Genomic DNA, 115343 nt, shown 5'->3' with positions numbered 1-115343 from the left:
GGATACGCCGCCGCATTCCCCGTCCTGCCAAGGCATTGAAGGTCGGCGAAAATCCAGGTGCTGTGTCGGCGGTGCCGGGCGCGTCCCCGATGGCTGCGAGCAGCGCGGCTGCGCTGCTCGCGACGATGGGCATGGGCGCAGACTGCTGCACGGCCAAGGCCAGCAGCAGGCAACGGTCTTCCACGGTGAGCGATGGGTTGTCGGGGGTGTGCAGGCTGTTCATCTCGCCGAATCGGCTGTCGAGTTCACCGCGCCAGTCGGTCAACGCTGCGATGATGCGGTCTTCGAGGGTGCTCCCGGTTTCGCCCTCGCCTTCGGCCTGCACGAATGACTGCTGGGAGCTGGTGCGGGTGTGCTCCTTCCAGGCCATCACGACGGTGTGCGCGGCCCGTACGGCGGCCACTGCTGTCAGTCCCCGCAAGGACGTGGTGGTCTTGGAGAAGGAGCGGAGTGACGTGACGAGTTGGTCGTAGCCGTGGGCAGTCAGGTGTGCCTCGACCACGCGCTGGGCATCGGGCGCCTCGTGCAGGTGAACGACTTGGATGCCGTCACGATCGCTGAGGCGGTGGTCCTTCCACAGGTCCTGTGCGACGGTCAGCGCGAGATAGGAGCGGCAGTCGCGCAGGTGGGAGGCGTGTTTCGACAGGGCGTTCAGGAAGTCGGCGGAGACTTGGTCGTTCTCCGGATGCTTGAGATCGAGTTGGTACGCGTGCGCCCTCTCCAGAGGTAGGCGCCCTTGGCGGGGAGTGTCCCAGTCCGCATCCAGCTGGACCACGGTGGTTTCGTCGGCAGTGTGCTCGGCCAACAGTCGCAGAGCGAAGGTAGTGGAGCCACACGAACGTGGTGCCACAATGACGATGATCGGCTGGCGAGGACGGCCGGTGACAGGATTGACGATCTGCTCCCAGACCACGTCCCAGTGCGGGCCCCGTACGAACGGCTGGTCGAGCAGCCGCTCACGGTTCTGTTCCACACCCTCCAGTAGGTCCCGTTTTCGAGTCTCCAGAATCACCTGCTCGATGTGGTGGGCGACAACTTCGGGGTCCCCGTACACGTGTGTCGCTGCACCGTCCGTTTCGTGCACCCGGGGCGCGGGTGGCAAAGCGCCCGGCTGTGAGGGAACTGGAGAAGGGGGCGGGTCGTCAGGGTTCGCGCCCGGTCGATCGGCGGAGCCGGTTCCGGTGCGCAATCGATGCAGCCAGCCGCCGGAGCCGTTGGACTGGCTCTCATCACCCTCGTTGTTCGGTGGGGTGGCGTCGGAGCGAGTGGGGTCGAACGGTACGTCAGTCATACTGGAACTCCAGGGCGAGTGCGGGAAAGGCAGTGGGGCGGAAGGCCAGACGCCTCACCGCTGGCGGCGATCGATTCGCACGGTTTCGATGCTGTTGGCGATCGTGGCGTCGCTGACCTGAGCGTGGAACTGGAACGTGCCGCCGCTGCTGGCAGCAGGTGCCGCCGACGCAGCGTTCTGCTGCGCGGGAGAGGACGGAGCAGAAGCCGACGATGCGGCGTCTGTGACATAGGGGTGTACGGCCGGACCGGTCAGGCCCGGTACATGAATCCGGCAGGGCTGCTCGAAGCCGGGCTTGTCGCTGACGCGGGCAACCGCCTCGAGGAAGTGATGTGAGCCCAGATCCTGCGTGCGTCCCGAGTGCACGGTGCGCTGGTAGACGATCTCGGAGAGCGCGGCAGCAAGGAAGCCGCCATTGTCCTTCGCGGCGGACAGCGCCTCGCGGTTTGCCTGACTGTCGAGTAGCCGGGTGGTGTCATTGATGGCGTTACCGCGGTGGTCGGGCAGGGACAGCGGGCCGATGTGCACACTGGCCCGCAGCCGCAGGACGGGACTACTGGCCAGCCGCTGCCGCTCGTAGCGCACCAGAGCCGCATTGAGCCGGCCCAGCAGCGGGTCGACGAGTCGTGCCAGTACTGAGGGCGGGAACAGCAGAATCGCCCCGTCGCCACTGTCCTTGTAGCCGCCGGCAAGTTCCTGCGGGTCGGGCAGCTGGCAATCGGCGAGCACGGTCGCCACGATGTCGTCCACGTCGCACCGGGCGGCGGCCATCTTCGCCTCGGGGATCTGGCTGTACTTCTCCATGTCGATCGCCACGAGGGCGAGTTCGGCGGGCACATCCAAGGGCTCTGCGTGCAGCGGCGCATCCATCGGGCACCGTCCTTTCAGCACAGGCGGTCAGGGAAGTGCCCATGCTGATCGGGCGGGACGGCCGCCGCTGCCCAGTAGTGGGCACGCCTGAAGTGCGGCCCGTCACGCCTGCGTACGCGCGTGCGATTGAATCGAATGGATGTCGCGAACGAGGAGCCCACCACTGGAGGTGGTGCGGACCCAGTCCTGCTCGCGCCAGGGTTTGAGCGCGTTGACCACCGCGTTGCGGGAAGCGCCAATCATCTGAGACAGCTCCGTCTGGGTCAGACGCACGGCGAGATCCGAAGCCGAAGCAGATGCGGCCTCGACCAGTCGCGACAGAGCCGATGCCAGTCGCAGCGGCACAGACGCGGTGGCCAGTTCGAGTCGAACGGCCTCCGATTCCCTGACCCGGGCGATGGCATGGCGCAGGAGTGGGGCCAGCAGATCATGCTCCTCAACGAACGTGAGGAAAGCGGCAGCCGGGATGATTCGGATCTGGCAGGTCTCGGCGGCGATGACCGTGGCGGTGCGCGGCTGGGAGTCCAACACGGCCAGCTCGCCGAGTAACTCACCGGCACCGCGCACGGCAAGAAGCGTCCTTTCTCCGCAGGCCCCGGCCAGGGTGATCAATGTTGACCCGGACTCCAGCACGATCACGTGAGTTGCTGGGTCTCCCTGGCGGAGCAGCACACTCCGAGCGGGCCTGACGCGCTGCGGTGCTAGCGCCTTCAGGCGTGCCCATAACTTGTCGCCGATCACCGTGGCATGCGGCTGATACACGCGTCCCCCTGCTATGCGGCCCCGACACGCTTAGGTGATCGTCTCAGCTAACCAGAATGTTGCTCAATAGACACATTCCAGCCATCAGGAGTGCTGCCAGGGCAAAGTCGACGGACAGGCGGGCCGCTCGCAGCTTCCTGTCCGCCAGCCAGGCCAGCACCTGCAGTCGGCGGCCCTCGACATGCCGTTCGAGCTCCCCATGCGCAGTCGTACTCACACCGACCCGGTGGTGTACGAGCGCCTCGCCCATCAATTCGGTATGCAGCCCCTCCCTTGGGACCACGGGCCGTAGCGCGAGCAGCGCAGCCCCTATCGCGGCCATCAGCAAGAGGCACATCAGGACCAGGGAGAACACTGCGATGGGGGCCATGTCGTGTGCACTCGACAGCACGGCAACCCCTGCAGCCAGAAGGCCACCGGCTATTCCGCACAAGGCCGTTGCCTTCGTATCCGCCCGCTGTACCTCGACGAAGGCGCGTTCAGCGTGTCCTTGCAGCCGCTCCATCTCCGCCGGAATATTGCCTGGCTCGTGCATGCCGCCCCACATCCCTCTGTGGCCGTCGCCTGCTTGTCATGGCAGTTGCCAGCCTGCTCTCGACTGCCGAAGAGTGATGCCTACCTCAGGGCACGAGGAGCGGTAGCTTCCTCACTCCACGGCCTTCGAGGTCTTTGCTCACCGGCTGACGCTCATCGCTTTGATCACGCTCCGGTACGCAAGTGCCGCCGTAGCGGACTTCGCCGTCTCGCATTCGCGGGCAGATCGCTCGGCCGCACGGTTTCTGTCGCTGTGGATCCACCGTCCTGCTCGGTGGAAGGCGCGTTCTTGGAGGCGCAACGGTTTTCGCCCGAACCCTCCCGGGCGGTCACCAGCGCGCCTATTGTGCTGTCACGCCAAGGCATCACCATCCGGGGGGATCGTGTCCGACGCGTTCAGGTCCAAGCCTGCGCTCAAGCGCTGTGCCGTATGCCGCCTGCCGGTGGCCAAGAAGAAGCTCGTCTTCGCCCCGGGCGGGCTGCCGGTGCACCGTGCCTGCCGGTCGACCACAGACCGCTCGTTGCCCCGCTCGGCGGCTCCGACCCGTGTGACCCGGGTACCCAATGACATCAGCCGAGCCGAACTCCTCAAGAGAATTGAAGTGTTGCGGAAGCGCGACCCAAAAATGAAGCCGGGCGTGGCGCAGGTGCAGCCCGCTGGCCGCCCCAAGCCGCCGACAGTGCCACACCGCGGCAAGCGGTTGGTTGCCCCGCCCCAGCCGTACTACGGCGTAGAGATGAAGTTCATCGACGGCCGGTGGGTACAGATGCACCCTGACGCCGAATAGTGACCGTACTCAGACGTACGAGGCCGACCGCTATGCCGCTCTATCGGGTGCGGGACGCGAGCTGAGGGAACGCGTCTTCCCGTACGGCGCGCACGGTGCGACCGACGAGGGTGCTCAGTACCGGCTACAGCTGTGTGGAGCGCGCCCGGGTTGAGGTGCGGGGCAGGTCGTCGCGCAGGACGGTGCGGTACAGGACCATACGCTGGCGCGGTTTGCCCAGGTCTTATGAGGTCATCCCGGACCAGGGCAGGTGTAGCGGTAGTTCCACGATCCCTTGGGACGGGCCGTGCAGCTCGTCCAGCGACTCCGGCAGACTGCGGCGGAACTTCTCCCGGTACAGCGCGAGGTCCTTGGCGTCGCGGCTGAGACGTCCCTCGGGGTGGGTCCGGGGTGTTCGCCGCTGGATTCGGGATCAGCGAGTCCACCGCCCACGCCTACACCAGCGCGGTCGTCGACCTGCTCGCCGAAGGTGCACCGGGCCTGTTGAAGACGCTGCGCGGGCACGAACCCGACGTCGTCCTGCTCGACGGCACCCTCGCCGAGTGCGACCGGGTCGGCGACGGCCGGGCCGCGCGCAGGTGGTCACCGACCCGGCGGCCGACTGCTGTGGCTCCTGCCTGCCCTGCCGGGCCGCACCCACCACCTGACCGCCGCCCGCACCCACCGGATCATCCGGATCTGCGAGCGCCAGGGCGTTCCCATCCTGGCGGATCTTGCCTACCAGGGCGGTGGCCCCTGACTGACCACAGGCATCAAACGCAGGCCCCTACAGGAACCCACCCCCACCGAGAGGACCGTCAACCGGGCCCTGGCCGCGGTACGGGACCGATCGAACGAGGCGTCGCCCGCCTGAAGTCCTGGCGGATCTTCCGCAGAGCCCGCTGCATTCCGAGCCGCATGACGTCAACCGCTAAAGCCGTCTTCACCCTGGAGCGGCAACGTTGAAGAAGCTCACTGAAGAACCACCACACCACGTCGCCGCTTGTGGCTACGGTGGGCGCGTCGTTTCAGAAGGAGGGGAAGTGCCAGAGCTACGGTGGCAGGTCGTGGCCGAGAGCCTCGAACGTAAGTGTGAGGCGCCGGCGGCCGAGCAGATCACCATCGCACGCGCCTTGGCCCTGCCCCTAGAACAGGCCACACCCGAGCTGGTCGCTGCCGCCGAGCTGCGGGTCCTGCTTCGAACGCCTCTAGGACTCACGCTCGCCGGGGACTTCGGCGACGACGAGTACGAGGTCCTCCTCGATCTCGCGAACCGAACCGACCTGGCGGTTCCCGACATGGACAGGCTCGGGTGCCGGGAGGTGCTTAACGCCTGGCTGCGCGTCGCCCGTGACCGCGAGTCCGCCGCCGCCCTGCGTCGGCTTGAGCCTGCGGTCGATGACGTTGTCACCGCTCGCGACCGGCGCAAGGGGCCGGATATGCACGGCGAGATCTCATCAATCGGCGCCAATGGCCGACTGCACTTCCGGGGCGGCCACGGGCTCGGCACTGCCCCGCACCGGGTCACCCGCATCACCCGCCCCGGTGAGGACGGCTATCTCGATCAGCTCCATCTGGCCCGCGAACACGCCGCTGCGGTTCAGAGCAACCCGGCTCGGATTACCCGAGCCCAGGAGGCGCAGCTGGAACGCTGGCGGATCGAATTTCCAGCGACCCCGGCGGCAATCGAGGCACTGCGCAACGCACTGGAGACAGCGGACGACGAGGCCGCGATGCAGCGGCTCTTGGAGAAGCACCCGGCGCTGCTGGCCGGTACCGTAGTGGGCACCCACGACACCTGGATCCGGCCCCAGGTCCAGCTCGGCAACCACTACATGGCCGACTTCATGATCGCCGGTCAAACCTCACTCGGAGTTCGGTGGACGCTTGTCGAACTGGAGAGCCCGGTCAGTCGCCTGACCAACCCCGGCAATAAGCGGGCGACGGCCACCCTGCGGCACGCGGTCGACCAGATCGAGGACTGGCGCAGATGGCTGTCCACCAATCTGCACTATGCCCGCTCCGCGCGCGACGCCGACGGGCTGGGCCTGCCTGGTATCACGGCCGAAGTCCCAGGCTTGATCATCATGGCCCGCGAGACTTACGACGACGCAGCCGCCGAAATCCGCGAACTGCATGCCCGGCGCTCCCACATCCAGGTACGCACCTACGACTGGCTGATGCGCATCAACGAATCCCCCGACCCTCTGCGCCGAGACGCCCCCGACCAACGCCTTCGGCTCGCTTGAACCAGCCGCCCTTCTGCAAGCAGCCGTCAGCCTGGAAGAACCGAGGCCCTGGCGTTCTCGATGGAGTGCAGAAGGCACGGCTTCATCGGGTGCGCTGGCCGGTCAGCCCGAAAGCCCACAGGCGTGACTGCCGAGCCAACGGGCGTGACAGGGCAGTTGGTCGTGGGCCTGTTCCGTCCCGGAGAGGAGGGATGTGCTGTGCGTCATGACGCTCGTTTGACGCTCTGGTCTCCCGCAGGCGGGACAGCGAGCCGAAGAATGGCCTATGACCTGGCCTTTTCCCAGACCCGCTCAAGCCGACATCTTTCCGATGACGCATCATGTGGAGTGCGTGGCGATTCTGGAGCCGGTCGCGAAGGCTTCCTGATCTGCGGTTCTGCGCGGGCGCTTTATGCACGGTGTGGGCGCTACGGGCGATGACTTGACGCTGAGACGACGCTCGTGACGCTCATTCGACGCCCGTTCTGATGGGGTGTCAGCGGGCTGATCTTGCAGGCCATCAAGGGCGTGAGAGATGGTTTCGAAGGTCTCGTTCTGCGAAGTGACCTCGGTGGTGCGCATGCTGGCCGGTGCGGGGCGGGCTCGAGCGTTGAGGGCATGGGCCGCGGCATGAGTCTTGCCGAGAACGCAGCAGAGCGAAGTGGCCGTGTGATGTGAAGAGCGCGCTCCGACCGGGGGCGTACGTGCGCCGCTCTCTACCGGTGTAATGCAGCACGAGGCTCCGTTCTCCGTGAGCGGCTTGCCGGCGGAACGACTCCGGCACGTTGCGAGCGGTGCCTGGCTGTCCGTCCCCTCAGGCCGGTTCCAACGAGGAGACGTTCCGGCTAATGCGGAAGGGATGCCCGAAATCTGTCGGCGTCATCTCTCAGATAGGGCGAAAGCTCATCGCCGAGCATGTCGAGTACATCCTTGATGTCTTGGGCGAGTTCCGGTACTTCGGCCCATGTTGTGGCGTTGCGCGTAAGCACTGCGGTCAGCAAGTCATCGTCGAACCAGCCAGCCGACCGCCCCTTCTGCAGCCTCGCTCCGCAGTACCTCCACTCCCACGGGAAGCAGCCATGGCAGCCCGACATCCTGTCCGATGAGTCTGGCCGATTGCGCCACTGTCAGATCACTGATCGGACTCTTCCGCAGAGCGTGCACTGCTCGTACAAGCGCCGTGGCATCACTGGGTGGGTCGAGCCATCGACGCCCTTCGAGGTCTTCGACGGAGCGGCTTCGATCAAAGGACAGGTTCATGAGGGGCTCTTCTGAAGTGATGCAGTGACAGTCCGAAGTGGCGAGACGCGTCTCTCGGACTCTGTCTGTGGTCGATGGAGGCGAGGAATCCGTTGAGGCGGTCGAGCAACCGAACGGTTTCCTAGCAGGGGTTGAGCCCCTGAGGGCCACCAGTGCGAAGCGATCCTCGAACCCGTCAAGGACGAACGCTGAGAACGCCATGATCCCGGCTCGGGCTCCGGGCCGCAGGCCACCCGGGCACCGGCCGAGGCCACCTGCGAAGCCGTCCGTCACCCGTTCCCGTAGTCCTCGACCAGTTCGCCGATGAACGCGAGCAGGGCGTCGGTTCTGTGGCGGTCCTCGCGCTGACTCCGCAGGCTGTGGTCGAGCTGCCGGAGCCTGGCCAGGGCGGCCGGGTCCCGGCGTCTCACCTCGCCTCCTCTTCTTCGCCGCTCGGCGAGCGCCCCTTCCGGCTGCCGCACGGTGCCCTCCGGCCCGGCCCTGGTTGCCGACGGGACCGCAGAGGGGACGCGCAGGAACAAGGGGCGGTTCTTCGGGGCGTCGTAGGACGGCAGGAGTGAACGGACACGGACTGCGGGCGGCATCGAGAACCGCCTCGCGTCACCCGCAGCGCTGTGACTGCGCAAACGACGAGCGGCGTCGTGCGGGACCGCGGACGTGCGGACGACCGCCGCCCCTGACGAGGTTGCGGCTGAGCGCTCCCCGTCCGCCCAGAGCGGCGCGGAGCCGCGGGTGGGACGCGTAGCGGAAGCCTGTGAAGGGCTTTACGCGTGAACCGCGGGACGGATCGAGCGCCCCGTCCGGACTCGGAGCCTCTCGAACAAGCGGATAGGGAGCCCGACTTGACCGGCCCAGGATGGCGACGCACTCCGCATGACGCGTCATCGAGATCACATCACCGAGGCCGGGCGTCACACCGTCGCAGGCCGGCGCGGGTGACCGTCACATGGAGCGGCCCGGCGGACGACCAGAGCGTCGAACGAGCGTCACGACCATCCCCGTCAGCGTTCCCGCCGCGCCGAACGGGACTGACGGCGATCGTGTTCTCCTCGCTGATCTCCACCGCCTCCCGGCCGCCGACAACCGCCGGGAGCACCGCCACGGTCCGAGGTCACCGGTTCCCGTAGCACTCCATCAGGTTGCCGATGAGCGAGAGCAGGACGTCGGCGCGGCGCCGGTCCTCGCGCTGGGCGCGCAGGGCCTCGTCGGTCGCCCGGAGACGGGCCAGGGCGGTCGGGTCGCCGTCTTCCACGTCGTAGATCAGCGGCTGGGTGATCAGGTCCAGGCAGTCGGTGAGCAGGCGGCGGGTGGTGTCGGTCGGTGGGGTGGGGTCGGGGTCGGTGTACGCCGTGGTCAGGTAGCGGGCGGGGTCCGTGAGGCTCCAGCCGACGACGGTGCCGTGCTGGACGAGGAGTGCCACGTCCGGGGCGATGCCGATGCCGGTCTCCAACGGAGCGTCGAGGACGGCGGAGTCGCGCAGAGAAGTCAGCACGGCGTCTCCGGGGGCGCGGCACAGGAGCGCGCACATCTCGTGCCGGAAGTCCGTGGCCTCGACCGCGCGCAGTCCGCCCGGGCGCACCGCCAGGGTGAGCGGGAGGCGGGCCGCGTCCTCGGCCGAGGTGGACTCCTCCGGCAACTGGAGCTCGACGGCGACGAGTTGGCGGCTGGCCGGGTCGAAGCGGAAGACGTCGGGCGCGTCCCACAGGCGGTGCTGGCTGCCGAAGGTATCCAGGACGAACCGCTCACGTTCCTTCGCATCCGCGTAGCGCACGACGCGTACGGAGTCGCCGTCGAAGCGGGGGGTGATGTGCAGCGGATCGTCCGTCACCATGGCGTGCCAGCCGCCGTCGAACGACAGTTTCATGGTCATCCTTGCCTCATCTGATCCGCACCGCGGGGGCCAGGTTGCCGCCCTTACCGGGAATTCTGCCCTCCACGATGTCCTCGTGCGTCACCGGTGGACCGGGGTCGGTGGGCTTGCCGCCCAGTGCCTGCGCTCCGGAGTCGCCCTTGACACCTGACGGACCGTACGCCGTGACAGCCTGACCCTGGGTGCTGCCGGGCCCCTCGGTCACGACGATGTCCTCGCCCTGCCGGAACGTGAGCCTTCCTGCCGTGCCCGTCGACTGGTACACCGCGTCCGGGTTCTTCAGGATCTCCAGAACCCGTTCGTCGCTCATACCGTGCATCGTGTCCCCGTGGTAGTCGACGTGCTTCCTGACCTCGCCGTTCTGAGCCCTGTCGATGACCCCGTCCACGATCTTGTCGAGTCGCTTCTTGGCCCTCTCCTCTTTCGTGTAGTTGGGCATCAGGCCCAACGGGTCCGACGCGGTGTTCGGGTTGTCCACGTAGCTGACGGGGTTTGGCGCGGGAGCGAGGCCGAGGGGGTCCGGGGAGGTGTAGCGCCCGGTCTCCGGGTCGTAGTGCCGGAAGAAGTTGTAGTGGAGGCCGGTCTCGGAGTCGTAGTACTGGCCGGGAAAGCGGAGAGGGGTGTACGTGATGCCGTCGCGGGCCCATGCGGTAGCGCCCCACAGGGTGGACCGGGAGCGCCACGCGATGCCGCCGGACTCGTCGATCAGTTCGGTGGGGGTGCCGACGAGGTCCGTGGCGATGGCGAAGAAGCGGCGGTCGATCTCGCTCTGCCGGTCATCGGCGGTGAGGATGCGCTCGGTCTGCGCCAGGGGGATGTGGCCGCGGTGGTCCCAGGTGAGGGCCACCGGGTTCGGCTGGTCCATTCCGTGACTGGTCTGTTCGCACAGGGTCAGGCCATCCCAGGTGAAGCGGGTCTCCTCGTCCACGCCCGCGCCGTCCGCCGCCAGGCGCTGCTTCGCCGTACGACGGCCCAGCGGGTCGTAGCGGTACCTCCAGCGGGTCCCGTCGGGGGTGGTGACGGAGGTGAGCCGGTTCTCCGTGTCCCACTCGTAGCGCCAGGTGTCGGGCTTGCGGGACAGACGGGTCTTCTGGCGCAGGGTGACGCGGCCGAGGGCGTCGTACTCGAAGCGGACGTCTCCGGCGCGGGTGACACGGGTCCCGTCGTACGAGCGGGGGCCGACCGACTCGCTGCCGGGGTGGCTGCCGGGCCAGGAGGCGGACGTCTGGTTGCCCGTGTCGTCGTACGCGTACCGCTCCGTCCAGGCCGGGGCGTGGACGGCGGTCACCCTGCCCATCGGATCCAGGTCGAACGTACGGGTCCCGGAAAGCCGGTCGGCGACGGAGAGCAGGTGTCCGTCGGCGCGGTAGGCGTAGGCACGGCTGTTGACGGCGCGGGCTCCGGCGGTGAAGTGCTGCGTGGCGAGCCGGCCGGCCTCGTCCCAGGCCGACGTCACGGTGAGCGAGTCCCCGAAGGCACGGGCCAGTTCGCGGCCCGCGGCGTCGTGGGTGAAGGTGATGTGCTGGCCACCCGTGTCCAGTCGGGCGGGGAGGCCGTCGGAGTCGTAGGCGTAGGACGTGACATGGCCGGTGGGGGTGGTCCGGCGGACGCGCCGGCCCTGGGCGTCGTAGGAGTAGAGCATCGGGCGGCCGTCCACCAGTTCCGTCTTGACGCGCCCGTCGCGGTCGTACTGGTAGCGCAGTTCGCTGTCGGGTCCTACCGCCTCCAGGAGGCGGCCCGCCCGGTCGTACGCGTAGGTCGTCACCCGGCCGTCGACGGTCTTGCCGAGCACCTGGCCGAGTGAGTCGCGCTCGAAGGAGATGGTGCCGCCGAGGACGTCGGTCCTGGCGGCGAGACGGCCGGCGGCGTCCACCCGGTAGGTCAGGGTGCGCCTGTCGAAGTCGGTCTCGGAGACGATGTTGCCGACCGCGTCGTACTCGTACGTCCAGCTCGGGCCCCGCGGGCCGGTGACCCGGGTGAGGCGGAGGTCGGCGTCGTGTTCGAACTCGTAACGGCCGCCATCGGGACGGGTGGTGGCGAGCGGAAGGTCGAAGTGGGTGTATTCGTGGCGGGTGACGGCTCCGACGGCGTCGGTGTGGGCCGTGCAGTTGCCCTCGCCGTCGTAGGTCCATGACTCGTTCGCACCGTCCGGGCCGGTGCGGCGGGCGAGTCGGCCGTCCGCGTTCCACTCCAGGCGGGTGACGCCGCCGGTTCGGTCGGTCGTACGGACCGGGCGGCCGAGCCCGTCCCGCTCGGTGCGGGTGGTGGCGCCGGACGGATCGGTCACCGCTACGGTCCGTCCCGCCGCGTCGCACCTGACGCGCGTCGTGTTCCCGAGGGTGTCGGTCACCGCGGTGAGCCGTCCGGCGTCGTCGTAGGACATACGGGTGGTGTGTCCGGCCGGATCGATGAGCGACGTGCGGTTGCCGAGTTCGTCGTAGGTGTACGTCCGGCGGGAGCCGTCCGGCCCCACGGTCTCCACGGGCAGGCCGAACGGGCCGCGTACGACGCGTAGTTCGCCGCCGTCCGCGTCGGTGACCGTGAGCAGGCGGCCGTCCTCGTCGTACGTGAAGGCGGTGGTGGCGCCCAACGGGTCCGTACGGGACAGCAGTTCACCGCCCGAGCCGTAGCGGAAGCGGGTCGTGCGGCCGAGCGCGTCGGTGGTGGCCAGGACACGGCAGCCGGGGCCGATCAGGTGCCGGGTGGCCCGGCCGTCGGCGGTGGTCAGCACGGTCGTCCGGTGTCCGGTCCCGGCGTCCGGTCCGGTGTAGGCCAGGGTGATCTGGACGTGGCCGGCCGCTCCGCCCTCGGCGACGACGCGGTCGTGGTCGTCGTAGACGTAGTCGTAGCGGTGCCCGTTGGAGTCGATCCAGGCGATGACGCGGCGGCGGTCGTCGTAGAGGAACGAGGTGACGGCGCCGGAAGGCCGGGTGACGGTGGTGAGGTTGCCGTCCTCGTAGCCGTAGCCCAGCACCGGCAGGTCCGCGCCGTTCTCGCCCGCGCCGGCCACGGACAGGGCGGTGATCCGCCCGTCGGCGGCCGACAGTCGCACCTGGTGGCCCGCCGAGTGGACGAGGGCCAGCGGCAGACCGTCCTCGGCGCGGTCGACCGTGACGGTGTGCCCGCCGCGGTCGGTGATGCCGGACAGCCAGGCCGTGCCGTCGCCGCCCGGCTCGCCACCGACCGGAGCGGCGAAGTGGCGGGTCGGACCCGCGTCGGGGTCGGTGAGCGTGTAGTCGCCGTCGGCGTCCCGGGAGAGGAGCGTGCGGAACCGGCCCGAGTACGGCCGGGTGGGCAGGCCGGGGACCGGATGCGGGTACGGGACGAGCAGTCCGTCGGCGGTGACGTGGACGACACCGATCGCGTCGACCTCGAGACGCTCGTCGACGGTGGACGACCAGGCGGCCCCCAGGAAGCGGCCGGTCGCGCAGCCGGACTCGGTGCGGCGGGTGAAGACCAGCGGCAGGATGCCGGGTATCTCGAGGTCGGCCTGGGGCAGGAACATCCGGCCCGAGGCGAGGTCCACCGGGTCGGTGCCGTCGGTGACGCGCTCGCCGTCCGGCCGGTGGTGGGTCCCGTCCGGGGCGTCGTCGACCAGCCTGCGCAGCCGCGCGGCCTCGGCGGCGTCCTCGGCGACGCGCGCGCCCTTCACCGCGGCTCCGCCGCCGTCGGTGGCCACGGTCAGCACCAGGTCGGGTATGAGCCGGCCGAACCCCTCGGCCGGGTCCTTCATGAAGTCCTTGACCATCTGGAGGCCGGTGCCGGCCGGGTCGTTGGCGGCGACGACCAGACCGGCGGCGAGGCTGTTCAGGGACGTGGCGTACTCGGCCGGGTGCGTGAGGTTGTACGGGTCCATCGGGTCGACACTGCGGACGAAGTTGAGCAGCCCCGCCGTGCCCTTGATGAGGCCGCCGCCGACATGGTCGCTCATGATCTGCAGCTCGTGGAGCCCGTCGTTCGCCTGCTCGGCGTAGGACGGCTTCTCCGGGGCCATGTCGCGGGCGGCGCGGACCGCCGTGCGCGCGGTCTCCGCCGCCGAGTTCCGCTGTTTGCGGGCCTCGGCGAGGAGGTCCTGAGCGTCCTTCATGAGCTTCTGGCCGGGGTCGTCGAACGTCGCCGCGGGCTTGGGCGGCAGCGAGGCCGGGTCGCGTTTGTCCGCGGGCTGGGCGTTGTAGCGGTCGACGGCACTGTTGTAGTCGTCGACCTTCTTGCGGTGGGCGTCGGCGGCGCCCTCGGAAGCCTTGACGCCCTCCTTCCACTTGTCGATCGCCGTCTGTGCCTGTCCCTGCGCCCAGGTGACCGTGTCGGCGAACGCCTCGAGCGCGCCGATCGCCTTCACACAGGCTTCGCCGGCGGAGTACCACCTGTGCGGCTGGGTGCCGACCGCGGTGCGCAGCGCGTCGGCCGTTTCGCCCTTGAGCCGGGACGAGTCGAGGCCTCTGAGGCCGTCACCGGTGTCGTCGAAGGACGACTCGAAGGCGCGGAGCTTCGCGGCGGTGGAGTTGATCTTTCCCGGACTGCCGTAGATCAGCTTGGTCTTGTCCTCGGTCTGCCCGAGGTCCATCTCGTCGACCTCGCCGCCCATCCGGTTGGCGACCGAACGGGACTGTTCACGCACCCAGTCCGCGCCGGACTCCCAGCCGACGTCGTCCAGGCGGTCGGCGGTCCAGTTGCCCGCGTCCTCGACCCGGTTTCCCGCCCACTCGACGCCGTCCTCGACCGCGTTCTCGACCGAGTCGGGCGTGAGGTCGCTGATGAAGTCGCCTATACCCACGTTCAGTTCCCCCCGGACTCACCCTGCGGCGGCTGTTCCTGCTGGGCGCGTTCGTCCGGCGAAGGGCCGAAGGTGTCGTCCAGCGCCTGGTTCCACTGGTCGTCGGAGATGCCCAACGCGTGGTTGAGGACCTCCGACTGGCGGCCGCCCTGGCCCTCGGTGAGAACGGTGCGGCCGGTGTCCTTCCAGGTCTGCTCCATGTCGTGCCCGGCCTTGTCGAACGACTCGGGGCTCCAGTCCGGGTGCAGGTAGTCCGGGGTGAAGATGTCCCCCCAGTCCTGCTTGGCGATGTCCTCCTCGCTCGCGTGCGGGTTCCCGCCGAACAGGGAGTTGGCGCCCACCTTGAGGGAGTTCCCGACGTACTGGTCCTCCTCCCACACGGTGCCCGCCGCGAGGCCCAGACGGTTCGCGATCGCGCTCGCGTCCCGCACCAGGGCGCGTACGCCCCATTCCCAGCGCTCGCAGAAGTCCTCGAAGTCGACCGAGAGCCCGTGGTGCCCCGCCTCCATCCCGGTCATCGCCAGCCCCGAGAAGCCCTTTCCCATCACCGCGCCGGTGGGGCCGCCGAGTTCACCGAGCTGGTCGATCGTCGCCCCCATGCCCTGGGTGAACTTGGCGACCGACGCCTTGTCGAGATGCAGGTCCGCTTCGTCGCCGCTCATGCCCGTGCCCCCTTCGTATCCGCGCCCGCGCCCGCGCCCGCACCCGCACCCGCGCCCGCGCCCGCGCCCGCGCCCGCACCCGCGCCCGCGCCCGCATCCGCGCCAGCACCCGCGTCGACGGCGACGGCGTCCGGCACGATGCCGACGACCGGCGGGAAGAACATCGACCCGTCCTCGGTGGCGATGTCGACGGCGAGACCGGCGGGTTCGCCGAGCGCGGGCACGATCTCGTCGACGATGCGCGCGCCCAGCAACGCCGCGTAGTCCATGGGCTGGTCGCCGGACGCGTGGCGCAGGGCGAACCTGGCCAGCGCGGTCTGGTCGGTGAACCCGCAGATCCACCGCACTCCGCCCGAACGCACCGACCAGAGACCCCCGTCGGCCACCGGCACGAGAAGGACCGAGCGCCGCATCTCGCCGACCAGCGCACGGGGGTCGTCGCCGCCCGTCCTCCGCTCGGCGATGCGCTCCGCTAGCGCCGCCTTGGGCTGCTGCACGGTTTCCTCCCCGGTCCCGGGTGACAGATCGCAGGTCTTGGGTGACTGATCGCACCATAGGGCGGGACGCGTGGGAAGGAGGGGGCGGTTCTCGTTCTCGTGAAGGCTTGTCAGGTCGGACGGAACCTGTCGCGGCCCTAACGGCCGCTCGCGGGTGTCAGCCGGATGTCCGTGCTGGACAGCGTCATGGGTGAGGCGGAGACCGCCCGCAGGCGGATACGTACTCCGCTGCCGGGGACGGTGAACTTGCCGTCGGGCGGCAGGATCTCGTAGCGGGCCGAGGCGTGCCGCCCGAGGGTGGCCGGGCCGGAGGCGATGGACCAGTAGCGGCTCATGCCCTGACCCGTGGTGAGGGTGAAGTGCGGGCTCAGGGCCGCGTCGCCGAGGTTGGTGACGCGCACGGTGAGCGCTGTCACGGCCTTCGTGGCCCGGCGGGCGCCGACGAGCTCCATCCGCAGGGGCGGCGACCCCGTCACCGCCAGGGTCGTCGCCGCCAGGGCGGGGGCCAGCAGGAGCACGGCCGCGGCGATGCGCGCCCCCTGCCGGCGCGGGCCGCGCAGCAGGGCCGGCCGGGGCTGCCAGGCGGCGGCGAAGGCCTGTGGGGGCGCGGTGACGGCGGCGGCCAGCCACAGCGGGGTCATCATCAGGTAGTAGCCGTCCTGGGAGCGCGTCGCCACGTAGAACGCACACCAGGGCAGCACCGTCGCCGCGGGCCCCAGCCGTCGTACGAAGAGCACGAAGAGCCCGAGCAGACCCGCGGCCAGGAGCAGACTCGCGTGCGAGTACCAGGCCAGCCGGCCGCTGCCGTCGGTGAAGTAGAGCGAGACGCCGACCAGGCCCTGGCCGTGGATGTTCGCCTTCTGGGTGAGGGGCAGCATGATCCCGTCGAACCAGGTACGCGGCTCGCTCACGATGAAGTACGCGTTGATCAGCAGCCAGGTCGTGGCGGCCACGCCGACGATCCTGCCCACGGCCACCGCCACCCCGCGCGGGCCTAGATCGGTACGGCGCAGGGCGTAGACGCCGGCCAGCAGGAACGGCGTGAGGAACCACGGCAGCTGCTGGGAGGCACAGGCCGCGCCCAGGCACACCGCCCGCGCCCAGTCGCCCCGTCCGCCGTACCCCATGCGCGGCCAGCCCACCACCACCGGGATGAGGAAGGCGCAGGCGACGATCGCCGGGTAGCCGAGCCGGGCGTACGCCGGCAGCAGGCCCAGACCGAGACAGACCAGCGTGGCCGCCGAGCGCCACTGCGCGGGCAGCATCCGCCACATCACGATCGTGGCCGTGATCAGGGCCACCGTGCTGACCAGGACCGCCGGAGCCGCCCCGTGCCCGATCCACAGCAGGGGCGCGGTGAGCAGCAGCGGCAGCGGCGGATAGCCGTACGTGAAGTCGTAGCCGCCGGTCATCGTCGGGGTGAGGGCGATGCCGTGCTGGGTGAAGAGCCACGGCCACGGCTGCCCGTAGACACGGTGACCGGCGACGAACTCGCGCGCGGCCTGCGTGGTGAGGAACGATTCGTCACTGCCCCCGTGGTACATGGCGTATCCGCACACAGCGAGCGTCACCGCCGTCACCAGGACGACGAGGTCGAGCCGGGCCAGCGTGCGGGAGCGGCGGGCGACCAGGGCCAGTACGCCGGTCACCAGGATCGAGGCGTAGCAGACCGAGATGACCGCGGCGACGGGGAGCCGGTGGCTCGCTGCCGCCGTCCACATCGGGCGGGTGCCGATGAAGAGACTGATGTCGGCGAGCAGGGTCAGCACGCGGTGCCACTGCGCGGGCGCCTCTTCCGAAGGCGCCTCGGTACGGGCCCGTAGGCGGATGGTCGACGGCCTCATGTCTGCCAAGTACACGAGCTCGGACGGTAATTCCCGCAGTTGAAGGGCGTGATGGCGGACGTGAAGAGTCCGGTGTGAGGGCGGTAAGAAGCGCGTCGGCGGCTCATGCGTGGGAGAGGGAGACCTCGGTGGACTTGATGAGCGCCACGACCGTGGAGCCTGCTGTCAGGCCCAGTTCGGTGGCCGCGTCCCTGGTGATCGCGGAGGTCAGTTCGGCCCCCGCGACCGCGAGCTTGACGCGCGCCATCGCGCCGCCGGTGACGACGTCGGTGACCGTGCCGGGGAGCTGGTTGCGGATGCTCACCCCCTCGACCGGGCCGGTGGCCAGGGACACCTCCGTCGACTTGACCAGGGCACGGACCGCGGAGCCCTTGGCGAGGCCCAGGTCCTCGACGGCCTCCGTGGTGATGGCCGCGGTCAGGTCCTGGCCGCCGTCGAGACGGAGCCTGACCGTCGCCATCACCTCGCCGGACGTGACGGAGGTGACGGTGCCGGGGAGCTGGTTACGGATGCTCAGGCTCATGGGTGCGCCTCGATTACGGTCCGGATAGTCGGTTTTCGCCAATTATGTGCGCCGCGTGCCGTGCGGGGTGGACGCCACGGCCCGTGTCCCCGACGCGTCGCGGCCGCGTCACCCTGTCCAACCGTATGCCCCGGTATCTTCCGTATCCCCATGCCTCAACGGGTTCGCCCCGTCAGTACACGTCCCGGACGTACCGCTTGTCCGCCGCGAGCTGTCTGACGTGGGCCGCCGCCTCCGCCTCGCCCAGGCCGCCGTGCGCGACGGCGATGTCCCGCAGCGCACGGTCGACGTCCTTGGCCATCCGTGCGGCGTCCCCGCACACGTAGAAGCGGGCGCCGTCCTGGAGCCAGCGCCAGAGCTCGGGCCCGTGTTCGCGCATCCGGTCCTGCACGTAGACCTTGGTGCGCTGGTCGCGTGAGAACGCCGTGTCGAGGCGGCTGAGCGTGCCGTCGTCGAGCAGCGCGGTCAGCTCCCGCTCGTAGGAGAAGTCGGTGGCGCGGTGCTGCTCGCCGAAGAACAGCCAGTTCGGTGCCCGGTGGCCGAGGGCCCGCCGCTCCTCGAGGAAGCCGACGAACGGGGCGACTCCGGTGCCGGGCCCCACCATCACCATCGGGGTCGTCGCGTCCGCCGGGGGCCTGAAGTGCGGCGACCGCTGGACGAAGACCGGCACGCGCGCCCCCGGCCCGGCGTCGGCCAGGAAGGGTGAGCACACCCCGCCGCGCGGCCGGCCGGCCGGATTCTCGTAGCGCACGACGGCGACGGTCACGGCGACCAGGTGCGGATCGACGAGCGGACTGGACGAGATCGAGTACAGCCGGGGCCGCAGCCGGCCGAGCACCCCGGCCCACTCGCGCGCCGAGGCGCGCACCGGGTGCTCGGACACCACGTCCACGGACTGCCGGCCCCACGACCACCGCGCCAGGCCGTCCTTGTTGTCCGTGCGCAGCAGCTTCCTCAACTCCCGCCCGTCGCGGGTCCGTTCGCCGACGAAGCGGAGCAGGCCGGCGGTGATCCGTGTGATGTCCAGATGCCGGAGAAGGGCTTCCTCGAAGGGAATCTCTCCGACGCCCGCGATCTCGACCGGAGTCGGCCCGTGCGTTCCGGTGACGTCCAGCCATTCCGCCACGAGGTCAGGCGAGTTGACGGGCCGTATGCCGAGCGCGTCCCCCGCCTGGTACGTCAGCGGGGTCTCGCTCTCCCGGGTGTCGAAGGTGAACCTGCGGATCTCCTTGCCGGACCCGGGCAGGCTGAGCAGCCGGTTGCCGGTGAGACGGGCGGTGCCGGCGGCCGGACCGGATCGGGGCGTCGGGGACGTCGGGGGCGTCGGAGACGTCGGAGACGTCCGGACCGGCTGCGGCGGCCCCGCGTCGCCGCCGAGCGCGGGCACGGCCCCTGCGCCGAACGACGGCACGGCTTCCGCGCCGAGACCTGGTTCCGGCCCCGCGTCGAGACCCGGTTCCGCCGTCGCCCCGAGACCTGGTTCCGGCCCCGCGTCGAGACCCGGTTCCGCCGTCGCCCCGAGACCCGGTTCCGGCACCGCGCCGAGCCCGGGCCGCGTCCCCGCCGCGAGTGCGGTGAGGATCCGCTCCAACCAGCCGGCCGCGGACGGCGCGTACTCCGGTTCGCAGTCGGTACGGGGAACGAGCCGTACGGCGCCCAACTCGTCCAGCCGCGCGTCCAGTCGACGGCCGTGTCCGCAGAAGTCGTCGTACGAGGAGTCGCCGAGCGCCAGCACGGCATAGCGCACCCCGTCCAGGCGTGGGGCCCCCTGTCCGGACAACGTGTCCCACAGGCCGGACCCGTTGTCGGGTGCGTCGCCGTCCCCGTACGTGCTGGTGACGAAGAGCAGATCGGCGCCGTGGGTGAGCGAGCCGACGTCCGCCTCGTCCATCCCGACCAGCCGTGCCCGGTGGCCCTTCGCGCCGAGCCGCTCGGCGGCGGACGCCGCGCACTCCTCCGCGTTCCCGGTCTGCGAGGCCCACAGCACCATGACCTCGCGGCCTGTCGGGGGCGCTGCCGGTGCCGGCAGGGGAGCCGATGCCGGTGTCGGTGAGGGGGCGGCCGGGGGCGCGGACCGGGAGTACATGCCGGCGAGCGCGCCGTTGACCCAGAGCGCGTGCTCGGGGGCGAAGGGAGCGTCCGGCGGGAGGACGGGTACGCCCGGCAGTGCGGGCGAGCCGGAGCCGAGCCCGGCCAGGAAGCCGGTGAGGTAGCGACGTTCGGAGGAGGACAGGACGGGCGGCGGCGCGGGCTCGAGGCCGAGGTCGCGTGGGGACACTTCCCGGAGAAGGGCGCCGGAATCAGGGGCAGGGACGGCGGCACTCGCGTGCGCGACGGCGTCCCCGTCCTCGACGGGATCCCCCTGCTCCACTGCGGCTGCGCCACGCGTCCGCGTCCGCGTCAGCGACACCGCGCACACCTTGAACTCCGGCTGGAACGACACCGGGTCCACCGCGTCCCCGGTCACCGCGTTGATGCTCAGGTACTCCCCGAACAGGTCGTTCCAGTGGAAGGGCGCGAACACGCACCCCGGCAGCACCCGCTCCGTCACCACCGCCGGGAGCACCGCCCGCCCCCGCCGGGAGGCGACCTCCACCGAGTCGCCCTCCCCGATCCCGAGGGACTCCGCGTCCCGCGGGTGCAGTTCGACGAACGGGCCGGGATTCAGCTTGTTGAGCCTCGCCACCTTCCCGGTCTTGGTCAGCGTGTGCCACTGGTGCGGCAGGCGCCCGGTGTTGAGGACGAACGGGAAGTCGTCGTCGGGCATCTCGGCGGGCGGCAGATGCGGCCTCGCGTGGAACACCGCCCGCCCGCCGGCGGTGGGGAACGACAGTTCCGCCCCCTGCCGGTACCGGACGGGACTGCGCCGCGGCCCGTCCGTCCGGGCGACGGGCCATTGCACGGGGCCGTCCCGCAGCCGTTCGTACGACGCACCCCGCAGATCCCACCCGGTCTTCGGGTTCCAGGCCCGCTTGATCTCCTCGAAGACCTGCTCGGCGCTCTCGTACGAGAACCCCTCCTCGTAGCCCATCGCGCGGGCGACGGCGGCGATGATGCGCCAGTCCGCCATCGCCTCGCCGGGCGGATCGACGGCCGGCCGGGCCAGGGTGAGCGTGCGCTCGCTGTTGACGAGGACACCCTCCGTCTCCGTCCACAGCGCGCCGGGCAGGACGACGTCGGCGTACGCGTTGGTCTCGGTCTCGGCGAACACGTCCTGGGTGACGACGAATTCGGCGGCCTCCAGGGCCTCGACGACCGTGCGGCGGTTGGCGACGGAGGCGACGGGGTTGGTGCAGATGATCCAGCAGGCCCTGATGTCACCGTCGGCCATCCTCCGGAACATCTCGACGGTGCCGCGCCCCACCCCGTCCTCGCGGAGGGTCCCGTCCGGCAGCCCCCACAGCTCCTCGACGAAGGCCCGTTCGTCGTCCACCAGCACCGACCGCTGTCCGGGCAGCCCCGGCCCCATGTACCCCATCTCGCGCCCGCCCATGGCGTTGGGCTGCCCGGTGAGGGAGAACGGCCCGCTGCCCGGACGGCAGATGGCACCCGTCGCGAGGTGCAGGTTGATCAGCGCGTTGGTGTTCCAGGTGCCGTGCGTGGACTGGTTGAGCCCCATCGTCCAGCAACTGGTCCACTCGCCGGCCTCGCCGATCAGCCGTGCCGCCGTCCGGATGTCCTCCTCGGGGATGCCGGTGATCCCGGCGACCACGGCGGGCGGATAACCGGCGAGGAACGCGGGCATGGCCTCCCAGCCCTCGGTGTGCCGGGCGATGAACGCGTCGTCCGTGTGCCCGTCCTCGTGCAGCAGGTACAACAGACCGTTGAGCAGGGCGAGGTCGGTGCCCGGCCGGATCCGCAGGAACAGATCGGCCTTCGCCGCGGTCGCGGTGCGCCGCGGGTCGACGACGATCAGCCGGGCACCCGCCTTGACGCGCTCCATGAGCCGCAGGAAGAGGACGGGATGACAGTCGGCCATGTTCGAGCCGATGACCAGGAAGACATCGGCGCGGTCGAGATCGTCGTACGACCCCGGAGGCCCGTCGGCGCCGAGGGACAGTTTGTATCCGGCGCCCGCACTCGCCATGCACAGCCGGGAGTTCGACTCGATCTGGTTCGTCCGTACGAAGCCCTTGGCCAGCTTGTTCGCCAGGTACTGCGCCTCCAGGCTCATCTGCCCGGAGACGTAGAAGGCCACGGCGTCCGGTCCGTGCTCGTCGATGATCGCGCGCAGCCGTCCGGCGGTCTCGGCGAGCGCCGCGTCGACGGGCACGGGCTCGGCCTCCGCACCGCGCCGCGCCCGCAGGAGCGCCGTGGTCAGCCGACCGGGTGCGGCGAGCATGTCGGCCGTCGTCGCGCCCTTGGTGCACAGCCGGCCGGAGTTCGCCGGGTGCGCCTTGTCGCCGGAAGCCTTCAGGACCGTACGCCGTCCGTCGGGACCCGTGCCGATGTCGAGCACCAGGCCACAGCCGACACCGCAGTACGAGCAGACGGTCCGCACCCGCGCGGTGCCGGCCTGCGGACCCTGTGCGGTCACGGACACCCCCTCTCGTCTCCGGCCGGCACGCGACGGTCGCGCGATGCGTCTCGCGACGCGTCCCTCGCCGGTCCACGGTGCGGCGAGCGTACGAATTGCCCGTTACGTCGATGTCACGGCCCTTGATCGCGAGCGGTTACGCGCGCTGCACAGCCGGACGAAGGGCCGTGTGAGGCCCCGGAAATGACGGTCCGCTGAGTCGCGGACCGTGTCGCTGTTGGGCCGAACGGGTGACCATGCGTAAGAATTGCCCGGTGCAGACAATGAGTGCGAGCCAGGACGGGGTGGGCCAGTGAGCAGCCACGACGTCACCGACGAGCAGTGGGAAGGGCTCGCCCAGGTCGTTCCGCTGCGGGGCCGGGACGCGTGGCCCTCAGCGGTGAGCCACCGGTCGATGCCCGAGGCCCCGACCGAGACGCGGCGCCGCTTCGTGGTCCTGCGGGTCAATGTGTTCGCGGACGCCCGCGACGTCGCCGAGACACTGATGTCCGGCATCCCCGTCCTGCTGGACCTGACCGGCGCCGAGACCGAGGTCGCCAAGCGGGTGCTGGACTTCAGCACCGGAGTGGTCTTCGGGCTCGCGAGCGGAATGCACCGGGTCGACCGGAACGTGTTCCTGCTGACACCGCCCGGCACCGAGGTGCGCGGGCTGATGGAGGGCGCGGGCGTTCCCGGGGTCTGAGCCGGGCGATCCGGAGGGCGCGGTTCCCTCGATCGTAGGAAGGTCCTCGGGGTGTAACGGTTCCCCTGGTGGCGGGGTCCTACCGTCCACATATGACCCTGTCATCTCGGGCGGCCGAGGCCCGCGCCCAGGCCGAGTCGCCCCGCGCCCAGGCCGAGCCGTACGGCGCCCCCGCGGCGCCGCGTCCCGACCGGCCCGGCGCCACCGAGCTGCGGCTCGCGGCCTTCGCGGCGCACCGGCGCGCCCGGTTCCCGCTCGGACCGTTCACCCTTTTCACGGGGCCCAGCGGCAGCGGCAAGTCCGCCGTCCTGCGCGCGTACGAGGCGCTGGCGCGGCTCGGCGGCGGCGCCGAACTGGGCGAGGTGTTCCCGGATCCGGTCGCCTGCGTGCCCGAGCGGGCCCGTCCCGACGCCGAGCGGCGCCGCGGCTTCCGCATCGGCTGCACGGTCGACGGCCCGCAAGGACCCGTACGGCTCGACGTCGCCGTACAGGCCGAGCCCGAACTGCGCATCGTCGGTGAACGGCTCTCCGCCGGTGGACTGACCCTGCTGGAGACGGCGCTGCGGGATCCGGGGCGCCCCGCGGTCCAGGCGGCCTGGCACACCGCGGGCTCGTCCGCGGTCACCCGGGGCCCGCTCCCCGACGACCGCCTCGGCACCGCCCTGCTGCCGCTGCGCCTCGCGGGCCGGACGGACGGCGAGCGTCAAGTCCTCGCCGCCGCCGAGCAGATGGTCGTCGCCCTGCGGTCCGTGTACGCCTGCGACCCGAGCCCCCGGCGGATGCGGGCCGCCACTCCGCTCGGCGCGGGCCGCCTGCTCCGGGGCTGCGACAACCTCGCCGACGTCCTGTGGCGGACCCGCTCGGAGTGCGGCCACCGGTACGCGCATCTGGTCGCGGCGGTCCGGGCCGGATGTACGGGCCCCGTCGCGGACGTCCTGGCCGAGCCGCTCGGTGACGGTACGGTCCGCGCGCTCCTCGACCGCGGTGACGGCGTCTGTACGCACCTCGGGCTGCTCGGGGACGGTGAGTTGAGGTATCTGGCGCTGGCCCTGGTGCTGCTCACCGGACCCGGGGTGCTGGAGGTCGACCCGGTGGGGGAGGTCCCGGCCGCGCTCCAGACGCTGACCGTGCTGGCCGACGGTATCGACCGCGGGCTGGACGTCCGGCAGGCCGGTGAACTGGTCCGGCTGGCGGCGCGGATGTGCGAGCGGGGGCACATCCGGCTGGTGGGTGCGGTGAGCGACGCGGTACGGGTGTGCGGGGCCGATGGGCCGGAAGGGGTGGAGGGCGTCACGGTGGTAGACCTGACGCCGTGAGTGAGAGCGAGAGCGAAAATGCGGGTGCGGGTGCGGGTGCGGGTGCGGGTGCGGGTGCGGGTGCCGGGGTAGGGGCCGGTGCCGGTGCGGGTGCCGGCGTCGGCGGGTTGGACGTGCCGAAGCTGCAACGCCGGCTGGCGGAGTTCGCGGCCGCGCGGCACTGGCAGCCGTACCACACCCCGAAGAACCTGGTCGCCGCGCTGAGCGTGGAGGCGTCCGAACTTGTCGAGATCTTCCAGTGGTTGACCCCCGAGGAGTCGGCGCGGGTCATGGACGACGCGGACACCGCGCACCGCGTCACGGACGAGGTGGCGGACGTCCTGGCCTACCTCCTGCAGCTGTGCGAGGTGCTCGGCATCGACGCGCTGGCGGCGCTCGACGCGAAGATCGACCGGAACGAGCGGAGGTTTCCGGCGCCCGAGGGGCCGTAGCGGAGTCGCCTCGGCAGGGGCCCGCTTCGGGTGCGACGACTCCAAGGGCCGGTTCCCGGGGGGAGCGCCACGTCCCCGCTGTCACTCTCCGGAGTCGTTGAGTTGTCTACATTCGATTCTCTGTCCACAGATTTCGGGCTTCCTCTGGCTTTTCGTCGCGCGAGAACTCACTCTGGGTAGTGGACAAGGGAGTTCGGGCGGACGTGCGACCAGCGCGTCGGGACAGACGGGGGCAGCGCATGGAAGCGGTGCGGCTCATCGTGGCGGGCAGACGTGCCTTGGCCGGGAGCGGGGACACGGACGAGGTGGTGGCGGAGGCGTGGCAGGCGCAGGCCCTCGCCCAGGCCATAGGCAGTCGCTTCGCGGTCTCGGGACCACCCGAGCTGCGGGGCGAGGCCCTCGGGCTGACCGAGCTGGCGGGGCGGGGGTGCGGTGTCCTCGACGCGGCGCCGCGCGACATAGCCGACCTGCGCGCCGCCCGGCTCACGGAGTTGGGTGATGCGCGCGAGGCGCTTCTGTGCCTCGGGGGGCTTCTCGCCGAGGTCGGCATCGCCCTCGTCGGGGTCGCCTGCGCGTCGGACGAACAGGGGACGTACTGGCAGTGCATGGAGGCGATCGACGCGGCGGACGAGTCCCGGGACCGGGTCCTGGAGATGCTGAGGCGGCTGGCCGACCGGGATCAGGGGGTGGTGGAGCGGGGGTGGGCGACGGGGTAGGTTCTCGCCCCCGCCGCCCCTACCCGACCCGTCCCGTTCCTGGAGGCTCCGCCCCCGGACCCCCGCCAGGGGCGCTGCGTCCCCTGGACCCCCGCCATCGCCCGAAGGGCTCGTCCTCAAACGCCGGACGGGCTGAAACGCGTGACCCCGTGCGTCAGCCATCGAGCGCAGGCCCGCGTCTCCAGCCCCCTACGGGACGGGGTCACCCCAAAAGCCTCAGCCGAGCTGCGGCATCACCGCGGACGCGATCAGCTCCAAGTGGTCCAGGTCGTCGAGGTCGAGCATCTGGAGATACATCCGCTGTGAACCGACGCCCTGGAACTGGGCGATCCTCTCGACGACCTCCGCGGGCGAACCCGCGAGCCCGTTCGCCTTCAGCTCCTCGACGTCACGCCCGATGGCGTCCGCCCGACGCTTCACCTCCAGGTCGGTCCTGCCGACACAGGCGACGAGCGCGTTGGAGTACACCAGGTCGTCCCCCTTGCGCCCGGCCTGCTCGGCCGCCGCCCGTACCCGCTGGAACTGCTGCTCGGTGTCCGCGAGGGAGGCGAAGGGGATGTTGAACTCGTCGGCGTACCGCGCCGCCAGTGCCGGCGTCCGCCTGGCCCCGTGACCGCCGATCAGGACCGGCACCCTCGACTGCGCGGGCTTCGGCAGCGCGGGGGAGTCCTTGAGCTGGTAGAACTTCCCCTCGTAGGTGAACCGTTCACCGACCGGCGTGTTCCACAGGCCCGTGACGACGGCGAGTTGTTCCTCCAGCCGGCCGAACTTCTCCTTGGGGAACGGAATCCCGTACGCCTCGTGCTCGGCCTCGTACCAGCCGGAGCCGAGTCCGAGTTCCACCCGCCCGCCCGACATCTGGTCGACCTGCGCCACCTGGATGGCGAGGACGCCCGGGAGGCGGAAGGTGCCGGCCGTCATCAGGGTGCCCAGGCGGATCCGGTCCGTCTCGCGCGCGAGGCCGGCCAGCGTGATCCACGCGTCGGTGGGCCCGGGAAGCCCGTCCGCGGACCCCATGTGCAAGTAGTGGTCGGAGCGGAAGAACGCTCCGTAGTGGAGGTCTTCGGCGGCCTTGGCGACGCGGAGCAGCGTCTCGTAGGTCGCCCCTTGCTGCGGTTCTGTGAAGACTCGAAGATCCATGTATCCATCATGCACCGGTCGCAACAACCGTCCCACCCACAATCGTCCCACCCCGCGTCACCGCCGCACCCGTGACCGACCGTGCCGACCCGGACACGGGGTGCCGTGACCGCCGGCCCCCCCGTTCTCCGGAGCCCGGCGCAGGCCGTCACCAGGGAAAATTCCCGGCTCCGCCCGAGACGTTCGCTGTAGGTTGGGCAGGCGCGCCGAAGGCACGGCACGGCGCGCTCTTCCCCCGCCGCGGTTCACCGTCGTCCGGCACCGGACACGAGCACCCGCACCCGGAGCACGCGTTCCCGGAGTGCGCGGTCACGTCCGTACGGAAGCTCCGCGGCTCAGATGACGTTTCGAGGCAGACCCACAGTGTTTCTGACGATCAGCACCACCGGTGACCCGGAACGTCCCGCGACCGACCTCGGATTCCTGCTGCACAAGCACCCCGACAAGGCGCAGGTGTTCTCGACCTCCTACGGCACGGCTCACGTCCTCTACCCCGAGGCGTCCGCCGAGCGGTGCACGGCCGCGCTGTTGCTCGAGGTCGACGCGGTGGCGCTGGTCCGGCGCGGCAAGGGCAAGGGCCGCGGCGGCGCACCCGACGCCGCGCTCGCGCAGTACGTCAACGACCGCCCGTACGCGGCCTCGTCCCTGCTCGCCGTGGCGCTCAGCGCGGTGTTCTCCAGCGCGATGAAAGGCCAGTGCGCCGCGAGGCCGGACCTGCCCCCGCGTGCGCTGCCCCTCCGGATCGAGGTGCCCGCGCTTCCCGCGCGAGGCGGCGCCGACCTCGTGCACCAGCTGTTCGAGCCGCTCGGCTGGACCGTGGGCGTCGAGGCCGTGGCGCTGGACGCCCAGTTCCCCGAGTGGGGCGCGTCGCGGTACGTCCGCCTCGTCCTGGAGTCGGACCGGCTGACGCTCGCCGAGGCGCTGCGGCACCTCTACGTCCTGCTCCCCGTGCTCGACGACGCCAAGCACTACTGGGTGTCGTCCGACGAGGTCGACAAACTGCTGCGGGCGGGCGAGGGCTGGCTGCCGGACCACCCCGAGCAGAAGCTGATCACCAGCCGGTACCTCTCCCGGCGCTGGTCCCTGACGCGTGAGGCGATGGAACGGCTGGAGCTCGTCCGGCTCGCCGAGACCGACGACACCGAGGTCGAGGACATCGACAACGCGGTCGACGAGGAGACCGACACCGAGGACAGGCCGGTACCGCTCGCCGTGCAGCGGCGGGACGCGATCCTCGCCGCACTGCACGCCCGCGGCGCCGCACGGGTCCTCGACCTCGGCTGCGGACAGGGACAGTTGGTGCAGGCGCTGCTCAAGGACGTGCGGTTCACCGAGATCGTCGGCGTGGACGTGTCGATGCGCGCGCTCACCATCGCCGCGCGCCGGCTCAAGCTGGACCGGATGGGCGAGCGGCAGGCGACACGCGTACAGCTTCTGCAGGGCTCGCTCGCCTATACCGACAAGCGGCTCAAGGGGTACGACGCCGCTGTGCTCAGCGAGGTCGTCGAACACGTCGACCTGCCCCGGTTGCCGGCCCTGGAGTACGCGGTGTTCGGCTCCGCGCGCCCCAGGACCGTCCTGGTGACCACTCCGAACGTCGAGTACAACGTCCGCTGGGAGACCCTCCCGGCCGGACACAGCCGGCACGGCGACCACCGCTTCGAGTGGACCCGCGAGGAGTTCCGGAGCTGGGCACGCGCGGTGGCCGAACGGCACGGCTACGAGGTGGAGTTCGCCCCTGTGGGTCCCGACGACCCCGAGGTGGGGCCGCCGACCCAGATGGCCACGTTCTCCCTGAACACAGCCACCCCGGACGCGAAGGAGGAGAAGGCCGCATGAGCAGCGAAGACACCACCCAGGGGCGCGTCCTGCCCGTCACCGACCTCTCCCTCGTCGTCCTGATCGGCGCGTCCGGCTCGGGCAAGTCGACCTTCGCCCGAAGGCACTTCAAGCCGACCGAGGTCATCTCCAGCGACTTCTGCCGTGGTCTCGTCGCCGACGACGAGAACGATCAGAGCGCCAGCGGCGACGCCTTCGACGTCCTCCACTACATCGCCGGCAAGCGGCTCGCGGCGGGCCGGCGCACGGTGGTGGACGCGACGAACGTCCAGCAGGAGAGCCGCCGCCAGCTGATCGAGCTCGCCAGGAAGCACGACGTGCTGCCCATCGCGATCGTCCTCGACGTGCCCGAGGAGGTGTGCGCCGGGCGCAACGCGTCCCGGACCGACCGGGCCGACATGCCGCGCCGAGTCGTCCAGCGGCACATCCGCGAACTGCGGCGCTCCCTGCGGAGCCTGGAACGCGAGGGCTTCCGGAAGGTGCACGTGCTGCGCGGCGAGGCGGAGATCGAGGGCGCCGAGATCCGCACCGAGCGGCGCTTCAACGACCTGACCCACCTGACCGGCCCCTTCGACATCGTGGGCGACATCCACGGCTGCGCCTCGGAACTGGAGACCCTGCTGGGCAAGCTGGGCTACGTCGACGGTGTGCACCCGCGGGGCCGTACGGCCGTCTTCGTCGGCGACCTCGTCGACCGGGGACCGGACACACCCGGCGTGCTGCGCCGCGTGATGTCCATGGTCGGGTCCGGCAACGCCCTGTGCGTGCCGGGCAACCACGAGAACAAGCTCGGCCGTCACCTCAAGGGCCGCAAGGTCCAGCACACCCACGGACTCGCCGAGACCGTCGAGCAGTTGGCGGGGGAGAGCGAGGAGTTCCGGGCACAGGTACGGGAGTTCGTCGACGGTCTGGTCAGCCACTACGTCCTGGACGGCGGCCGGCTCGTCGTCTGTCACGCCGGTCTGCCCGAGCAGTACCACGGCCGCACCTCGGGCCGGGTGCGTTCGCACGCCCTGTACGGCGACACGACCGGGGAGACGGACGAGTTCGGCCTGCCGGTGCGGTACCCGTGGGCGGAGGACTACCGGGGCCGTGCGGCGGTCGTCTACGGCCACACCCCGGTGCCGCAGGCGACCTGGCTGAACAACACCCTCTGCGTCGACACCGGTGCCGTGTTCGGCGGCAAGCTCACCGCGCTGCGCTGGCCGGAGCGCGAGCTCGTCGACGTACCCGCCGAGCGGGTCTGGTACGAGCCCGCCAAGCCGCTGGCCTCCGAGGCGCCCGGCGGCCACGAGGGGCGTCCACTCGACCTCGCGGACGTGCACGGCCGGCGGGCCGTCGAGACCCGGTACGCCGGGCGGGTCGCGGTGCGCGAGGAGAACGCGGCGGCGGCCCTGGAGGTCATGAGCCGCTTCGCGGTCGACCCGCGGCTGCTGCCCTACCTTCCGCCGACGATGGCGCCGACCGCGACGTCCCGGGTGGAGGGCTATCTGGAGCACCCCGCGGAGGCCTTCGCCCAGTACCGGGAGGACGGGGTCGCCCGGGTCGTGTGCGAGGAGAAGCACATGGGTTCCCGGGCGGTGGCGCTGGTCTGCCGGGACGACGGGGCGGCGCGCGAGCGGTTCGGGGTGGCCGACGGGCCCACCGGGTCGCTGTACACCCGTACCGGCAGGCCCTTCTTCGACGACACCGAGGTCACCGAGGAGATCCTCGGGCGGCTGCGGGACGCCGCGGAAGCCGCGGGTCTGTGGGAGGAACTGGGGACGGACTGGCTGTTGCTCGACGCCGAGCTGATGCCGTGGTCGCTCAAGGCGTCCGGGCTGCTGCGGACGCAGTACGCGGCGGTCGGCGCCGCGTCCGGGGCGGTGTTCCCGGGGGCGCTGGCCGCGCTCGAAGGGGCGGCGGCGCGCGGAGTCGACGTCCGGGAACTGCTGGGCCGGCAGCGGGAACGGGCCGCCGACGCGGCGGCGTTCACCGACGCCTACCGGCGGTACTGCTGGACGACGGACGGCCTGGAAGGGGTGCGGCTCGCGCCCTTCCAGATCCTGGCGGCGCAGGGGCGCAGCCTGGCCGCGCTCCCGCACGACGAGCAGCTCGCGCTGATCGACCGGCTCGTCGAGCACGACGGGAGCGGGCTGCTGCAGACGACCCGGCGGCTGTTCGTGGACACCGGGGACGCGGAGTCCGTGCGGGCCGGTGTCGACTGGTGGCTGGAGATGACCGGGCGCGGCGGCGAGGGCATGGTCGTCAAGCCCGTGGAGGCGGTCGTCCGGGGCGCACAGGGCCGGTTGGTGCCGCCCGGCATCAAGTGCCGGGGGCGGGAGTACCTGCGGATCATCTACGGACCGGAGTACACCCGGCCGGAGAACCTGGCGCGGCTGCGGGGGCGGTTCCTGAACCACAAGCGGTCGTTGGCGATCCGGGAGTACGCGCTCGGGCTCGAGGCGTTGGAGCGGCTGGCGGAGGGGGAGCCGTTGTGGCGGGTGCACGAGGCGGTGTTCGGCGTCCTCGCGCTGGAGTCCGAACCGGTGGACCCACGTCTGTAGCCGTTCTCCTCGCCCCCGCCGCCCCTACCCGACCCTTCCTGTCCCTGGAGGCTCCGCCCCCAGGTTCGGGACGGGCAGGGGCGGCGGGGGTGAGAACCGTCAGGTCACCAACCGCAACCTGACGTCCGCCACCCCCACCCGCACCGTCTGCCCCCACACCAACTCCACCGCATCCCCCTCCATCCCGTCCCCGAACGCGATCAGCCGATCGGACTCGACGGTGAGCGACAACCGGGCGGACGCCCCGAGCTCGCCGGCCACGAGCGACGTACCCGTGACCGGCGACGGCCAGGCCTCGCGGACGAACCAGATCAGCCGGTCGTCCGTGGGGCGGGGCAGCGGCAACTCGCCGCCCCGCCCCTGCCACACCGAGCGGAGCCACCCGCTCGCCCCCGTCCCGGTGCCCACCAGCACCCCGGACGAGGCCTGGGGCTCGACGGCACCCCCGTACTCGTCGAGCCCCAGCCGATAGCGGGCCGTCTGATGGCCCGCGGCTCCCAGGTAGATCTCGTTGAGCGCCAGCAGCCGCTGCGTGTCGTCCGCGACCGCCTCGACCATGGTCAGCTCGTCGGCCCCGCCCCCGTGCGCCGACGCGAGCAGGGCGCCCGCGTCCCGGGGCCGATGCCGCACCAGCACGCCCGGATTGCGCCCGGGATCGGTGTCGATCCCGATCACGGGCTGCCCGGACAGGTACTTGGCGACATTGGCGACCAGCCCGTCCTGCCCCACCACGACCACGACGTCCTCGGGACCGAACAGGAACCGGTCCAGGTCGCCCCGCTCGACCCTGGCCTGACGCCAGGTCAGCGGCACCGCCGCGGCGACCTCGGCCAGCGCCCGCCGGTTGCGTCGGCCGCGCTCCGCGACCTCCTCGATGTCCCGGCCGCGGGAGGTGAGGAAGAACGCCGCCTGCCCGTGCGTCCCGTGCCGGGCCACCAACTCCTCGTACTCCGTGGTGCGATGGACGAGCACGACCCGCGGGGCGAGACTCACGCCGGCTCTCCCGGGGACCCGCCGAGCCGCGAGAGCAGACCGGTCAGGACGTCGGGCGACACGGTGACGCTGTCGATGCGCGGCAGGTTCTCGGCGAGCCGCGTGCCCGTCAGGGCGTGCAGCGTGGCCACGTCCACGTCCGAGTGGACCCGCAGCCAGGCGGCCTGGGCCACGGCCCGCGCCTCGCCGACCTCGCGCGCGGCCTGCGCCTCGGCCTCGGCCAGCCGCACCACACGGGTGCCCTCGGCGTCCGCCAGGCGGACCGTCCGTGCGGCCTCCGCCCCGGCCCGCACCGCGTCCGCCGCCGCGTGCTCCTCCGCCTCACGCCGCGCGTTCGTGCCGCGCTGGTCGACCAACTGCTCCTCACGCCGCGCGAGTTCGATCTGACTGGCGAGCTCGTTCTCGGCGATCGTCCGCTCCCGCTCGACCGCGACGGCACGCCGTTCGTACGTCGCCCGGTCCGCCTCCTGCTGGATCTGCTCGCGGGCGGGGGTGCGCAGGGCCCGCTCCACCTCGGGCTCGGGGCGCAGCGCCACGACACGTACGGCCACGACCTCGATCCCCGTGGAGGGAAGCCGGGGCTCGGCGGCCAGGCCGCCCGCGATCCGTTCGCGCACCGAGGCGACGCCGTCCACCAGGGCCGCCGCCAGAGGCGTACGGGCGAGTACGTCCAGGGCGTGCTGCTGGGCCGTCTCGGTCAGCAGCGTCCCCAACTGTTCGAGGGGAGTGCCGCGCCAGGCGCCCGTGTCGGGGTCGATCGAGAAGTCCAGGCGCGCTGCCGCGACCCCCGGGTCGCTGATGCGGTAGGTGACGGTGGCCTGCACCGCGACGTCCTGGAAGTCGGACGTACGGGCGTGGAAGGTCATCGCCAACTCGCGGTCGTCGACCGGGACCTCGGAGAGCGCGGCGGTCAGGGAGCGGTACCAGAAGCTGAGCCCGGGGCCGTCGTGCACGAGTCGGCCCGACCGGTGGTGGCGGACGTGGGCGGTCGGCGCCCCGCGCAGATGGCGCCAGCCGAGACGCCGGGTGATGTCGGCCATGGGTACCCCCTTGTCACCGGGCGGTCCCGGCGACCCTTCGTTCCTTGTTGTCGTCAGTAAGACGATAAACAGTGTTCCGGTTATCGTCAAGGGGACGAAATCAAGTGGCCCGGGTCGGCCCGATCCGCGGGTGAACGGGCGTCCGGATGGTCAGGATGGAGGCATGGGATTCCACGTCGACTCCGAGGCCGGGCGGCTGCGCCGCGTCATCCTGCACAGGCCTGATCTGGAGCTCAAAAGGCTCACCCCCAGCAACAAGGACGCGCTGCTCTTCGACGACGTGCTGTGGGTGCGCCGGGCCCGCGCGGAGCACGACGGGTTCGCGGACGTGCTGCGCGACCGAGGGGTCATCGTCCACCTCTTCGGCGACCTGCTCGCCGAGACGCTGGAGATCCCGGCCGCCAGATCGCTCGTCCTGGACCGGGTCTTCGACGAGAAGGAGTACGGGCCGCTCGCGACCGACCACCTGCGGGCCTCCTTCGAGACGCTGCCCGCCGACGAACTGGCCGCCACGCTCGTCGGCGGCATGACCAAGCGGGAGTTCCTGGACGTTCATCCGGAGCCCACGTCCGTACGCTTCCACGCCATGGACCTCGACGACTTCCTGCTCGGTCCGCTGCCGAACCACCTCTTCACCCGGGACACCTCCGCCTGGATCTACGACGGGGTCTCCATCAACGCCATGCGGTGGCCGGCCCGGCAGCGCGAGACCGTGCACTTCGAGGCGATCTACCGGCATCACCCGCTCTTCCGGGACGAGTCCTTCCCGCTCTGGTCGGAGGGGCAGGCGGACTACCCGTCGACCATCGAGGGCGGTGATGTACTGGTCATCGGCAACGGCGCGGTCCTCATCGGCATGAGCGAGCGGACCACTCCCCAGGCCGTCGAGATGCTGGCGCACAAGCTGTTCGCCGCCGGCTCGGCCCGCACCATCGTGGCGCTCGACATGCCCAAGCGGCGGGCCTTCATGCATCTCGACACCGTGATGACGATGGTGGACGGCGACACCTTCACCCAGTACGCGGGGCTCGGCATGCTGCGCTCGTACACCATCGAGCCGGGCGCGGGGGAGAAGGACCTGAAGGTCACCGACCATCCCCCGGAGCACATGCACCGCGCGATCGCCGCGGCGCTCGGGCTCACGGAGATCCGCGTCCTGACCGCCACGCAGGACGTGCACGCCGCCGAGCGCGAGCAGTGGGACGACGGGTGCAACGTCCTCGCCGTCGAGCCGGGTGTCGTGGTCGCCTACGAGCGGAACGTGACCACCAACACGCATCTGCGCAAGCAGGGCATCGAGGTCATAGAGATCCCGGGCAGTGAGCTCGGCCGCGGCAGGGGTGGCCCCCGTTGCATGAGCTGCCCGGTCGAACGGGCGGCCGTATAGGCTCCGGTGCCGCTCCCCGCTCCGGTACCGCCCCGGTACCCGACGGCACCCTCCGTATAGAAATGTTGGGCATCGTATAGAATTCCAAAGGTCCCCACCCGCGCCACCCTTTCCGTCCCACAGCCCCAGGAGCGCCCCCATGGCGACAGTCCCGACCGCCCTCGCCGGCCGCCACTTCCTCAAGGAGCTGGACTTCACCGGAGAGGAGTTCCGCGGTCTCGTCGAGCTGGCCGCCGAGCTGAAGGCGGCCAAGAAGGCGGGGACCGAGACCCCGTACCTGCGCGGCAGGAACATCGCGCTGATCTTCGAGAAGACCTCGACCCGCACCCGCTGCGCCTTCGAGGTCGCCGCCGCGGACCAGGGCGCCTCGACGACGTACCTGGACCCGTCCGGCTCGCAGATAGGCCACAAGGAGTCCGTGAAGGACACCGCGCGCGTCCTCGGCCGCATGTTCGATGCGATCGAGTACCGGGGTGACAGTCAGGCCTCGGTCGAGGAGCTGGCCGCGTATGCCGGCGTGCCCGTCTACAACGGTCTGACCGACGACTGGCACCCCACCCAGATGCTCGCGGACGTGCTCACGATGACCGAGCACTGCGCCAAGCCCCTCGACGGGATCGCGTTCGCCTATCTCGGTGACGCCCGTTTCAACACGGGCAACTCCTACCTGGTCACCGGCGCGCTCCTCGGCATGGACGTCCGTATCGTCGCCCCGCGGGCCTACTGGCCGGCCGACGGGATCATCGCGCGGGCCCGTGAACTCGCCGAGAGCAACGGCGGACGCGTCACCCTCACCGAGGACGTGGGCGAGGGCGTCCGGGGGGCCGACTTCGTCGCCACCGACGTCTGGGTCTCTATGGGTGAGCCCAAGGAGGTGTGGGACGAGCGCATCGAAGCCCTGTCCCCGTACGCCGTGACCATGGACGTGCTGCGCGCCACCGGCAACCCGGACGTGAGGTTCCTGCACTGTCTGCCGGCCTTCCACGACCTCGGCACCAAGGTCGGCCGCGAGATCCACGCCGCCCACGGTCTCGACTCGCTCGAAGTGACCGACGAGGTGTTCGAGTCGCCCCACTCGGTCGTCTTCGACGAGGCGGAGAACCGGCTGCACACCATCAAGGCGATCCTGGTCGCGACCCTGGCCTGACCCGCGTCCCCGCAGGCCATATCCTGACCGGCGGTCCGGAGCCATCCCTTCCGCGGCCGCCACGCGACTCTCCCCGGGCTCTCGGCGCCGCCCGAGCGGGGGGACACACCCCACCGTCGCACCCCGCACCACCGGAAATGAGCACCACCCGCATGCCCGCTCCACGCACCACCCGCACGCCCGAAACCCCCCACGCGTCCCCAGCGCCCCGCACCACCACCGAGACGCCCGCCGCGACCCGGGCCCCGGGCACCCCCCGTGCCCTCCGTATCAAGTCCCCCGCGCTCCTCCTCGCCGAATCCGGCGCCGACCGCGAGGGCCACGGCCTCAAGCGCACCATGGGCCTCTTCCAGCTCATCTGCTTCGGCGTCGGCGCGATCGTCGGCACCGGGATCTTCGTCGGCCTCTCCGACTCGGTCGCGCAGGCCGGACCCGCCGTGGTCGTCTCGTTCATCCTCGCGGCGATCACCTGCGTCTTCACCGCGTTCTCGTTCGCCGAGCTCGGCGGCGCGATCCCGGTCTCCGGATCCTCGTACTCCTTCGCCTACGCGGGACTCGGCGAGGGCACCGCCTTCCTCGTCGGCTGGTGCCTCCTCCTGGAGTACGGCGTCTCCGTGTCGGCCGTCGCGGTCGGCTGGAGCCAGTACGTGAACGAGCTGCTGCACAGCCTCACGGGCGCGCAGCTCCCGGCGGCGCTCTCCACCGGCCCCTCCGACGGCGGGGTCGTCAACCTCCCCGCGGTCATCGTGATCGGGCTGGCCTCGGTGCTCCTGGTCCGCGGGGTGCGCGAGAGCGCCCGGGCGACCGCCGCCATGGCCCTGCTCAAACTCGTCGTGCTCGTCGCCTTCTGCGCGATCGGGTTCAGCGCCTTCAAGGACGGCAACCTCACCCCGTTCTCGCCCGCAGGCCTCGGCGGCATCGGCGCGGGCACCACGGCCGCCTTCTTCTCGTACATCGGCTTCGACGCGATCACCACCGCCGGCGAGGAGGCCAAGAACCCCCGTCGTGACATCCCGGTCGCCATCCTGGTCTGCATCGGCCTGGTCACCCTGCTCTACTGCGCCGTCGCCCTCGCGGCGATCGGCGCCGTCGGCGGCGACGCGGTCGGCGGCCGGCCCGCCGCGCTGTCGTACGTCGTCGACGTGGTCACCGGCTCCACTGTCGGCGGCGCGGTCGTCGCGTTCGGCGCGGTCGTCGCCATCGCCTCGGTGGTGCTCGCGGTGATGTACGGGCAGACCCGCATCCTCATGTCCATGTCCCGCGACGGACTCGTCCCGCGCGTCTTCGAGAAGATCTCGCCGAGGACGTCGACGCCGGTCGCGGGAACCCTGATCGTCGCGCTCGTCTTCGCGGTCCCGGCCGCCTTCGCCTCCCTGGACGCCGTCGTCAACCTGACGACCATCGGCACGCTCGCCACCATGGCCGCCGTCAACGTCGCGGTGATCGCGCTGCGGAGGAGGGAGCCGGGTCTCGCCCGTACGTTCCGGGTGCCGCTCTACCCCGTCGTACCGCTGCTCGGCGTCGGCTTCTGTCTGTATCTGATGTACGAGACGGGCTGGACGACCTGGGTCCAGTTCGCCGGGTTCCTGCTGGCCGGAGTCCTCGTGTACGTCCTCTACGGACGCCGTCGCTCGCTGCTCGCCCGGCCGGCCGGGACTACGCGGGCCGCCGCTGAGCCGGCATCACGGGAAGCCTGAACCAGACCGCCTTTCCGGAGTCGGTCGGGCGGTGACCGCAGGAGGAGCTCAGGGTGCGGATCAGCAGGAGGCCGCGCCCGTGCTCCTGCCAGGGGTCGGGCGCCTCGATCCCCCCGGGGACGGTGAGATTGCCCGGCGGCGCCGGGTCCGGGTCGTGCACCTCGACCTGGCAGCCGGTCGCCATCAGTTCCACGACCAGCTCTATGGGACCGTCCCCCGCGGTGTGCTCCACGGCGTTCGCCACCAGCTCCGCGGTGAGCAGTTCCGCGGTGTCGCTGTCGGCCGAGTGCTCCAGCTCGGCCATCGCGGTGCGGACCAGGGCGCGGGCCACCGGCACGGCCGCGGCGGTGTGCGGCAGCGCGATGCGCCAGGAGGCGGGGGCGGGGGTGTCGTGCAAGGTGGGTCCGTTCATGGAGCAGGCTGTCCTGCTTTCAACTTTACGAATGGTACGGCGCGGCCGGGCAGAGGCGCTCGGCGGGCGCTTGGCGGGACGTTCGGCAGGTACCTCCGGGGACGTTCGGCAGGTATGGAGGTGCGTACCCAGGTCAACGGGCTGCCTCCCGTGGGGCGCTCCTGTCGTTACGGGCCTGTCGAGGTTCCGTGACTCGGTGACGGGCGAGGCGCGGGGGCGGCGGACGACGGTCGCTTCACGCCACCCTTATCGCGTACTCGTGACGACAGTCACAGACTGGTGATAACTTCGTGAGGGAGCGCGGGCGGACCCGCCGCGCAGACCGCCGCCCCGCCCGAGGAGGCCGTCCGTCATGAGTCCCTTCACCGGCTCAGCCGCCCGCACCTCCGACTGGCGGCACCTGAGGTACGAGCTCGCCGACGGGGTCGCCACCGTCACCCTGGCCCGGCCCGAGAAACTCAACGCCCTCACCTTCGGCGCCTACGCCGACCTGCGCGACCTGCTCGCCGAGCTGTCCCGGGAACGGTCGGTGCGTGCCCTGGTGCTGGCCGGCGAGGGCCGCGGCTTCTGCTCGGGGGGCGACGTCGACGAGATCATCGGCGCCACGCTCTCCCTGGACACCGCCCAACTCCTCGACTTCAACCGGATGACCGGACAGGTCGTGCGCGCCGTACGGGAGTGCCCCTTCCCGGTGATCGCGGCGGTGCACGGCGTGGCCGCGGGCGCCGGAGCCGTGCTCGCGCTGGCGGCCGACTTCCGGGTGGCCGACCCCAGTGCCCGCTTCGCCTTCCTCTTCACCCGCGTCGGACTGTCCGGCGGCGACATGGGCGCCGCCTATCTGCTGCCCCGCGTCGTCGGCCTCGGCCACGCGACCCGGCTCCTGATGCTCGGCGACCCCGTCCGCGCGCCCGAGGCCGAGCGGATCGGCCTGATCAGCGAGCTGACCGAGGAGGGGCACGCCGACGAGGCCGCGCGGGCACTGGCCCACCGCCTGGCGGCCGGGCCGGCCCTCGCGTACGCCCAGACGAAGGCACTGCTCACCGCCGAACTGGACATGCCGCTCGCCGCCTCCGTCGAACTGGACGCCTCCACGCAGGCCCTGCTGATGAACGGCGAGGACTACGCCGAGTTCCACGCCGCCTTCACCGAGAAGCGGCCGCCGAAGTGGCGGGGGCGATAGCCGTGGTCACCCCGAGTGATCCGGGCGACCGGGAACCGGCCGGCGCCGTGCGGCCGCACCCGGATGCCGCGCCGCCGGCGCCGGACGTGACCGGACGGCCCGGCGCGCCCCTCCGGGTCGCCGTCGTCGGTGGCGGACCCGGCGGCCTGTACGCCGCCGCCCTCCTCAAACGGCTCGACCCCGGCCGTGAGATCACCGTGTGGGAGCGCAACGCCCCCGACGACACCTTCGGCTTCGGCGTCGTCCTGTCCGACGAGACGCTCGGCGGCATCGAACACGCCGACCCGGTCGTGTACGCGGCGCTCCAGGACGAGTTCGTGCGCTGGGACGACATCGACATCGTGCACCGGGGCGTCCACCACACCTCCGGCGGCCACGGCTTCGCGGCGCTCGGCCGGCGCCGGCTGCTGGAGATCCTGCACGAGCGGTGCCGCTCGCTCGGCGTCGAGCTGCGCTTCCGGGCCGAGGCACCGGCGCCGGCCGAGCTGACCGGGACGTACGACCTGGTCGTCGCCGCGGACGGGGTGCGCAGCCTGACGCGGGAGGCGTACGCGGACGTGTTCGGACCGTCCGTCGAGGAACACCGGTGCCGCTACATCTGGCTGGCCGCCGACTTCGCCCTCGATGCCTTCCGCTTCGAGATCGCCGGCACCGAGCACGGCGTGATGCAACTGCACGCCTACCCGTACGCGGCCGACGCCTCCACCGTCATCGTCGAGATGCGCGAGGAGGTGTGGCACGCCGCCGGGTTCGCGGACCTCGACCCGCAGGAGTCCGTCGAGAGGTGCGCCAAGATCTTCGCCGACGCGCTGGGCGGACGGCCGCTGCGGTCCAACAAGTCGGCGTGGACCACCTTCCGCACGGTGGTCAACGACCGCTGGTCGCACGGCAATCTGGTGCTCCTCGGCGACGCCGCGCACACCGCCCACTTCTCCATCGGCTCGGGCACGAAGCTCGCCGTCGAGGACGCGCTCGCCCTCGCCGCCTGTCTCCAGGAGCGGCCCACGCTCGACGAGGCACTCGCCGCGTACGAGGAGGAGCGCCGCCCGGTGGTGGCGTCCACCCAGCGCGCGGCCCGCGCGAGCCTGGAGTGGTTCGAGAACGTCGGGCGGTACGTCGACCAGCGCCCACGCCAGTTCGCCTTCAACCTTCTCACCCGCAGTCGCCGGGTCACCCACGACAACCTGCGGCTGCGCGACGCGCACTTCACGGCCGCGGTCGAGCGCGAGTTCGGCTGCCCACCCGGCACGCCCCCGATGTTCACACCGCTGCGGCTGCGCGGACTGACCCTGCGCAACCGGGTCGTGGTCTCCCCGATGGACATGTACTCGGCCGTCGACGGCGTCCCCGGCGACTTCCACCTCGTGCACCTGGGAGCGCGGGCGCTCGGCGGCGCCGGTCTGGTGATGACCGAGATGGTGTGCGTGAGCGCCGAGGGCCGTATCACGCCCGGCTGCGCGGGGCTCTACACGCATCGCCAGGCCGAGTCCTGGCGGCGGATCATCGGCTTCGTGCACGCCCAGGCGCCCGGCACGGCCGTCGGCGTCCAGCTCGGCCACTCCGGCCGCAAGGGTTCCACGAAGCTGATGTGGGAGGGCATCGACGAGCCGCTGGAAGAGGGCAACTGGCCCCTCGTGGCCGCGTCCCCGATCCCGTACCGGCCGGACAGCCAGGCACCCCGCGAGCTCTCCCGCGCCCAACTGACCGATATCCGGGAGCAGTTCGCTGGCGCCGCCTGGCGTGCCGCGCGCTGCGGCTTCGACCTCCTGGAACTGCACTGCGCCCACGGCTACCTGCTCTCCGGTTTCCTCTCGCCACTGACCAACCGGCGCACCGACGCCTACGGCGGCTCGCTGGAGCGCCGGCTGCGCTTCCCGCTGGAGGTCTTCGACGCCGTACGGGCGGTGTGGCCGGAGGAACGCCCCATGACCGTCCGCATCTCCGCCACCGACTGGGCCGACGGCGGCACCAACGGGGACGACGCGGTCGCCATCGCGCGGGCCTTCGCCGCCCACGGCGCGGACGCGGTGGACGTGTCGACGGGACAGGTGGTGGCCGACGAGCACCCCGAGTACGGACGCTCCTACCAGACGCCGTACGCCGACCGGATCCGCCACGAGGCCGGCCTGCCGGTGATCGCCGTCGGCGCGATCTCCTCCTGGGACGACGTCAACTCGCTGATCCTGGCCGGGCGCACGGACCTGTGCGCCCTCGCCCGCCCGCACCTCTACGACCCGCACTGGACCCTGCACGCGGCGGCCGAGCAGGGGTACGAGGGCCCGGGCGTCGCCTGGCCGAAGCCCTACCGCGCGGGCAGCAGACGCCCGCAGACCGGGCGCACCGACGCCCCCAGACCACGTCTCTCACTGGAGCCCTGAGGTCACCCGCCGGGCACGTCAGGGGCGACTCCCGTGTGGGTTACGCGGGCACCTCGGTGAACGCCGCCCCCGCGTCGCGCAACCGCTCGTGCAGGGCCCGGAAGACGGCGGCCGAACGGGCGCCGGGCCAGTCCCGGGGCAGCAGTGCGACGGGAAGTCCCGGGTCGGCGTACGGGAGGTGGCGCCAGGTGTCCAGGGCCAGCAGGTAGTCGCGGTACGCCTCCTCGGCGGGGGTGTCCGTCCGCCGCTCCCAGGCGCGCAGCACGGGCGCGTGCCGGTCGAGGAACGCCTCGTGCTCCTTGGCGATCGAACTCAGGTCCCACCAGCGCGCGACCGCGTCCGCCGTCGCCGCGAAGCCCAGGTGCTCCCCACGGAAGAGGTCCACGTACGGATCGAGCCGCAGCCGCGCGAGGGTGTGCCGCGTCTCCTCGTACAGCCGGGCCGGAGCGAGCCACACCCCGGGCGCGGCCGTCCCGAAGCCGAGACCGGCCAGCCGCGAGCGCAGCACGTGCCGCTTCTGGCGCTCCGACTCCGGCACGGAGAAGACGGCGAGCACCCAGCCGTCGTCCCCGGGAGGCATCGTCGCGTACACCCGCCGGTCACCGTCGTCGAGCAGCTGGCGCGCGTCCGGCGACAGCCCGTACCCCGCCGCGCCCGCCGAGGTGCGGGCCGGCTCGAGCAGTCCGCGGCGCTTGAGCCGGGAGACCGACGAGCGCACGGAGGGCGCGTCGACGCCGACCGCGGCGAGCAGCCGGATCAGCTCGGCCACCGGCACGGGACCGGGCATGAAACGGCCGTACGCGCCGTAGAACGTGACGATGAGGGACCGGGGGGCGCGCTGCTCTGACACATTGATCACTCTAGTGCTCGAAGATCACTTGGAACCGCCGCCGGGGGACAACTCGCCCCCGGAGGACAGCTCACCCCCGGCGGGCAGCTCGCCTCCGGGGGCTGCCTGCGCGGGGATGGACGCACGCAGCCGGAACCGCTGCAGCTTCCCCGTCGCGGTGCGCGGCAGCACGTCCAGGAAGACGAACTCGCGGGGGCATTTGTAGGGTGCGAGCTCGGACTTGAGGAAGACCCGCAGGCCCTCCGGGTCCCGTGGCGCGCCCGGCCGCAGTACCGCGTACGCCACCACGACCTGGCCGCGTGCCTCGTCGGGGCGGCCCACGACCGCTGTCTCGACGACGTCCGGGTGACGCAGCAGGGCGTCCTCGACCTCCGGCCCCGCGATGTTGTACCCGGCCGAGACGATCATGTCGTCGGCACGGGCGACATAGCGGAAGTAGCCCTCGGCGTCGCGGACATAGGTGTCGCCGGTGATGTTCCAGCCGTCGCGCACGTACTCCCGCTGCCGCGAGTCGGCGAGATAGCGGCAGCCCACCGGACCGCGTACGGCGAGCAGGCCGGGTTCGCCGTCCGGTACCGGATTCCCGTCGGCGCCGACCACGCGTGCCCGCCATCCGGGGACGGGCAGGCCGGTCGTGCCGGGTCTGATCCGGTCGTCGGCCGCGGAGATGAAGATGTGCAGCAGCTCGGTGGCGCCGATGCCGTTGATGATGCGCAGCCCGGTACGGGCGCGCCAGGCCTGCCAGGTCGCGGCGGGCAGGTTCTCGCCCGCCGACACACAGCGCCGCAGCGACGTCGTGTCGTACCCGTCCAGTTCCGTCAGCATCGCCCGGTACGCGGTCGGCGCGGTGAACAGCACGGAGACACGGTGATCCGCGATCGCGGGCAACAACTGCTTGGGACCCGCCTGTTCGAGCAGCAGGGAGCAGGCGCCCGCGCGCATCGGGAAGATGACGAGTCCGCCGAGCCCGAAGGTGAACCCCAGCGGGGGGCTGCCGGTGAAGACGTCGTCCTCGCGTGGCCTCAGCACATGGCGCGAGAAGGTGTCCGCCGTCGCCAGCACGTCGCGGTGGAAGTGCACACAGCCCTTGGGGCGGCCGGTCGTGCCCGAGGTGAACGCGATCAGCGCGACGTCGTCGGCGGCCGTGTCCACGGCCGTGAAGGGCTCGTCGGACGCGCCCGTGATCCGCAGCAGCAGGTCGTCGGGCGCGTCGCCGCCGTACGTCGTGATCCGCAGCCCGGGGATGTCCGCCCCGGCCAGGTCGTCGACCGACCGTATGTCGCACAGGGCGTGGGTCACCCGGGCGATCGTGCCCATCGTGGTCAGCTCGTGCGGGCGCTGCTGGGCGAGCACGGTGACGGCGATCGCGCCCGCCTTCAGGACCGCCAGCCAGCACGCGGCCAGCCAGGGCGTGGTGGGCCCGCGCAGCATGACCCGGTTTCCGGGTACCACGCCCAGCTCGGTGGTCAGCACATGGGCGATGCGGTCGACGCGCGCGAGGAGCTGTCCGTACGTCCACAGGTCGCCGGACGGCGTGCGGAAGACGGGGCGCTCCGGAAGGCCGCCGCCGAGGAGCTCGGCGGCGCAGTTGAGCCGGTCCGGATAGTTCAACTCGGGCAGATCGAGGGGGAGTCGGGGCCACTGTTCCGGAGGCGGGAGGTGGTCGCGGGCGAAGGTGTCGAGGTGGGCCGAGGTCGTCGGCTCCAGGGTGTCGCCGGGGTCCATGGAGGTTCGCCCCCTTGTCGTGGTGGGCTCGCGGCTCTCAACTCGCGGCTTGTGGCGCGTGGTTGGTGGCGCATGGTGCGTGGCACGCCGTGCGTGATGCGTGATGCGTGATGCGTGATGCGTGATGCGTGATGCGTGATGCGTGATGCATGGCATGGCATGGGTTGGCGTGGCGTGCGTGGTCTGTGGCTCAGCTCTCGGTTTCGCACAAGGAGCGTATCGTGTTGGTGACGACAGTCAACGTCCCGCGATAACCTGGGGCCCGCAGGGGAGAGGGGACCGGCCGTGACCGTTTTCTCGCTCGACACGGCGCAGCGCGCCTGGTGTGCCGAGCTGCGTACGCTCGCGACGGAGCGGCTGCGCCCGCTGGCCGAGAAGGGCGAGCCGGGCCACGTCAACCGCCCGCTCGTCGCCGAGCTGGGCCGACTCGGGCTGCTCGCCCGGCTGTTCACCTCCGGCGCGCTCGACCTGTGCCTGATGCGGGAGTCCCTGGCGCACGCCTGTACGGAGGCCGAGACCGCCCTCGCCCTGCAGGGGCTCGGCGCGCATCCCGTGCACGCGTACGGCACCCGGGCGCAGCGCGCGTACTGGCTTCCGCGCGTCACGGACGGCACCGCGGTGGCCGCCTTCGCCCTGAGCGAGCCCGGCGCGGGCTCCGACGCGGCGGCGCTGACCCTGCGTGCGGACCGGGCCGTGTCCGCCGACGAGGGTGACACCGCGACCGTCGCCGAGGCCGACGGCGTCGGGCGCTGGCGGCTCACCGGGGAGAAGTGCTGGATCTCCAACGCGCCCGAGGCCGACTTCTACACCGTCTTCGCGCGCACCACCCCGGGGGCCGGCGCCCGAGGTGTCACCGCGTTCCTCGTTCCCGCCGACCGGCCCGGCCTGACCGGGGCTCCGCTCGACATGCTCTCGCCGCACCCGATCGGCGCACTCGCCTTCGACGCCGTACCGGTCACGGCGGACGACGTGCTCGGCGAACCCGACCGCGGCTTCCGGGTCGCGATGGGCACCCTCAACCTCTTCCGCCCGAGCGTGGGCGCCTTCGCGGTCGGGATGGCGGGAGCGGCCCTGGAGGCGACCCTCGCGCACACCTCCCGGCGAGAGGCGTTCGGGGGGAAGCTGAAGGACCTGCAGACGGTGGCCCATCAGGTCGCCGAGATGGCGCTGCGGACGGAGGCGGCCCGCCTGATGGTGTACGCGGCCGCGGCGGCGTACGACGAAGGGGCCCCGGACGTGCCCCGGCGCGCGGCGATGGCGAAGCTGCTGGCGACCGAGACGGCCCAGTACGTGGTCGACGCGGCGGTCCAGCTGCACGGGGCCCGCGCCCTGCGCCGCGGTCATCTGCTCGAACACCTCTACCGGGAGGTCCGCGCACCCCGTATCTACGAGGGTGCGAGCGAGGTCCAACGGGCCGTCATCGCCAAGGAGTTGTACGCCGCATGGGAGGCACTGTGAGCACCGAGCGTCTCAATCCGCCCGAACTCTCCCCGCCCACCGGTTTCTCGCACGCCGTCGTCGCCACCGGAAGCCGCGTCGTCTTCCTGGCGGGCCAGACCGCGCTCGACACGGACGGGAAGGTGGTCGGCGAGACGCTCCCGGAGCAGTTCGAGCGGGCGCTGACGAACCTGCTCACCGCGCTGCGGGCCGCGGGAGGTACCCCGGCCGACCTCGCGCGGGTCACCGTCTACGCCACCGATGTCGCGGACTACCGCGTCCACGCGTCCGAACTCGGGCGCGTGTGGCGGCGGTTGGCGGGGCGCGACTACCCCGCGATGGCCGTCGTCGGCGCCGCGCGGCTGTGGGACGAACACGCCCTGGTCGAACTGGACGGCTTCGCGGTACTGGCGTAGCGCGGTGCCGGCGCGGCAGGGGTGGTGATCAGGCGGCGACGGTGAGCCGCTCGGCGAACACGCGGTGCGGAGCGACCACGCTGCCGTCGGGAAGCAGTTCGCCGCTGTCGTCGAAGACGATCGCGCCGTTGCACAGCAGGCTCCACCCCTGCTCGTGGTGGGCCGACACCACGTGCGGAAGCCTGGAGTCCGCGGACGGGCACAGAGCCTGGTGGGAACACATGGCGCACCTCCACGTCGGATGCGATGAGTGCCTGCGGCGCTGTTCGCCGCCTCGCATGTCAAGACCATGCTCCCGCGGCGAACTCATCGGAACCGCCGGTCGAGAAGCGTGACAACACACGGACAACTCTCGGACGTTCCCATGACGCCTGGGGCGGACTCGCCACCAAAGGGGTGATGATCACCGCCCGGGGTGCGCCGGGCCGGTACCTGTGGAGCCTTCCACGTCTCAGGAGGTACTTCCATGTCCTTGCGCCAGGTCATCGGCGCGGCCACCGGCGCCGCGCTCCTGCTGGTCGTCCCGTCCGCCGTCGCCGCGGCCGCCGCCGGCCTGTCGGACCCGTCCGAGACGCTCACCGTCGACACCACCGGTCACCTCGCGACGGACGGCACCATCACGCTCTCCGGCACCTACCGGTGTCTGGCGAGCACCGGCCCGGTGCTGGTGTCCTCGTCGGTGTGGCAGGGCGATTCCAGGGTGCGTCACGGCATCGGCGGCACCGCGGCCGTCTGCGACGGCGTGGCGCACCGCTGGACCAACTCCGAGAAGCGCGAGCCCGGCACGCTCCGGCCGGGAGCCGCCCATGTCGAGGCCACGCTGATGGAGCTGAGCCCCGGCGCGGGCGGCCTGCCGCTGCCGAAGTTCCACGCGGTGTGGCAGCAGGACATCACGTTCATGGAGAGCTGAGACGGCACCCCTCGGCACACGTCGGGGCCCGCCGTCGACGCGAGGGCGTCCTCCGGCGGGCCCCACGGCCGTGCGGCGGGCTCAGATGTCCCGGAACGTCTCGATCTGCGCCCCGAGCGAGTTGAGCCGCTCGGCCAGGTCCTCGTAACCGCGGTTGATGACGTACACGTTGCGCAGCACGGACGTCCCGTCGGCCGCCATCATCGCCAGCAGGACGACCACGGCGGGCCGCAGCGCGGGCGGGCACATCATCTCGGCGGCGCGCCAGCGGGTCGGGCCCTCCACCAACACCCGGTGCGGGTCGAGGAGTTGGAGCCGCCCGCCGAGACGGTTGAGGTCCGTGAGATAGATCGCCCGGTTGTCGTACACCCAGTCGTGGATCAGCGTCTTGCCCTGCGCGGACGCCGCGATGGCGGCGAAGAACGGGACGTTGTCGATGTTCAGACCCGGGAACGGCATCGGGTGGATCTTGTCGATCGGCGCCTCCAGCTTGGAGGGCCGGACCGTCAGGTCCACCAGCCGCGTACGGCCGTTGTCGGCGAAGTACTCCGCCGTACGGTCGTGGTCGAGGCCCATCTCCTCCAGGACCGCGAGCTCGATCTCCAGGAACTCGATCGGCACCCGGCGCACCGTCAGCTCGGACTCGGTGACGACCGCGGCGGCGAGCAGGCTCATCGCCTCGACCGGGTCCTCCGAGGGCGAGTAGTCGACGTCCACGTCGATGGTGGGCACACCGTGCACGGTGAGCGTCGTGGTGCCGATGCCCTCCACCCGTACGCCCAGGGCCTCCAGGAAGAAGCACAGGTCCTGGACCATGTAGTTGGAGGAGGCGTTGCGGATGACGGTCACGCCGTCGTGGCGGGCGGCGGCGAGCAGCGCGTTCTCGGTCACCGTGTCGCCGCGCTCGGTCAGGACGATCGGGCGGGCGGGGGAGACCGCGCGGTCCACCCGGGCGTGGTACAGCCCCTCGGTGGCGGCGATGTCGAGACCGAAGCGGCGCAGCGCGATCATGTGCGGCTCGATGGTCCTGGTACCCAGGTCGCAACCGCCCGCGTACGGCAGCCTGAACTGGTCCATGCGGTGCAGCAACGGGCCGAGGAACATGATGATGGACCGCGTGCGGCGGGCCGCCTCGGCGTCGATGGCCTCCATGTCCAGCTGGGCCGGGGGCACGATCTCCAGGTCGACCCCGTCGTTGATCCACCGGGTGCGGACACCGATCGAACCGAGTACCTCCAGCAGGCGGTACACCTCTTCGATCCGGGCCACCCGGCGCAGGACCGTGCGGCCCTTGTTCAGGAGCGTCGCGCACAGCAGCGCGACACAGGCGTTCTTGCTGGTCTTCACGTCGATCGAGCCGGACAGCCGCCGTCCGCCGACCACGCGCAGATGCATCGGACCCGCGTAGCCCAGGGACACGATCTCGCTGTCCAGGGCTTCACCTATACGGGCGATCATCTCAAGGCTGATGTTCTGATTGCCGCGCTCGATGCGATTGACGGCGCTCTGGCTGGTGCCGAGAGCCTCGGCGAGCTGCGACTGAGTCCAGCCCCGGTGCTGACGGGCGTCACGGATGAGCTTGCCGATGCGTACGAGGTAGTCGTCTGCCATGGCGCGACCGTATATCTCATGTGAGATAAAGAGAAATGGAGTACACCCATCCGAGTGATGGTGGTCAGCGGGGCGCACGCGCAGGGGAGTTCGGGCGACGTCGGGAGAAAAGGGGGGTGCGGCTCAGTTCCTGCCTTTCCTGCCTTTCCTACCTTTGACGCCTTTTGGTCGGTGCGTCCCTCTCGCGCACGCTGGGCGGTCCGAGGGCGCCGTCCGCCGGCTCCCTGAGGCTGCGGTACGTCTGCCGGACCCGCCCTTCGGAGCGGACCGGGGCCCGGGTGGGGGCCGCGGCGGGGGGACCGGGCTCGCCCGTCCCCCCACCGTGCGCGTCGTCCGTGCGCGTCGTCCGTGTGCGCCACCGCCGTCACGGCGGCCGACCGGCGTGCTCACTCCCTCACACGGGCGGGAGCGGGCCGGTGGGGTCAGTGGTCCCGCCGCCGGGTGGTGCGGCGCCAGCCGAAGGGACCCGGCAGGTCCATCGACGTGGTCTTGCGTCCGGTGCTGCTGTGCGTCTGCCGCGGCCCGTGCCGTCCGCCGGTGGTGATCGACCACGAGTGCCGGTTGATGTTCAGCCGCACCCCGGGAAGGATGCGGAAGCTCTTGCGGAAGGTGAGTGCCATTGAGGGCCCCCTAGAGGCGGTTCGCGACGCCGGGTGGGTCCCGGCTCGGACACCGTGTACCCCGAAATCGGCTCTTGGCCGCCTGCGGACCTGCGCCACTCGTGAAACGCCGCCGTCGCTGAACTGCCGTGGACATCGGCCCTGTTCAGGCCAGTGTCTGGGTGCCGAGCACGCCGAGCAGCGCGACCCGTTCGGCGTCCGGCGTGCCGGGTTCCGCCGTGTAGACCATGATGCGCAGGTCACTGCCGGCGACGCTGAGGATGTCGCAGTCCAGTGTGAGAGGGCCCAACTGGGGGTGGTCGACGGTCTTGCGCGAGGCCTCCTGCCGGCCCACGGCCCCGGAGTCCCACAGCTCGGCGAACCGGTCGCTTCCCGCCCGCAGTTCGGCGATCAGCCGTTGCACCCGCCGGTCGGCCGGATACCGGCTCGCGGTCGCACGCAGGTCGCTCACGAGCGCGGTCTCCAGCGTCCGCCGGGACCGCGGTGTGTGGCGCACCCGGCCGGCCGGACCGAAGAAGGCCCGCCACACCCCGTTGCGCTCCTGGTCGCGCCACCCCGACGGGTCACCCAGCAGGGCCGCGTACAGCGGGTTGGCCACCAGCAGCGTCCACGCCGCGTCGTAGGCCGCCACGGGGGTCCCGGTCAGCCGGTCCAGCAGCCGCTGCACGCTCGGCGTGAGATACCCGGGTACCGTGCCCCGTCCCGGCGGGACCAGCCCGGCGGTATGGAAGAGGTGCTCGCGCTCGATGCCGGACAGCCGCAGGGCCCGGCCGAGCGCCTCGACGACCTGCTCCGACGGGTGGGCCGCCCGGCCCTGCTCGAGCCGGGTGACGTAGTCGACCGAGATCCCGGCCAGCAGGGCGAGTTCCTCACGGCGCAGCCCGGCCGCCCTGCGCTGTCCGCCGACAGGCAGCCCGGCGGCCTCCGGGGAGACCCGGTCGCGCCAGCGCCGTACCGTCCGCCCGAACTCCGTACTCGCCATGCCTCCACTGTGCACCGCGCGGCGCCGACCTGCCTGGTACTGAGAGTCCCAGGAAGACGGGACTCCTGGCTGACCGGGCGGCCCCGCCGCAACCTTGAGGCATGACGACAACACTGATCACCGGAGCGAACAAGGGTCTCGGATTCGAGACCGCCCGCCGCCTCGTCGCCGCGGGCCACACCGTCTATGTGGGCAGCCGGGACCCGGAGCGCGGACGCCGGGCCGCCGAGGAACTGGGGGCGCGCGCGGTCGTCCTCGACGTCACCGACGACGCCTCCGTCGCCGCCGCGGCGAAGACCATCGAGGCGGACGGAGGCCTCGACGTACTGATCAACAACGCCGGCATCGAGGGACGGACGCCGGACGGGGGTGTCGTCGGCGCCGCGGACCTGACCGCCGACGTGATCCGGTCGATCTTCGAGACGAACGTCTTCGGGGTCGTACGCGTCACCCACGCGTTCCTGCCCCTGCTGCGGCGCTCCGCGGCCCCGGTCGTGGTGAACGTGAGCAGCGGACTGGCCTCGCTGGCCCGGGTCAGCACCCCCGACACGCCTGCGTACGCCTACCCCGGGGTCGCCTATCCGGCGTCGAAGACCGCGGTCAACATGATCACCGTGCAGTTCGCGAAAGCCTTCCCGGAGATCCGGATCAACGCGGTGGAGCCCGGCTACACCGCGACGGACCTGAACGGGAACACGGGCACGCAGACCGTCGAGGAGGGCGCCGAGATCATCGTCCGCACGGCCCAGCTGGGCCCGGAGGGCCCGACCGGAGGCTACTTCGACGTCGAGGGCTCCCTCCCCTGGTGACCGAGAGCCCCGCTCACCCCCGCCGGTTCGCCGACGGGGGTGACGGGGTCTCCCTCTCTGGGCCGGTCACGAATCCTCAGCCGGGCGGGGCGGTGACCCGGCCAGCGGCGAACCGTCTTCGTACCGGACCTCGTAGACGCGCTCGGTGAACCTCCAGCCGTCGTCGGTGCGCCGGTAACGGTCGTGGTAGATGGCGTAGTTCAGCCCTCCGCGACCGTCGCGGGCCCGCCCGACCTCTGACACGTAGGCGCGGCCGGACGCGGTGTCGCCGTCGAGCTGGATCACGCCCGGGTGCGTGTTCTGCACAAGGAAGTCCACGAAGTCAGGCACCCGCCTGCCCCAGGCGCGGATCGGCTCCCGCCCCTGGAGTTCGACGGGGATGTGGGGCATCCGCCATGCGCCGTCCGGTGTGAAGAGCAGAGCGATGCGGTCGTAGTCGCGCATCATCACCGCGTCGGTGAACTCGCCGCGCAGCGCCTCGATCTCGACGCGATCCGCGATGGCCCGAAAGTCACTCATCGATTTCCTCCCTGTCGCCTCGAACCCGGTGCACGAACGACACCGGCCCTTCCAGCGGACCGAAGCGTCCACGACGGCGACACCGCGGGGTCCCGCCGAGCGTCCCTGGGGCTCCTGCTCGCTGGAAGGTGCGTTCGTCCCAGCAGCACGACGAGAGGGCTCTGGGGAATGTGACATCGGCCCGTCTCGGGAAGGGGGCTACTCGCCACGGGCCTACGGGCCTACGGGCCTACCGGATTAGGGCCTACGGGTCTACGGGCCTACGGGCCTATGGGTCCGGCGTCCCCGGCTCGCACGGCGGCCGCCGCCTCCAGCAGGAGCCAGCCGTCCACCTCCACCGGCCGCCGCCCCTCCGGTCGCCACCCACGGGCCAGCGCCACGTCGAGCAGCGCCCGGACGGCGCCCGGCTCATGCAGGTTCAGGTTCAGGTCCGGGCCCTGGGTGAGGCCCACGTCTCCGGAGCCGAAGGGGGCCCCGCCCGGGACGTACCGGCCGGGCCCGTCGGTGAAGACGATGCGCAGCGGGCCACCGGCGCCGGCGGGCCGAGGGGACAGGGTGAGGATCTGGCGGCAGTCCACGGACCGCCCGTCGTGGTCCCTTCGGTGGCTGTGGCGCATCGTCCACCCGTACACGCGCCCGTCGGCGACCAGCCGGCGGGACTTCCTCGAACGACGCGCCATACAGCGAGACTACGCGGCCGCACTCAACCCGGTGGGGGACCGCCGGATGCCGCCGGTGGTCAGGTTCGGGTCGGTCGTCTCCCCATGATGGTGATCACCACTGACGGGAGGGGGCCGAGATCATGGCGCCTTTTCGGTCACGGCACGACCAGGTCATGCGACGGACGCGTTCTCGGCGGCTTGGACGTGTGTCTGCCGGGCGTTCTGGTGGGTTTGCGCCCACCGGACAGCGAGTGGTGCTGCCAGGCCGGTCAACGCGAACATGGCCCCCACGACGTACCACCCGGGGCGGCCCCAGGTGATGCAGAGTGCGATGAGCAGTCCTGGCCCGAGGGCCTCGGCCAGTCCGGCGCCGAGGCCGAACACGCCCAGGTACTGGCCCGTTGCGTGCCGTGGAGCGAGGGCGAAGGACACCTCGAAGCCGGCAGCGGAGTGCCACAGTTCCCCGATCGTGTGGATGACCACGGCGGCGATGAGCAGGGTCGCGGCAGCCCACGCCGGTGTCCCCGCGGACAGGGAGATCATCGAGCACGCGACGAGAAAGGCGACGCCGGCCCGGCGATAGGCGTTTCCGCCGGCTGTGGGGGAATCGACGTTGCGGCCGGCCCGCACTTGGAACGCGACGACGATGACGGTGCCGGTGAGCATGGTGCCCGAGATGAGCCAGTGAGGGGCGGTGGTGGCACCGATGATCCAGAGTGGGATGGCCACGGTGAGCACCTTGAACTGGATGGCCATGATGCCGTCGAGAGCGGTGAGCAGCAGGTAGGGGCGGTCTCGCAGGGCGATCCAGCGAGGGCCGCCGGTGGCGGGGACGGGCGGGACCGGCGGGAGGAGGACCAGGAGCGTCGCGGAGACGGCGAAGGCGATCGCGTTGCCGATGACCATGAGCTGGTAGGCGGTGAGGGTGCCCACTTGGACAACCCATCCCGCCCCGACGGCGCCGAGGGAGATGCCGACGTTGGTCACCGCACGGAGATAGGCCCGGAACTCCTGCGGACGGTCACCTCCGTAGTGCCTGATGAGTGGGCTGCGGGCGGCGGTTCCGGCCGCTTTCGCCCCGGCGGCCGCGCCGACCACGAGGACGAACGGCCAGAAGCCGTCCGCCAGCACGAAGCCGGCCGTGGCCAAGGCTTGGACGACAAGGGTGGTCGCGTAGACACCGCGGGCTCCGTGTCTGTCCGCAAGATGGCCGACGGCGATCCCCAGGGCCAGCGAGACCAGTCCGGCGATCGCGAGTCCGAGGCCCACCTGGCCGGCGGGCAGGTGCACCGCCTGGGTGAAGTAGAGGACACCTGCGGTCAGATAGAGACCGCTGCCGATCGTGTAGACCAAGTTCGACGCGGCCAGGACGCGTTGCGGTCCGGTGTCCGGCAGCAGTTCGGGCACGACTGGCTCCGTATCCAGAGCAGACAGTAAGGACCCGAACAGCTTGTTGCATATTACTTGCAAGAGCAAGAGGGTGGCGAGGCGCTCTGTCCGGCGAGAGGTCCGGCGTGATGAAGGGCGAATGCGTACGGGGGTGGGCGGTTCCGGATGCCCCTGATGATGAGGGGATCGCCGAGGTCGTGGGGTTCGTGGCCTCCGAGGATGCTCCGGAGAACCCGAGGCTGCCCCCGAGCCCGCGCAGACATCACAGGCAGGCCGCGCATGACCAGGCCGCCCCTATGTACTAGAGTTATCTCGACATCGAGATATCTGCCGAGGCGCACCGCAGCCGCCATCGGTAAGGCATACCTAACTTAGCCTTACCTTAGCGGATCGGCCAAGAGATCGTGGCGGCAGGATGCGGTGGGAACGCGCACATCAATGAAGGAGACTGTCGTGTCGGCGAACAGCTTCGACGCCCGCAGCACGCTGCAGGTGGGCGACGAGTCGTACGAGATCTTCCGGCTGGACAAGGTGGAAGGCTCGGCTCGCCTTCCGTACAGCCTGAAGGTGCTGCTGGAGAACCTGCTCCGCACCGAGGACGGCGCGAACATCACCGCCGACCACATCCGGGCCCTGGGCGGCTGGGACTCCCAGGCGCAGCCCAGCCAGGAGATCCAGTTCACGCCGGCGCGCGTGATCATGCAGGACTTCACCGGCGTGCCCTGCGTCGTCGACCTCGCCACCATGCGCGAGGCCGTCAAGGAGCTCGGCGGTGACCCGGCGAAGATCAACCCGCTGGCCCCGGCCGAGCTGGTCATCGACCACTCCGTCATCGCCGACAAGTTCGGCACCCACGACGCGTTCGCGCAGAACGTCGAGCTGGAGTACGGCCGCAACAAGGAGCGCTACCAGTTCCTGCGCTGGGGCCAGACCGCGTTCGACGAGTTCAAGGTCGTCCCGCCGGGCACCGGCATCGTCCACCAGGTGAACATCGAGCACCTGGCGCGCACGGTCATGGTCCGTAACGGCCAGGCCTACCCCGACACCCTCGTCGGTACGGACTCCCACACCACGATGGTCAACGGCCTGGGCGTCCTCGGCTGGGGCGTCGGCGGCATCGAGGCCGAGGCCGCGATGCTCGGCCAGCCGGTGTCGATGCTCATCCCGCGCGTCGTCGGCTTCAAGCTCACCGGTGAGCTCACGCCCGGCACGACCGCCACCGACCTGGTGCTCACGATCACCGAGATGCTGCGCAAGCACGGCGTCGTCGGCAAGTTCGTCGAGTTCTACGGTGAGGGTGTGGCCGCCACCTCGCTGGCCAACCGCGCCACCATCGGCAACATGTCGCCGGAGTTCGGCTCCACCGCCGCGATCTTCCCGATCGACGGCGAGACCATCAAGTACCTGAAGCTGACCGGCCGTTCCGAGCAGCAGATCGCGCTCGTCGAGGCGTACGCCAAGCAGCAGGGCCTCTGGCTCGACCCGGCCGCCGAGCCCGACTTCTCCGAGAAGCTGGAGCTCGACCTCTCCACGGTCGTCCCCTCGATCGCCGGCCCGAAGCGCCCGCAGGACCGCATCGTCCTCGCGAACGCCGCCGAGCAGTTCAAGAGCGACGTGCGCAACTACGTCGCCGACGACGACGAGGCGGGCAAGGAGTCCTTCCCGGCCTCCGACTCCCCGGCCGCCACCAACGGCGTGCCCTCCAACCCGGTCACGGTCACGGCCCCCGACGGCTCGACCTACGAGATCGACCACGGTGCGGTGACGGTCGCGGCCATCACCTCCTGCACCAACACCTCGAACCCGTACGTCATGGTCGCCGCCGCGCTCGTCGCGAAGAAGGCCGTGGAGAAGGGCCTGACCCGCAAGCCGTGGGTCAAGACCACCCTCGCCCCGGGCTCCAAGGTCGTCACCGACTACTTCGACAAGGCCGGGCTCACCCCCTACCTCGACAAGGTCGGCTTCAACCTCGTCGGCTACGGCTGCACCACCTGCATCGGCAACTCCGGCCCGCTGCCGGACGAGGTCTCCAAGGCCGTCAACGACCACGACCTCGCCGTCACCTCGGTCCTCTCCGGCAACCGGAACTTCGAGGGCCGTATCAACCCCGACGTGAAGATGAACTACCTGGCGTCCCCGCCGCTGGTCGTCGCCTACGCGCTCGCGGGCTCCATGAAGGTGGACATCACCAAGGACGCCCTCGGCATCGACCAGGACGGCAAGCCGGTCTACCTCCAGGACATCTGGCCCTCCGAGGCCGAGGTCAACGACGTCGTGGCGAACGCCATCGGCGAGGACATGTTCAACAAGTCCTACCAGGACGTCTTCGCGGGCGACGCCCAGTGGCAGGCGCTTCCGATCCCCGAGGGCAACACCTTCGAGTGGGACCCGCAGTCGACCTACGTGCGCAAGCCCCCTTACTTCGAGGGCATGACGATGGAGACCACCCCGGTCTCGGACATCGCCGGCGCGCGCGTCCTCGCCAAGCTCGGCGACTCGGTCACCACCGACCACATCTCCCCGGCCGGTGCGATCAAGGCCGACACCCCCGGAGGCAAGTACCTCACGGAGCACGGTGTCGAGCGTCGTGACTTCAACAGCTACGGCTCCCGCCGCGGCAACCACGAGGTCATGATCCGCGGAACGTTCGCCAACATCCGCCTGCGCAACCAGATCGCGCCGGGCACCGAGGGCGGCTACACCCGCGACTTCACGAAGGAGGACGCCCCCGTCTCCTTCATCTACGACGCCTCGCGCAACTACATCGAGCAGGGCATCCCGCTGGTCATCCTGGCCGGCAAGGAGTACGGCTCCGGCTCGTCCCGCGACTGGGCCGCCAAGGGCACCGCGCTGCTCGGCGTCAAGGCCGTCATCGCCGAGTCCTACGAGCGCATCCACCGCTCGAACCTCATCGGCATGGGCGTCCTGCCGCTCCAGTTCCCGGAGGGTGCCACCGCGGAGTCCCTCGGTCTGACCGGCGAGGAGACCTTCTCCTTCACCGGTGTCGAGGAGCTCAACAACGGCACCACCCCGCGTACGGTGAAGGTCACCACCGACAGCGGCGTCGAGTTCGACGCGGTCGTCCGCATCGACACCCCCGGCGAGGCGGACTACTACCGCAACGGCGGCATCATGCAGTACGTGCTGCGCAACCTGATCGCCAAGTAGCCCCCGCGGCAGGCGATCCGGCAGACCGGATCGGGCCGCACTCCTCACGACGAGGAGTGCGGCCCTCCGTCTTTTCGGGCTTCTCCGCGGAGACCCTTCGCGGTCGTCCAGGCCGACTCCCCTGCGGGCAGGGGAGTCGGCCGCACCCGGTACGGCAGGGGCGCGGCCGTCGCACGGCGGGTGCGGTACGGAGGCTGCCACGCGCGCTTCGGACTCGCTCGGGGCGGACCGGGTGGGTGCTGGGAGACCCACCCGGTCCGCGAGCCCGGACCGGCGGGGGGAGTGCCGGCCCGGGATGGTGCGTGGCTTGTGACGACCATGGCGTGCGACAACGTTGTCTGATGGTCTGCTTATGACTCTACCGCCTCAACAGACAACGATGTCAAGCCTGTTGACCCGCGAGGAGTGAGTAACCGGGCTGGGCCGGCGGGGTGGGAACCGTGCGTGCCTCCCGCGTCGGACGCGGTCTTCCGTGGTACGGGTGGCGCACGTTACTGTCCCTGCGGCTTGTGCGACCCGTGGTGCGCGACCCGTCCGAAGGAGGAGGGGCCGCGTCATGCGTTTCCGTCCGTCAACCGTCCTGCTCGCCGTCGTCCTGGCGGCCGGCGGGATCACCCCCGCGGTGGCCGCCACCGCCGCGCCGCCCGACCTCGTCCGGGACCCCACCACCTACGTCGACCCGCTCATCGGCACCAAGAACGGCGGCAACGTCTTCCCCGGTGCCGTCGTGCCCTTCGGGATGCTCTCCTGGAGCCCGGAGAACACCCGCGGCGACGCCACCCGTACGGCCGCGCCCGGCGGTTACCAGTACGACGCCACCCGCGTCCGGGGGTTCAGCCTCACCCACATGTCCGGCACGGGCTGCGCGGGCGGCAGCGGCGACATCCCCTTCTTCCCGTACGCGGGCGAGGTCACCTCCTCCCCGGCGAGCGACACCAAGGACGCGGTGTACGCCGCCGACTTCGCGCACGCGGACGAGACCGCCGAGCCCGGCCACTACAAGGTCGGTCTCTCCTCCGGTGTCACCGCCGACCTCACCGCGACCGCGCGCACCGGCTCGGGCCGCTTCACCTACCCGGCAGGCAAGCCGGCCTCGCTGCTGATCCGCACCGCCAACTCCGAGGTGGGCTCGACGGCGTCGGACGTGCGCATCGACCCGGCGACCCGGACGGTCTCGGGCTCCGTCACCTCCGGGAACTTCTGCGGCTACCTCGACCCCGAAGGCCAACGCGCCTACTACACCCTGTACTTCACCGCCCGCTTCGACCGGGCCTTCAAGACCGCCGGCACCTGGCAGGACGACCGGCTGAGCCCGGGATCCACGCGGGCGAGCGGCGGAACCGGCGGCTTCTCCAGCGGCGGGAATCCCACCCCGGGCAAGGGAGCCGGCGGATACGTGGAGTTCGCCCCCGGCGCCGATCCGGTGAACGTGAAGGTCGGCATCTCGTACGTCAGCCAGGCGGGCGCAGCCGCCAACCTCGCGGCCGAGAACCCGCCGTCCCGTTCCTTCGGGGCGGTCCGGGCCGCCGCCCACCGCGCCTGGCGCGACCGCCTCGGCGCGATCCGGGTCGGCGGTGGCGGCGACACCGACCGCACCACCTTCTACACCGCGCTCTACCACGCCCTCCTGCATCCCAACGTCATCAGTGACGCCGACCGCAGATACCGGGGAAGCGACGACAAGGTCCACGTCGTCGGCCGCGGCCACCGGGCCCAGTACGGCACCTTCTCCGGCTGGGACGTCTACCGCTCCCAGGTCCAGCTGCTCACCCTCCTCAGCCCGGACACCGGCTCCGACATCGCGCAGTCGCTGCTCGAACTGGCCCGGCAGAACGGGGGAGTCTGGGACCGCTGGCTGCACGGCGCGAGCGGCACCCACGTCATGAACGGCGATCCCTCGCCGACCGCGCTCGCGGGCATCCGGGCCTTCGGCGGCACCGGCTTCGATCTGCGGGGCGCGCTGAAGTCACTGGTCAGGGCGGCCACCGTGCCGACCGAGCAGGACCTGTCGTCGTCGGGCAAGCCCGTCCTGTCGGTGGGCCAGCGACCGTCTCTCGACAAGTACCTCCAGCAGCACTACATGCCGTCCGTGTCCAACGCCTGGGGCGGTGCCGCCGAGACCCTGGAGATGTCCGACGCGGACTTCGCGCTCTCCCAACTGGCCACGGCGGCAGGGGAGAAGCGGACAGCCGCGGACTTCGCCGAGCGCTCCCAGTGGTGGCAGAACAACTTCAACATCGCGGCCGACCGGACCGGCGGCTACATCGCCAACCGCAAGGCCGACGGCAGCTGGGTCACCGGCTTCACCCCGGCCACCGGCAACGGCTTCGTCGAGGGCACGGCGGCCCAGTACACCTGGATGGTCCAGCACAACCCGGCCGGGCTCTTCGCGGCCATGGGCGGCCGTGACAAGGCGCTCGACCGGCTCGACACGTTCTTCCACGACGCCGACGGCGGCTGGGCGTTCACGGGCAGTGGCGGCGACAAGTCGGAGCTGGACAACGAGCCGTCGATCAACGTCCCCTACCTGTACGACTACGCCGGCGCCCCCTACAAGGCGCAGGAGACCGTCCGCGCGGCGATGAGCGAGCTGTGGTCGACGCAGCCCGGCGGCATCCCCGGCAACGACGACCTCGGCGAGATGTCGTCCTGGTACGTCTTCTCCGCGCTCGGCATGTACCCGCAGGTTCCCTCCCGCGCCGAACTCGTCCTCTCCTCACCCCTGTTCAGCCGTGTCAAGATCGAGCGCCCAGGCGGCAACGACATCGAGATCCGGGCGGCCGGCGCGGCGGCGGACGCCCCGTACGTGCAGTCGCTGAAGGTCAACGGTCGTACCAGCACCCGCCCTTGGCTCCCCGCCTCGTTCGTCCGCGACGGCGGCACACTCGACTACACGCTCTCCGGCACCCCGAACCGCAGCTGGGGCAGCGAGCAGGCCGCCGCTCCGCCGTCCTTCCGCGACGGTGAGCAGCCGTACCAGATCGGCGTCGGCCCGACCGCGGCGACGCTCGCACCCGGCGGCAGTACGCAGATCGACATCCGCGCGCTGTCACTGAGCGGTGGCACGGGCCCCGAGGTCCGCTTCCACGTTGACACGCCGGACGGAGTGACCGCGACCCCCGCGGAGGGAACGGTGACCGACGGCTCCCGGTCGATCACCCTGACCGCGGGGGACGCGGCCCGGCAGGGCTTCTACGACGTCAAGGTCACCGTGACGTCCGGCACCACCTCGTACGAGCAGCCGGTGGCGTTGACCGTCGCGGCTCCCGGGTCCCTCCTGGCCGCCTACGACAACACCGGTGTCTCGGACGACGCCGGCGACCACGACGAGGCCGACTACGACGGCGGCGGCTGGAGCTACTCCCGTCAGGCCCTCGCGGACGCGGGCCTGACGCCGGGCGGCCAGGGCACCGTGGACGGTCTCACCTACACCTGGCCCGACTCGCCCGCGGGCCGCCCCGACAACGCCGCGGCGTCCGGCCAGAGCATCGAACTCGCCCGTCCGGCGACAGAGTTGTCCTTCATCGGCAGCGCGGTCAACGGAAACCAGCGGGCCACGGCCACCGTCACGTACACCGACGGCAGCACCGACCAGGTCGACCTCTCCTTCACCGACTGGACGGTCGGCGGCGGGGGCGGCACCGTCCAGTTCGGCAACGAGACCGTCGCCAGGGCCGCTTATCGCAATGTCGCGGGCGCGGACAAGGACCCCGTCGCCACCTACGTCTTCGCGACGAAGCCCTTCGCGGCTCCGGCCGGCAAGACCGTCAAGAGCGTGAAGCTGCCCGACAACGCGGATCTGCACGTCTTCACCCTCGCCGTGAACTGAGGGCACGAGCACGGCGGTCGCCCGGCTTCGGCCCGGCACAGCGGAGCGGGCGCGGAGAGTGATCTCCGCGCCCGCTCCTGTGGGGAGGTCGGGTCAGGCCAGCAGCTCCACCTCCGCGAGCGTCGCCGCGCCGTCGAGGACCAGACGGTAGTGCGCGTACGCACCCGGGTGTGCCACCGAGAACGCCCGCGTCTGCTTGTCCCACGCGAAGGACTCGCCGGAACGCCGGTCGAGATCAGTCCACTTGGTGCCGTCGGACGAGCCCTGAAGGACCCAGCCGGCCGGAGCCTTCGTGTGGTCCCCGGAGGACGTCAGGGTGTACTGGACGCCCTTGGCGGAGGCGGCCGTCGGCAGGTCCACCGTCGTGACGGTGGCGTCCGTCGCCGAGGTGTTGTCGAAGAGCGCGCCCTCACCCTTCAGGACGTCCGCCCGCGGTGCGGGCACCTTGTCGTCCTTGGTGATCGACACGGGTGCCGCGTTCCTGCCGCTGCCCCACGAGGACGGCTTGGAACCCATGTCGAACTCCAGCACGCCGCCACGGGAGATGAGCGAGTGCGGGAGCGAGGTGGAGTTCCACTTCTTGCCGTTGAACCGCACGCCCTGCACGTACACGTTCTTCGCACTGTTCCTGGGCGCCTTGACGACCAGGTCCCGGCCGTTCTCCAGATGGACCGTCGCCTTGGTGAACAGCGGTGAGCCGATGGCGTATTCACCACTGCCCATCACCAGCGGATAGAAGCCGAGCGAGGAGAAGAGGTACCAGGCCGACTGCTCGCCGTTGTCCTCGTCGCCGTGGTAGCCCTGCCCTATCTCACTGCCGGTGTACAGCCGGGAGAGGACCTCACGGACGTCCTTCTGCGTCTTCCACGGCTGGCCGGCCGCGTCGTACATGTAGGTGACGTGGTGGGCCACCTGGTTGGAGTGCCCGTACATGCCCATCCGTACGTCGCGGGCCTCGGTCATCTCGTGGATGACCCCGCCGTAGGACCCCACGACGTCCTGCGAGGCCGTCTCGGGAGTGGCGAAGTACGTGTCGAGCTTCTGGCCCAGCGCGTCCTGGCCGCCGTACAGATTGGCCAGGCCCCGCGAGTCCTGGGGCGCGGTGAACGCGTACCCCCAGCCGTTCGTCTCGGTGTAGTCGTACCCCCACACGCGCGGGTCGTACTTCGCCGAGTCGACGCGCCAGTCGCCCTGCGCGTCACGGCCCTGGAAGAACCCGGCCTTCTTGTCGAAGAGGTTCACGTAGTCCTGGGCGCGGTTGAGGAAGTACGCGGACTCCTCCTTGTAGCGCTTCTTGCCGGTCTTCTTGTAGAGGGCCTCGCCCATCTTGGCGATGCCGTAGTCGTTGACGTAGCCCTCCATGGCCCAGGAGAAGCCCTCGCCCGTCGCGGTGGACGTGTAGCCGAGGAAGGGGGAGGTCGTCATGCCCTTGCGGCCCACACCGGAGGCCGGCGGGACGACCGTCGCGTTCTTCACCGCGGCGTCGTAGGCCGCTGCCGCGTCGAAGTGCACACCCTTCACGTACGCGTCCGCGAACGCCACGTCGGAGGAGGTCCCGGTCATCAGGTCCGCGTAGCCGGGGGAGGACCAGCGCGAGGTCCAGCCGCCGTCCTTGTACTGCTGCACGAACCCGTCAACCATCTCACCCGCCTGACTGGGCGTCAGGAGAGAGTACGCCGGCCAGGTCGTCCGGTAGGTGTCCCAGAAGCCGTTGTTGACGTACACCTTGCCGTCGACGATCTTCGCGCCGGTGTGGGTCGGGGTGTCCTGGCCCGGCATCGGGGAGAACGGCGACGCGTACTGGTACTTCGAACCGACCTTCTCGAAGCCGGAGTTGGGGTACAGGTAGAGCCGGTACATGCTGGAGTACAGCGTCGTGAGCTGGTCGGGAGTGGCGCCCTGGACCTCGACCTTGCCCAGCAGCTTGTCCCACTGCTTCTGGGCCCGTGCCTTCACGGTGCCGAAGGACGTGCCGTCGGGGATCTCCTGGCGCAGGTTGTCCTTGGCCTGGTCGACGCTGATGAGCGAGGTGGCCAGACGCAGCGTGACACTGTGGTCGGCACCGGGCTTGAACTTCAGATAGCCCTTGACCCCGGACGAGGCGCCGTCCGTCACCGCCGCGTCGAAGACCCCGTACACGAAGAGCCGGGTCGCGCCCGTCGACAGCCCCGACTTCACGTCGGAGTAGCCGGTGACCACGCCGTTCTCCTTGTCGAGGGTCAGCCCCGCCTGCTCGGTCACGTTGTCGAAGACCACGCTCGCGTCCGCGCCCGGATAGGTGAAGCGCAGCGCCGCCGCGTGGTCCGTCGGGGCCATCTCCGCCTTGAGCCCGTTCTCGAAGGTCACCCCGTAGTAGTACGGGCGGGCGGTCTCGTTCTCGTGCCTGAAGGCCAGCGCGCGGGCGGTGCGCGAGGTGTCCGGGGTGCCGGACGCGGCCGAGGGCATCACCTGGAAGGTCTGCCGGTCGCCCATCCACGGGCTCGGCTCATGGCTGGCGCTGAACGCCTCGATGGTCGGCAGGTTGTCCGCGTTGTTCGCACGTGCGTAGTCGTACAGCCAGCTCAGCGAACCCGCGTTGGTCACCGGGGTCCAGAAGTTGAAACCGTGCGGCACGGCCGTCGCCGGGAAGTTGTTGCCGCGCGAGAATCCGCCGCTGGAGTTGGTGCCACGGGTGGTCAGCGCGTAGTCCGACAGATGCGCCTTGGGCTTCTCGCGCGCGACGGTCTTGAGCGAGACGTCGTCCAGCCAGCCACGGAACTTGGCCGGGCCCTTCGCGGAGTCGTAGCCGAGCAGGATCCGGTCGACCGTCTTCCCGGCGGCGACGGAGCCGATCCGCGAGGCGACGTCGTTCCACTGGTTGACGTAAAGGATCTTGGCCGCGCCCTGTCCCTGCGGCGTGAGCGCGAACCCGTGCTGGTCGACCGGGTCGAGGTCGCTCAGATAGGTGCCGTCCGTGAACGCCAGGTCCACCGACACGTTCGTGGCGTCGTAGTCCCGGTCACCGTCGGCCATCGACGGGAAGATCCGGTACGCCAGTTCGGTGTCGCGCCCGACGGCCACGTTCACGTCGAAGATCTTGTTGTACGAGTACGCCCGGCCGTCCGCCTGGTGCGTGCCCGCGTAGCGCAGGGCCCGTTTGCCGGTGAAGCCGGCGCCCGCCTTCGCGGTGGGGGAGCCGCTGGGCCCGCGGTCCACCAGCGAGAGCATGTCCTTGGGCGTCGGGTCGTCGGTGCCACCGGTGGAGAACTGGACATCCGCGAGCTGGAGGATGTCCCCACTGTGGTTCTTCGTGATGTCGAGCCTGAAGTGCTGGTACTCCACGGGGCTCGCGATGTCGTACGACTTGGTCTGGAAGCGCTCGCCGAACGACTGGTCCGAGCGGGTGTCGAGGGTCTTCCAGTCCTTGCCGTCCGTGGAGCCCTGCAGCGTCCAGTCGCTGGGGTCGCGCTCGTCGTGGTCGTTGGCCGACGTGAGCGCGTAGGTGACCACCTTCACGGGGGCGTCGAGGTCGAACTCCGCCCAGCCGGTGGGCTCGAAGGTCAGCCACTTGCTGCTCGACTCACCGTCGACGAGGTTCTCCTTCACCTCACCGGAGCCCGTGTTCTCGTCGCTGGCGCGGACGTCCGTGACGTGGTCGGTGACGTTCCCGGGGATGCCCGTGCTGTACCCGCCGTCGACACCGGACGACCGCTTTTTGCCGTCGGGTCCCGTGTCTACGGTATTGATCCAGTCCGGCGCGGGATCGCCCGATTCGAATGAGGAGGTGAACTGCCGGTCGGCGGAGACCGCTTGGGCCGGAAGGGCAACCGCGGTGCCCTGCGAGGCCACGATCAGAGAAAGCGCTGCCACCCCCATTGTCATCGAGGAACTCCACCTCGGCCGGGCCGAGGAACTTTGTCTGTATCGAGCTCCGTGCTGCATCCGCGAGGACCCTCCCTGCTGTTTTGGCGCGTTCACCTCGGGGCGTTCCAGCGGGATTCGGGAGTGCGGCCGCGCTCGGCCCTCCGGGCCTGCGTGTACTCGCTCTTCCGATACCGGCGCGCCCCTTCGACTCACCCGCGTGCGCGTGGACAACGTTGTCAATTCTGCTGCGCAAGGACCAGTAGGGAGTCAAGTTGTCAGCGATGTCAAGGGTGTTGGATGTGGCATCCGGGGAGAAAGTCGCGTAGAGGGGTGCGCATTACTCGCATGGTGGGAGATTGACGCCGTGTCGATCTTCTGCCGGGGAGGGGTCGGTCGCCCCATATTTCCGGGAGGTCTCAACTCGGAAAAGACCCACGGGCAAACCTGCATTCGATCTTGCTCAGCTGGCGGGAAGTGGACTATACCTGTCGGCATCCGCCCAGTCGTTCGACGGCCGCGGACAGGCATGTACCAGGGGGAATCGGGCGTCGGCGGCCGTTTACAAGGGCAGGGATCGCCGCGTTGACCCACTGAATCCCTCATGCACGACCCCAGCTTGACCTAACCGCGGTGCCGGGGAGGATCCGGTTCACCGCCTGAGTCCTGGAGAAGGCGAGGACTTGAGCATGGGATCCACTTCCGCCGAGAACAGCAGCCCCGAAGGTGTCGGCCGGCGCGATCTGATCAAGCGGTCGGCCGCACTCGGTCTGATCTCCGTACCCACGATGAGCTTCCTGTCCGCGTGTGCGAGCGGCGGAGGCGACGACAACTCCGGCGACAAGGGCAAGGAGAAGGGCAAGACCAGCAAGACCAACCCCTTCGGTGTGGAAAAGGGCGGAAAGCTCGACGTCGTCGTCTTCAAGGGCGGCTACGGCGACGACTACGCCAAGGCCTGGGAAGCCGCCTTCGACAAGAAGTGGGGCACCACCAGCGCCCACACCGGCACCCAGGAGATCACCGGCAAGCTCCAGCCGCGCTTCAACGGCGGCAACCCGCCGGACATCGTCGACGACTCGGGCGCCCAGCAGATCAAGCTGGACGTGCTCTACAAGAACGGCAACCTGCTCGACCTGGCCGCGGTCCTCGACGCTCCGTCGATCGACGACCCGTCCAAGAAGGTCCGCGACACCCTCATCCCGGGCACGCTCGACCCGGGCCTGCAGGGCGGCAAGGTGGTGTCCCTCAACTACATCTACACGGTGTGGGGCCTGTGGTACTCGGGCAAGTTCTTCAAGGAGAAGGGCTGGGAGGTCCCGAAGACCTGGGACGACTTCCTCGCCATCTGCAAGGACGCCAAGTCGCAGGGCATCGGCGGCCTCGCCCACCAGGGCAAGTTCCCGTACTACATCAACGTCGCCATCATGGACCTGATCGCCAAGCAGGGCGGTCTGGACGCCATGAAGGCGATCGACAACCTCGACCCTAAGGCGTTCGTCGGCAGCGACGCGGCGGCGGCGGCCATCGACGCGATCTACGAGGTCGTCGAGAAGGGCTACCTCATGCCGGGCACCAACGCCCTGACGCACACGGAGTCCCAGACCCGCTGGAACCAGTACAAGGCCGCGTTCATCACCTGTGGCTCCTGGCTGGAGAACGAGCAGCTGAAGCAGACCCCCACCGACTTCGACATGAAGTTCATGCCGATGCCCAGCCTGTCCGGGGACAAGCTGCCGTTCGAGGCGATCCGGGCCGGCTCGGGCGAGCCCTTCATCATCCCCGCGAAGGCCGGAAACCTGCCCGGGGCGCAGGAGTTCATGCGCTCCATGCTCTCCAAGGAGTGGTCGACGCTCTTCGCGCAGAAGGCCAACTCGCTCACCATCGTCAAGGACGGTGTCAACGCCGGCGTCACGCTGCGACCGGGTACGCAGTCGACCGTCGAGGCCTCGAAGGCAGCGGGTGACAACACCTTCAACTACCTGTACCCCAACTGGTACAGCGAGATGGACGTCTCCATTCAGAACGCGTCCAACGAGCTGATGGCCAAGCGAATTCAGCCGAAGGAATGGCTGAAGCGCGCCCAGGCCGCCGTCGACAAGGCCGCCAAGGACCCGGCGTCCAAGAAGAACCACCGCGACTGATCACGCACACCCGGAACACCAGGGGCAGGATGCCATGCGAAAAGGGCAGTACCGGTTCGTCGCGGGGTTTCTCCTCGCACCTTTGGCGCTGTATCTGATCTTCGTGATCTGGCCTTACGTACAGACCATCGGTTACTCCTTCACCGACTGGAAGGGCCAGTCCCAGACGTTCAGTTTCGTCGGCCTGGACAATTACAAGGCGTTGTTCCAGGACGACGTGTTCATGGGCGCCATCTGGCACAACATCCTGTTCCTGGTGTTCATCCCGGTGATCACCATTCTGCTCGCCCTGTTCTTCGCCTTCATGGTGAACGCGGGTGGCCGGGGCCGCGCCGGCGGTGTGCAGGGCGTCGCCGGATCCGGCTTCTACAAGATCGTCTATTTCTTCCCGCAGGTGCTGTCCCTCGCCATCGTCGCGGTGCTCTTCGGGGCGCTCTACCGCAGTGACAGCGGCGGTCTGCTCAACGGAATCCTGATCAAGCTCGGTCTGGAGAACGCGAACAATCCGATCGAGTGGATGAACGAGCCCGACCTGGTGCTCTGGTGCCTGATGGCGGTCGTCGTCTGGCACGGCGTGGGCTTCTACCTGGTGCTGTTCTCCGCGGCCATGCAGTCCGTCCCGCGGGACATCTACGAGGCCGCGCTGCTCGACGGCGCGAGCCGCACGCACACCTTCTTCCGGGTCACCCTCCCGCTGCTGTGGGACACCGTGCAGACCGCCTGGGTCTATCTCGGCATCATCGCGATGGACATGTTCGTCCTGGTCTCGACCATGACCCAGGGAACGGGGTACGGCGGCGGACCCGACCACCACAGCGAGGTCATGGCGAACGTCATGATGCGCAACTTCCTCTACTACGGGAAGAGCGGCTACGCCTGCGCCATGGGCGTCATCATGCTCCTTCTCACCCTGGTCCTGTCCGTGGTCACGCTGCGCGCCACCCGCCGCGAGCGCATCGAGTTCTGAGCGGGAGACAGACGACTATGAGCGCACCCATCACCGAGCCGACGAAGGTCGGCGGCGCCGGCGTACCCCCGCAGCGGACGGTCAGGAAGACACCGCCGCGTCCGGGCGACCGGCGCAGCGAGGGCCTGACCCTCAATGTCTTCTCGCACGGGTTCCTCGTCCTGTGGGCCGTGCTGATCATCCTGCCGCTGCTCTGGCTGGTCCTGAGCTCCTTCAAGACCGACGCGCAGATCGGCGGTTCGGCCCTGGGCTGGCCCTCGCACTGGCAGTTGGACGTCTTCCGGCGGGCCTGGAACAAGGGCATCGGCGACTACTTCGCGAACACCCTGATCGTGCTGGTGTTCTCGGTCCCGCTGACGATGCTCCTGGGCTCCATGGCCGCCTACGTCCTGGCCCGCTACGAGTTCCCGGGCAACCGGATCGTGTACTACTTCTTCGTCGGCGGGGCCATGTTCCCCGTCTTCCTCGCCCTGGTGCCGCTGTTCTTCATGGTCAAGCGTCTCGACATGTTGAACACGTACCAGGGGCTGATCCTGGTGTACGTCGCCTACTCGATGCCGTTCACCGTCTTCTTCATGCACTCGTTCTTCCGGACGCTGCCCACGGCGGTCTTCGAGGCGGCGGTGCTGGACGGGGCCTCGCACTCCCGGGCGTTCTTCCAGGTCATGCTGCCGATGGCCAAGCCCGGTCTGCTGAGTGTGGGCATCTTCAACGTGCTGGGCCAGTGGAACCAGTACATCCTGCCGTCCGTGCTGATGCAGCCGCAGACCAGTTCCGATCCGGAGCGATATGTCCTGACCCAGGGGCTCATCCAGCTCCAGCAGCAGCAGGGGTACGCGACCGACCTGCCCGTGCTCTTCGCGGGCGTGACCATCGCGATGGTGCCCATGCTGATCGTCTACCTGTCCTTCCAGCGGCAGGTCCAGGCGGGCCTCACCTCGGCGACGCTCAAGTAACGATCCGGTCCTTTCCCGCACCCGCCACCCCCGACCCGGGGGTGGCGGGTGCGTGTCGGGGCGGTAACGGAAACGGAACGGGGCTTGTCGTCGCCGATTTCCCTCAAGGACTTGACTGCGGTAACCCGTTCAGCGGAGCTTGGAGTTCACAACTTGTAAGTGACCCGGGTTCCACTGCTGTGACCCGGATCACACGGGCGGCATCGGGGCCGTCCGGCTGAGGGCAGGAGTGGATGAGTCGATGGAGACTCCGGGGTCGCAGTCGTCGCTGCACCGAGCCAATCTGGAGCGCGTCGTGCGAGCGGTGCGCCTTGCCGGATCGCTCACGCAAGCGGAGATCGCGAGGACGACGGGCCTGTCCGCCGCGACCGTTTCCAATATCGTCCGGGAGCTGAAGGACAGCGGAACGGTCGAGGTCACACCCACTTCGGCGGGTGGCCGCAGGGCCCGCAGCGTGTCCCTGAGCGGCGACGCCGGCATCGTCATCGGAGTCGACTTCGGCCATACGCATCTGCGCGTCGCGATCGGCAACCTCGCGCACCAGGTGCTGGCCGAGGAGTCGGAGCCGCTGGACGTGGACGCCTCGGCCGCGCAGGGCTTCGACCGGGCGGAAGAGCTGGTCAGCCGCCTGATCGCGGTGACCGGAGTGGACCGTACCAAGATCGCCGGTGTGGGGCTCGGGGTGCCCGGCCCGATCGACGTCGAGTCGGGGACCCTGGGGTCCACCTCGATCCTGCCGGGCTGGACCGGCGCGCGGCCCGCCGAGGAGCTGCGGGGGCGGCTCGGCGTGCCCGTGCACGTGGACAACGACGCCAATCTGGGCGCGCTCGGGGAACTGGTCTGGGGCAGCGGCCGCGGGGTCAGGGACCTGGCGTACATCAAGGTCGCGAGCGGTGTCGGCGCCGGTCTGGTGATCAGCGGCAAGATCTACCGCGGGCCGGGCGGCACGGCGGGTGAAATAGGGCACATCACCCTCGACGAATCCGGCCCCGTCTGCCGCTGCGGCAACCGGGGCTGCCTGGAGACCTTCACCGCTGCCCGGTACGTGCTGCCGCTCCTGCAGTCCAGTCACGGCACCGACCTGACCATGGAGGGCGTGGTCAGGCTGGCGCGGGACGGTGACCCGGGCTGCCGGCGCGTGATCGCCGATGTCGGACGTCACATCGGGAGCGGTGTGGCGAATCTCTGCAATCTGCTCAACCCGAGCCGGGTGGTGCTCGGCGGAGATCTCGCCGAGGCCGGGGAACTCGTCCTGGGGCCCATCAGGGAGTCTGTGGGACGCTATGCGATCCCCAGTGCCGCCCGCCAACTGTCCGTGCTTCCAGGGGCACTTGGCGGCCGCGCGGAGGTTCTCGGGGCGCTCGCGCTCGCGCTCAGCGAGATGGGCGATTCGACCCTTTTGGACGGATCACTGTCCGCAGTTACCCCTGCCTTCACTTAGAGAACGCATGGCACCGTTGCCATCTCGTTAAGTATTTACTTCTTGACGTCGCACGTGTGGCCGAGTTGACTTCCAGCCACCTCGGCCGCAACGACGCGGCCTCGTCAGGGAGGTTTCTGAAGTGAACACGCGTATGCGTCGTGCCGCCGTTGCCGTTGCCGCTGGTGCGATGGCCGTCTCGCTGGCCGCCTGTGGCAGTGCCAAGGAGTCCAGCGACAAGAGCGACAGCTCTAGCTCCGCCAAGAAGGGCGACGCGATCAAGGTCGGTCTGCTGCTTCCCGAGAACCAGACCGCGCGTTACGAGAAGTTCGACAAGCCCCTGATCGAGAAGAAGATCAAGGAGCTCACGAACAACAAGGGCGAGGTCGTCTACGCCAACGCCAAGCAGGACGCCAGCACGCAGAACCAGCAGGTCGACACGATGGTCACCAACAAGGTGGACGTCCTGATCGTCGACGCTGTGGACGCCGCGGCCATCAAGAGCTCGGTCCAGAAGGCCAAGGACGCCGGCATCCCGGTCGTGGCCTACGACCGCCTCGCGCAGGGTCCGATCGACGCCTACACCTCGTTCGACAACACGACGGTCGGCAAGACCCAGGGCCAGGCCCTTCTCGACGCCCTCGGCGCCAAGGCCAAGTCCGGCAAGATCGTGATGATGAACGGCTCGTCCACCGACCCGAACGCCGCCCAGTTCAAGGCCGGAGCCCACTCCGTCCTCGACGGCAAGGTGAACGTCGGCAAGGAGTACGACACCAAGGACTGGAAGCCGGAGAACGCCAACGCCAACATGGAGGGCGCCATCACCGCCCTCGGCAAGAAGAACATCGTCGGCGTCTACTCCGCCAACGACGGCATGGCCGGCGGTATCATCACCGCCCTCAAGGCCGCCGGCATCTCCGTCCCGGTCACCGGCCAGGACGCCGAGCTCGCCGGTGTGCAGCGCATCCTCGCGGGTGAGCAGTTCATGAGCGTCTACAAGCCGTACGCCCCCGAGGCCGACGCCGCCGCCGAGATGGCCGTCGCGCTCGCCCAGGGCAAGTCGCTCTCCACGGTCGCCAAGGACAAGGTCGACAGCCCCACCACGAAGGCCGTCCCCTCGGTGCTCGTCCCGGTCACCTCGCTGACCAAGGACAACATCAAGGACACCGTCATCAAGGACGGCGTCTACACGGTCAGCGACATCTGCACGAGCGCCTACAAGGCGAAGTGCGACGCGCTCGGCATCAAGTAAGCCGCCGCAGGTATCCCACCGCGTAAGGGAATTCGGACCTGAATTCCCTTACCGGACCTGCGTGATCTAGAACTCCTCCGGCGCCCCGCATCCATCAGCCCCGCAAAGCTAGGGCGGGGCGCCGGACGGAACACTCCACAAACTTCTGCACAACCTCCCGCCGGGTCAGGCGGCGAAGGAGATGGTTCACGTGTCCGCTACGCCTGTTCTGGCGTTGCGCGGGGTCTCCAAGCGATTCGGTGCCGTCCAGGCGCTCACCGATGTCGAGCTTGAGGTCCACGCCGGCGAAGTGGTCGCCCTGGTGGGCGACAACGGTGCCGGAAAGTCCACACTGGTGAAGACGATCGCCGGTGTGCACCCCATCGATGAAGGCGCCATCGAGTGGGACGGCAAGGCCGTCCACATCAACAAGCCGCAGGACGCCCAGGGCCTCGGTATCGCGACCGTCTACCAGGACCTCGCGCTCTGCGACAACATCGACGTCGTCGGCAACCTCTACCTGGGCCGGGAGCTGAAGAAGCGCGGCATCCTGGACGAGGTCGAGATGGAGCGCCGCTCGCGCGAGCTGCTGGACACGCTGTCCATCCGCATTCCCAGCGTCCGTATCCCGATCGCCTCGCTCTCCGGCGGTCAGCGCCAGACCGTGGCGATCGCCCGTTCGATGCTCGGCGAGCCCAAGCTCGTCATCCTCGACGAGCCCACCGCGGCCCTCGGTGTCGAGCAGACCGCCCAGGTCCTCGACCTGGTCGAGCGGCTGCGCGAGCGCGGCCACGCGGTCATCCTCATCAGCCACAACATGGCGGACGTCAAGGCCGTGGCCGACAAGGTCGCCGTTCTGCGCCTCGGGCGCAACAACGGCATCTTCGAGGTCAAGTCGACCTCGCAGGAAGAGATCATCTCCGCCATCACGGGCGCCACGGAGAACGCCGTGACCCGTCGTGCGGCGCGCAGCAATGGGGAGGCTCAGAAGTGAGCATCGACAAGACCTCTGAGACCCCCGAGGACCACGCCGTGGAGAACCCCGAGGCGGCCGCCGCGGCGGTCACCGTGGTCGACCCCCGGCTCCTCGTCCGCGAGCAGGGCCTCGCGGGTTACGTGACCGAGTTCAAGCGCAAGATGAAGGCCGGCGACCTCGGCTCGATGCCGGTCGTCATCGGTCTCATCATCATCTGGATCATCTTCCAGAGCCTGAACTCCAACTTCCTCACCGCGGGCAACCTGTCCGACATCTCCGTCGCCATGGTCGGCACGGGCATGATCGCGGTCGGTATCGTCTTCGTCCTGCTGCTCGGCGAGATCGACCTGTCGGTCGGCTCGGTCTCCGGTGTCGCGGGCGCGGCCTTCGCGGTCCTGAACGTCACGCACGGGATGAACGAATGGCTGGCCTTCGTGCTCGCCATCCTCACCGGCACGGTCGCCGGCGCGATCCACGGCTTCGTCTTCGCGCGCATCGGTGTGCCGGCCTTCGCTGTCACCCTGGCCGGTCTGCTGTTCTGGAACGGCTTCATGCTCCAGATCCTCGGCAGCAGCGGCACCATCAACCTGGACAGCGAGGGCCTCGTGGCCAAGCTGACCAGCTACTACTTCACCGATGTGGCCGCCGCCTACGTGCTCGCCATCGGCGTCACCGCGGTGTTCTTCCTGATGTCCTTCTACGGCAACAAGCGCCGTGAGGCCGCGGGCGTGCCGTCGCGGCCGCTGAGCGAGACGATTCTGCGCACCGCGCTGCTGGCGGTCGTGGCCTTCGCCGTGGCGATCACCTACAACCAGTACAAGGGTCTCCCGCTGGCCGTGGTGATCTTCATCGCGGTGCTGCTGGTCACGGACTTCGTGCTGCGCCGTACCGCGTACGGCCGGAAGATCTTCGCGCTCGGTGGCAGCGTCGAGGCCTCCCGTCGTGCCGGTATCAACGTCGAGATGGTCCGGATCTCGGTCTTCGCGATCTCCGGCACCTTCGCCGCCATCGGCGGTCTGTTCATCGCCTCGAAGATCGCCTCCGCCAACCAGGGCGCGGGCGGCGGTGACCTGCTGATGAACGCCATCGCGGCGGCCGTCATCGGTGGCACCAGCCTCTTCGGTGGCCGTGGCCGCACCTGGAACGCGCTGCTCGGTGTGCTGGTCATCGTCTCGATCCAGTACGGCCTGGCCCTGCAGGGCATCGCCTCGCCGGTCCAGTACATGATCACCGGTGGTGTGCTGCTCGCCACCGTCGTCATCGACGCGGTGACCCGCAAGACCCAGAAGTCGGCCGGGCGCGCGTAGCGGCTGACGGGGAGGGCCCGACGACGCGGCCCTCCCGGACAAGTGCCCGGCACCAGTGGATGGTGCCGGGCACTGTCGTGTCCGCACCCGGGTACTCCGAACGGGTGACATGGACCCCCGGGGCCGGGCGCCGGTCGAAAAGGCGGAACATTAGACTCGACAAGCCCGGCAAAGCTCGAACAGCTCTACCTGCAAGGAGGCACGGGTGCCGCTGCTGACCCGCATCACGGGACCGCGCGATCTGGACCGGCTCAGCCTGGAGCAGCTGGACCAGCTGGCCGGCGAGATCAGGACCTTTCTCGTCGACGCGGTCTCGAAGACCGGCGGCCACCTCGGCCCCAACCTCGGTGTCGTGGAGCTCACCATCGCGCTGCACCGCGTCTTCGAGTCGCCCAAGGACAGGGTGCTGTGGGACACCGGTCACCAGTCCTACGTCCACAAGCTGCTCACCGGCCGGCAGGACTTCTCGAAGCTGAAGATGAAGGGCGGCCTGTCCGGCTACCCCTCGCAGGGCGAGTCCGAGCACGACGTGATCGAGAACTCGCACGCCTCGACGGTCCTCGGCTGGGCCGACGGCCTGGCGAAGGCCAACGAGGTGCTCGGCAGGAACGACCACGTGGTCGCCGTCATCGGTGACGGCGCGCTCACCGGCGGCATGGCCTGGGAGGCGCTGAACAACATCGCGGACGCCAAGGACCGCCCGCTGGTGATCGTCGTCAACGACAACGAGCGTTCGTACGCCCCGACGATCGGCGGCCTCGCGAACCACCTGGCGACCCTGCGCACCACGGACGGCTACGAGCGCTTCCTCGCCCGCGGCAAGGACCTCCTGGAGCGCACGCCGGTCGTCGGCAAGCCGCTCTACGAGACCCTGCACGGCGCGAAGAAGGGCCTCAAGGACTTCATCGCCCCGCAGGGCATGTTCGAGGACCTCGGCCTGAAGTACGTCGGCCCGATCGACGGCCACGACATCGAGGCCCTGGAGTCGGCGCTCGCCCGAGCCAAGCGCTTCGGCGGCCCGGTCATCGTGCACTGCCTCACCGAGAAGGGCCGCGGCTACCAGCCCGCCCTGCAGGACGAGGCGGACCGCTTCCACGCCGTCGGCAAGATCCACCCCGACACGGGTCTGCCGATCGCCTCCTCCGGCGCCGACTGGACCTCCGTCTTCGGCGAGGAGATGGTCAGGCTCGGCCAGGAGCGCAAGGACATCGTCGCCATCACGGCCGCCATGCTCCAGCCGGTCGGCCTCGACAAGTTCGCCAAGGCCTTCCCCAAGCGGGTGTACGACGTCGGCATCGCCGAGCAGCACGCCGCCGTCTCCGCGGCGGGCCTCGCCACCGGCGGTCTGCACCCCGTCTTCGCCGTCTACGCGACCTTCCTCAACCGCGCCTTCGACCAGGTCCTGATGGACGTGGCCCTGCACAAGTGCGGTGTCACCTTCGTCCTGGACCGCGCGGGCGTCACCGGCACCGACGGCGCCTCCCACAACGGCATGTGGGACATGTCGATCCTCCAGGTCGTCCCCGGCCTCCGGCTCGCCGCACCGCGCGACGCCGACCAGGTCCGCGCCCAGCTGCGCGAGGCCGTCGAGGTCGACGACGCGCCGACGGTGGTCCGCTTCTCCAAGGGCGCGGTCGGCCCGGCCGTGCCCGCCGTGGGCCGGATCGGCGGCATGGACGTCCTGCGCGAGGCCGGCACCGACATCCCGGACGTGCTCCTCGTCTCGGTCGGCGCGCTCGCGCCGATGTGCCTGGAGATCGCCGGTCTCCTCGACAAGCAGGGCATCACCACGACCGTCGTCGACCCGCGCTGGGTCAAGCCGGTCGACGAGGCCATGGCGCCGCTCGCCGAGCAGCACCGGGTGGTCGTCACCGTCGAGGACAACTCCCGCGTCGGCGGTGTCGGTTCGTCGATCGCGCAGGCCCTGCGCGACGCGGGCGTCGACGTCCCGCTGCGCGACTTCGGCATCCCGCCGCGCTTCCTCGACCACGCCTCCCGGGCCGAGGTCATGACGGAGATCGGCCTGACCGCTCCGGACATCGCCCGCCAGGTCACCGGCCTCGTCGCCAAGCTCGACGGGCGTTTCGAGCGCACCGCCGCGCACGCCGTGGACTCGGTGGAACCCGCGCGCGACTGACGCGCCGGACACAGGCCCATCGGGCCGGTTCCAGCACCCTGTACGGGTGGTGGAACCGGCCCGTTCGCGTGAACCCGTCCGCGCCGGGGCATGCGCCGTACACGCCCCCTCGATCATGTCGAGGACGTCAAGCGTGGAGGTAGGCCCGTGAGCAGCAACCTCTTCAGGACCAAGAAGATCGAACAGTCGATCCTGGACACCGAGGAGCCGGAGCACGCACTCAGGAAGTCGCTGTCCGCTCTGGACCTCACCGTCTTCGGCGTCGGTGTCATCATCGGCACCGGCATCTTCGTCCTCACCGGCAAGGTCGCCAAGGAGAACGCGGGGCCCGGGGTCTCGCTGGCGTTCATCGTGGCGGGCGTCGTCTGCGGCCTGGCCGCGCTGTGCTACGCGGAGTTCGCGTCCACGGTCCCGGTGGCGGGGTCCGCGTACACCTTCTCGTACGCCTCGCTCGGCGAACTGCCCGCCTGGATCATCGGCTGGGACCTGGTGCTGGAGTTCGCGCTCGGCACGGCGGTGGTGGCGGTCGGCTGGTCCGGGTACGTGCGCTCACTGCTGGACAACGCCGGCTGGCATCTGCCCGACTACCTCGGCGGGCGCGACGGGGCCACCGGGTTCGGGTTCGACGTGCTCGCCGCCGCGCTGGTACTGGTGCTCACCGCGATCCTGGTCATCGGCGTGAAGCTGTCCGCCCGGGTCACCACGGTCGTGGTCGCCGTCAAGGTCACCGTGGTCCTGATCGTGATCGTCGCGGGCGCCTTCTTCGTCGTCGGCGACAACTACGAGCCCTTCATCCCCAAGGCACGGGCACAGGAGGCGGGCAGCAGCCTCAAGGCCCCGCTCATCCAGCTCCTGTCCGGCTACACACCCACGAACTTCGGCGTGATGGGCATCTTCACGGCCGCCTCCGTCGTCTTCTTCGCCTTCATCGGCTTCGACGTCGTGGCCACCGCCGCCGAGGAGACCAGGAATCCGCAGCGGGACATGCCGCGCGGCATCCTCGGCTCCCTGTTCATCTGCACCGCGCTCTACGTCGCCGTGTCGATCGTCGTCACGGGCATGCAGAAGTACACCCGGCTGTCGATCGACGCCCCGCTCGCCGACGCCTTCAAGGCGACCGGGCACCCCTGGTACGCGGGCGTGATCAGCTTCGGCGCCGCCGTCGGACTGACCACGGTCTGCATGATCTTGCTCCTCGGACAGACCCGCGTCTTCTTCGCGATGAGCCGCGACGGGCTGCTGCCGCGGTTCTTCTCCCGCGTCCACCCGAGGTTCCGCACCCCGCACCGGCCGACCATCCTGCTGGGCGTGATCATCGCGATCCTCGCGGGCTTCACGAGCCTGAGCGAACTGGCCGAACTGGTCAACATCGGCACGCTCTTCGCCTTCGTCGTCGTCGCGACCGGCGTCATCATCCTCCGCCACACCCGCCCCGACCTGCACCGCGCCTTCCGTACCCCGCTGGTGCCGCTGGTCCCGGCGCTGTCGGTGCTCGCCTCGCTGTGGCTGATGCTGAACCTGCCCACGGAGACCTGGCTGCGGTTCCTGATCTGGATGGCGATCGGCTGCGTCGTCTACTTCCTGTACGGACGCTCGCACAGCCGTCTCGGGCTGCAGCGGAAGGCCACGGAGGGCGAGGCAGGGAAGGCGCCGGGATCCCACGGACCCTGACCGGCCCGCCAAGGGGTGTCGATTGCTCCGGTGGGGAGCGCGGGTCCGGATAGCGTGCACCGTATGCGCGCCGGGCTCCTGGACACACCACACAGCGCCACCGGGTCACGGATGCCGGGCGGCTACTGGGGACGGCTGCTGCCCGTCCTCGCGGTACTCGTCGCCGTCACCCGGATCCCCTCCTTCGTACGGCCCCTGTGGAACCCGGACGAGGGCTATCTCGCCGTGCAGGCGCGGATACTCGCGGGCGGGGGAGAGCTGTACCGGACGGTCGTGGACCGCAAGCCGCCGCTCGTGCCGTGGCTGTACGAAGGCGCGTTCGCGGCGTTCGGCTCCGGGTCGCTGACCTCGGTCAGGGTGCTGGCGGTGGTGGCCCAGCTGGCGACCGCCGTGCTGCTGGCCTCCCTGGCCCGGCGCCGCTGGGGCGACCCGGCCGGGCGCACGGCGGGCGTGCTGTACGCGCTGGTGTCGATCGGGCTCAACCCCGAGGACGCGCAGGCCGCCACCTTCGAGGTGTTCATGCTGCCCTGCACGGCCGCCGCGATGTGGTGCGCCGACCGGCGCCGCTGGGGTGCGGCCGGAGTCGCCGTCGCCTGCTCGTTCCTGGTCAAGCAGACCGGCGCGGCCGTCCTCGTCCCGGTGCTCTGGCTGCTGTGGCGCCACGCGGACCACCCCCGAAGGGACCTGCTGCGGACGGGAGTCGGAGCCCTCGTCCCCGTCGCGGCCGTGGCACTGCTCACCGACCCGGCGGGCCTGCTGTTCTGGACCGTCACCGGCTCGGGTGCCTACGCGTCCTTCACCGGCTCGGAACTCCACGTCCTGGGCCGGGGGGTGGTCAACGCGGCCGTCCTGGCGGTGGCCTGCGCGGGTCTGATCCCGCCGGTCGTACGGATGCTGCGGGTCGCCCGTACGGGCTCGGCCGACCTGTGGCTGTGGCTCGGCTCGTCGACGGCGGCCGTCCTGGCCGGCTTCCACTTCTTCGGCCACTACTACCTCCAACTCATTCCGCCCGTGGTGCTGTTGGCCACCGCGGGGCTGCGGATCCTGCCCCGCGAGCGCGCGCTGACCGCGGCCCTGACCTCGGCCTGCTGCTGTGCGCTGTTCCTGGCCTGGGGTCTGCTCGCGCCGCGCCCCGAACTCGCCCACTCCCAGCGGCTGGCCGCCGCCGTGGCCCACCGCACCCGGCCCGGGGACCACGTCCTCGTCTGGGGCATACACCCGGAGACGTACTGGCTGGCGGGCCGCGCCCCCGCCACCCGCTATCTGACCGCGGGCCTCCTCACCAACTACAGCGGTGGCCGCGACGGACCGGAGGTCGGCGAGAAGTACGCCGTCGAGGGCGCCTGGCCGGTGTTCCGGGCGGAGTTGACGGCCCGCCCGCCGGTCCTCGTCGTCGACGACTCCCGCGGCCGGCCGTACGCGCCGGACCGGGTGCCGTCGCTGCGCCGGCTGCTGGCCGCGGGGTACGAGGAGGCGGGCACCGTGGACGGGGCAGTGCTGTACACGCGTACGGACGCCCAGGACTGACCCCGCCGTCGCGCGCCGTCGCCCGCGCCGCGCAGGGGCGTCGTCAGGGAGCGCCGCGCCACGCACCGCGCCCACAGCGCCAACGGGCCGCCGGCGGGCCGCGTACGGGCGTCAGGCGCCATCGGGCGGGTGCCCGGGCATCGGGCAACCAGCAGGCCGCGTACGGGCGTCAGGGCGGCAGCGGGGACGTGTGCGGGATCAGGGTGCCAACGGTCCGCGTACGGGCGTCAGCGGGCCGCGCGCGGGCGGCAGGACGTCAACGGGGGACGTGTGTCACGTGGCAGGGCGTCGGCCTGAACCGTGCCCGGTCCGTGTGGTTCACGACCCGTCCCGTACCGCCCGTGGCCCCGTCACCTCGGCACCCGCCGCGGTGACCCTGCGCCGCAGTTCACGGTCCGCCGTGACGACCAGGCGCGGGCGGTCACGGGCCTCCTCCACCAGTTCCACGATGCGGTCGTCCCCGCTGCCGGGGGCGGCCTCGACCCGTACGCCCGCGACCGAGTCCACGCCCCTGGCCGCGCCCTCGACCACGAGGACGAGTTCCACGGGTCCGTCGTGGCCCGGCAACCCCTCCCGGGCGAGCCGGTCCCGCAGCCGTTCCGCGGCGCCCCGGCGGTCGCGCCACCAGCCGTCGGGCACGGAGCCGACGACGTTGGCACCGTCGATGATCACGAGCAGGCGGTCGTCCATGGGCCCAGGGTCGCACGCGCCGCCGTCGCTCACGGAAGGCGGCCGGGCCCCTGGCGAGGACCACAGGGCCCCGGCTTAGAGTGAACCGGTGAACGGCGAATGGCTCAGACGCGGTCGCGACGGCAGGCTCAGTGCGTACCTGCTGTCGGATGCCGCCGTCCTCTGCCGGGCGGAGCGCGGGCCCGACGGTTCCTGGGACCCCGCGCGCACCGTCGGCGGCGACCAGCGCCTGCACTCCGTGCTCGCGCTCGGCCAGGGCGCCGACGGCTACACCCACCTCGTCTCCTGGCGGCCCACGGTGACCGGGGAGTCGGGGCTCGTCCACTCCACGCACTTCCGGCCCCGGCTGTCCGCCCTCGACTGGACCCCGATCGGACACCCCAACAAGAAGGGCGACCGGACCGGCGCCCCGGCCGTGGCGGTCGACGCCCGGGGCCGCGCCCATGTCTTCGTGCGCAACAAGGGTGGCGGGGTCAGCATGGCCGCCCAGAAGGAGAAGGGCGGCTGGGATCCGTGGCGCGACCTCAAGGGAAGCGCCGTACGGGAGGATCTGGCGGCCGTGACGGGGGAGTCGGGGCTCGTCGAGCTGTTCGCGGCGGTCCCGGACGGGATCCTGCACTGGCGCCAGGAGGAGCTGGGCGCGATACCGGTCATGGAGGAGGCGCTGGAGGCGTCGGTGCGCCCCGGCACCCTGCGGGCGCTCGCCACGTCCGCCGGGTCCAGCACGCTCTTCTACACCGACGAGGCGGGTGAACTGTGCGCCTGGCGGCCGGGTGCCAAGCCCGTCCCGCTGCTGTCGTCCGTCGGACCCGGTCCGGTGTCCGTCATCCGCTGTGAACTCGACGGCTTCGACTGCACGTTGCTCGCGCAGCGCTCCGCGAGCGGACGGATAGCGTTCGCCGCGTACCCGACCGAGCAGGAGTCGGCGGGGGCCTGGTGGACCGAGTCGGGCCCCCGACTGCCCGCCGACGCGACGGTGTCGCTGGCGCAGGACGAGGAAGGGCGCGTGGTCGCGGCCGCCCTCACGCCGGGCACGGGGGAGCTGCTGCTGACCCGCCGCAAGGACGAGCCGGGCCTGGCCCTGGAGGCATGGCGCCCGGTCTGACCCCCCTTTCCCGCAGGCCCGAACGGCCTCGGCCTCGAACGCCGGATGCCGGGAGCGCCGGTCAGGGGGCGCGGGGAACGGCGCGCCCAGCCCCCACCACCCGCACCCGAGGGCCCGAACGGCCTCGGCTTCGAACGCCGGATGCCGGGAGGGCCGGTCAGGGGGCGCGGGGAACGGCGCGCCCAGCCCTACCACCCGCACCCGAGGGCCCGAACGGCCTCGGCCTCGGCCTCGAACGCCGGATGCCAGGAGCGCCGGTCAAGGGGCGCGGGGAACGGCGCGCCCAGCCCCCACCACCCGCACCCGAAGGAACGGACGGGGGCGGCGGCCGGCGCGAGCGCGAACGTCCAGGTGCCCCGCACACCGGGGAGGTGTACAGGGCACCCGGAAGAACAGCGGAGCGCCTACGCGGGGACGGAAGCCACGCCCGTCTCCAGGAACCGCTTCCCGTTCACACGCTCGGAGACACCCTCACGGTCCAGGTACGGAGTGAGACCGCCCAGGTGGAAGGGCCAGCCCGCGCCGGTGATCAGGCAGAGGTCGATGTCCTGCGCCTCGGCGACGACACCCTCGTCGAGCATGAGCCCGATCTCCTGGGCGACGGCGTCCAGGACCCGGTCACGGACCTGCTCCTCGCTGAGGACGACGTCGCCCTGCTTGAGGAGCGCGGCGACCTCGGGGTCGAGCTCCGGCTTGAAGCCGTTCTCGGCCGAGTACACGTAGAAGCCGCGCTTGCCCGCCTTGACCACGGCCGCGAGGTTCGCGGAGACCGTGAAACGGTCCGGGAAGGCCCGGTTGAGGGTCTCCGAGACGTGCAGGCCGATCGCGGGGCCGACCAGTTCGAGGAGGACCAGCGGGGACATCGGCAGGCCCAGGGGCTCCACCGCCTTCTCCGCGACCGCGACCGGGGTGCCCTCGTCGATGACGTTCTGGATCTCGCCCATGAAGCGGGTGAGGATGCGGTTGACGACGAACGCCGGAGCGTCCTTCACCAGGACCGCCGTCTTCTTCAGCTTCTTGGCCACGGCGAACGCCGTGGCCAGGGAGGCGTCGTCGGTCAGCTCGCCGCGCACGATCTCCAGGAGCGGGAGGATCGCGACGGGGTTGAAGAAGTGGAAGCCGACGACCCGCTCGGGGTTCTTCAGCTTCGACGCCATCTCGGTCACCGACAGCGAGGAGGTGTTGGTGGCGAGGATCGCGTGCGCCGGGGCGACCGCCTCGACCTCCGCGAACACCTGCTGCTTGACGCCGATCTCCTCGAAGACGGCCTCGATGATGAAGTCGGCGTCGGAGAAGCCCTCGGCCTTGTCCAGCACACCGGAGACCAGGGCCTTGAGGCGGTTGGCCTTGTCCTGGTTGATGCGGGACTTCGACAGCAGCTTGTCGATCTCCGCGTGGACATAGCCCACGCCCTTGTCGACGCGCTCCTGGTCGATGTCCGTCAGGACGACGGGTACTTCGAGGCGGCGCAGGAAGAGCAGGGCGAGCTGCGAGGCCATCAGGCCCGCGCCCACGACGCCGACCTTGGTGACCGGACGGGCCAGGGACTTGTCCGGGGCGCCGGCCGGGCGCTTGCCGCGCTTCTGCACCAGGTTGAACGCGTAGATGCCGGAGCGCAGTTCACCGCCCATGATCAGGTCGGCGAGCGCCACGTCCTCGGCGTCGTACCCCTTCTGCAGGTCGCCGTCCTTCGCGGCCTCGATGATCTCCAGCGCGCGGTACGCGGCCGGAGCCGCCCCGTGCACCTTGCCGTCGGCGATGAAGCGGCCCCGGGCGACGGCCTCGTCCCAGGCCTCGCCGCGGTCGATCTCCGGGCGCTCGACGACGATCTCGCCCTTGAGGACGGCCGCCGTCCACAGCAGCGACTGCTCCAGGAAGTCCGCACCCTCGAAGAGGGCGTCCGCGATGCCCAGTTCGTAGACCTGCTTGCCCTTGAGCTGCTTGTTCTGGTTCAGCGAGTTCTCGATGACGACCGTGACGGCCTTGTCGGCGCCGATCAGGTTCGGCAGCAGCGTGCAGCCGCCCCAGCCCGGGACCAGGCCGAGGAAGACCTCGGGCAGCGAGAAGGCCGGCAGGGCCGCGGAGACCGTGCGGTACGAGCAGTGCAGGCCGACCTCGACGCCGCCGCCCATCGCCGCGCCGTTGTAGTACGCGAAGGTCGGCACCCCGAGCGCGGACAGCCGCTTGAAGACCTCGTGGCCGCCCTTGCCGATGGCGAGCGCGTCCTCGTGCTTCTTCAGCAGTTCGACGCCCTTGAGGTCGGCGCCGACCGCGAAGATGAACGGCTTGCCGGTGACGCCCGCACCGACGATCTCGCCGGCCGCCGCCTCCTTCTCGACCTGGTCGATCGCGGCGTTCAGGTTCGCCAGCGAGGCCGGGCCGAAGGTGGTCGGCTTGGTGTGGTCGAAGCCGTTGTCGAGGGTGATGAGGGCGAAACGGCCCGCACCGAACGGCAGGTCCAGGTGTCGGACGTTCGCGGACGTCACGACCTCGTCGGGGAACAGCTCGGCCGCACCCTTCAGAAGCTCAGCGGTGGTGCTCACTTTTCCCCCTCGAAGTGCGGGTTCTCCCAGATGACCGTCGCGCCCATGCCGAAGCCGACGCACATGGTGGTCAGGCCGTAGCGGACGTGCGGCTGCTCCTCGAACTGGCGGGCCAGCTGCGTCATCAGACGGACGCCGGAGGAGGCGAGCGGGTGGCCGTACGCGATGGCGCCGCCGTACTGGTTGACGCGCGCGTCGTCGTCGGCGATGCCGTAGTGCTCCAGGAAGGCGAGGACCTGGACGGCGAAGGCCTCGTTGATCTCGAAGAGGTTGATGTCCTCGATCGTCAGGCCGGCCTGGGCGAGGGCCTTCTCGGTCGCGGGGATCGGGCCGTAGCCCATGACCTCCGGCTCGACGCCCGCGAAGGCGTACGAGACCAGGCGCATCCGCACCGGCAGGTCGTGCTCGCGGGCGAAGTCCTCGGAGGCGATGATCGACGCGGTCGCACCGTCGTTGAGACCGGCCGCGTTGCCCGCGGTGACCCGGCCGTGGACGCGGAAGGGCGTCTTCAGGTTCGCCAGGTTCTCCAGCGTCGTACCCGGGCGCATCGGCTCGTCGGCGGTGACCAGGCCCCAGCCCGTCTCACCGATCTCCGCGTTGGTGTTGCGCACCGAGACCGGCACCAGGTCCTGCTGGATCTTGCCGTTGGCGTACGCCTTGGCGGCCTTCTCCTGCGAGCGCACCGCGTACTCGTCGGCGCGCTGCTTGGTGATCGTCGGGTAGCGGTCGTGCAGGTTCTCGGCGGTCATGCCCATGAAGAGGGCGGACTCGTCGACCAGCTTCTCACTGACGAAGCGCGGGTTCGGGTCCACGCCCTCGCCCATCGGGTGGCGGCCCATGTGCTCGACACCACCGGCGATGACGGCGTCGTACGCGCCGAAGGCGATGGAGCCCGCGGTGGTGGTGACGGCGGTCAGCGCACCCGCGCACATGCGGTCGATGGAGTAGCCGGGGACCGACTGGGGGAGCCCGGCGAGGATGCCGGCCGTGCGGCCCAGCGTCAGACCCTGGTCACCGATCTGCGTGGTCGCGGCGATGGCCACCTCGTCGATCTTCTTCGGGTCGAGGCCCGGGTTGCGGCGCAGCAGCTCCCGGATGGCCTTCACGACGAGGTCGTCGGCGCGGGTCTCGTGGTAGATGCCCTTCGGGCCCGCCTTGCCGAACGGGGTGCGGACGCCGTCGACGAAGACGACGTCCCTGACGGTACGAGGCACGATGGCTCTCCTCCAGATGCGGGATGGCACTGCTGCGCGGCGCACACGCCTGAGCGCGCGCTCACCTCCCCATGCTACTTACGAGTAACCACCCTGCCCAGTCCCGGCGCCGGGAGCGGCGAACGTCACACGGGAGCGAGGTGGCGCGGGAGCCCCTTCGTGGGGCGTGGCTCGCGATCGGGACGGTCGCCCCCCTCCCGTGCAGGGGCCACCCGCCACGACGAGGGGCTCGTCCCTTTCGTCCGTGCCACCGTCCGGAGATCTTGGCGTGATATCGATGCCGCTGTTCCGGTTCGCGGGGCCCCTGGGGGCCCCTGGGGGCCGCCGGAGGCCGATTCCGGCACGTGCGGAGGCGGACGGTCGCACGGCGCGCACGGCGCGCTGGACGGCGTGCGTGCCCTGTGGGCGCCCCTGGGGGCGGGGTCGCGTGGCGCGCGGGTGGAGGGCGCCCACGGCGCGAAGAAGGCGGCCGGGTGCGTGGCGGCGCGAAGGGTCGGTGGTGGTGGACGGCCCCGCGCCCCGAAGGAGCGCGGGCCGATCTCCCGTGCGTCCCGGGCCGTCAGTCCTCGGCTGACAGCGAGGCCACCAGGACGGGCGTCACCTGTTCGACCTGCCAGGGCCGGGCACCGTACCCGGCGAGCGCGGCGGCCACGGAGTCCGCGTCCGGCGCCGTCGGGGGCTCCCAGCACACCCGCCGCACGGTGTCCGGGGTGATCAGGTTCTCCTGCGGCATGTTGAGCTGCTCGGCCAGTGCCGACACGGCGGCGCGCGCGGCGGAGAGCCGGGCGGCGGCGGCCGGGTCCTTGTCGGCCCAGGCGCGCGGCGGCGGCGGCCCGGTCACCGGCTGCCCCGGCTGCGGCAGCTCCGCGTCGGGCAGCGCCTTGGCGCGGTCCACGGCGGCCTGCCACTGCTCCAGCTGGCGCCGCCCCATGCGGTGCCCGTAGCCGTTCAGCGCGGACAGGGCGTGCACATTGGGCGGCAGGGAGAGCGCGGCCTCGACGATCGCCGCGTCCCCGAGGACCTTGCCCGGCGAGATGTCGCGGCGCTGGGCGACCCGGTCCCGGGTCTCCCACAGCTCCCGTACGACCGCCATCTGACGGCGGCGGCGCACCTTGTGCATCCCGGACGTGCGGCGCCAGGGGTCCTTGCGCGGCGGCGCGGGCTCGGCCTGGGCGATCGCGTCGAACTCCTGCTGGGCCCAGTCCAGCTTGCCCTGCCGGTCGAGCTCCTTCTCCAGGGCGTCGCGCAGGTCGACGAGGAGTTCCACGTCGAGCGCGGCATAGCGCAGCCACGGCTCCGGGAGGGGGCGGGTGGACCAGTCGACCGCGGAGTGCCCCTTCTCCAGGACGAAGCCGAGGACGCTCTCGACCATCGCGCCCAGGCCCACCCGGGGGAACCCGGCGAGGCGGCCGGCCAGCTCGGTGTCGAAGAGCCGCGTCGGCACCATGCCTATCTCGCGCAGGCAGGGCAGGTCCTGGGTGGCGGCGTGCAGCACCCACTCCGCCCCGGAGATCGCCTCGCCGAGGCCCGACAGGTCGGGGCAGGCGACGGGGTCGATCAGGGCGCTGCCCGCGCCCTCGCGGCGCAGCTGCACCAGGTAGGCGCGCTGGCCGTACCGGTAGCCGGACGCGCGTTCGGCGTCGACGGCCACGGGGCCGGATCCGGCGGCGAACGCGGCGATCACCTCGGCGAGCGAGGTCGCGTCGGCTACGACGGGCGGAATGCCCTCTCGGGGCTCAAGCAAAGGGATCGGCGCCGATTCGACGTCGTCCGGAGGGCCGCCTCCGGTGGTTCGCAGTGAGCTGTCTGCTGCGGTCTCTTGGGCGTCGGTCACCTGTCAAGGGTATCCGTGTATGGACTACGCCCGCCGACGGAACGTTCCGTCGACGGGCGTATGAGGGTCGTAAACCAGTCAGGTCGGTGAAAGATCATGTTCACGAACGGGTGGACGGGGTGCGGCTGAGCGTTCCCGTGCGCGGGGTCAGTGGATGATCCCCGTCCGCAGGGCCACCGCCACCATGCCGGCGCGGTCGCCCGTGCCGAGCTTGCGGGCGATGCGGGCTAGGTGGCTCTTGACGGTCAGCGCGGACAGGCCCATCGAGACGCCGATGGCCTTGTTCGACTGGCCCTCCGCGACCAGCCGGAGCACCTCGACCTCACGGCCGGAGAGCTCGCGGTAGCCGCCCGGGTGGCTCGGGGCACCCGGGGGGCGGCGGTGCATACGGGCGGCGGCCGAGCCGATGGGCGCGGCGCCGGGCCGGGTGGGGAGCCCGACGTTGGTGCGGGTGCCGGTGACGACATAGCCCTTGACGCCGCCGGCGAGGGCATTGCGTACGGCGCCGATGTCGTCGGCGGCGGAAAGGGCGAGGCCGTTGGGCCAGCCGGCGGCCCGGGTCTCGGACAGCAGGGTGAGCCCGCTGCCGTCGGGAAGGTGGACGTCGGCGACACAGATGTCGCGCGGGTTGCCGATTCGGGGGCGGGCCTCCGCGACGGACGACGCCTCGATGACGTCGCGCACACCGAGCGCCCAGAGGTGGCGTGTGACGGTGGAACGGACCCGTGGGTCGGCCACGACCACCATGGCGGTCGGCTTGTTCGGGCGGTAGGCGACCAGGCTTGCGGGCTGCTCGAGGAGAACGGACACCAGGCCTCCTGGGGTGCGGGACGGGACCGGCTCTGGGGATGAAGCCGGGACGAACCGTGCTTTCAAGGTCACAGACGTCTTCGGCACCAAACCCGTTCTCCTTTAGAGAATGATCACGATTTGGTGAGTAACAATCCGTGCAATTCGGACACGCGATCGATCATCCGAAGATCGAACCGAGTCGTTCCGTGTCACGACACGGCTGAAAGTGGCCGTATCGACAAAGCCTGGGCAACGGACCCGGAGGGGCGTTCGGTGCTCGTACGCCTGTCCGGGCGCGGCCCGCGCGCGGTTCGCGCACCGGCCCCGCACAAGAAAGTGCCGCCCGGCGTGGGGGCGGTGAGTGCTCGGCTGCCCGGAGCCGGGCGGAGGGGCGGAGGGGCGGGCGGCGAGGGGGAGGATGCGGGGAGCGGGCGGCGGGACTGCCGGGGGTGCGGTGAGCGGCTCGGTGAGTGCCTCGACGAGCGCTCACCGCCACGTGCTCAGCGCGACTGGGGGCCCCGGCGCTGCGGGAGCGTCACCACCGACGCGTCGCCCGGTCCGGCCGGCGGGAGGCCCGCGATCTGGCAGAGCAGATCGCACCAGGCGGCGAGATGCGCGGCCGTGTCCGGTACACCGCCCAGCCCCTCGCGCGGCGTCCAGGAGGCGCGGATCTCGATCTGGGACGCGGACGGACGCTCGGCCAGCCCCCCGAAGTAGTGCGAGCTCGCCCGGGTGACGGTGCCGCTCGGCTCCCCGTACGACAGGCCGCGGGCCTGTAGCGCGCCGGTCAGCCACGACCAGGAGACGTCCGGGAGCAGCGGGTCGGCGGCCATCTCCGGCTCCAGCTCGGCGCGGATCAGTGTCACCAGGCGGAAGGCGCCCTGCCAGGCCTCGTGCCCCGCCGGGTCGTGCAGGAGCACCAGCCGGCCGTCCGCGAGATCCTCGTCCTCGGCGACGACCGCGGCCTCCAGCGCGTACGAGTACGGGGCGAGGCGCTGGGGCGGACGCGTCGGGTCGATCTCGATCTCCGGCCGCAGCCGTGCCCCCTTCAGCGCGTCGACGGCGGCCCGGAACGGCAACGGAGCAGTCTCCTTCGCATCTTGGTCCCCCTCCTTGGCATCGTCCATTCCCCCAGCGCCGTCCGACAGTCGTCCCTGAGCCGCAGCCATGCGGGGAAGATTAAGGGGAACTGGGCCCGCGCGCAGGGAGAGACACCCGTGCGTGGGACCACTGTCCGGTTCGTGCCGCGCGAACCGGTCCGGTACGGGTACCGGGGCCGGGGTGCGCGTCCGTCGCGGAGCCCGGCACTTGCGGGCCCGCGGGGCGTGCGAGACTTTCCGTCGTGAGTGCCAATGACCGCCCCGCCGCGGGCCAGCCGCCGAAAGCCACGTACGAGTCCGCCTTCCTCAAGGCGTGCAGGCGCGAGCCCGTGCCGCACACGCCCGTGTGGTTCATGCGGCAGGCCGGACGCTCGCTGCCCGAGTACCTCAAGGTGCGCGAGGGCATCCCCATGCTGGAGTCCTGCACGCGGCCCGAGCTGGTCGCCGAGATCACCCTCCAGCCGGTGCGTCGGCACAAAGTGGACGCGGCGGTCTACTACAGCGACATCGTCGTCCCGCTGAAGGCCATCGGCATCGACCTCGACATCAGGCCGGGCGTGGGTCCGGTCGTCGAGAAGCCGATCCGCACCCGCGCCGACCTGGCACAGCTGCGCGACCTGACCCCCGACGACGTCTCGTACGTCACCGACGCGATCAAGCTCCTGACGGCCGAGCTGGGCGAGACGCCCCTCATCGGCTTCGCGGGCGCGCCCTTCACGCTCGCGAGCTATCTCGTGGAGGGCGGTCCGTCCAAGAACCACGAGCACACCAAGGCGCTGATGTACGGGGACCCGCAGCTGTGGGCCGACCTGCTCGACCGCCTCGCCGAGATCACCTCCGCCTTCCTCAAGGTGCAGATCGAGGCGGGCGCGAGCGCCGTGCAGCTCTTCGACTCCTGGGTCGGCGCCCTGGCGCCCGCCGACTACCGCCGCTCCGTGATGCCCGCGTCCGCCAAGGTCTTCGAGTCCGTGGCCGGGTACGGCGTCCCGCGCATCCACTTCGGCGTCGGCACCGGCGAACTGCTCGGTCTGATGGGTGAGGCGGGCGCGGACGTGGTCGGCGTCGACTGGCGTGTGCCGCTCGACGAGGCCGCACGCCGGGTCGGCCCCGGCAAGGCGCTCCAGGGCAACCTCGACCCGGCTGTGCTCTTCTCCTCGACCGAGGCCGTGGAGGCCAAGACCCGCGAGGTGCTGGATGCCGCCGCCGGTCTGGAGGGCCACATCTTCAACCTCGGCCACGGCGTCCTGCCCACCATGGACCCGGACGCGCTGACCCGGCTCGTGGAGCACGTCCACACCCAGACGGCTCGCTGACGCCTCACCAGCCGTGCCGCGCCTGCCTGCCCCACAGCAGGCTGCGCGGCTCCGGCGGCGGCGGGGTGCCCCTGCGCAGCGGCCAGGCCAGCACCATGCCCGCGAGGAAGCCGGCCACATGGGCCTCGTACGCGACGGTTCCGGCGGTGGAGACGCCGCCGCCGGACGAGTACACCGCCTGCAGCGCGAACCAGAAGCCCAGCACGAGCCAGGCGGGCAGCCGCAGCGGCAGGAAGACCAGGAACGGCACCAGGACCCACACCCTGGCTCTCGGATAGAGCACCAGGTAGGCGCCGAGCACCCCGGCGATCGCGCCGGAGGCACCGAGCAGCGGGTCCGACGAGCTGTCGTTGAGGAGCGCGAAACCGTATCCGGCCGCGTACCCGCACGCCACGTAGAACAGCGTGAAGCGCACATGTCCCAGGCGGTCCTCGATGTTGTTGCCGAAGATCAGCAGGAAGAGCATGTTGCCGAGCAGGTGCAGCCAACTGCCGTGCAGGAACATCGCGGTGAGGACGGAGAGCGGCGGCGACTTGTCGTAGTCCGGCGTGCTCACCAGGCAGCCGGGCCCGTGTGCGCCGGCCCCGACCTCACCGGTGGGCACCAGCCGCGACATCTGATGATGGATCAACTCCTGTGGCACCGCGGCGTAGTGGTCCAGGAACGCCTGCAGATGGCACAGCTGGGACAGCCCGCTGTCGCCCGCCACCGATCCGGCGAGGCCGGGGGTGTAGAGGAACACCAGGACATTGGCGGCGATCAGTGCGTACGTCACATAGGGCGTGCTGCGTACCGGGTTCACGTCATGGACGGGTATGACCACAAGGAAGTAGTGCCCTGGATGCGCCGCGGGTATCCGCACGTCCCCAGGCGGCACGCACGCGGTCACCGGCGGGGCGCGTGTCCCGGCTCGCGCTCCTGCCCGCGCCACTGAACGCTGTCGCGCCCCGGTGCGTATGTCTCCTCAACCGCCCGCGCCGCGACGCGGACGCGACCCGAGGAAGACGTGAGGACACAGGTGATGAACGACCGAGTTACTCCTCCGATGCACGCCCTGCCCGACGGTGAGGCGGAGATCGCCCTGGTGGTGCACCTCCCCTGGGAGGACGTGGCCGCGCTCGGCCAGGAGGCCGGACGGCTCGCGGCGCGCCTGCAGCGTCCGGTGACCCTCGACGAGGCCGTGAGCCACCGGCTGCGCTCCGTACGGTCGGCGGCGCACGCGAAGCCGCCCACCACGCCGCCCGCGGCCGTCACCGCCGCGGGCTCCGTCTCCTCGCTGCCCGCGCGACCGCCGGCCGAGCAGGCACGGCAGGCCATAGACCGCATCAACCAGAACGCCGGTCACGAATCCGCGTAGGCGTGCGACAGAGGCGTCGGTCACGGGTCGGCGAGCGGTGCCACGGGACGACGACGAGGGCGGCCGCCGGTCGCGCCGTCGGCCGCGCGTGGCCGGTCGCGCGGTACCCGCGGCCCTACTGGGCGCCTCGCCGCACCGCCGTGACCGCCTTGCGCGCCGCCACCAGGATCGGGTCCCACACCGGTGAGAACGGCGGGGCGTAGCCCAGGTCCAGGGCCGTCATCTGTTCCACGGTCATGCGCGCGGTCAGCGCCACCGCGGCGATGTCGACGCGCTTCGCGGCGCCTTCGCGGCCGACGATCTGCACGCCCAGCAGCCGTCCGGTGCGGCGCTCCGCGAGCATCTTCACCGTCATCGAGGCCGCGTTCGGGTAGTAGCCCGCGCGGCTGGTCGACTCGATGGTGACCGTCTCGAACTGGAGGCCCGCCCGGCGCGCGTCCTTCTCGCGCAGCCCCGTGCGCGCGATCTCCAGGTCGCAGACCTTGCTCACCGCGGTGCCCACCACACCGGGGAAGGTGGCGTATCCGCCGCCCACGTTGCTGCCGATGACCTGCCCGTGCTTGTTGGCGTGGGTGCCCAGCGCGATGTGCCGCTCGCTCCCCGACACGAGGTCGAGGACCTCGACGCAGTCGCCGCCCGCCCAGATGTTCCCGTGTCCGCGCACCCGCATCGCCAGATCGGTGAGCAGCCCGCCGTGGTCGCCCAGCGGCAGCCCCGCCGCCCCGGCGAGGGTGGTCTCGGGGCGGACTCCGATACCGAGCACCACCACGTCCGCCGGGTACTCCGCGTCCTGCGTGGCGACCGCCCGGACCCCGTCGGCGCCGGTGACGATCCCGGTCACCGCGGCGTCGTCGACCATGGTGATGCCCAGACCCGACATGGCCTGGCGCACCAGCCGTCCCATGTCCGGGTCGAGCGTCGCCATCGGTTCGGCGCCACGGTTGACGACCGTCACCTCGTACCCGCGGTTGATGAGCGCCTCGGCCATCTCCACGCCGATGTAACCGGCGCCGACGACCACCGCGCGCCGGCCGCGCGTCGTGGCCAGCGTTTCCAGGAGCGCCTGGCCGTCGTCGAGGGTCTGCACCCCGTGCACGCCGGGAGCATCCATTCCCGGCAGGTCCGGCCGGACCGGACGGGCGCCGGTCGCGATCACGAGTTTGTCGTACGACGTCCACGCCTCCGCCCCGGACTCCAGGTCCCGCGACCGCACGCGGGCGCCCGCGACATCGATCTCCGTGACCTCGGTGCGCATCCGCAGGTCGATGTCCCGCTCCCGGTGCTCCTGCGGCGACCGTGCGATCAGCTGGTCCGGCCCGGAAACGTCGCCACCCACCCAGTACGGGATGCCGCAGGCCGAGTAGGAGGTGAAGTGGCCGCGCTCGAACGCGACGATCTCCAACTCGTCGGGGCCCCGCATCCGGCGCGCCTGCGACGCGGCGGACATGCCCGCCGCGTCGGCGCCGATGACGACCAGCCGCTCCCTCGCCCCACCGGTCCCGCCCGTGCTGCCGGCGGCGTTCGTCGCGCTCGTACGGTTCATGCTCATGCGAACACGCTACGGGGGCCCGCTCTTTCAGGCGTCCTTGCCACCCTCCCCGCGCACCGGCGGCGCCGCCGGAAGCGAACCGGCGCCCGACGCGGCCGGTGCCGAGGCCTGACGGCGCGGCAGCCGGGAACGTCCGAACCGCAGCCACAGCACCACGAGCAGGGCCGCGCAGGCGGCGAACGGGAGCACCGCTCCCAACACCATCGCGATCCAGCGCAGCGTCGTGACGAACGCGTCCCAGCCACCCGCGAGGGCGTCCACGAAGCCGGGCTCCCCGGCCTTCTCCTCGGCCTTGCGCACCGGCGTCTCGGAGAGGGAGAGCGTGATCGTGGCCAGGCTGGTGCGGTCCTTCAGCGACGACTGCCGCGCGAGCAGCGCCTCGAGATCGGCCTCGCGGCTGCTCAGCTCCCCCTCCAGGGCGACCACGTCGCTGAGCTTGGCCGCCCGGTCCATCAGCCCGCGGACCCGGGCCACACTGGCGCGCTGCGACTTGATACGGCTCTCCACGTCGACGACCTGGTCGGTGACGTCCTGCGCCTTGGCCGTCCGCTCCAGGATCTTCCCCGCACCGCCCAGGTCGGCGAGCACCTGGTCGTAGCGGTCGGTGGGCACCCGCAGCACGACACGGGTGCGCTCGTGGCCCCGGCCGTCCCGGGTGGTCGTCTCGTCACCGACGAAACCGCCCGCGCCGGTGGCCGTGACCCGGGCCTCGTCCAGGGCCTTCGGGACGTCCTTGACCTGCACGGTCAGGAACGCCGTACGGATGATGCCGCTCGTGTCCAGCCTGGGCGCGGTGGCGGCCCGGGAGCCGCCCGCGCCCGAGGCGGCACGGTCCGAGGCGGCACCGTCCGCGGCTCCGGGGGCCGCCTCCTTGGCACCCGGGCCGGCCTTCCGGTCCCCCGACGCCGCCTTGTCGGCGCTCGACGCGCCACCGTCACCGGCGGCGCCGCACCCCGCCAGCGCGAGGGAGGACACGAGCAGGACACCGGCCAGGGCCCGGCCGGTTCGTACGCGGCGTACGGAACGTGGTGTGCGCATGTGGGACTACCCCCGGGGTTCGTGACGGATGCTGTCTCTTCGACGCCGGGACCCGGCAGGACGTTGGGGTGCTCCGGTCCCGAAGAGGTCACGGTCGGGACTCGTACCGGACACCGGGGCCCGGCGGACGCGCCGGCGGGGTCTGAGAAAGTGGAGGCATGCGCGCACAGGACAGTCGTACGGGTACCGGACATGTCGTCGTCGTCGGAGGTGGGATCGCCGGTCTGGCCGCCGCCCACCGTCTCCTCGACCGTGGCGCCCGGGTGACCGTCCTGGAGGCGTCCGACCGCGTCGGCGGCAAGCTGCTGCCCGGCGAGATCGCGGGCGCCCGCGTCGACCTCGGCGCCGAGTCGATGCTCGCCCGGCGCCCCGAAGCGGTCGCGCTCGCCCGCGACGTCGGGCTCGCCGACCACCTCCGGCCCCCCGCCACCGCGACCGCCTCCCTGTGGACCCGCGGCGCCCTGCGGCCCATGCCCAAGGGACACGTCATGGGCGTCCCCGGCACCGCCGCCGCCCTGCACGGAGTCCTGTCCGACGAGGGCCTGCGCCGCATCGAGCGCGACACCGAACTGCCCCGCACGGAGATCGGTGACGACGTGGCGGTGGGGGAGTACGTGGCGGCGCGCCTCGGCCGCGAGGTCGTCGACCGGCTGGTCGAGCCCCTGCTCGGCGGTGTCTACGCGGGCGACGCCTACCGCATCTCCCTGCGCGCCGCCGTCCCCCAGCTCTTCGAGGCGGCCCGCACCCACACCTCCCTGACGGAGGCGGTGCGCGCGATCCAGGCCAAGGCCGCCGCCCACCAGCAGACCGGCCCGGTGTTCATGGGCATCGAGGGCGGCGTCGGCCGACTCCCGCTCGCGGTCGCCGAGTCGGTGCGCGCGCGGGGCGGCGAGATCGTCACCGGCGCCCCGGTCACGGAGCTGCGTCGGACGCGGGGCACCGAGCCCGGCTGGCGCGTCGTGGCCGGAGACCGTGTGCTGCGCACCGACGCCGTCGTCCTCGCCCTGCCCGCCCCGGCCGCCGCCACCCTGCTGCGCGCCGAGTCACCGGCCGCGGCCACCGAGCTCGCCGGCGTCGAGTACGCCTCCATGGCACTGGTCACCCTCGCCTACCGGCGCGCGGACAGCACCCTCCCGGAGGGGAGCGGCTTCCTGGTCCCGCCCGTGGACGGACACACCATCAAGGCGTCCACCTTCGCCACCCGCAAGTGGGGCTGGATCGACGAGGAGAACCCCGGCCTGCTCGTCCTGCGCACCTCCGTGGGCCGGTACGGCGAGAGCGAGGTGCTGGGCCGCGACGACGCCGACCTCGTCGCCGTGTCCCGCCACGACCTGCGCGAGGCCACCGGCCTGACCGCCGAGCCCGTCGCCACCCGCGTCACCCGCTGGGACGACGGCCTGCCGCAGTACCCCGTCGGGCACCACACGCGGGTGGCCCGGATCCGCGCGCACGTCGCCGGGCTCCCCGGGCTCGCGGTCTGCGGCGCCGCGTACGACGGGGTCGGCATCCCCGCCTGCATCGCGAGCGCGTACGCCGCCGTGGACCAGCTCGGCGGGGACGGCGCCGGACTGGACGCGCTGACCAGGAACCCGGTGCAGAGCCTGCACGGCGGCGCGGGAGAATAGGCCCATGAGTGACGACGCCCCCGGCAAGATCCCGAACATCGGCAAGAAGGCCAAGGACCTCAACGAGGTCATCCGCTACACCCTGTGGTCCGTCTTCAGGCTGCGCGACGTGCTCCCCGAGGACCGTGCCGGATACGCCGACGAGGTCCAGGAGCTCTTCGACCAGCTCGCCGCGAAGGACGTCACCGTCCGCGGCACGTACGACGTGTCGGGGCTGCGTGCCGACGCGGACCTGATGATCTGGTGGCACGCCGAGACCGCCGACCAGCTCCAGGAGGCGTACAACCTCTTCCGCCGTACCCGGCTCGGCCGCGCCCTGGAGCCGGTCTGGTCGAACATGGCGCTGCACCGCCCGGCCGAGTTCAACCGCTCGCACATCCCGGCGTTCCTCGCCGACGAGACGCCCCGCGACTACATCAGCGTCTACCCGTTCGTGCGCTCCTACGACTGGTACCTGCTGCCCGACGAGGACCGCCGGCGCATGCTCGCCGACCACGGCAAGATGGCCCGCGGCTACCCGGACGTGCGCGCCAACACGGTCGCCTCGTTCTCCCTCGGCGACTACGAGTGGATCCTCGCCTTCGAGGCCGACGAGCTGTACCGCATCGTCGACCTCATGCGTCACCTGCGCGCCTCCGAGGCCCGACTGCACGTCCGCGAGGAGGTGCCGTTCTACACGGGCCGCCGCAAGGACGTCGCCGAACTGGTCGCGGGTCTCGCCTGACCGCGGTCCGGCGCGGAGCCGGGCGGCCTACGAAGCCCGCCCGGCATTCGAAGTCCGCCCGGCCTTCGTGTGCGGTGCCCGGTCGCCCGGCGCCGTCGGCTTCGGCTCGGCCGGGTGCGCGGCCGCCGGTCGCGGCTCCGCGCGCGGCGCGCACCGCGCGCGCCATTGCGGGAGGCGGCCCGTCAGCAGATACGTGTCGACGTAGTCGTTGACGCAGTGGTTGGGGCCGCCGGCGATCCCGTGGGTCCCGGCCCCGTTCTCGGTCACCAGGACGGAACCGGACAGCCGCCGCTGCAACTCCCGCGCTCCCTCGTACGGTGTGGCCGCGTCCCGCTCGGCCGCCAGGATCAGGGTCGGTGCCAGCACCCCGGGCAGCGTCCGGACGTCGAGGGGCTTCTGCCGGGGCACCGGCCAGTAGGCGCAGGGCAGGTTCATCCACACGTTGTCCCAGGTCTCGAACGGTGCCCTGCGTGCGAGCCGGGTGTTGTCGCGGTCCCAGGTGCGCCACTGGGTGGGCCAGGACGCGTCGTTGCACTCGACCGCCGTGTAGACGGCGCTCGCGTTCTCCGCCCCGACCGACGCCTCCGGACGCGCGGCCTGGTCGATCAGCGGCTTCGGGTCGCCCTTCAGATAGGCGGAGAGCGCCAGGGCACGCTGCGGCCAGAAGCCGTCGTAGTACCCCGCCTCCAGGAACGCGCCCTGCAACTGGGCCGGCCCCACCTTGCCGCCCGCGGGCGACGCGGCGAGCTGTGCCCGCGCCTTCTCGTAGCTGTGCAGCACCTCGTCGGGCGTGCTGCCGAGCCCGTACACCTCGTCGTGCCGGGCGGTCCACGCGCGGAAGTCGGCCCAGCGGCCCTCGAAGGCCGCGGACTGGTCGAGGTTGTTCCGGTACCAGATCCGGCCGGGGGCGGGGTTCACCGCCGAGTCGAAGACCATCCGGCGCACGTGCGAGGGGAAGAGCGTCGCGTAGAGGGCGCCGAAGTAGGTGCCGTACGAGGCTCCCATGAAGGTCAGCCTCCGCTCGCCGAGCGCGGCGCGCAGCACGTCGAGGTCGCGGGCGTTGTTGAGCGAGGTGTAGTGCCGGATCGTCTCGCCGGAGCGTTCCAGGCAGCCGCGGGCGTACGCCTGCGCCTCCGCGATGCGCTCCTTCTTGTACGACTCCGAGGGATACGTCGGCGCCTGGGAGGGCCCCTTCACGGAGCGCTTCGGGTCCTTGCAGGACAGCGGGGCCGAGCGGTCGACCCCGCGCGGGGCGTAGCCCACCAGGTCGTACGCCGCCGCGATCCGCTTCCACTCGGGCAGGGAGCCGAACAGCGGGAAGTACATGCCGGAGGCGCCGGGGCCCCCGGGGTTGTAGACGAGGGCGCCCTGCCGTGGCACCTGGTGCTTCGCGTTCCGCGCGTCCTTGCCGGTGGCCCTGGTCCGGCTGACGGTCAGTCTGATCTGCTTTCCGTCGGGGTGCGTGTAGTCGAGCGGCACGTCGACCGTGCCGCAGCGCAGGCCGGCGGGGAGTCCCGTCTCCTTGGCACAGGCCCCGAAGCGGATGCCGGCGGCGGCCGCGCGCGCGGCGGCCACGGCGGTACCGCGCGTCACGTCCGACGCCGTGAGGCCGGCGGGGTCCGGCCGGGCGGGGGCGCCGCCCGCGGGAGCGCCGGTGAAGGCGGTCAGGAGCAAGGACCCGGCGGTTCCGCAGAGGACGGCAGCTCTCATCGCGTATCCCTTCAGCGCACGGCAGCGACAGAGGGGATGTTTCGTTCGGTGGTGGGTGAAGTAAAGCACCGGGTGCCGGTGTCGGCCGCAATGACTCCTTTGCGCCCCCTCGGGCGCCGGTCAGCGCTGCCGTCCGGCCGTCCGGTCGCGGTGCGCGAACGCCGCGCGCAGCCCCGGCTCGCCGACCGCGCGGATGCCGCGTACGGCGACCGACGTGAGGTAGGTGCGGTCGTCGGCGGTGGCGTCGGTGTGCCGGGCGAGGGTGCCGAGCAGCCGCTGGCCGGCCGGGGAGGCCCAGCGCGTGTAGGGGTGGACCTCGATGCGGGCGATGGCGAGGCAGCTCAGCGTGAGGACGAGCGGGAGGGCGAACCAGACGGCGACCGGCACCTCGTCGGCGCGCGGCTGAGAGGGCATCAGGACGGCCACGGCGCCCAGCGCGAGGACGGCCGCCGAGGCGGCCTGGACCTGGCGGACGGCGCCCGCGACGGTGGTGCGGGCGCCGTCGGGCACGGCGAGGCCGGCGGCGACGAGACGGTCGGCGAGGCGGTGCACCGAGTCCGCGGCGGCCGTCGTCGCCCGTACGGGCGCTATCCGGGACTGCCCCTCCGGGCCTATCGCGCCGAGCACCGAACGCTCCATCTCGTCCCGCCCGCGCGGGTCCACGACCGTCGCCCAGCCCGTGTGCGCGAGCAGCAGGCGGCGCTGACGGGCCATCGACACCAGGGTCAGATCGGCGACCCTGGCCGGGCCGCCGGAGAGGAACGCCGCCTCGTAGAGCGTGAGGTGGTGTCCGTGCGCCGCGTCGGCGTCGACCGCCGCGGCCCGTACGGCGGCCAGGCACAGCCGGACGCAGGACGTGCCGGCCGCGGCCCAGGCCAGGAGCAGGAGAAGGACCCAGAACATGGCGTGTTTCTATGCGACCCGGGCAGCCCGGCGCCACGGTCTGTTCACGATGTGGACGGAGCGTTGTGGGTCTGTGACGTTCGGGTGCCGCGTCAAGTCGCCGTGCGGCGGCGGAGGGTCAGCTCCTGCCGCGGGAGGCGGCCGGGGGGAGGGGATAGGTCGCCGACGGGGTGACGGGGACGGGGGTGCCCGGAGAGTTTGTGGGGCCCGGCGGGGCCGGAGAGGCGGTGAGCGGCGGCGGCGCGGCCGTCGCGGCGTCCCGGGCGAGTGCGTCGAAGTCGACGTACCCGGTGGCCTCGAGGACCTTGATGTGGTCGAGCACCGTGGTGTTGGCGTCGTCGGCGAGCTCCCGTACGAGGGAGTTGCGGGTGTTCGCGCGGACCTGGGCGACGACGGCGAAGACCTTGCCGTGAGCCCTGCGCAGGATGTTCGCGAACTTCCGGTCGTAGTCCGTGCCGTGCGCCGCCTCGAGCGTGGCCAGCCAGCCGCGCTGCTGCGCGTTGGGCTGGTTCGGCAGGTCCAGACCGAGCCGGGCGGCGACGTCGCGGACGCGGGCGTCCAGGAAGGTGTGGCCCTCGACGAGGTGCCCGCCGGCCGTCCGTACGGCCTGGGTGGTGCCGCGTTCCTCGGCCTGCTGGCCCGCGGGCAGTTCCCACAGCCCGGCCAGTCTGACCTTGGTGACGAACTCCCGGTCCAGCCCGGACAGCGGACCGAACCGCGTCGGCACGCTCTGGGTGTTCAGGGAGTCCAGACCGGTGCCGGAGCGGTCCGCGTACGACCAGATCGGGAAGACCAGCGCGATGAGGGTCGCCGTGAGGGCGGCGATGATGAGTCCTGTCCCACTGACCGGTCCGGTGCGGTTGATGGATCGCATGGTGTCTCCAGTTGCGGCACCGCACGCTGGTGCGCTTCGGGTGCGGATTGGCATGTTACTGCGGGCATCACGCCACCATCCGTACGGGAAGAAAGGGTTGACGATCGGGAGGAATGACGTCGGACAGGACGTGTCGGACAGGGTGCGGACCGGTCGAAAATCTCGTAAACCCGGCGCGTCGTCCGGCCGGCCGGGGTGCGGTGTTAACCCCGGCACACTCCAGGGGGCGGACCGCGCCGACGGTGGGGCTCCGGGGTGGGGAGGGACGGGTCAGTGGCGCAGCAGCGCGCGGCGGGTGGCGCGGGCCAGCCGGGCCGCCGGCCGCTGCGAGCGGGGCGCCGGACCGGAGCGCTCCAGCCACCAGTCGCGCAGCAGATGCCGTGTCCGCGCGTCACGCGGCTGCCCGGCGAGCAGCAGGTGCTCGGCGAAGTCCAGCGCGTCGCGCCGGTAGCCACCGGTCATCGGACGGCCCTGCGCGTACCCGAGGAAGGCGGTCCGGTAGCCGTCGCCGAGCAGCTCCGGCAGCTCCGCCGCCACCTTCGCGACGACATCCGCGCGCTTGGCCGCGAGGGCCCGCGCCTGCACTCCCGTCCGCGCCCGGTCGAACCCCTCGGGCACCGGGGTCCCCGCGACGAGCGCGGAGAGCAGGGCGGCCTGCGCGAGGGCGAGACGCTGACGGGCGGGCGCGAGGCCGGGGTCGGGGACGGGAGGCGAGGCGGAGTCGAGGCCGGGGTCGGGGCGGGCAGGGGGAGCGGGCGCCCGGTCGGGGCCGGGGGCGTGGTCGGCGGCGGGAGTGGGCGTGAGGTCGGGGCCGTGGTCGGCGGCGGCAGTGGGCGCGCCGGTGAGGGCGGACGTGCCGGACGCGGCCGGCACGGGCGACGGCTCGCTCTCCGCGGTGCCGTTCACCCCTGCGGTGGCCCCGGCCTTCTCCAGCGTCCCCCTGATCGCCGCCAGTTCCCTCTCCAGCTCGCCCGGCTCGGGAAAGTTCTCGTCGCGTTCCAGGAGGACCCCCGGCGGGGTCACCCGGGACGCCAGGTCGGCCAGGATGTCGAGGACCGGGCGGGGTACGGGGTGGGCGTGGCTGTCGTGCCAGACGCCGTCGCGTTCGAAGCCGCCGGCGACATGCACGTAGGCGATGGCCTCGACGGGGAGTTCGTCGAGGGCCCTGGCCGGGTCCTCGCCGCGGTTGACGTGGTTGGTGTGGAGGTTGGCGACGTCGATGAGCAGGCGTACCCCGGTGCGGTCCACCAGGTCGTACAGGAACTGGCCCTCGGTCATCTCCTCGCCCGGCCAGCAGAGCAGCGCGGCGATGTTCTCCACGGCCAGCGGGACGGGAAGCGCGGCCTGCGCGATCCGGACGTTCTCGCACAGCACGTCCAGCGCGTCCCGGGTGCGCGGCACCGGCAGCAGGTGCCCCGCCTCCAGCGACGGCGACGCGGTGAGGGCGCCGCCCGCCCGAACGAACGCGATGTGCTCCGTGACCAGCGGCGCACCCAGCAGCTCGGCACGCTCGGCGAGGGCGGCGAGACGCGACTCGTCGGGGCGGTCCGCGCCGCCGAGGCCGAGCGAGACGCCGTGCGGCACCACCGTGACGCCCCGCTCGCGCAGTCGCCGCAGCGACTCGGGCAGGTGCCCGGGACACAGGTTCTCCGACACGGCCTCGACCCAGTCGATGCCGGGCATGTGCTCCACGGCCTCGGCGATCTCGGGCCGCCACCCGATTCCCGTTCCCAGTCGCCCCAGTTGCGTCATGTCCCCTCCTCCGTCACGCCCTGCCGGCCCTGCCCTCGTCTCCCCACGACGGACCCGTCCCGCGGTGTGACGGGGTCATGGCCCCGGGACGGCGGGCCCAATCCAACAGGGCGGACGTTCAGAGCAACATTTGAGGTTCCGTCCGGACCCCCACGGCCCCCGGCTACGGCAGCACGTCGTCCGGGTCGGAAGGCTCCGGCCGGGCGGTGGCGACCTGGCCCGGCGCCGCGGGAGACGGGCTCGACGAGGTGGTGACGCCGGGGTTCGGCCGCACCGGCGGCACGGAGGGCACCGTCGCCCCGGCGGCCGGTGCCGCGGGCCCGGTCGGGCTGGCGGTCGAGAGGGCCGCCGTGTCGTTGGCGATGGCGTCGAAGTCGACGTTCCCGGTCTTCTCCAGCACCGTGATGTGGTCGAGCACGGTCTGGTTGGCGTCCGTGGCCAGCTGCCGGACCAGCGAGTTGCGGGTGCTGTTGCGCACCGCGCCGATCGCCGGGAAGATCTTGCCGTGCGCGGCCCGCAGGAGATTCGCGAACTTCTGCTCGTACTCCTTGCCGGTGGCCGCGGTCAGCTCCTGCAGCCAGCCCTGCTGTTGCGCGTTGGGCTGGTTCGGCAGTGCGACGTTGAGCTGGGCCGCGACGACCCGCACCCGCTTGTCGAGGTCGGTGTGGCCGACGACCAGGTGGTCGCCCGCCTCCTTGACGGCGTCGGTGGGCGCCCGTTCGATCGCCTGCTGTCCCGCCGGCAGTTCCCAGAGACCCGCCAGGCGCACTCGTACGATCAGATCGCGGTCGGAGGCGGACAGAGGCCCCCACTGTGTGTTCACCGTCCCCGCCGCCAGATTCGCCTGTCCCGTGCCCGCGCGGTCGGCGTACGACCACACGGGGAACGCGAGCGCGCCGACCGTGGCGACGAGTGCCGCGATGACGAGCGCCGAACCATTGATACGCCGCAAAATGAGCCTCCCCGGGGAAACCAACTGCTCGTTGGAAACCTGTACTTGGCCAGCGACATGAGGTACGTGAGGGGCGGCGGGAATGTTCAAGCGCGTCTAAAGCGATGGCCCGGTTACGGTCAAATCCGCTGGTCGTCCCCGTCGGAGAAACCGGCGCTGCCGAACCGTCAGGTGGTCGAGCCGGCCGGTGCGTGCAGAGTCCGGCGGACCGCGTCGCGGAGCCAGTGGTGGCCCCCGTCGGCCGCGTGACGCGGGTGCCAGGCCATGCCGATGGTCAGGGGCGGCAGGGGCAGCGGGATGTCGAGAAGGCGCAGGCCGAGGACGGTGGCGACGTCGGTCAGCGGGGAGGGGGCGGCGCCGGTAGGTGCGACGGGCAGGAGGCAGACGGCGTCGCTGCGGGCGGCGAGCGTCATCGCGGCCAGGTGGCTGGGCAGGACGACGGCGACCCGCCGGTGGAGGTTCCGCTCGGCCAGGGCGGTGTCCAGGGGGCCGGTGAACCGGCCGCGCCGGCTCACCACGACGTGTTCGGCGGCGGCCAGCCGGTCCGGGGTCAGGGGGCCCTCGGTGAGGGGGTGGCCGGGTCGGACCGCCGCCGCCATCCGGAGGGTGACCAGTTCCTCGACCCGGGTCTCGGGGTCGACGTGGTCGATGGATCCGACCTCCAGGTCGACCCGGCCGTCGCGCAGGGCCGGTCCGGCCTCCCACTCCTCGGCCCGGAACCGCAACGAAACCCCAGGCGCCTCCTCCCGGGCCAGCCGCAGCAACCCGGGGGCCAGTGCCGCGCCGACCAGGTCGGCCGACTGGAGGGTGAAGGTGCCGCGCAGCACGGCGGGGTCGACGCCGGTGCCGGGAGTGAGCAGTGCGCCGAGGCTGCGCACCACCGAGGCGGCCTCGTCGCGCAGGGCCTGTGCTCGGGGGGTGGGGACCATGGTCTGGCCGGCCCGGACCAGAAGGGGGTCCTGCAGGATGCGCCGCAGGCGCGCGAGCGTGCGGCTCATGGCTGCCGGGGACGTGTGCAGGCGGGCGGCGGCGCGGGTGACGCTCTGCTCGGCCAGCAACGCGTTCAGCGCGACGGCGAGATTGGCGTCGAGGACAGGCTCCGGACTGCTGCTCATGGGCATAATTCCATTTCAGACAATGATTCCCTGCTGAAGTTCCCATTGTGGCAACACCATGGCCTCCGCAGGATGAGGGACGTACCGATCCGGCACGACCCACGAGGTTTTCATGATCGTCATCACCGCTCCCACCGGGAACATCGGCCGCCACCTGCTGCCCCTGCTCCTGGAGTCCGCCCCCGCCCACGACGAGGAACTGCGCGTCGTCGTACGCGACCCCGCCCGGCTGCCCGACGCGGTGCGCGAACGCGTCGAGGTGATCACCGGCTCGCACGGCGACGCCGATGTCGTCGACCGGGCCTTCGACGGTGCCGACGCCGTGTTCTGGCTCGTCCCCCCGGACGCCACCCTGCCCCCGCACGACGCCTACCGCGGCTTCACCGGCCCCGCCGCGAAGGCCCTCGTCGCCCACGGTGTCGGCCACGTCGTCGGCGTCTCCGCGCTCGGCCGCGGCACCGCGCTCGCCGACCGCGCGGGACTCGTCACCGCTTCCCTCGCCATGGACGACCTCATCGCCGGCACCGGCGTCGCGTACCGGGCCCTGGCGAACCCCTCCTTCTTCGAGAACATCCTGGAGGAGGCCGCATCCATCCGGGACAAGGGCGTCTTCACCGACGTCGTCGAGGCCGACCGCAAAGCCCCCCTCGTCGCCGTCGCCGACATCGCGGCCGTCGCCGCCCGCCTGTTGCTGGAGCGCGCGTGGACCGGCAGCGACAGCGTCCCGGTCCTCGGGCCGCAGGACCTGTCCCCCGACGACCTGGCCCGCATCATGAGCGAGCGGCTCGGCCGTCCCGTCCGCTACGAGCGCCTGCCGCTCGGCGAGCTGTACACCACCCTCGTCGGCCACGGCCTCGACGAGGCGTTCGTCCAGGGCATCGTCGACATGAAGCGGGCCAAGGACGAGGGTCTCGACGCGGGCGTCGCCCGCACCCCGGACAACGCCTCCCCCACCACCTTCGAACAGTGGTGTGCCCAGACCCTCAGGCCCGCCGTCCTCTCCTGAGGACGCACCACCCCGTCACCGGGACCCGAGATGCCCACCGCACCGAAACCGTCCGCCACTTGGGAGTCGCCCGTCATGCCCGCCGGGGGAACCACACCACCCGTCACCGCGTTCATGCTCATCAAGACCACACCTGAGTGGCTCGCCATGACCCCTCAGGAACGGATGAACGCCTTCACCACCCGGGTCGTCCCCGCGATCAAGGCCAGGACCACCGGCGTCCGGTCACGCTTCTACGACACGGAGTTCTACTCCACCCGCGTCACCGACGTCTGGGTCTGGGAAGCCGACGACCACGGGGCCTACCAGCTCCTCGTCGACGCGCTGCGCGAAACCCCGTTCTGGGACCGCTACTTCGAGATCGTCGACCTCCTCGTCGGTACCGAGAACGGCTACGCCCGTACCTACGGCCTCGACCCCGTCGCCACCGTCACCACCTGATACTCCGCCCGGAACGCGATGCCCGTGTCCTCCGGCCCCACCGGGCCCGGGGGCATCGGCGCGGGGCGGCGCGACGCGGAGAAGCGCCCGGCCCGTGACCGCCGTCAGCGCGGGAGGGACCTGACGCGGTCCACCCCTTCGACCACGACGGTCTCCCCGGGCGCGATCTCCGTGAAGCCCGCGTCGCGGACCAACGGCATCCCGGACACGACGAGTTCACCCCAGCGGTCCTGGTCCGCGGTGCGGACGGCGAGCGGGAGACCGGCGTCGCGCCAGGCGGCCCGCGCCTCGTCCGACAGCTCCCACCAGGCCAGTTGGGCGCCGTGCCCGACCTGCGCCATCGTCTTGCCGGCGGACATGTCGAGATGAGGGTTGAGCCACAGCGTCGGTGCGGTGGTGTCGGCGTCCACCGGAGGCTCCGGATCGTCGAGCTCCGTACCCGAGACCTGGAGCCGGGCGAGATCCTTCGGCCAGCCGTCCAGCGGGACCGGCGGGAAGACCCGTACCTCGGCCGACTTCCCGGTCACCGTGATGCCGGGCAGCGCCTCGGCCCGCCGCCACTCCGCACCACGCGCCCGCCGTACGACCTTGCGGATCCGGGCGTCCTGCCAGTCCCGCATGGCCTGCGCCCACTCGCCGTCCCCCAGCGACCGCTCGTCGCCGAGGATCGTCAGCACGGCGCGGGCCGCGGTCTCCAGCGCGTCCGTGCGCGCCGGGGGAGCGGCCCTCTCGATGCGCACGACCATGGGCAGCACGAACTGCGGTGCCTCGTCGCGTGCGATGCGCTCGTCGCGGAAGGGACTGTCGCCGGATGTGGTGGGGTCGCTGCTCACCTCCCCAGTGTGCCAGGCCGAAGATCCGTTCTTCGGCGTGTGCCGTCGAGGGCCTGCGCGAGGATGACCGCATGACCAACGCTCTACGACTGGAGGGCATCGGACGCCGCTACGGGCTCCGGGCTCCTGGATCCTGCGCGGCGTCGACCTCGACGTCACCCCCGGCACACTGATCCGCGTCGAGGGAGCCAACGGCACCGGCAAGTCGACCCTCCTGCGTCTCCTCGCCGGGATCGACGCGCCCACCGAGGGCCGGATCACCGGGCGCCCGCGTACGGCCCACGTCCCCGAACGGTTCCCCGCGGCGCTCCCCTTCACCGCGTCGGGATACCTCACCCACCTCGGCGCCGTCCACGGCCTGGCCCGCCCGGCCGCCGCCCGCGCGGCCGGGGAGTGGCTGGAGCGGCTGGGCGCCGCCGCGTACGCCGGTACGCCGATGGCGGAGCTGTCCAAGGGCAGCAGCCAGAAGGTGGCCGTCGCGCAGGCCCTGCTCGCCGCGCCGGAACTCCTCGTCCTCGACGAGGCCTGGACCGGCCTCGACGCCGCCGCCCGCGCCGAACTCGAACGCGCCGTCGCCGAACGCACCGCAGCCGGGGGAGCGGTGGTGTTCGTCGACCACGACCCACGGCGGCTCGCCGGGTCGCCGGACGCGACGTACACCGTGATCGGCGGCGCCCTCGAGCACCGTCCCCGGGCGGCCGCCCCGACACCGGAGGGACCGCACGTCCTCGTCGAGGTCCAGGGGCCGCCGGACACCGCACCGCCGGCCGACGCGGTACGCCTCGCCACCTCGGTCGACGGGACGGCGCCGGGCCCGGTGCGGCTGACCGTCCCGGCGTCCCGCTCGGACGTCCTGCTGCGCGCCCTGCTGACGGCACACCCGCCGTGGCACGTGGTGAGCGTGGAGCCGGGAGACGCGGAGCCGGGACGCGTGGCGCCGGGAGGTGCGGAGCCGGGACGCGTGGCGCCGGGAGGCGCGGAGCCAGGAACCGCGGAGTCAGGATCCGGGGAGCCGGGGTCCGTGGAGACGGGGTCGGTGGAGCCCGGAGCCATGCACGACGCCCCGCAGGACGACGTACCGCCGCTCGGAACCGGAAGCCGCCGATGACCGCCCTCCTGCGCTACCAGACCGCCCTTCTCCTGCGCTCCCAGCGCTGGCTTCCTCCGTTCGTCCTGTACGCGGCCTTCCTCGGGATCGGCGTCCAGAGCAGACAGCCGGTGCTCGATTCGCTCGGCTACGCGGCCGCCGCGGTGCTCCCCGTCGCCGCCTGGCTGGTCCGGGTCTGCGCCACCAACGAGCCGCCCGCGGCCCGCGGTTGTACGAGCGCGGCGGCCGGCCCCGGCCGGGCCCACCTCGCCTGTCTGCTCGTCGCGCTGGCGACGGCGGTACTCATCGGCGCCGCGGCCACCCTGGTCGTCACGTTGATCAGCGATCCGACGAGCACGGACCACCAGAAGCGGGTGCCGGTGCTCGCGGCGGCCGGCGCCGGACTGCTCGTCGCGCTGGTGTGCGCCCTGCTCGGCACGGCGGTCGGCGCGCTCACGACCTGGCCGCTGCTGCGCACGCCGGGACGCGCGGTTCCGGCGATGCTGCTGGTGGTGCTGCTCGCCCTGGTGGCACCGGGCTCACCGGCGCGGGCGGCGCTGACGGACCTGATCAGCGGCTCGCGGACGGGCGCGGTTCCCGCTCCGCTGCTGCCGCTGACGGGCGCCGCGCTGCTCACGGCGGCGGCGCTCGCGGCGGCCTGCGCGCTCACCTCACGCCGGTCGCCCTGACGGACGGCCGCGGCGAGGGACACCGCGGCGGAGGCCTCCGCGACCGGGGGCCTCCGCGACCGTGGGCCTCCGGGGTCGGGGCCTCCGCGATCGGGGGGCGTCCGGGGCGGCGGTCACGCGGAGCCCGACGGTCACCCGGAGCGGCGGCGGTCACAGGGACCCGGTGGTCACCCGGAGCACGCCGTCCGCTGTGCCTCCTGCCAGGCGCAGACGGGGCACAGCGTGATCCCCTTGTACGACTCCGGGTACTCCGTCGGCTTCCGGCACAGCACGCACTCGGCGAACGGCGGGCCGGTCTCCGCGGGGGCGGCCGGCGCACCCGGGGTGCCGCAGTAGTCCTCGCTCATGGGCCCAGCGTACGGCGGACGGCCATGACACCTACCGGTGCTGGTCCGTCGCCCCGATCAGGTCGGACACCTTGACGAAGCGGAAACCCTTCTTCCGCAGTTCGGGGACGATCGTCCGCAGCGCCCGCTCGGTCGCCGGAGCCGCACTCCGCGTGCAGTGCATGACGACGACGGAGCCGGGCTTCACCCCCTCCAGGACCTGCCGTGCCACCGCGTCGGAGTCGGTGGCGAACGCGTCCCCGCTCACCACGTCCCACTGCACGGCGGTCACGCCGACCGCGCTCAGGGTCCGCAGGGCCCGCTGGTCGTAGCACCCGCCGGGGAAGCGGAAGTACGGCATCGGGTGGGGCACGCCCGCCCTCCTGAACGCGGCGTACGCCTTTTCCACGTCCGCCCGCATCCCGTCCTCGGAGACGGTCGGCAGCCCGTAGCAGTCCTTGGTGAAGGCGTAGTGGCTGTACGAGTGGTTCGCGACCTCGAAGAGGGGGTCCCGCCCGATGGCCCGCGCCTCCGCCGGGTACTGGTCGGCCCAGCGTCCCGTCATGAACACGGTCGCCGGCACCTTGAACGCGCGGAGCGTGTTGATCAGCCGCGGGTTGTCGAAGTGTTCCCCGCCCGCTGCCCGGGGACCCTGGTCCGCCGTCATGTCCGCGTCGAAAGTCAGGGCGACGGTCCTGCCCAGGGCGCGCGGGCCGTTCGTGAAGACCGGTGTCAGTCCACCGGGGCCCGGGGCCAGCGTGGGCGGCCGTGAGGGCACGGCGTTGCCGGAGGCCGACGCGGGGGGACCCGGTGGGGCCGGCTTCGGGGTCCCGGGGGCCCCGGAGGTCCCGCAGGCGGCGAGAGTGACTCCCAGGGCCCCGAGGGCGAAGGCGGCGACGATGCGGCGTACTGGAATCATCACAGGACGACGATATCTAGGTAAATGTGACTATCGGGTCATCGATGTGTGAGTCGGGCGGATGGGACGGGGGAGCCACCCGTCCGGCTGCCCCGGACCGTCCGGGCGCGGCTCAGCCCTGGGCCAGCTCCGCCACCTGCTGCCACTTCTCCCACGTCGCCAGGCGCTGCTCGTAGTCGGCCTTCGCGATGCCCAGCGGCGCCGTGCCGAAGAAGCAGCGCAGGGGCGGCTCGGCGGCATCCACGAGTTCCAGCACGGCCGCGGCGGACGCCTGCGGGTCGCCCGGGGTGCCCACGCGCTCGCGGCGCTGCACCTGTACCTGCTCGTGGTACTCGGCGTACGCCGGCAGCTGCTTCGACGTGCTCGACGAGGAGCCGGCCCAGTCGGTGGCGAACCCGCCGGGCTCGATCAGGGTGACCTTGATGCCGAACGGCGCCACCTCCTGGGCCAGCGACTGGCTGATCCCTTCGAGCGCCCACTTCGACGCGTGGTAGATGCCGACCAGCGGGAACGCGCTGATGCCGCCGATGGAGGAGACCTGAAGGATGTGACCGCTGCCCTGCTCGCGCAGGAACGGCAGTGCCGCCTGGGTGACCCACAGCGCCCCGAACAGGTTCGTCTCCAGCTGCGCGCGAGCTTCCGCCTCCGTGAGTTCCTCGACCATCCCGAAGTGGCCGTAACCGGCGTTGTTGACCACCACGTCGAGGCGTCCGAACCGCTCGTGCGCCTGGCGCACGGCGGCGAAGTCGGCGTCCCGGTCCGTGACATCGAGCCGCAGGGGCAGGAACCGCTCACCGTAGGTCGCGGCGAGATCGTCCAGGGTGGACAGGTCGCGGGCCGTGGCGGCGACCGAGTCACCGCGTTCCAGCGCCGCGATCGCCCACTCCCGGCCGAAGCCCCGTGAGGCACCGGTGATGAACCAGATCTTCTGCGTCATGGTGTGCTCCTCGTGAAACCCGACGCCCACTCCGTCGAGACGCCGTGGTGCTTCCTCGCCAGGGAACACCTTGGAGTGCGCTCCATGGCAACTCCGGCCACCTGGGACGCTCCCGAATGCGCCGAGTAGCCCCCGCGGGCGTGGATCAAACGCTCTTCAGCAACTGTTCCCGGTACTCGGTCACGTCGAAGGAGGCCTTCGGGTACCGCGGGTCCAGCGCTTCGAGGTGCTCCAGGAGCAGCGTGCCGATCGCCCAGTTCCGGTACCACTTGCGGTCGGCGGGCACCACGAACCACGGCGCCCCGGGCGTGGAACAGCGCTCGAGCGCGATCTCGTAGGCCTTGCGGTACTCGGGCCACAGCGCGCGGTCCTCGATGTCGCCGGTGCTGAACTTCCAGTGCTTCGCCGGATTGTCGAGACGTCGCAGCAGGCGGCGGCGCTGCTGCTCGTAGGAGATGTGAAGAAAGCACTTCACGACCGTGACGCCGTCGTAGGCGAGGGACTCCTCGAAGCGGTTGATCTCCCGGTAGCGGCGGGCGATCTCCTTGTGCGGGGCCAGCCCGCGGACCCGGGCGACCAGGACGTCCTCGTAGTGCGAACGGTCGAAGATGCCGATCTCGCCCGCTTCGGGGAGCGCCCGCCTGATCCGCCACAGGAAGGAGTGCTTGCGTTCCTCGGGGGTCGGAGCCTTGAAGGCGCGGATACGGCAGCCGGCCGGATTGAACATCCCGGCGACGTGCTTCACGGTGCCGCCCTTACCGCTGGTGTCCATGCCCTGCAGGACCAGCAGTACCCGCCGCCGGTCGCCCGCCGTGCTCGCAGCCCACAGGCGTTCCTGCAGGTCGGCGAGGCCTTCGCGCATGCCCGCGATGGCGGCGAGACCGGCGGTTTTGCCGTCCTGCCAGGCGGGGGTGTCCCGGGCGTCGTACGAGGTGAGGTCGACGCCCGCGCCGTCCGGAAGGCGCAGCAGCGCGCTGAGCCGGGCGGGCCCGCCGGCCTCCACCCGCCCACCGGCTTCCCCGTGCCCGACCGCCTTCTTCGGCCCGCCGCCGTCCTTCTTGCCCACCGCGCACCCCTTCCGGCCGTGTTCCTCGATGGTGCGTCGGGAGGCCGGGCCCCGCTACTCACGGCCGGGGCTGCCGACGAGGCGGGACGTGCGACGCGGTGGCTCGGTCGAGCGGGCCGGCGCCGTGGTCGTGGACGGTCGACGGGGTGCGGTGGCGGTACCTCCCCCGAGGGTCGGGGGCCGGGCGCGGGGGGCCGAGGGCCGAGGGTCGAGGTCGAAGCGGGGCCGTCGCGTCGGCGCGGGCGGGTGGCCGGCGGCGGCATCCTGAGAATCCTCACTTGTCACCCCAACTCGGCTGCATGTGGCGGAAGTTCGCGGTAGGTGAGCGAGCGGGGGCGGGGGGTGGGGGCAGGTGAGGGCGGTGCGTGCACCGACAGGCCGCGGCGCTCGGCGCGGCAAGGGGAGCCGTGGGATCCGGCCCGGGGCCCGGCCGCGCCCCAATTCCTCGACCGGGCAGGTGAATTAAGGCGCGTTGCGGTGGCCCCGTCCCGGGGCGCGAGTCACCCGTTCGCTCGGTTTGACTTACATGTCCCACATGTCTAGGTTGGATGGAGATCGAACGAGATAGGCGCCTTTTGCCTGGTAAAAGGCGGACAATTGCATCTCCGATCGGCGGCCAGACCGTCGCCGAGTTGTTCGACGGACGGGTGCCCCGCCGCAGGTTCCGCTGACGCGGAAGCCTCGGTCGGCCCGATGCCACGCTTGTCGCGTGTGAGTCGACGACGGCAACTCCCGTTCATTCCATGGCCGATGTACCGGGCCCTTTCGCGGACGCAGCCAGTGCCACACCGGCGCCGGGGCGGCATCGCGGTCACCAGGACATGGACCCGTCAACGCTCCCTGGAAGGGGAAAGCACCATGCGGGTAAGCAAAGTAACGATCTTCAGGCTGCTTGCCGGCCTGTTCGCCACTCTGGCTCTGGCCATCGGTGGAGCGGGCGTAGCGAGTGCCGCGACCACCAGCACCCACACCCAAGCAGTGGCATCCGACTTCAACTATGGCGGCCACGGTGGCGGCGGCTGGGGCGGCGGCGGCTACGGCGGCTACGGTGGCTACGGCGGCGGCTGGGGCGGCGGCGGCTGGGGCGGCGGTCACGGCGGCTGGGGCGGCGGCGGCTGGGGCGGCGGTCACGGCGGCGGCTGGGGCGGCGGCGGCTGGGGTGGCTGCTGACACCTGAGAGAAACAACGCACCAGGAGCCGGAGTCGGCAACGACTCCGGCTCCTGCCTGTTGCTGAACGGCCCGTGGCCCACCGGTCCGTGGCGGGAGCCCGTGGCCCACCGGTCCGCGGCGGGAGAGAACGGCAGAGGGGTGGCGGGCGATACGCGGTCTCCCGGGGGGCCGCCGGAACCCCACGTATCGCCCGTGTCACTCCCCGTCGTCGCGAATCCCGTCGCGGAGTTCGTCGGACTCGTCGCGAAGTTCGGGTGCTGGTGCCGGAGTTGAGGTCGGGGGCGAGGGCGGGGTCGCCGGTGACCCCGGCTGAGGCTGGGCCCGCTCCAGGAACCGCAGCAGTTCGACGGGGAAGGGCAGGACGAGTGTGGAGTTCTTCTCCGCCGCCACCGCCACCACCGTCTGCAGCAGCCTCAGCTGCAACGCGGCCGGCTGCTCGGACATCACCCCGGCGGCCTCCGCCAGCTTCTTCGACGCCTGCAGTTCCGCGTCCGCGTTGATGATCCGGGCCCGCCGCTCCCGGTCGGCCTCGGCCTGCCGGGCCATCGACCGCTTCATCGTCTCCGGCAGCGAGACGTCCTTGATCTCCACCCGGTCGATCTGCACGCCCCAGCCCATGGCCGGACTGTCGATCATCAGCTCCAGGCCCTGGTTGAGCTTCTCGCGGTTGGAGAGCAGGTCGTCGAGGTCGCTCTTGCCGATGATCGAGCGCAGCGAGGTCTGCGCCATCTGCGAGACCGCGAAGCGGTAGTCCTCGACCTGGATGATCGCGTCGGCCGCGTCCACCACCTTGAAGTAGATGACCGCGTCCACCCGCACCGTGACGTTGTCCCGGGTGATGCCGTCCTGCGCGGGCACCGGCATCGTGACGATCTGCATGTTGACCTTGCGCAGCTTGTCCACGCCCGGGACGACCAGGGTGAACCCCGGTGGGCGTACACCACCCCTGAGCCGCCCGAGCCGGAGGACCACACCCCGTTCGTACTGCTTGACGACCCGGGCCGCGGCCGCGACGTACACCAGCCCCGCGGAACCGACCGCCACCGCGGTCACCAGGATTTCCTGGAGCATGACGACCCCCTTTCGAGTCGCCCGCTGCGCCTGAGCGCACCAAGCCCGATACCCGAATTTTACGCCGGTGGGGCCGGGCGCGATCACGCCGTACGCCCGCGTCGTCCGCACCGCCCCGAGCGGGGCCGACCCGGCGTCACACCCTCGGGGAGGGCGGCGGAGAGGGCGGGAACTACGCCTCCACGAGTCCCTTGGCGTCCCGTGCGAGGGCGGTCAGCCGGGATATCGCGCGGAAGTACTTCTTGCGGTAGCCGCCGTTCAGCATCTCCTCGCTGAAGAGCGTGTCGAAGGGCCTGCCGGAGGCGAGGACGGGCACCTCACGGTCGTAGAGCCGGTCGGCGAGCACCACCAGCCGCAGTGCCGTCGACTGGTCCTTGACCGGCTGGACGTCCGTGAGGCAGACGGCCCTGAGGTCGTCCGTGAGCGCGCCGTAGCGGCTCGGGTGCACGCGGGCGAGGTGGTCGAGCAGATGCGGGAAGTCGTCGAGGGACGCGCCCGCGGTGGCGTACGCGGCCTTGGTGACCTGCTCGTCGGTGAACGGGGCAGGGGCCTCGGGCAGCCCCCGGTGGCGGTAGTCCTCGCCGTCGATGCGCAGCGGACGGAAATGCGCGGACAGACCCTGGATCTCCCGCAGGAAGTCGGCCGCCGCGAACCGGCCCTCGCCGAGCTTGCCCGGCAGCGTGTTCGAGGTGGCGGCGAGCGCGACCCCCGCGTCGACCAGCTTGCCGAGCAGGGTGGAGACGAGGACGGTGTCGCCCGGGTCGTCGAGTTCGAATTCGTCGATGCACAGGAGCCGGTGGCCGGAGAGCGTCTGCACGGTCTTCTGGAAGCCCAGCGCGCCGACCAGGTTCGTCAGCTCCACGAAGGTGCCGAAGGCCTTGAGCGAGGGCTCCGCGGGGGTCGCGTGCCACAGGGAGGCGAGCAGATGGGTCTTGCCGACTCCGTAGCCGCCGTCGAGGTAGACGCCGCGGGGGCCGGCGGGGGTTTTCGGCGTCCTGCCCCTGCCGAAGCCGAAGAGGCCCCGTTTCGCCCCACCCACGGCGTGTGCCCCGCCGAGACCGGCCGCGAAGTCCGCGAGGACGCGTACGGCCTCGGTCTGGCTCGGCTGGTTCGGGTCCGGAATGTACGTTTCGAAGCGCACCGAGTCGAAGCGCGGCGGCGGCACCATCTCGGCGACGAGCCGGTCCGCGGGCACGTGCGGCTCGCGGGCGCACAGGGACAGAGGGGCTGCCTCGGGTATCGGTTCGATCCCGGAGGCGGGGGTGGAGGACGACACGGTCAACCACTCTAAGCGCCGTGCCACACTGCACGACATGCGACGCCTGTTCCCTGTGACCTACGAAACAGCAGCCCAGGGCGCGGCCGGGGCTTCCGTTACCCCTGGTACGCCCGGTGCGCGCGGTGCGGACGCGACGGACCGCGAGTGGGGGCTCCTGGAGCTGGCGGAGGTGTACGCGTACCCGGACGCCCGTGCCGACGGCGTCCGTGCGCCCTGGCTGCGGGCCAACATGGTCTCCACGCTCGACGGCGCCGCCCAGCACGAGGGGAAGTCCCAGGGCATCTCCAGCGCCGCCGACATGCGGATCTTCGGGGTGCTGAGGGCGCTCGCGGATGTCGTGGTCGTCGGTGCGGAAACGGTACGCCAGGAGGGGTACCGCCCGGCACGCGCGCGTGCGGAGTTCGCGGGCTCGCGGGAGGCGTCCGGGCAGGGCCCCGCGCCCGCGATCGCCGTCGTCACGGCGGGCCTGGACCTGGACTTCTCGCTCCCGCTCTTCACCACGCCCCTGGTGCCCACGCTGATCCTGACGGGGGCCGCGGCGGCGCCGGACCGGGTGGCGGCCGCGGAGAAGGCGGGTGCCGAGGTGGTGTTCGCCGGTGAGGGCACCGGAGTGGACCCCGCACGGGCCGTACGGGCCCTCGCCGACCGCGGGCTGACCCGGCTGCTCACGGAGGGCGGCCCGCGACTGCTGGGCCAACTGGTGGCGGCCGGGGTGCTCGACGAACTGTGCCTGACGGTGTCCCCGACTCTCACCGCGGGCGGCGCGCAGCGGATCGCCGGCGGCCCCTCGACGGAGGTCCCGAAGCGGTTCGAACTGGCGTCCTTGCTGGAAGAGGCCGGGTTCCTGTTCACCCGATACCGTCGATCCTGACCGGCCGTCGGAAGATCCAGTTCCGTTTAACTTCCGCTGGGCACACTAAATCTCGCAGACCCCGTGCGATCACGGGGCAGGATGGTTTCCGCAGGGGGCCAGGGAGTCCCACGGAGGAGAAGGGCGTCTGTAGTGTTCACAAGCGTATTGATGATCGAGAAGGCCCTGACGTCCGCCGATATCGAATTTGTCACCACTTTGCACGGTGACGAGACGGTCGCGTTCCATGTGCTGCTCCAGCCGCGGGGCGACCAGGCGGACCGGCTGCTGCGGGCCATCGACGACGTGGCGCTGGGCGAGCTGGACGAGGCGGCCCACGAGCGCGAGACCCCGGAGGGCGAGGAGGCGGCCGGACAGGGGCAGCGGGCGCTGGAGGTGTCGCTGGTGGCACTGCGTGCCTCCGGCAGCGAGGCCGAGGGCCGGCTCATCGAGGACCACCCGCTGGACGCTCTGAAGGGGCTGGTCGACGAGATCGACGCCGACGAGGTCATCGTGCTGACCGACCCGCACTACGTCGAGGAGTTCTTCCACCGGGACTGGGCCTCGCGCGCCCGCCACAAGGTCGGCGTGCCGGTGCTGAAACTGTTCTCGCACAGCAAGGCATAGGCTGGGCCCTCACCGGCGTACCGCGCCGGACGCACCGCGGCGGCGGTCGCACGACCCGTCGCCACACCTCTTGTCGCAATTCTTGTCGCACCACCTGGGGAGAGACACGCATGGCACCCGGCCTTCCTACCGCCATGGACCGACCGCACTTCATCGGGATCGGCGGAGCCGGGATGTCGGGCATCGCGAAGATCCTGGCGCAGCGCGGGGCGAAGGTGGCGGGCAGCGACGCGAAGGAGTCCGCGACCGCCGAGGCCCTGCGCGCGCTGGGAGCCACGGTCCACATCGGGCACGCCGCGGACCACCTGGCCTCCGACGCCACCTGTGTGGTCGTCTCCTCCGCGATCCGCGACGACAATCCGGAGCTGGCCCGCGCCGCCGAGCTGGGTGTCCCGGTGGTCCACCGTTCGGACGCCCTCGCCCGGCT

The 115343-nt window shown here is 71.2% G+C and carries 89 protein-coding genes and 3 pseudogenes (2 of these 92 running past the window's edge); 43 read left to right on the top strand and 49 right to left on the bottom strand.

All coding sequences use genetic code 11. From position 1 onward, the window contains the following. The 4 genes from OG199_RS12605 to OG199_RS12590 form a co-directional block, all read right to left on the bottom strand. Positions 1 to 1291, bottom strand: partial view of a hypothetical protein gene (locus tag OG199_RS12605; RefSeq protein ID WP_401801438.1) — the 5' portion only. 962 nt of this gene lie to the left of the window's left edge; 1291 of the gene's 2253 nt are visible here — the first part of the coding sequence; its start codon is at positions 1289 to 1291; its stop codon lies beyond the left edge, outside the window. Between the two features lie 54 nt (positions 1292 to 1345). Further along, positions 1346 to 2161 carry a hypothetical protein gene (locus tag OG199_RS12600; RefSeq protein WP_365226321.1) on the bottom strand — a complete coding sequence of 272 codons (816 nt, stop codon included), beginning with the start codon at positions 2159 to 2161 and terminating at the stop codon, positions 1346 to 1348. Positions 2162 to 2263: 102 nt separating this feature from the next. Next, the gene (locus tag OG199_RS12595) at positions 2264 to 2833 is read right to left on the bottom strand and encodes a Crp/Fnr family transcriptional regulator (RefSeq protein ID WP_079080652.1); all 570 of its coding nucleotides are present in this window, start codon (positions 2831 to 2833) and stop codon (positions 2264 to 2266) included. A 133-nt stretch (positions 2834 to 2966) separates the two neighbouring features. Beyond that, complete coding sequence (locus tag OG199_RS12590; RefSeq protein ID WP_365226319.1) at positions 2967 to 3458, bottom strand: hypothetical protein; 492 nt, start codon at positions 3456 to 3458, stop codon at positions 2967 to 2969. 382 nt (positions 3459 to 3840) lie between these two features. Between OG199_RS12590 and OG199_RS12585 the strand changes: the two genes are divergently transcribed. The 3 genes and pseudogenes from OG199_RS12585 (at position 3841) to OG199_RS12575 (ending at position 6473) form a co-directional block, all read left to right on the top strand. Continuing rightward, positions 3841 to 4245, top strand: a complete 405-nt coding sequence (locus OG199_RS12585) for a hypothetical protein (RefSeq protein WP_405829545.1) — start codon at positions 3841 to 3843, stop codon at positions 4243 to 4245. A 396-nt stretch (positions 4246 to 4641) separates the two neighbouring features. Next, positions 4642 to 5190, top strand: a pseudogene (locus OG199_RS12580) (transposase family protein); the annotation flags it as partial. A gap of 101 nt (positions 5191 to 5291) precedes the next feature. Beyond that, positions 5292 to 6473, top strand: coding sequence for a Shedu anti-phage system protein SduA domain-containing protein (locus tag OG199_RS12575; RefSeq protein ID WP_401801434.1), 1182 nt, complete (start codon positions 5292 to 5294; stop codon positions 6471 to 6473). Between the two features lie 981 nt (positions 6474 to 7454). Here the strand turns inward: OG199_RS12575 and OG199_RS12570 are convergent. From OG199_RS12570 to OG199_RS12530, 9 genes and pseudogenes are all read right to left on the bottom strand, one after another. Next, positions 7455 to 7712 (bottom strand): contact-dependent growth inhibition system immunity protein, encoded by a 258-nt coding sequence (locus OG199_RS12570; RefSeq protein ID WP_401801431.1) that lies wholly within the window; start codon positions 7710 to 7712, stop codon positions 7455 to 7457. Between the two features lie 269 nt (positions 7713 to 7981). After that, positions 7982 to 8122, bottom strand: coding sequence for a hypothetical protein (locus OG199_RS12565; RefSeq protein WP_356805206.1), 141 nt, complete (start codon positions 8120 to 8122; stop codon positions 7982 to 7984). A 701-nt stretch (positions 8123 to 8823) separates the two neighbouring features. Next, positions 8824 to 9582, bottom strand: a complete 759-nt coding sequence (locus OG199_RS12560) for a hypothetical protein (RefSeq protein ID WP_405829542.1) — start codon at positions 9580 to 9582, stop codon at positions 8824 to 8826. Between the two features lie 7 nt (positions 9583 to 9589). Continuing rightward, positions 9590 to 14356: a putative T7SS-secreted protein gene (locus tag OG199_RS12555; protein ID WP_405829541.1), complete on the bottom strand. Its 4767-nt coding sequence runs from the start codon at positions 14354 to 14356 to the stop codon at positions 9590 to 9592. 2 nt (positions 14357 to 14358) lie between these two features. Then, positions 14359 to 15018: a hypothetical protein gene (locus OG199_RS12550; protein ID WP_356805211.1), complete on the bottom strand. Its 660-nt coding sequence runs from the start codon at positions 15016 to 15018 to the stop codon at positions 14359 to 14361. An 89-nt stretch (positions 15019 to 15107) separates the two neighbouring features. Further along, positions 15108 to 15431: pseudogene (locus tag OG199_RS12545) on the bottom strand (hypothetical protein); the annotation flags it as partial. Between the two features lie 221 nt (positions 15432 to 15652). Continuing rightward, entirely contained in the window at positions 15653 to 17359 is a 1707-nt protein-coding gene (locus OG199_RS12540; protein ID WP_405829539.1) for a hypothetical protein, read from the bottom strand. 103 nt (positions 17360 to 17462) lie between these two features. Beyond that, positions 17463 to 17882 (bottom strand): TOBE domain-containing protein, encoded by a 420-nt coding sequence (locus OG199_RS12535; protein ID WP_356805215.1) that lies wholly within the window; start codon positions 17880 to 17882, stop codon positions 17463 to 17465. A gap of 172 nt (positions 17883 to 18054) precedes the next feature. Then, positions 18055 to 22419, bottom strand: a complete 4365-nt coding sequence (locus tag OG199_RS12530; protein WP_405829537.1) for a molybdopterin-dependent oxidoreductase — start codon at positions 22417 to 22419, stop codon at positions 18055 to 18057. Positions 22420 to 22711: 292 nt separating this feature from the next. Between OG199_RS12530 and OG199_RS12525 the strand changes: the two genes are divergently transcribed. From OG199_RS12525 to OG199_RS12510, 4 genes are all read left to right on the top strand, one after another. Then, positions 22712 to 23101, top strand: a complete 390-nt coding sequence (locus OG199_RS12525; RefSeq protein WP_351726212.1) for a cell division protein SepF — start codon at positions 22712 to 22714, stop codon at positions 23099 to 23101. 92 nt (positions 23102 to 23193) lie between these two features. Further along, positions 23194 to 24417, top strand: a complete 1224-nt coding sequence (locus OG199_RS12520; RefSeq protein ID WP_405829535.1) for an ATP-binding protein — start codon at positions 23194 to 23196, stop codon at positions 24415 to 24417. A gap of 107 nt (positions 24418 to 24524) precedes the next feature. Further along, complete coding sequence (locus tag OG199_RS12515; protein WP_356809414.1) at positions 24525 to 24848, top strand: nucleotide pyrophosphohydrolase; 324 nt, start codon at positions 24525 to 24527, stop codon at positions 24846 to 24848. 239 nt (positions 24849 to 25087) lie between these two features. After that, positions 25088 to 25564, top strand: a complete 477-nt coding sequence (locus OG199_RS12510; RefSeq protein ID WP_356809413.1) for a DUF6099 family protein — start codon at positions 25088 to 25090, stop codon at positions 25562 to 25564. A 216-nt stretch (positions 25565 to 25780) separates the two neighbouring features. Here OG199_RS12510 and OG199_RS12505 read toward each other — a convergent pair whose 3' ends face one another. After that, positions 25781 to 26704, bottom strand: coding sequence for an LLM class F420-dependent oxidoreductase (locus tag OG199_RS12505; protein WP_356808771.1), 924 nt, complete (start codon positions 26702 to 26704; stop codon positions 25781 to 25783). 363 nt (positions 26705 to 27067) lie between these two features. Here OG199_RS12505 and OG199_RS12500 point away from each other — a divergent pair, with 363 nt between their 5' ends. Beyond that, the gene (locus tag OG199_RS12500) at positions 27068 to 28543 is read left to right on the top strand and encodes a 3' terminal RNA ribose 2'-O-methyltransferase Hen1 (RefSeq protein WP_405829533.1); all 1476 of its coding nucleotides are present in this window, start codon (positions 27068 to 27070) and stop codon (positions 28541 to 28543) included. Continuing rightward, the gene (locus tag OG199_RS12495) at positions 28540 to 31089 is read left to right on the top strand and encodes a polynucleotide kinase-phosphatase (protein ID WP_405829532.1); all 2550 of its coding nucleotides are present in this window, start codon (positions 28540 to 28542) and stop codon (positions 31087 to 31089) included. Before OG199_RS12500 ends, OG199_RS12495 begins: the two co-directional genes overlap by 4 nt. A 99-nt stretch (positions 31090 to 31188) precedes the next feature. Here OG199_RS12495 and OG199_RS12490 read toward each other — a convergent pair whose 3' ends face one another. Next, the gene (locus OG199_RS12490) at positions 31189 to 32082 is read right to left on the bottom strand and encodes a hypothetical protein (RefSeq protein ID WP_356808774.1); all 894 of its coding nucleotides are present in this window, start codon (positions 32080 to 32082) and stop codon (positions 31189 to 31191) included. Next, positions 32079 to 33122, bottom strand: coding sequence for an SPFH domain-containing protein (locus OG199_RS12485; RefSeq protein WP_356808775.1), 1044 nt, complete (start codon positions 33120 to 33122; stop codon positions 32079 to 32081). Before OG199_RS12485 ends, OG199_RS12490 begins: the two co-directional genes overlap by 4 nt. Before the next feature lie 163 nt (positions 33123 to 33285). On the opposite strand from OG199_RS12485, the gene OG199_RS12480 reads away from it, so the two are divergent. The 3 genes from OG199_RS12480 to OG199_RS12470 all read left to right on the top strand — a co-directional run bounded on the left by OG199_RS12480 (position 33286) and on the right by OG199_RS12470 (position 37353). Continuing rightward, positions 33286 to 34509 carry an arginine deiminase gene (locus tag OG199_RS12480; RefSeq protein ID WP_401801391.1) on the top strand — a complete coding sequence of 408 codons (1224 nt, stop codon included), beginning with the start codon at positions 33286 to 33288 and terminating at the stop codon, positions 34507 to 34509. Between the two features lie 139 nt (positions 34510 to 34648). Next, the gene (gene argF / locus OG199_RS12475; RefSeq protein WP_356809056.1) at positions 34649 to 35656 is read left to right on the top strand and encodes an ornithine carbamoyltransferase; all 1008 of its coding nucleotides are present in this window, start codon (positions 34649 to 34651) and stop codon (positions 35654 to 35656) included. A gap of 152 nt (positions 35657 to 35808) precedes the next feature. Next, positions 35809 to 37353 carry an amino acid permease gene (locus OG199_RS12470; protein WP_405829529.1) on the top strand — a complete coding sequence of 515 codons (1545 nt, stop codon included), beginning with the start codon at positions 35809 to 35811 and terminating at the stop codon, positions 37351 to 37353. On the opposite strand, the gene OG199_RS12465 is transcribed toward OG199_RS12470, so the two are convergent. Further along, entirely contained in the window at positions 37313 to 37765 is a 453-nt protein-coding gene (locus OG199_RS12465) for an ATP-binding protein (RefSeq protein WP_356809058.1), read from the bottom strand. The genes OG199_RS12470 and OG199_RS12465 overlap by 41 nt on opposite strands. Before the next feature lie 352 nt (positions 37766 to 38117). On the opposite strand from OG199_RS12465, the gene OG199_RS12460 reads away from it, so the two are divergent. Together OG199_RS12460 and OG199_RS12455 are read left to right on the top strand one after the other, a co-directional pair. Further along, a complete protein-coding gene (locus tag OG199_RS12460) occupies positions 38118 to 38945 on the top strand; it encodes an enoyl-CoA hydratase family protein (protein WP_401801385.1) in 828 nt (275 codons plus the stop codon). Between the two features lie 86 nt (positions 38946 to 39031). Further along, entirely contained in the window at positions 39032 to 41323 is a 2292-nt protein-coding gene (locus OG199_RS12455) for a bifunctional salicylyl-CoA 5-hydroxylase/oxidoreductase (protein WP_405834513.1), read from the top strand. A gap of 40 nt (positions 41324 to 41363) precedes the next feature. Here OG199_RS12455 and OG199_RS12450 read toward each other — a convergent pair whose 3' ends face one another. Both OG199_RS12450 and OG199_RS12445 read right to left on the bottom strand, forming a co-directional pair. Continuing rightward, the gene (locus OG199_RS12450) at positions 41364 to 42182 is read right to left on the bottom strand and encodes a PaaX family transcriptional regulator C-terminal domain-containing protein (protein WP_405829527.1); all 819 of its coding nucleotides are present in this window, start codon (positions 42180 to 42182) and stop codon (positions 41364 to 41366) included. A gap of 15 nt (positions 42183 to 42197) precedes the next feature. After that, positions 42198 to 43898: an AMP-binding protein gene (locus tag OG199_RS12445; protein WP_405829525.1), complete on the bottom strand. Its 1701-nt coding sequence runs from the start codon at positions 43896 to 43898 to the stop codon at positions 42198 to 42200. A 285-nt stretch (positions 43899 to 44183) separates the two neighbouring features. On the opposite strand from OG199_RS12445, the gene OG199_RS12440 reads away from it, so the two are divergent. Then, complete coding sequence (locus tag OG199_RS12440; protein ID WP_405829523.1) at positions 44184 to 45356, top strand: acyl-CoA dehydrogenase family protein; 1173 nt, start codon at positions 44184 to 44186, stop codon at positions 45354 to 45356. Beyond that, positions 45353 to 45751 (top strand): RidA family protein, encoded by a 399-nt coding sequence (locus OG199_RS12435; RefSeq protein ID WP_356807026.1) that lies wholly within the window; start codon positions 45353 to 45355, stop codon positions 45749 to 45751. Before OG199_RS12440 ends, OG199_RS12435 begins: the two co-directional genes overlap by 4 nt. 28 nt (positions 45752 to 45779) lie before the next feature. Here OG199_RS12435 and OG199_RS12430 read toward each other — a convergent pair whose 3' ends face one another. Then, positions 45780 to 45974 carry a DUF5999 family protein gene (locus OG199_RS12430; RefSeq protein ID WP_356807019.1) on the bottom strand — a complete coding sequence of 65 codons (195 nt, stop codon included), beginning with the start codon at positions 45972 to 45974 and terminating at the stop codon, positions 45780 to 45782. 243 nt (positions 45975 to 46217) lie between these two features. Between OG199_RS12430 and OG199_RS12425 the strand changes: the two genes are divergently transcribed. Next, the gene (locus OG199_RS12425) at positions 46218 to 46661 is read left to right on the top strand and encodes a DUF6299 family protein (RefSeq protein WP_356807017.1); all 444 of its coding nucleotides are present in this window, start codon (positions 46218 to 46220) and stop codon (positions 46659 to 46661) included. A gap of 81 nt (positions 46662 to 46742) precedes the next feature. Here the strand turns inward: OG199_RS12425 and OG199_RS12420 are convergent, their stop codons facing one another. From OG199_RS12420 to OG199_RS12410, 3 genes are all read right to left on the bottom strand, one after another. Then, a complete protein-coding gene (locus tag OG199_RS12420) occupies positions 46743 to 48272 on the bottom strand; it encodes a UDP-N-acetylglucosamine 1-carboxyvinyltransferase (RefSeq protein ID WP_266702416.1) in 1530 nt (509 codons plus the stop codon). Between the two features lie 422 nt (positions 48273 to 48694). After that, entirely contained in the window at positions 48695 to 48892 is a 198-nt protein-coding gene (locus OG199_RS12415; protein WP_266702418.1) for a DUF4236 domain-containing protein, read from the bottom strand. A gap of 145 nt (positions 48893 to 49037) precedes the next feature. Next, on the bottom strand, positions 49038 to 49874 hold the full coding sequence (locus tag OG199_RS12410; RefSeq protein ID WP_405829520.1) for a helix-turn-helix transcriptional regulator: 837 nt from the start codon (positions 49872 to 49874) through the stop codon (positions 49038 to 49040). A gap of 101 nt (positions 49875 to 49975) precedes the next feature. On the opposite strand from OG199_RS12410, the gene OG199_RS12405 reads away from it, so the two are divergent. Next, positions 49976 to 50683: an SDR family NAD(P)-dependent oxidoreductase gene (locus tag OG199_RS12405; protein WP_356807013.1), complete on the top strand. Its 708-nt coding sequence runs from the start codon at positions 49976 to 49978 to the stop codon at positions 50681 to 50683. A 66-nt stretch (positions 50684 to 50749) separates the two neighbouring features. On the opposite strand, the gene OG199_RS12400 is transcribed toward OG199_RS12405, so the two are convergent. The 3 genes from OG199_RS12400 to OG199_RS12390 all read right to left on the bottom strand — a co-directional run bounded on the left by OG199_RS12400 (position 50750) and on the right by OG199_RS12390 (position 53271). Continuing rightward, a complete protein-coding gene (locus OG199_RS12400; RefSeq protein ID WP_405829518.1) occupies positions 50750 to 51202 on the bottom strand; it encodes a nuclear transport factor 2 family protein in 453 nt (150 codons plus the stop codon). A 260-nt stretch (positions 51203 to 51462) separates the two neighbouring features. Then, on the bottom strand, positions 51463 to 51882 hold the full coding sequence (locus OG199_RS12395) for a hypothetical protein (RefSeq protein ID WP_405829516.1): 420 nt from the start codon (positions 51880 to 51882) through the stop codon (positions 51463 to 51465). Positions 51883 to 52035: 153 nt separating this feature from the next. After that, entirely contained in the window at positions 52036 to 53271 is a 1236-nt protein-coding gene (locus OG199_RS12390) for an MFS transporter (protein WP_405829514.1), read from the bottom strand. A 435-nt stretch (positions 53272 to 53706) separates the two neighbouring features. Here OG199_RS12390 and acnA point away from each other — a divergent pair, with 435 nt between their 5' ends. Next, positions 53707 to 56421 carry an aconitate hydratase AcnA gene (gene acnA / locus OG199_RS12385; RefSeq protein ID WP_405829512.1) on the top strand — a complete coding sequence of 905 codons (2715 nt, stop codon included), beginning with the start codon at positions 53707 to 53709 and terminating at the stop codon, positions 56419 to 56421. A gap of 556 nt (positions 56422 to 56977) precedes the next feature. Further along, positions 56978 to 60250 (top strand): GH92 family glycosyl hydrolase, encoded by a 3273-nt coding sequence (locus tag OG199_RS12380; protein ID WP_405829510.1) that lies wholly within the window; start codon positions 56978 to 56980, stop codon positions 60248 to 60250. A 93-nt stretch (positions 60251 to 60343) separates the two neighbouring features. Here the strand turns inward: OG199_RS12380 and OG199_RS12375 are convergent, their stop codons facing one another. Further along, entirely contained in the window at positions 60344 to 64111 is a 3768-nt protein-coding gene (locus OG199_RS12375; RefSeq protein WP_405829508.1) for a GH92 family glycosyl hydrolase, read from the bottom strand. 668 nt (positions 64112 to 64779) lie between these two features. Between OG199_RS12375 and ngcE the strand changes: the two genes are divergently transcribed. The 10 genes from ngcE (at position 64780) to OG199_RS12325 (ending at position 78423) form a co-directional block, all read left to right on the top strand. Further along, positions 64780 to 66231 carry an N-acetylglucosamine/diacetylchitobiose ABC transporter substrate-binding protein gene (gene ngcE / locus OG199_RS12370; protein WP_356798692.1) on the top strand — a complete coding sequence of 484 codons (1452 nt, stop codon included), beginning with the start codon at positions 64780 to 64782 and terminating at the stop codon, positions 66229 to 66231. Positions 66232 to 66265: 34 nt separating this feature from the next. Then, positions 66266 to 67198 carry a carbohydrate ABC transporter permease gene (locus OG199_RS12365; protein WP_266702432.1) on the top strand — a complete coding sequence of 311 codons (933 nt, stop codon included), beginning with the start codon at positions 66266 to 66268 and terminating at the stop codon, positions 67196 to 67198. A gap of 17 nt (positions 67199 to 67215) precedes the next feature. After that, complete coding sequence (locus tag OG199_RS12360; RefSeq protein ID WP_266702434.1) at positions 67216 to 68154, top strand: carbohydrate ABC transporter permease; 939 nt, start codon at positions 67216 to 67218, stop codon at positions 68152 to 68154. Positions 68155 to 68395: 241 nt separating this feature from the next. After that, entirely contained in the window at positions 68396 to 69595 is a 1200-nt protein-coding gene (locus tag OG199_RS12355) for an ROK family transcriptional regulator (protein ID WP_153288098.1), read from the top strand. A 133-nt stretch (positions 69596 to 69728) separates the two neighbouring features. After that, positions 69729 to 70826: a substrate-binding domain-containing protein gene (locus tag OG199_RS12350; protein ID WP_356798704.1), complete on the top strand. Its 1098-nt coding sequence runs from the start codon at positions 69729 to 69731 to the stop codon at positions 70824 to 70826. A 181-nt stretch (positions 70827 to 71007) separates the two neighbouring features. Then, positions 71008 to 71799: an ATP-binding cassette domain-containing protein gene (locus OG199_RS12345; protein WP_060899984.1), complete on the top strand. Its 792-nt coding sequence runs from the start codon at positions 71008 to 71010 to the stop codon at positions 71797 to 71799. Beyond that, positions 71796 to 73088, top strand: coding sequence for a sugar ABC transporter permease (locus OG199_RS12340; protein ID WP_405829504.1), 1293 nt, complete (start codon positions 71796 to 71798; stop codon positions 73086 to 73088). Before OG199_RS12345 ends, OG199_RS12340 begins: the two co-directional genes overlap by 4 nt. 205 nt (positions 73089 to 73293) lie before the next feature. Further along, positions 73294 to 75225: a 1-deoxy-D-xylulose-5-phosphate synthase gene (dxs, locus tag OG199_RS12335; protein WP_356798685.1), complete on the top strand. Its 1932-nt coding sequence runs from the start codon at positions 73294 to 73296 to the stop codon at positions 75223 to 75225. A 147-nt stretch (positions 75226 to 75372) separates the two neighbouring features. Further along, positions 75373 to 76896, top strand: coding sequence for an amino acid permease (locus OG199_RS12330; protein WP_401801352.1), 1524 nt, complete (start codon positions 75373 to 75375; stop codon positions 76894 to 76896). Positions 76897 to 76959: 63 nt separating this feature from the next. Then, positions 76960 to 78423: an ArnT family glycosyltransferase gene (locus OG199_RS12325; protein ID WP_405829502.1), complete on the top strand. Its 1464-nt coding sequence runs from the start codon at positions 76960 to 76962 to the stop codon at positions 78421 to 78423. Positions 78424 to 78741: 318 nt separating this feature from the next. On the opposite strand, the gene OG199_RS12320 is transcribed toward OG199_RS12325, so the two are convergent. Then, entirely contained in the window at positions 78742 to 79113 is a 372-nt protein-coding gene (locus OG199_RS12320) for an NTP pyrophosphohydrolase (protein ID WP_401801347.1), read from the bottom strand. An 88-nt stretch (positions 79114 to 79201) separates the two neighbouring features. Between OG199_RS12320 and OG199_RS12315 the strand changes: the two genes are divergently transcribed. Next, positions 79202 to 80218: a hypothetical protein gene (locus tag OG199_RS12315; protein WP_401801346.1), complete on the top strand. Its 1017-nt coding sequence runs from the start codon at positions 79202 to 79204 to the stop codon at positions 80216 to 80218. Positions 80219 to 80622: 404 nt separating this feature from the next. On the opposite strand, the gene OG199_RS12310 is transcribed toward OG199_RS12315, so the two are convergent. The 5 genes from OG199_RS12310 to OG199_RS12290 all read right to left on the bottom strand — a co-directional run bounded on the left by OG199_RS12310 (position 80623) and on the right by OG199_RS12290 (position 87728). Next, positions 80623 to 82761: a 3-hydroxyacyl-CoA dehydrogenase NAD-binding domain-containing protein gene (locus OG199_RS12310; protein ID WP_356798676.1), complete on the bottom strand. Its 2139-nt coding sequence runs from the start codon at positions 82759 to 82761 to the stop codon at positions 80623 to 80625. Further along, the gene (locus OG199_RS12305; RefSeq protein ID WP_266702458.1) at positions 82758 to 83975 is read right to left on the bottom strand and encodes an acetyl-CoA C-acyltransferase; all 1218 of its coding nucleotides are present in this window, start codon (positions 83973 to 83975) and stop codon (positions 82758 to 82760) included. Before OG199_RS12305 ends, OG199_RS12310 begins: the two co-directional genes overlap by 4 nt. A gap of 559 nt (positions 83976 to 84534) precedes the next feature. Further along, complete coding sequence (locus OG199_RS12300; protein ID WP_356798672.1) at positions 84535 to 85809, bottom strand: ribonuclease D; 1275 nt, start codon at positions 85807 to 85809, stop codon at positions 84535 to 84537. Positions 85810 to 85956: 147 nt separating this feature from the next. Then, positions 85957 to 86619 carry a response regulator transcription factor gene (locus tag OG199_RS12295; protein WP_019073943.1) on the bottom strand — a complete coding sequence of 221 codons (663 nt, stop codon included), beginning with the start codon at positions 86617 to 86619 and terminating at the stop codon, positions 85957 to 85959. Positions 86620 to 87101: 482 nt separating this feature from the next. Next, complete coding sequence (locus OG199_RS12290) at positions 87102 to 87728, bottom strand: DUF3000 domain-containing protein (RefSeq protein WP_356798670.1); 627 nt, start codon at positions 87726 to 87728, stop codon at positions 87102 to 87104. A gap of 215 nt (positions 87729 to 87943) precedes the next feature. On the opposite strand from OG199_RS12290, the gene hemE reads away from it, so the two are divergent. Beyond that, complete coding sequence (gene hemE, locus OG199_RS12285) at positions 87944 to 89014, top strand: uroporphyrinogen decarboxylase (RefSeq protein WP_401801340.1); 1071 nt, start codon at positions 87944 to 87946, stop codon at positions 89012 to 89014. Positions 89015 to 89018: 4 nt separating this feature from the next. Here the strand turns inward: hemE and OG199_RS12280 are convergent, their stop codons facing one another. Next, a complete protein-coding gene (locus OG199_RS12280; RefSeq protein WP_405834511.1) occupies positions 89019 to 89837 on the bottom strand; it encodes a rhomboid family intramembrane serine protease in 819 nt (272 codons plus the stop codon). A 198-nt stretch (positions 89838 to 90035) separates the two neighbouring features. On the opposite strand from OG199_RS12280, the gene OG199_RS12275 reads away from it, so the two are divergent. After that, positions 90036 to 90371, top strand: coding sequence for a hypothetical protein (locus tag OG199_RS12275; protein WP_356798666.1), 336 nt, complete (start codon positions 90036 to 90038; stop codon positions 90369 to 90371). 115 nt (positions 90372 to 90486) lie between these two features. Here OG199_RS12275 and OG199_RS12270 read toward each other — a convergent pair whose 3' ends face one another. Both OG199_RS12270 and OG199_RS12265 read right to left on the bottom strand, forming a co-directional pair. Further along, positions 90487 to 91920 carry an FAD-dependent oxidoreductase gene (locus tag OG199_RS12270; protein WP_405829498.1) on the bottom strand — a complete coding sequence of 478 codons (1434 nt, stop codon included), beginning with the start codon at positions 91918 to 91920 and terminating at the stop codon, positions 90487 to 90489. 27 nt (positions 91921 to 91947) lie between these two features. Then, complete coding sequence (locus OG199_RS12265; protein WP_405829496.1) at positions 91948 to 92958, bottom strand: DUF4349 domain-containing protein; 1011 nt, start codon at positions 92956 to 92958, stop codon at positions 91948 to 91950. Positions 92959 to 93116: 158 nt separating this feature from the next. Between OG199_RS12265 and hemG the strand changes: the two genes are divergently transcribed. Further along, positions 93117 to 94583, top strand: a complete 1467-nt coding sequence (gene hemG, locus OG199_RS12260; RefSeq protein ID WP_405829494.1) for a protoporphyrinogen oxidase — start codon at positions 93117 to 93119, stop codon at positions 94581 to 94583. Positions 94584 to 94587: 4 nt separating this feature from the next. Further along, positions 94588 to 95307, top strand: a complete 720-nt coding sequence (gene hemQ / locus OG199_RS12255) for a hydrogen peroxide-dependent heme synthase (RefSeq protein ID WP_266702479.1) — start codon at positions 94588 to 94590, stop codon at positions 95305 to 95307. Between the two features lie 27 nt (positions 95308 to 95334). Here the strand turns inward: hemQ and OG199_RS12250 are convergent, their stop codons facing one another. The 6 genes from OG199_RS12250 to OG199_RS12225 all read right to left on the bottom strand — a co-directional run bounded on the left by OG199_RS12250 (position 95335) and on the right by OG199_RS12225 (position 102619). Continuing rightward, a complete protein-coding gene (locus OG199_RS12250; protein ID WP_405829492.1) occupies positions 95335 to 97017 on the bottom strand; it encodes an alpha/beta hydrolase in 1683 nt (560 codons plus the stop codon). A gap of 120 nt (positions 97018 to 97137) precedes the next feature. Beyond that, the gene (locus OG199_RS12245) at positions 97138 to 97920 is read right to left on the bottom strand and encodes a TIGR04222 domain-containing membrane protein (RefSeq protein WP_401801329.1); all 783 of its coding nucleotides are present in this window, start codon (positions 97918 to 97920) and stop codon (positions 97138 to 97140) included. A gap of 118 nt (positions 97921 to 98038) precedes the next feature. After that, the gene (locus OG199_RS12240; protein WP_356798656.1) at positions 98039 to 98794 is read right to left on the bottom strand and encodes a DUF4142 domain-containing protein; all 756 of its coding nucleotides are present in this window, start codon (positions 98792 to 98794) and stop codon (positions 98039 to 98041) included. Positions 98795 to 99064: 270 nt separating this feature from the next. Beyond that, positions 99065 to 100546, bottom strand: coding sequence for a DUF692 domain-containing protein (locus tag OG199_RS12235; protein WP_405829490.1), 1482 nt, complete (start codon positions 100544 to 100546; stop codon positions 99065 to 99067). Positions 100547 to 100709: 163 nt separating this feature from the next. After that, a complete protein-coding gene (locus OG199_RS12230) occupies positions 100710 to 101498 on the bottom strand; it encodes a DUF4142 domain-containing protein (RefSeq protein ID WP_405829488.1) in 789 nt (262 codons plus the stop codon). 167 nt (positions 101499 to 101665) lie between these two features. Further along, positions 101666 to 102619, bottom strand: coding sequence for a LysR family transcriptional regulator (locus OG199_RS12225; RefSeq protein ID WP_405829486.1), 954 nt, complete (start codon positions 102617 to 102619; stop codon positions 101666 to 101668). 106 nt (positions 102620 to 102725) lie between these two features. Here OG199_RS12225 and OG199_RS12220 point away from each other — a divergent pair, with 106 nt between their 5' ends. Together OG199_RS12220 and OG199_RS12215 are read left to right on the top strand one after the other, a co-directional pair. Next, entirely contained in the window at positions 102726 to 103619 is an 894-nt protein-coding gene (locus OG199_RS12220; RefSeq protein WP_356798648.1) for an NAD(P)H-binding protein, read from the top strand. Positions 103620 to 103694: 75 nt separating this feature from the next. Then, positions 103695 to 104060, top strand: coding sequence for a darcynin family protein (locus OG199_RS12215; RefSeq protein WP_405829484.1), 366 nt, complete (start codon positions 103695 to 103697; stop codon positions 104058 to 104060). A 104-nt stretch (positions 104061 to 104164) separates the two neighbouring features. Here OG199_RS12215 and OG199_RS12210 read toward each other — a convergent pair whose 3' ends face one another. Continuing rightward, entirely contained in the window at positions 104165 to 104893 is a 729-nt protein-coding gene (locus OG199_RS12210; protein ID WP_405829483.1) for a peptidyl-tRNA hydrolase, read from the bottom strand. A gap of 71 nt (positions 104894 to 104964) precedes the next feature. Here OG199_RS12210 and OG199_RS12205 point away from each other — a divergent pair. Together OG199_RS12205 and OG199_RS12200 are read left to right on the top strand one after the other, a co-directional pair. After that, a pseudogene (locus OG199_RS12205) lies at positions 104965 to 105800 on the top strand (ATP-binding cassette domain-containing protein); the annotation flags it as partial. A gap of 197 nt (positions 105801 to 105997) precedes the next feature. Then, positions 105998 to 106669: an ABC transporter gene (locus OG199_RS12200; protein WP_405829481.1), complete on the top strand. Its 672-nt coding sequence runs from the start codon at positions 105998 to 106000 to the stop codon at positions 106667 to 106669. Positions 106670 to 106836: 167 nt separating this feature from the next. Here the strand turns inward: OG199_RS12200 and OG199_RS12195 are convergent, their stop codons facing one another. From OG199_RS12195 to OG199_RS12180, 4 genes are all read right to left on the bottom strand, one after another. Further along, positions 106837 to 107016 carry a hypothetical protein gene (locus tag OG199_RS12195; RefSeq protein WP_405829480.1) on the bottom strand — a complete coding sequence of 60 codons (180 nt, stop codon included), beginning with the start codon at positions 107014 to 107016 and terminating at the stop codon, positions 106837 to 106839. A gap of 31 nt (positions 107017 to 107047) precedes the next feature. Beyond that, a complete protein-coding gene (locus OG199_RS12190) occupies positions 107048 to 107914 on the bottom strand; it encodes a polysaccharide deacetylase family protein (RefSeq protein ID WP_405834509.1) in 867 nt (288 codons plus the stop codon). A gap of 112 nt (positions 107915 to 108026) precedes the next feature. Then, the gene (locus tag OG199_RS12185; protein WP_401801311.1) at positions 108027 to 108851 is read right to left on the bottom strand and encodes an SDR family oxidoreductase; all 825 of its coding nucleotides are present in this window, start codon (positions 108849 to 108851) and stop codon (positions 108027 to 108029) included. Between the two features lie 145 nt (positions 108852 to 108996). Continuing rightward, a complete protein-coding gene (locus OG199_RS12180; protein ID WP_405834507.1) occupies positions 108997 to 109854 on the bottom strand; it encodes a PPK2 family polyphosphate kinase in 858 nt (285 codons plus the stop codon). A gap of 921 nt (positions 109855 to 110775) precedes the next feature. Here OG199_RS12180 and OG199_RS12175 point away from each other — a divergent pair. After that, positions 110776 to 111087, top strand: coding sequence for a hypothetical protein (locus OG199_RS12175; protein ID WP_405829478.1), 312 nt, complete (start codon positions 110776 to 110778; stop codon positions 111085 to 111087). 197 nt (positions 111088 to 111284) lie between these two features. Here OG199_RS12175 and OG199_RS12170 read toward each other — a convergent pair whose 3' ends face one another. Both OG199_RS12170 and zapE read right to left on the bottom strand, forming a co-directional pair. Then, a complete protein-coding gene (locus OG199_RS12170; RefSeq protein ID WP_405829476.1) occupies positions 111285 to 112160 on the bottom strand; it encodes a slipin family protein in 876 nt (291 codons plus the stop codon). A gap of 172 nt (positions 112161 to 112332) precedes the next feature. Then, complete coding sequence (zapE, locus tag OG199_RS12165) at positions 112333 to 113475, bottom strand: cell division protein ZapE (protein ID WP_405829475.1); 1143 nt, start codon at positions 113473 to 113475, stop codon at positions 112333 to 112335. On the opposite strand from zapE, the gene OG199_RS12160 reads away from it, so the two are divergent. From OG199_RS12160 to murC, 3 genes are all read left to right on the top strand, one after another. Further along, positions 113474 to 114310, top strand: coding sequence for a pyrimidine reductase family protein (locus OG199_RS12160; RefSeq protein ID WP_405829473.1), 837 nt, complete (start codon positions 113474 to 113476; stop codon positions 114308 to 114310). The two genes, zapE and OG199_RS12160, sit on opposite strands and share 2 nt — an antisense overlap. Before the next feature lie 132 nt (positions 114311 to 114442). Then, positions 114443 to 114916 (top strand): indole-3-glycerol phosphate synthase, encoded by a 474-nt coding sequence (locus tag OG199_RS12155; protein ID WP_401801300.1) that lies wholly within the window; start codon positions 114443 to 114445, stop codon positions 114914 to 114916. A 110-nt stretch (positions 114917 to 115026) separates the two neighbouring features. Further along, on the top strand, positions 115027 to 115343 hold the 5' end (the start) of the coding sequence (gene murC, locus OG199_RS12150; RefSeq protein WP_356798626.1) for a UDP-N-acetylmuramate--L-alanine ligase. Its footprint extends 1069 nt past the window's final position; the window shows 317 of its 1386 coding nt (coding positions 1–317); it begins with the start codon at positions 115027 to 115029; its stop codon lies off the right edge, out of view.

The organism is Streptomyces sp. NBC_01176 (assembly GCF_045039825.1).
In the GTDB taxonomy this organism is placed as follows: domain Bacteria; phylum Actinomycetota; class Actinomycetes; order Streptomycetales; family Streptomycetaceae; genus Streptomyces.
This window is presented reverse-complemented; position numbering and strand designations above follow the sequence as displayed.

What these genes read in the sequence shown, in the direction of transcription:
- OG199_RS12600 (WP_365226321.1), bottom strand. Translation starts at nt 2,161, where the DNA reads ATGGATGCGCCGCTGCACGCAGAGCCCTTGGATGTGCCCGCCGAACTC.
- OG199_RS12590 (WP_365226319.1), bottom strand. Translation starts at nt 3,458, where the DNA reads ATGCACGAGCCAGGCAATATTCCGGCGGAGATGGAGCGGCTGCAAGGA.
- OG199_RS12570 (WP_401801431.1), bottom strand. Translation starts at nt 7,712, where the DNA reads ATGAACCTGTCCTTTGATCGAAGCCGCTCCGTCGAAGACCTCGAAGGG.
- OG199_RS12560 (WP_405829542.1), bottom strand. Translation starts at nt 9,582, where the DNA reads ATGACCATGAAACTGTCGTTCGACGGCGGCTGGCACGCCATGGTGACG.
- OG199_RS12550 (WP_356805211.1), bottom strand. Translation starts at nt 15,018, where the DNA reads ATGAGCGGCGACGAAGCGGACCTGCATCTCGACAAGGCGTCGGTCGCC.
- OG199_RS12540 (WP_405829539.1), bottom strand. Translation starts at nt 17,359, where the DNA reads ATGAGGCCGTCGACCATCCGCCTACGGGCCCGTACCGAGGCGCCTTCG.
- OG199_RS12535 (WP_356805215.1), bottom strand. Translation starts at nt 17,882, where the DNA reads ATGAGCCTGAGCATCCGTAACCAGCTCCCCGGCACCGTCACCTCCGTC.
- OG199_RS12520 (WP_405829535.1), top strand. Translation starts at nt 23,194, where the DNA reads ATGACCCTGTCATCTCGGGCGGCCGAGGCCCGCGCCCAGGCCGAGTCG.
- OG199_RS12510 (WP_356809413.1), top strand. Translation starts at nt 25,088, where the DNA reads ATGGAAGCGGTGCGGCTCATCGTGGCGGGCAGACGTGCCTTGGCCGGG.
- OG199_RS12505 (WP_356808771.1), bottom strand. Translation starts at nt 26,704, where the DNA reads ATGGATCTTCGAGTCTTCACAGAACCGCAGCAAGGGGCGACCTACGAG.
- OG199_RS12495 (WP_405829532.1), top strand. Translation starts at nt 28,540, where the DNA reads ATGAGCAGCGAAGACACCACCCAGGGGCGCGTCCTGCCCGTCACCGAC.
- OG199_RS12485 (WP_356808775.1), bottom strand. Translation starts at nt 33,122, where the DNA reads ATGGCCGACATCACCCGGCGTCTCGGCTGGCGCCATCTGCGCGGGGCG.
- OG199_RS12480 (WP_401801391.1), top strand. Translation starts at nt 33,286, where the DNA reads ATGGGATTCCACGTCGACTCCGAGGCCGGGCGGCTGCGCCGCGTCATC.
- argF (WP_356809056.1), top strand. Translation starts at nt 34,649, where the DNA reads ATGGCGACAGTCCCGACCGCCCTCGCCGGCCGCCACTTCCTCAAGGAG.
- OG199_RS12470 (WP_405829529.1), top strand. Translation starts at nt 35,809, where the DNA reads ATGCCCGCTCCACGCACCACCCGCACGCCCGAAACCCCCCACGCGTCC.
- OG199_RS12465 (WP_356809058.1), bottom strand. Translation starts at nt 37,765, where the DNA reads ATGAACGGACCCACCTTGCACGACACCCCCGCCCCCGCCTCCTGGCGC.
- OG199_RS12460 (WP_401801385.1), top strand. Translation starts at nt 38,118, where the DNA reads ATGAGTCCCTTCACCGGCTCAGCCGCCCGCACCTCCGACTGGCGGCAC.
- OG199_RS12445 (WP_405829525.1), bottom strand. Translation starts at nt 43,898, where the DNA reads ATGGACCCCGGCGACACCCTGGAGCCGACGACCTCGGCCCACCTCGAC.
- OG199_RS12430 (WP_356807019.1), bottom strand. Translation starts at nt 45,974, where the DNA reads ATGTGTTCCCACCAGGCTCTGTGCCCGTCCGCGGACTCCAGGCTTCCG.
- OG199_RS12425 (WP_356807017.1), top strand. Translation starts at nt 46,218, where the DNA reads ATGTCCTTGCGCCAGGTCATCGGCGCGGCCACCGGCGCCGCGCTCCTG.
- OG199_RS12420 (WP_266702416.1), bottom strand. Translation starts at nt 48,272, where the DNA reads ATGGCAGACGACTACCTCGTACGCATCGGCAAGCTCATCCGTGACGCC.
- OG199_RS12415 (WP_266702418.1), bottom strand. Translation starts at nt 48,892, where the DNA reads ATGGCACTCACCTTCCGCAAGAGCTTCCGCATCCTTCCCGGGGTGCGG.
- OG199_RS12410 (WP_405829520.1), bottom strand. Translation starts at nt 49,874, where the DNA reads ATGGCGAGTACGGAGTTCGGGCGGACGGTACGGCGCTGGCGCGACCGG.
- OG199_RS12405 (WP_356807013.1), top strand. Translation starts at nt 49,976, where the DNA reads ATGACGACAACACTGATCACCGGAGCGAACAAGGGTCTCGGATTCGAG.
- OG199_RS12400 (WP_405829518.1), bottom strand. Translation starts at nt 51,202, where the DNA reads ATGAGTGACTTTCGGGCCATCGCGGATCGCGTCGAGATCGAGGCGCTG.
- OG199_RS12395 (WP_405829516.1), bottom strand. Translation starts at nt 51,882, where the DNA reads ATGGCGCGTCGTTCGAGGAAGTCCCGCCGGCTGGTCGCCGACGGGCGC.
- OG199_RS12380 (WP_405829510.1), top strand. Translation starts at nt 56,978, where the DNA reads ATGCGTTTCCGTCCGTCAACCGTCCTGCTCGCCGTCGTCCTGGCGGCC.
- OG199_RS12375 (WP_405829508.1), bottom strand. Translation starts at nt 64,111, where the DNA reads ATGACAATGGGGGTGGCAGCGCTTTCTCTGATCGTGGCCTCGCAGGGC.
- ngcE (WP_356798692.1), top strand. Translation starts at nt 64,780, where the DNA reads ATGGGATCCACTTCCGCCGAGAACAGCAGCCCCGAAGGTGTCGGCCGG.
- OG199_RS12365 (WP_266702432.1), top strand. Translation starts at nt 66,266, where the DNA reads ATGCGAAAAGGGCAGTACCGGTTCGTCGCGGGGTTTCTCCTCGCACCT.
- OG199_RS12360 (WP_266702434.1), top strand. Translation starts at nt 67,216, where the DNA reads ATGAGCGCACCCATCACCGAGCCGACGAAGGTCGGCGGCGCCGGCGTA.
- OG199_RS12355 (WP_153288098.1), top strand. Translation starts at nt 68,396, where the DNA reads ATGGAGACTCCGGGGTCGCAGTCGTCGCTGCACCGAGCCAATCTGGAG.
- OG199_RS12350 (WP_356798704.1), top strand. Translation starts at nt 69,729, where the DNA reads ATGCGTCGTGCCGCCGTTGCCGTTGCCGCTGGTGCGATGGCCGTCTCG.
- OG199_RS12345 (WP_060899984.1), top strand. Translation starts at nt 71,008, where the DNA reads ATGGTTCACGTGTCCGCTACGCCTGTTCTGGCGTTGCGCGGGGTCTCC.
- OG199_RS12325 (WP_405829502.1), top strand. Translation starts at nt 76,960, where the DNA reads ATGCGCGCCGGGCTCCTGGACACACCACACAGCGCCACCGGGTCACGG.
- OG199_RS12320 (WP_401801347.1), bottom strand. Translation starts at nt 79,113, where the DNA reads ATGGACGACCGCCTGCTCGTGATCATCGACGGTGCCAACGTCGTCGGC.
- OG199_RS12290 (WP_356798670.1), bottom strand. Translation starts at nt 87,728, where the DNA reads ATGGACGATGCCAAGGAGGGGGACCAAGATGCGAAGGAGACTGCTCCG.
- OG199_RS12275 (WP_356798666.1), top strand. Translation starts at nt 90,036, where the DNA reads ATGAACGACCGAGTTACTCCTCCGATGCACGCCCTGCCCGACGGTGAG.
- OG199_RS12270 (WP_405829498.1), bottom strand. Translation starts at nt 91,920, where the DNA reads ATGAGCATGAACCGTACGAGCGCGACGAACGCCGCCGGCAGCACGGGC.
- OG199_RS12265 (WP_405829496.1), bottom strand. Translation starts at nt 92,958, where the DNA reads ATGCGCACACCACGTTCCGTACGCCGCGTACGAACCGGCCGGGCCCTG.
- hemG (WP_405829494.1), top strand. Translation starts at nt 93,117, where the DNA reads ATGCGCGCACAGGACAGTCGTACGGGTACCGGACATGTCGTCGTCGTC.
- hemQ (WP_266702479.1), top strand. Translation starts at nt 94,588, where the DNA reads ATGAGTGACGACGCCCCCGGCAAGATCCCGAACATCGGCAAGAAGGCC.
- OG199_RS12250 (WP_405829492.1), bottom strand. Translation starts at nt 97,017, where the DNA reads ATGAGAGCTGCCGTCCTCTGCGGAACCGCCGGGTCCTTGCTCCTGACC.
- OG199_RS12245 (WP_401801329.1), bottom strand. Translation starts at nt 97,920, where the DNA reads ATGTTCTGGGTCCTTCTCCTGCTCCTGGCCTGGGCCGCGGCCGGCACG.
- OG199_RS12240 (WP_356798656.1), bottom strand. Translation starts at nt 98,794, where the DNA reads ATGCGATCCATCAACCGCACCGGACCGGTCAGTGGGACAGGACTCATC.
- OG199_RS12235 (WP_405829490.1), bottom strand. Translation starts at nt 100,546, where the DNA reads ATGACGCAACTGGGGCGACTGGGAACGGGAATCGGGTGGCGGCCCGAG.
- OG199_RS12225 (WP_405829486.1), bottom strand. Translation starts at nt 102,619, where the DNA reads ATGCCCATGAGCAGCAGTCCGGAGCCTGTCCTCGACGCCAATCTCGCC.
- OG199_RS12220 (WP_356798648.1), top strand. Translation starts at nt 102,726, where the DNA reads ATGATCGTCATCACCGCTCCCACCGGGAACATCGGCCGCCACCTGCTG.
- OG199_RS12215 (WP_405829484.1), top strand. Translation starts at nt 103,695, where the DNA reads ATGCCCGCCGGGGGAACCACACCACCCGTCACCGCGTTCATGCTCATC.
- OG199_RS12200 (WP_405829481.1), top strand. Translation starts at nt 105,998, where the DNA reads ATGACCGCCCTCCTGCGCTACCAGACCGCCCTTCTCCTGCGCTCCCAG.
- OG199_RS12195 (WP_405829480.1), bottom strand. Translation starts at nt 107,016, where the DNA reads ATGAGCGAGGACTACTGCGGCACCCCGGGTGCGCCGGCCGCCCCCGCG.
- OG199_RS12190 (WP_405834509.1), bottom strand. Translation starts at nt 107,914, where the DNA reads ATGATTCCAGTACGCCGCATCGTCGCCGCCTTCGCCCTCGGGGCCCTG.
- OG199_RS12185 (WP_401801311.1), bottom strand. Translation starts at nt 108,851, where the DNA reads ATGACGCAGAAGATCTGGTTCATCACCGGTGCCTCACGGGGCTTCGGC.
- OG199_RS12175 (WP_405829478.1), top strand. Translation starts at nt 110,776, where the DNA reads ATGCGGGTAAGCAAAGTAACGATCTTCAGGCTGCTTGCCGGCCTGTTC.
- OG199_RS12170 (WP_405829476.1), bottom strand. Translation starts at nt 112,160, where the DNA reads ATGCTCCAGGAAATCCTGGTGACCGCGGTGGCGGTCGGTTCCGCGGGG.
- OG199_RS12160 (WP_405829473.1), top strand. Translation starts at nt 113,474, where the DNA reads ATGCGACGCCTGTTCCCTGTGACCTACGAAACAGCAGCCCAGGGCGCG.
- zapE (WP_405829475.1), bottom strand. Translation starts at nt 113,475, where the DNA reads ATGTCGTGCAGTGTGGCACGGCGCTTAGAGTGGTTGACCGTGTCGTCC.